Origin of the sequence: Streptomyces sp. NPDC048191, assembly GCF_040652655.1 — a bacterium.
Taxonomy (GTDB): Bacteria; Actinomycetota; Actinomycetes; order Streptomycetales; family Streptomycetaceae; genus Streptomyces.
Genome location: NZ_JBEZMO010000017.1, coordinates 6,746 through 120,191, shown reverse-complemented (window position 1 = coordinate 120,191; position 113,446 = coordinate 6,746). Strand labels below are relative to the sequence as shown.

Below are 113,446 nucleotides of genomic sequence, written 5' to 3'. Positions count from 1 at the left end.
GTACGGCATGGGCATCCCGACCGCTGTCCTGCCGTACCTGAACTCGGCCCAGGCCGCCCACCCTGCCTACCGTCGGAGTCTGGACCAGTTGCGCGAGATGGACGTACTGATCGGCTCGTACGAGCCCCACCGGCCCAAGGCCGCCGGCGGAGCCGACCGATACCGGTGGGAGGAGGCATTGGAACTCCTCGGCCCTGTGGTGTCCGTGGCGACGTGATCAGCGCTGTCGTCCCTTGGCCTCCGGAGAGAGCGGGGGCGTGGTCGGGCGCTGCGCGGTGTGGCGGGCGTTGGCTGCCTGTGCCTGTGGGCCGGGTGCGTGGCGCTGGCCGATCGACCGATGCGCAGTACCGGGACGGGCAGAGCACGAGCTACGGGGAAGGGCGCGGCGCACGCCAGTGGCCTGATCACGACTCATGTGCCCTCAAAGCGCCCTGGCCGCCCAAGAGCCCTTCCGGGTGCCAAAAAGGGCGAGGCCCGAAGACCCCGCCCGAAACCAGCGAAACCCCAGGTCACGGCCACACAAGGCAATACGGCTGATGCCCCGCCTCATGCAGCCGGTGGCTGAAGTCCTGCCACTCGTGCAGCAACTGGTACACGTTGAACGCGTCCCGCGGCCCGCCCCGATCGGGGACCGTCGACCAGATGAAGGCTGCCGCGCCGACCGCCTCCTCGCCGATGCCGCGCAGGGGGTCGACGACGGTCATGGGGAGCTTGACGACCGCGTAGTCGGGGTGCAGGACGACGAGTTCCAGGGGCGGGACCTTGTGCAGGGGGACGCCCTCGATGCCGGTCAGCACCATCGCGGCCATCGTCTCCGGCTTGATCTTGGTGAACATGCCGTTCATGCCCAGCTCGTCGCCGCCGAGTTCCTCGGGGCGCATCGAGATGGGAACGCGGGCCGCGGTCGCGCCGTCCGGCGCGCCGAAGTATTTGTACGTCACCCCCACTCGACCACCATTCCTGCTCCCCGCCCTCAGGCGGTCGGCCCGGTGGCCCGGCCGGTGGTCGGTCGGCCGGTCGAGCTGGCTCTCCAGCTGCCGGTCGGTCCGCCGGTCGTACCGCTCGGGCTCACCCGGTACACCCTGTGTCTGTCGTGCGTCGCTCTGCCGTGTCTCAGTCGCTTCCTCCGCGTCGCGCCGGTGCCTTCCCCGCCGGGCACGTCGAGGACCCAGGTCATCAGTCCCCTCGCCCAGTCCGCCACCGCGATGCATATCTCCACCCGACTGCTTTTCTAGGACGCGTGGCCCCCGCCGCGCAACCCGATCATCGTGTCAGTGACCTCCCCCACGGCCGCCCGCCGAAACGTGCGGACAACAGGCCACGGGTTATTTTCCGGCCCCTGATCATTACGTGCGTACGAGCTGTGTGTATCAGGTGTCAGTCTCGCAGATGGCGGATACGGACGTGGGACGGCGACGGCGGGCGGCGGTGCCGATCTTGAGGCGGGCCACGCTACCGCCGGTCCGCGGCCTACCCTGAGGAGGTCACCCAAGCACCGGAGTCCGAGAAGCCGGAGAAGTCGCACACCATGAGTGCCCTGAGCGAAACGCCCTATCCCTACGATGCGCCCGCCTCCCAGGCGCTCTTCGACCGCGCCTCCGCCGTCACGCCCGGCGGGGTGAACTCGCCGGTGCGTGCCTTCCGCGCCGTCGGCGGCACGCCCCGCTTCATGGTGTCCGGCAGCGGCCCCTACCTGACGGACGCGGACGGGCGGGAGTACGTCGACCTCGTCTGCTCCTGGGGTCCCATGATCCTCGGGCACGCGCACCCCGAGGTCCTCGCCGCCGTCCAGGATGCCGTCGCCCGCGGTACGTCCTTCGGCACGCCCGGTGAGGGCGAGGTCGCGCTCGCCGAGGAGATCGTCGCCCGGGTCGAGCCCGTGGAGCAGGTACGGCTCGTCAGCAGCGGCACCGAGGCGACCATGTCCGCCATCCGGCTCGCCCGCGGGTTCACCGGGCGGTCCAAGGTGATCAAGTTCGCCGGGTGCTACCACGGGCACGTCGACGCCCTGCTCGCCGCGGCCGGCAGCGGCGTCGCCACGTTCGCGCTGCCCGACACGCCGGGTGTCACCGGCGCCCAGGCCGGCGACACGATCGTGCTGCCGTACAACGACCTGGAGTCGGTGCAGGAGGCCTTCCACCGGCACCCGGGCGAGATCGCGTGCGTGATCACGGAGGCCTCGCCCGGCAACATGGGCGTCGTGCCCCCGGACCCCGGCTTCAACCAGGGGCTGAAGGACGCCTGCCGGAAGAACGGCGCCCTCTACATCTCCGACGAGGTCATGACCGGGTTCCGCACCAGCCGCGCCGGGTGGTACGGCGTGGACGGGGTGAAGCCGGACCTCATGACCTTCGGCAAGGTCATGGGTGGCGGGTTCCCGGCCGCCGCCTTCGGCGGGCGCGCCGATGTGATGGCGTACCTCGCGCCCGCGGGGCCCGTCTACCAGGCCGGCACCCTCTCCGGGAACCCCGTCGCCACCGCCGCCGGGCTCGCCCAGCTGCGGCTGCTCGACGACGCCGCGTACGAGACGGTGAACGCCGTGTCCGCGCAGATCCAGGCCCTCGTCACCGAGGCGCTGAGCAAGGAGGGCGTGGCGCACCGGCTGCAGACCGCCTCCAACATGTTCTCGGTGTTCTTCACCGACCGTCAGGTGCGCACCTACGAGGACGCCAAGCGGCAGGAGTCGTACCGCTTCACCGCGTTCTTCCACTCGCTGCTGTCGAACGGCGTCTACCTGCCGCCGTCGTCCTTCGAGTCCTGGTTCGTGTCCACGGCCCACGACGAGCGGGCCATCCAGAAGATCGCCGACGCCCTTCCGGCGGCGGCCCGGGCGGCTGCGGAGGCCACCGCGTGAGCATCAGCGACAGCAGCAGCGCCGGCAACAGGGACAAGGACGTCACCGTCGTCCACCTCATGCGGCACGGTGAGGTGGAGAACCCGACCGGGATCCTGTACGGGCGGCTGCCCGGCTACCACCTGTCCGAGCTGGGGCGGCGGATGGCCGACCGGGTCGCCGAGCACCTCGCCCCGCGGGACGTGACGTACGTCTGCGCCTCGCCGCTGGAGCGGGCGCAGGAGACGGCCACCCCGATCGCCAAGGCGCAGGGTCTCGACCTGGACACCGACGAGCGGCTCATCGAGGCCGACAACGTCTTCCAGGGCAAGACCTTCGGTGTGGGCGACGGCGCGCTGCAGCGGCCCGGGAACTGGAAGCACCTGGTCAACCCGTTCCGGCCGTCCTGGGGTGAGCCGTACGTCGACCAGGTCGTGCGGATGATGGGCGCGCTGAACGCGGCCAAGGACCAGGCGCGCGGGCACGAGGCGGTGCTGGTCAGCCATCAGCTGCCGATCTGGATCGTGCGGTCGTACGTGGAGCGGCGGCGGCTGTGGCACGATCCGCGCAAGCGGCAGTGCACGCTCGCCTCCCTGACGACTTTCACATATCTGGGCGACAGGATCGTGTCGGTCGGTTACAGCGAACCCGCCATCGATCTGGTCCCGGCCCACCTGCGGGCCGGTGCCAAGCCGCAGAAGGGCCAGGGCACCGCCCAGGGGAAGGCCTTCGGGGCCTGAACCACCCCTGGAATGCGCTTTCCTGACGGTCCGTTTGAAGTATTTAGCGCACTTTTGCGGTCTCCGTTACGAAAACCATACAAATTAAAGGAACCGCCCCGATCGTCGCGCCCTCTCACTGGGTGACCAGCAGCAGGCGCGACGAATCGGGGATTTCCATGCGCACCGTCTCCCGGAATCTCTCCCGCAGGGGAATGCTCGGCCTCGGCGCGGGCGCGGCGGCCGCCGCCACCCTCGCCGGGTGTGGGAGTCACACGTCATCGGACGGTGCGGGGCACGCGAACGGTTCCGAACAGGGCAAGAACGGTCAGGGCGGCGGACACACCGAGCGTCCGGCCCGGCCGATCGGCGACGGCTCCACCGCCTTCACCGGCAAGCAGCCGCACCAGCCGGCCAGGCCCGAGCCGCTGGAGCCGGGCCAGACCCCGCCGCAGTTCGTGATCTTCTCCTGGGACGGCGCCGGTGAGGTCGGCAACGGACTCTTCCCGCGCTTCCTGGACCTCGCCAAGGAGCACGGCGCGAGCATGACCTTCTTCCTCTCCGGGCTGTATCTGCTGCCCGAGTCCAAGAAGCGCATGTACGAGCCGCCGAACAACCCGCGCGGTGCCTCCGACATCGGCTACCTCAGCGACCCGCACGTCAAGGCGACGCTGACCAACGTGCGCCGGGCCTGGCTGGAGGGGCACGAGATAGGCACCCACTTCAACGGGCACTTCTGCACCGGGCACGGCACGGTGGCCAACTGGACCCCGCAGCAGTGGCGCAGCGAGATCGACCAGGCCAAGTCCTTCGTGAAGAACTGGAAGACCAACACCGGCTGGCACGACCTGCCCGCGCTGCCCTTCGACTACGACAAGGAGCTCGCCGGCGGTCGTACGCCCTGTCTGCTCGGCCAGAACAACCTGTTGCCCACCGCCCGCGAGCTGGGCTGGCGCTACGACGCCTCCTCGCCGGGCGGCCGTCAGGTGTGGCCGGTGAAGCGGCTCGGGATCTGGGACCTGCCGTTGCAGCAGGTCCCGTTCCCCGGGCGTTCCTTCGAGGTGCTCTCGATGGACTACAACATGCTCGCCAACCAGTCCGTGAACTCGACCAAGGCGCCCGCCTACAACTACCCGGGCTGGCGCAAGCAGTCCGCGCAGGCGTACATAGCGGGCTTCGAGCGGGCATACACGACAAACCGGGCGCCGTTCTTCATAGGCAACCACTTCGAGCAGTGGAACGGCGGCATCTACATGGACTCCGTCGAGGAGGCCTTCAAGCACATCGCGCGGGAGAAGGAGAAGGGCGCGGACGTGCGGCTCGTCTCCTTCCGGCAGTTCGTCGACTGGATGGACGTACAGAAGCCCGAGGTGCTCGCCAAGTTGCGCACGCTGGAGGTCGGACAGCGGCCGGCCGGCGGCTGGAAGCAGTTCCTCGCCTAAGTGTGGTGCCGGAAATGTCCCGTGTAAATACGCCCTGAAATGCGGTTTTCCGCCCGGCAGGGGGGCGCGCGAGGGGCCCGGAACCGACATGCGAAACTTTTCACATGAGTACCCGTAGCCGCGCCGTCCTGCTCAGCGCCGTGGCCGCCGCGCTGGCCCTGACCCTGTCCGCGTGCGGCAAGGGCGGCACCTCCGGCGGCGGTGGCAACACCAACTTCGTCACCGGCAACAACGGCATCGACACCGTGCCGGCGGGCAAGCGCACCGCGGCCCCGGACCTGTCGGGCAAGACCATCGACGGCAGGACTCTCAACGTCGCGGACTACAAGGGGCACGTCGTCGTCGTCAACGTCTGGGGCTCGTGGTGCGGACCGTGCCGCGAGGAGGCCCAGTACTTCTCCAAGGTGTCGAAGCAGTACGAGGGCGACGGCGTGCGGTTCGTCGGCATCAACACCCGGGACACCAGCACCACCCCCGCGGTCGCCTTCGAGAAGGAGCACGGGATCACCTACCCGAGCCTGTACGACCCCACGGGCAAGCTGATGCTCCGCTTCAAGCGGGGCACCCTCAATCCGCAGCTGATCCCCTCCACGCTCGTCATCGACAAGCAGGGAAAGGTCGCCGCGCGGGCCCTGGAGGCGCTCGACGACACCGCCCTGCTGAAGATGCTCAAGCCGGTCCTGGCGGAGAAGTGACGTGAGCGCGACCCTGATGCTGGCGGCCACGGGCCAGAACCAGACCGTGCTCAACGGCGCCCTGCTGATCGCCCTGCCGGTCGCCCTGCTCGGCGGGCTCGTCTCCTTCTTCTCCCCGTGCGTGCTGCCGCTGGTGCCCGGCTACCTCTCCTACGTCACCGGGGTCGCCGGCACCGACCTGGCCGAGGCGCGGCGGGGGCGGATGGCCACCGGTGCCGCCCTGTTCGTCCTCGGCTTCACCGTCGTGTTCGTCTCCGGTGGCGCGCTGTTCGGATACTTCGGCTACACCCTGCAGGACCACAAGGGAACGCTGTCCAGGGTGCTCGGCGTACTCATGATCCTGCTGGGCGTGTTCTTCATGGGGCTGATGCCCTGGCTGACCCAGCGTGAGTTCCGCTTCCACCGGCGCCCGGCCGCAGGACTGGTCGGCGCGCCCCTCCTCGGCGCCCTCTTCGGAGTCGGCTGGACCCCCTGCATCGGTCCGACCCTCGCCTCCGTCATCGCCCTGTCCTCCCAGCAGGCGAGCGCCGGCCGGGGCGCGATACTGACCGTCGCCTACTGCCTCGGCCTCGGTGTCCCCTTCGTGCTCACCGCGGTCGCCTTCCGCAAGGCCCTCGGCGCCTTCGGCTGGGTCAAGCGCCACTATGTGTGGGTGATGCGCATCGGCGGCACGATGATGATCGTGACCGGTGTGCTGCTGCTGACCGGGGCCTGGGACAGTCTGGTGCAGCAGATGCAGACCTGGTCCGACGGCTTCACTGTGGGGATCTGATCGATGAGTACGACCGACACCGGCAACAGCCGGGACCAGGACCGCCAGGAGGACCTCGGCGCGGCCGGCTCCCAGCTGTCCACCGCCCCGCAGGAGGAGCTCTCCGGCCTGCCCGGCCTCGGCGTCATCGGCTGGGCCCGCTGGTTCTGGCGGCAGCTGACCTCCATGCGGGTCGCGCTGCTGCTGCTCCTGCTGCTCTCGCTCGGCGCGATCCCCGGCTCGCTCATCCCGCAGACCGGCGCCGACCTGAACAAGGTCGACGAGTTCCGCAAGGCCCACAAGACCCTCGCGCCGGTCTACGACAAGCTCGGCCTGTTCCACGTCTACAGCTCGGTGTGGTTCTCCGCGATCTACATCCTGCTGTTCGTCTCCCTCATCGGCTGCATCATCCCGCGCACCTGGCAGTTCGTCGGCCAGCTGCGCGGCCGTCCGCCGGCCGCGCCCAAGCGGCTGACCCGGCTGCCCGCGTACACGACGTGGCGTACGGACGCCGATCCCGAGCAGGTCCGCGAGGCCGCGCTCGCCCTGCTGAAGAAGCGCCGCTTCCGCGCCCACATCGCCGGTGACGCCGTCGCCGCCGAGAAGGGCTATCTGCGTGAGCTGGGCAACCTGGCCTTCCATGTCGCCCTGATCGTGCTGCTGATCGCCTTCGCCTCCGGCCAGATGTTCAAGTCGGACGGCACCAAGCTGGTCGTCGAGGGCGACGGCTTCGCCAACGCGCTGTCGCAGTACGACGACTTCAAGTCCGGCAGCCTGTTCCAGAACGACGACCTCGTGCCGTTCAGCTTCGACCTGAAGGACTTCAAGGCGACCTACGAGGTCAGCGGCCCCAACCGGGGCACCCCGCGCACCTTCGAAGCGAAGATCGCCTACAGCAAGGGCGCGTACGGCAAGGAGCGGCCGGCCACCATCCAGGTCAACAAGCCCCTGCACATCGACGACGCCAAGGTCTACCTCGTCAGCCACGGCTACGCGCCCGTCATCACCGTCCGCGACGGCAAGGGCACGGTCGTCTACAGGGACGCGGTGCCGCTGCTGCCGCTCGACGGCAACGTCACCTCCAACGGCGTCGTGAAGGTCTACGACGGCTACCGCAACGCGCAGGGCAAGAAGGAACAGCTCGGCTTCCAGGCCTTCTTCGTGCCGACGTTCGACCCGAAGAGCGGCACGATGCTCTCGCAGTTCCCGGCGCTGGTGAACCCGCTGCTCGCGGTGAACGCCTACCACGGTGACCTCGGCGGGGTGAACGCCGGCCTCTCGCAGAACGTGTACCAGCTCGACAAGACGCACATGAAGGCGTTCAAGGACGGCAAGGGCCAGCTGCTGAAGAAGCTGCTGCAGCCGGGCGACACGCTCACGCTGCCGAACGGCGCCGGGTCCATCACCTTCGAGAAGGACATCAAGGAATGGGCCGGCTTCGAGATCGTCCAGGAGCCCGGCAGCGGCTGGGCGCTCGGCGGTGCCCTCGTCGCGATCTTCGGTCTGGCCGCCTCCCTGTTCATCCAGCGGCGCCGGGTGTGGGTGCGCGCGGTGCGCGGCGCCGACGGCGTGACGGTCGTCGAGATGGCCGGGCTCGGCCGCAGCGAGTCCGCCAAGGTGCCCGAGGAACTGGGCGACCTCGCCGGAACCCTCTACGACCAGGCGCCGGGGGCACCCGACCCCGACGACGACCCCTCCACCACCCCCGACCCCCAAGTCGTACCTGCCGAAGGGGCTGAGCAGCAGTGACTCTCGCCGCCGCCACCAACGAACACCTCGCGAGCATCAGCAACACGCTGATCTACTCGTCGATGGCCGTCTACACCCTGGCCTTCTTCGCGTACATCGCCGAATGGCTCCTGGGCAGCCGCAGCAAGGTGGCCCGTACGGCCGCCGCGCTGACCGCCGAGGGCGCGCACAAGGCGAGCGGTCCGGCCGTGACCGTGAAGCAGGCCGGGGGCACCGCCGTGCTGGAGCGGCCCCAGGTCGTCGTCCGCTCGGCCTCCGGCGCCCGCGACGTGCCGGACGGCCCCGGCGCACACGGCGGGGACGCGCAGGGCGACCTCTACGGGCGCATCGCCGTCTCCCTCACCGTGCTCGCCTTCCTGGTGGAGCTGGCCGGTGTCGTCGCCCGCGCGGCCTCCGTGCAGCGGGCGCCGTGGGGCAACATGTACGAGTTCAACATCACCTTCTCCACGGTGGCCGTCGGCGTCTACCTCACGCTGCTGGCCCTGAAGAAGAACGTGCGCTGGCTCGGCCTCTTCCTCATCACCACGGTCCTGCTCGACCTCGGTCTCGCGGTCACCGTCCTGTACACGGCGAGCGACCAGCTGGTCCCGGCCCTGCACTCGTACTGGCTGTACATCCACGTCTCCACCGCGATCTTCTGCGGCGCGGTGTTCTACGTCGGCGCGGTCGCCACGATCCTGTACCTGTTCAAGGACTCCTACGAGAACAAGCTGCAGACCGGCGGCAAGCCCGGCAGGTTCGCGACCTCGGTCCTGGAGCGCCTGCCCGCCTCGGCCTCGCTGGACAAGTTCGCCTACCGGGTCAACGCGGCCGTCTTCCCGCTGTGGACGTTCACGATCATCGCGGGCGCGATCTGGGCGGGTGACGCCTGGGGCCGCTACTGGAACTGGGACCCGAAGGAGACCTGGTCCTTCATCACCTGGGTCGCCTACGCCTGCTACCTGCACGCCCGCGCGACGGCCGGCTGGAAGGGCCGCAAGGCCGCCTACCTGGCGATGATCGCCTTCGGCTGCTGGCTGTTCAACTACTACGGCGTCAACATCTTCGTGACCGGCAAGCACTCCTACGCGGGCGTGTGAGCCCGGGGTCGGTGACACTGGTGCCATGAGCGGTTCCATCGCACAGGGCACCAGCCAGACCCACGGGAACACGCACATACTCCACTTCGTGGTGCGGCTTCCGGCGTGCATGGAGGACGTGTGGCCGGCGGTGGCCACCCCCGGGGGACTCTCGGGGTGGTGCACCGCCGTCGACGTCGTCGAACCCCGGCTCGCCGGCGCGGTCGTCCTGGGAGAGCTGGGTACCGGCCGGGTCACGGCCTGGGACGTGGACCGGGTCGCGGAGTACAGCGTCGAGGACGGCGGGCGGATCCGGTTCCATCTGGAGCGGGAAGGGGAGGCGGAGAGCGTGCTGCGCTTCACCCGCGAGTTCCAGGGCGAGACCGACTCGGAGTCCGCCTGGCGCACGAGATTCGAACGACTGATCGAACAGCTGGGGCGTTCCTAGGTCAGGACACCGCGGACAGGCTGCCGTGGGCCACCGAGGCGATGTGGTCGCGCAGCCGCTCGACGTACAGCCGCACGTTCTTCGCCGCCACGTCCGTGTCCGGGTACCGGCTCGCCAGCCACAGCCCCTCGTGCAGCCGGTTCACCCACACGCACACCTGGTCGCCGTACGACACCCGCAGCAGCGCGTGCGCGCGCTGCTCGGCCCAGTGCTCGGCGCCGGGGACGGACCGGGTGTCGACGTAGGAGACGATCGAGTACAGGTCCGGCGAGGTCGGCCGGAAGTCCGCGCCGAGCAGCCGCAGCACCCGGGCCAGGGGCATCCGGGCCAGCGGCCGGTTGGCCTGCAGCTCGGCGCGCACCGCGCGCAGGGTCTCCGGGAAGCCCGCCCGGGCCACCGGGACCTCGATCGGGGCGCCGCCCACGTACCAGCCCACCGAGTCGCTCCACCGCGACTTCACCCGGGTGTGGAAGGGAACCACCGTCCGGTACACCGGCTGCCCGCCCAGCTCGTGCACGATCAGCCCGGTCGCGGCCAGCAGACCGACCATGCTGCCGCCGTAGGGGCGGCAGTACGTCTCGAACGCCGCCGCCTCCTGAGCGTCCGCCAGCGGTTCGCACAGCATCCGCTGCCGCGGCAGCGGGCCGCCGGGCTCCAGCCCGAGGTCGACCGGGAAGCCCGGCAGCACGCCGTCGCAGCGCCGGATGAACTCGCGCCAGCGGCCGACCACCGCGTGCCGGGCGTCGATGCCGTCCGCGTCGGCCCGTTCCAGCTCGCAGAAGTCGACGTAACTGGCCGCCGGGGCGAGGGAGCCGGGAGCGGGACCGGCCGGCCCGGCGGTGTACAGCTCGCGCACCTCGGCGGCGATCCGGGTCAGGGAGTAGGCGTCGACGTTGCTGTGGTCGAAGGCCATGTACACGCTCGCGCCGTCGTCCCGGACGACCGCCGCGTAGATCAGGTTCGGCCAGCGGAGCGCGTCCGCGACGGTGTCGAAACGGTCCTGGAGGTGGCGGACCAGCTCGTTCACCGCCGGGAAGTGGCCGGCCTCCTCCCGGTGCAGGGACACGTCGGCGGCGTCGAGGGTGAACCGGCGCAGTTCGTCGCCCGACGGGCCCGCCCAGCGGAAGCCGCTGCGCAGCGTCTCGTGCCGTACCGTCCAGGCGCGCAGCGCCTCCTGGAGCGCGTCGAGGTCGACCGGGCCCGGCAGATCGAAGGCGGTACCCAGCCAGGTCGGGACGAACAGCCCGTCGTCACGGACGCACTTGGCGGTCCTGATGTGCGACTCCTGGATGTAGGCCGGCGGCCGGGAGTCCTCCGGGAGTGCCGTCGCCGCCGCCACGCTCGCCGGACTCAGCGTCCACTCGACGAGTCGCCCCGGCTGTACCTCGCAGCGCTGGATGTCAGTGATTCGCACGCGTCTCCCATCGCAGAAGGGGGCCCCTGATGCGGGCCCCCTTCATGGCAATGCCGTGGGACGCGGCCGGGACATGCCCGTCCGGTCCATTTCAACGGAACGGGTGGCAGGCCGAACGCGGAAGTGAATAACCGCCGTCACGCGCCGGGGTCCGGTTCACCCGACGGTGATCGAGTCCAGCTTCTCGCGCAGGTACACATGGGAGTCCACCGGCGGGTACGCCACCCGGCCGACCGGAGCCGGCACGGACTCCACCCGGGTGCCCGGGGTGCACTCGCCGAAGTACACGAGCGACATCAGCTCCTCGGCGGGCGCGTCCACCGGCGGCGGCAGCACCCGGTGCCGCCCCGAGCGCCACCGGTCACCGGTCCAACGGGCCAGCAGGTCGCCGATGTTGACGGTGAGGGCGGCCGGATCGTACGGCGCGTCCTCCCATCCGCCCGCGTCGGTGTACACCTGGAGCCCGCCCCGGCCCGCCTGCCGGTCCAGGATGGTCACGGTCCCGAAGTCGGTGTGCGGCCCGATCCGGAACTGCCCCGGCAGCGGCTCGCCGACGACGTCCGTCCCCGGATACCAGTTGATGTTGAATCCGTACGTCGGGTGGTCCATGTGCCGGGAGAAGAAGTCCTGTTCGAGCCCCAGGGCGTACCCCAGCAGCGACAGCAGCTCCTTCTCCAGGGCGGCCATGTCCGCCAGGTACCGCTTGCACAGCGTCCTGAGCCCGGGCACCTCGGCAGGCCACACATTGGGCGCGTACCACTCCGCGTTGACGACGGGGTCGTCGAAGGGCTCGTCCGTCGCGAACGTCAGCGACTCCTTCAGGTCGGGCGGCGTCTCGGTGCCCTCCGCGTAGCCGTTGGCCTCGGCGCCGGGCCCGAGCCAGCCGCGGCCGCCGACCTTCGCCGCGTAGGCCTGCTTGACCTCGGCGGGCAGCAGGAAGAACTCCCGCGCCGCCGCCCGGATCCCGGCCCGCAGTCCCGGCTCCACCCCGTGCCCGGTGACCAGCAGGAACCCGGCGCTCTGCAACGCCCGGTCGACGGTACGGGCGAGGGCGCCGCGTGCCTCCTCGTCGCCGTCGAGCCAGGGCCGCAGATCGACGGCCGGAACGCGCGACTCACTCACCGATGTCCTCATTCCACAGCTCCGGGTTGTCCTCGACGAAGGCGCGCATCATCGCGATGCACTCGGGATCCTCCAGGACCACGATCTCCACACCGTGCCCGGCGAGCCAGTCGTGGCCGCCGTGGAAGGTGGTGGCCTCGCCGATCACCACGCGGGAGATGCCGAACTGACGGACCAGGCCGCTGCAGTACCAGCACGGGGAGAGGGTGGTGACCATGGTCGTGCCACGGTACGTGCGCTGCCGTCCCGCCGCGCGGAACGCGGCCGTCTCCGCGTGCATCGAGGGGTCGCCGTCCTGGACCCGGCGGTTGCGGCCGCGGCCGAGGAGCGTGCCGTCGGCTCCGTGGAGCGCGGCGCCGATGGGGATCCCGCCCTCGGCGAGCCCGGCCCGGGCCTCGGCCACGGCGGTGGCGAGCCAGGCGCGGGCCTGTCGTTCGTCCATGCCCTCACTGTGCGGGGCGGCGGGGTCCGGGGCAACGGGGCGGGCCGGGGCCGGGGGGGTAGGGCCTGTCGTCTGGATCACGCCGCAGACGCGGGTCCTAGCCGGAGATCATCCCGATGATCACCCGTACCGCCTCGGCCACCGGTTGGCCGACCGCACCGACCGTGCCGGCGATCCCGGCGATCGCCAGCAGGGCGCGGTGCCGTTCCTGTGCGGGCACGGCGGCGTCGGCGCTGATGGCGGGCAGGGACTCCTCCAGCAACGGGACGCTGGGCGCCGGCACGTGTGCGCGCAACTCGGCGATGAGGCCGCGCAGTTCGGCGAGGGCCGCGACCAGGGCCGGGTCGGGCTGCCCGGCTCCGGTGCCCACCTGGGTCTTGACGATGCCCCGGTTGCCCTGGCCGCCGTACATGTTCACGTTGTCGCCGTAGTAGTAGTTGTTGCTCATGCGCCGATCCCCACGTTTCCGGTGCCGCCGTACATGTTGACGTTGTCGCCGAAGTAGTAGTTCTTCGGCGAGAAGGTGATGCTCTCCACCGTGACCCTGAACTCGGTGTCCGGGTGGTCGATGGCGTACGAGATCTGGCCGACGACCTGGTCCAGGTAGCGCGGGTCCCGGCTGGTGACCAGCGCGGTGGACGCGCCCGAGGTCTCGACCGCGAGGACGTGGTGGTCGGCGGCGAACAGGACCGAGCACAGGTCGATGACGAAGAAGATCTCGGCGATGAGGGCCACGAACCAGATGAACGAGACATAGCCGGCCCCGCCGGAATCCGATCCCCCCAGCGCGAGGGAGGGCAGGCCCGGCAGCATCGCGATGAACCCGGTGATCAGTGTCCCCGCGGTGTACCGGAGGAACCGCATCGTGGCCTCCCTGCGCTTGGGGCGCATGACGAAGGTGTAGACGCGGGCGATGTTGTGCAGCGGGTACACCGCCGCGCCGATCCACAGGATCCGTTTGCTGACCCGCAGGTCGACCCGGGCCGGCGCGGGATGCGGTGGCGGCGCCGGGACGTCCGGCATGGGAGGCGCCGCGGTCGGCGCGGCGGGAGGTGCGGCGGGCGGGTCCTGGGCCGGGTGCTCGGGCGGCTGGCCGTTCTGCATCTGCTTCTGTCCCCCAGAGGTCAGGCGATCCCTCGTAACTCGGTGACGACCATTAACCACACCCCCGGTGGGGGATGGCAAGTCGACAGGAGAGCCGAAGTGCGGTCGGCCGGGGAGCAGTTGACGGAGTCTCAGCCGGTCACGCGGAGCAGCAGCTTTCCCGTGCTCGACCGTCCGCCCATCAGCCGGTGTGCCTCCGCCGCCTCCGCGAGGGCGAACTCGGCCGTCACCGGCAGGGCCACCGTGCCGTCGGCCGCCGTCGCGAACGCCCGCTCGGACAGCCGGCGCAGCGCGTCCGGTGCGGTGCCGGCCAGGGTCAGGATGGAGAACCCGGACACCGAGACACCGAGCGGGTACAGCTCGGGCTGGCCCACGCTCCACGGCTCGGCCCCGCTCGCGTTGCCGAAGGAGACCAGGCGTCCGAAGGGCGCCAGCGAGGCGAGGCCGGCGCGCAGGGTGTCGCCGCCGACCGGGTCCAGCACGAGGTCGGCGCCGCGCCCGCCGGTGGCCTCGCGCAGCCCCTCCTGGAAGGCGCCGACGAACACCTCGTCGTAGCCGTGGCCCTTGGCGTGGACGGCCTTGGCCGCCGAGGACACCACGCCGTACACCGCCCCGGCGCCCGCCGCCCGCGCGAGCCGGCCGACGGCCGTGCCGACCCCGCCGGCCGCGCCCTGGACGAGGACCGACTCGCCGGGCTGGAGCCGGCCGACGGTGTGGACGAGGGCGTAGGCCGTCGGCAGGACCGTGGGCAGGGTCGCGGCGGTGCGCAGGTCCAGGCCGGCGGGGACCGGGAAGACGGACGCCGCCCCGGCCACCACCACCTCGGCGTACGCGCCGCCCTCGGTGAGCGCCATCACCTCCTGGCCGACGGCGAGGTCCGTGACCCCGGCGCCGAGCGCGCGGACCCGGCCGGAGACCTCCAGGCCGGGGACGTACGGCAGCGCGGGCACCCGGTAGCCCTCCGCGCGCGCCTTGAGGTCGGCGAAGTTCACGCCGGTGTACGCCACGTCGATGCTCACCTGCCCGGGGCCGGGTCGCGGCACCTCGGCCTCCACCAGCCGCAGCACCTCGGGACCGCCGTACTCCTGGAACTCCACCGCGCGCATGCCACACCCCTGGCTCGACTCGACTGTTCAATCAAAAGCGAACACTCGTGAGTGTATGGTTTTCATCGAACACTCGGCAAGGCGAAAGCACGGAAGCGCACGACAGGGAGGAGGCCGACGTGACCACCGGCAGTCACCGGGCCGCCCCGGAGCACACCCACCCCGAGGACGTGTCCGTCCTCACGGCGCTGGCCGCCCTCGCCGACCCCGTGCGCCTCACCCTGGTCAGGGAGCTGGCCGGCTCCGCCGAGTGGTCCCGCAGCTGCGGCAGCTTCGACGTGCCGGTCGGCAAGGCCGCCCTCAGCCACCACTTCGCGGTGCTGCGCGGGGCCGGCCTCGTGGAGCAGCGGGACGAGGGCTCCCGGCGGGTCAACCGCCTGCGCCGCGCCGAGTTCGACGCCCGCTTCCCCGGGCTGCTCGACCTCGTGTTGCGCGAGCACGGCTCCTGACGCGCCTTCACATTCCTTTCTCTCCCCGTTGGTTGGGCGTTTCATCCGGCATCGTCCGGGGAGCGCACGATCCTGTCCCCGCTGACGCAGGAGACACGGGTGGCCACACACAGAGCCGAGACCGAAAGACCCCGTCGGACCGGCGAGCCCCGCCTGCGGGTGGGGGAACCGGCGATCGCGCCCCCACCGGGCTCCACGGTGCTGCGGTGGCTGCCGCGCGCCGTCGCCGCCGTCACCGCCCTGTGCGCGATCGTCGTCCTCGCCCAGGGCCAGGCCGGCCTGCCCTTCACCCGCATCGTCACGATCGAGGCCAAGATGGCCTCGAAGGCCGACTACTTCGAGGACCCCGAGGTCCAGCGGCTGCTCGTCCGGCACGGCTTCCGCGTGCACATCACCCGCATGGGCTCGCGCGGGATCGCCGCCCAGAGCTACGACGGCTACGACGTCGTGTTCCCCTCCGGGCAGCCCGCCGCCGACCTGATCACCAGGAAACGCGCGGCCGAGGGCCACCCGGCGACGACGTACCGGCCGTTCGTCAGCCCGATCGTGCTCGGCACCTACCGCGAATACGCCGAGACGCTCCAGGACGCCGGGATCGTCACCCCGTTACCCGGGGTGCCCACCGGGGCGAAGCCCCTGTACTACTCGCTCGACATGCAGAAGTTCCTCCGGGCGACCGCCGACGGCCGCCGCTGGGACGGCCTCGGCACCGACCACGACGGCAAGCGCGTCAGCATCGACCGGCACGGCATACGCAACGGGAACAAGGTGCTCGCCCAGACCTCCGACATCTGCGAGGCCAACTCCGCCGGCACCTACCTGGGGCTCGTCTCCTACGTCTGGAACCACGACAACATCCCGCAGGACACCACCGACGCGACCCGGTTCGCCGAGCGCATCCGGCTCCTCCTCAACGACCAGGGCATGCCGTCCTCCGAGAAGAACGAGACCTACGTCTCCGCCGAGGGCAAGAGCATCGCGCCGATCGCGGTGATCTACGAGCACCAGTTCCTGGCCCACCAGATCGCCACCCGGGCCGACACCGGGCACATCGACAGCGAGCGCGTCCTGCTCTACCCCTCCACCCGGTTCGTCACCGAGCCGCAGCTGATCGCGCTGACCCCGGACGGCGACCGGCTCGGCGACCTGATCACCAAGGACCCGGCGCTGCAGAGGCGGGCGATGGAACTGGGCTTCCGGGTCCGGGACGCCGAGGGCGCCTCCGCCACCAGCGACGCGCTGACCCGGTTCCTCACCGACCACCGGATTCAGGCACCCGTCCTGTCGGACGACGACACCAAGGCGGTGCTGCCCCGGCTCGACCTGCTGGAGAAGATGATCGAGATCGTCGGCGACTGCGACCCGGTGGCCAGGTCGGCGGCCGGCGAGGAGGCGCCATGACCGCCCGCGGACTGAGGGCCGCCCTGTGCCTGGTCCTGCTCGCCGCGCTCGGCGGTCTCGTCTCCTGCTCCGGCGGGGGCGGCGGCCCCGACACCACCCTGCACGTCCTGGCCAGCGACGAACTCACCGACATGAAGCCCCTTTTGGCGAGGCTCCAGCAGGACACCGGGGTCCGCCTGGACATGGAGTACCGGGCGACCAACGACGCCAGCGACACCCTGCTGACCGGCCGCCACTCCTACGACCTGGCCTGGCTCTCCTCCGACCGCTACCTGAGGCTCAGGGCGAAGAAGGCCCCCGCCGGTGACCACCCCGCCACCGGCGTGCAGAGCACCTCGATCATGCGCTCCCCGGTCGTCGTCGGCCTCACCCGGGACCTGGCCCGCACGCTGCGCGCCAGGGCGCCCGGCGGCCGCCTGTCCTGGGCGGACCTCGCCGACGCCGCCGCCACCGGCACCGTGCGCTTCGGCATGGCCGACCCCCGGCACAGCAACAGCGGCCTCGCCGCACTGGTCGGCGTCGCCACCGCGGCGGCCGGCACCGGCAGCGCGCTGCGCCCGGCGGACGTCAGCTGCGACCGGCTGCGCGGCTTCCGCTCCGGGCAGACGCTGACCGCCGAGACCTCCCACGCCCTGCTGGACGACTTCGCCGAGCACCCCGGACGCACCAACGCCCTGATCACCTACGAGTCCGAGCTGCTCACCCTGAACGCCTCCGGCCGGCTCAGGCAGCCGCTGGAGATCGTGCATCCCGCCGACGGCATGGTGCTGTCCGACTATCCGCTGCTGCTCCTCGACCCCGCCCGCCGGGCCGCCTACGACCGCGTGGTGTCGTGGCTGACCGCATCCGAGCACCAGCGGGAGATCATGCGGCGGACGCTGCGCCGCCCGGTCAGCACCGCCGTGACCCGCGACCCCCGGCTCACCGCGCCCCTGGACAACGCCCTGTACTTCCCGGACGACCCGGCCGTCCTCGACCGGCTGCTCACCGACTACGGCGACCCCCGGCGCCGCGTCGCCGACCAGGTGATCTTCCTGCTGGACTTCTCCACCTCGATGCGCGGCGCCCGGACGACCGCGCTCAGGGCCGCGTTCGCGGGACTCAGCGGCGCGGACACCTCCGCCACGGGCAAGTTCGTGCGCTTCTACCAGGGCGAGCGGCTGACCGTGATCCGCTTCGGCGGGAGCCCGCTGGACGAGCGCACGGTCACCGTGCACGGCGGCGCCGACCTCACGACCCTGACGGACTTCGTCGCCGACGGCGGCTACGACGGCGCCACAGCCGTCTGGTCCGCCCTGGACCACGGCTACGGCGCCGCCGAGCGGGCCCTGCGCGAGGACCCGGGGCGGGCCGTGGCCATCGTGCTGATGACCGACGGCGAGAACAACGCGGGTCTGGGCCGCGCGGCCTTCGTCAGCCGCTACCGGGCCCGCCCCGCCGACACCCGCGCCGTGCACACCTACCCCGTCCACTTCGGTGACGCCGACGCGGCCGAACTGCGCCAGGTCGCCTCGGTGACCGGCGGCCGCATGGTCGACGCCCGTCACTCGTCCCTGTCCACCGCGTTCAAGGAGATCCGTGGCTGTTCTTGACGGCACCTGGTGGAGCGCCTGGTGGGGCGCGATGACATGGTGGCTGGCGGCCTTCGCCGGCCTGCTCGTGCTGGGCGCGGTCTTCGTACGGCGGGCCCTGGTGCGGATCAGGAAGGCGCCCGAGGACCCCCACTACCTGCCGCTGTACCTGGACAACGACGCGGTCATGGACGTGTTCGAGATGGGCAACCACCGGTCGGCACTGCGCAAGGAGGTCGAGGAGCGGAACGTGCGCAACACCGGCTGTCTGGCGGCGATTCCGGTGCTGTCCCTGATGTTCCGGCTCACCGGGGACAGGACCACCGAGATCGTCGCCAAGTACGTCGAGGACAGCCAGCCGATACAGGTGATCGGTCTGCTGCTGTCCGTCCTGCAGCGGGGGGACGGGCTCGCCCAGGTGCGGCTGCGGCAGGACTCCGCGACGGTCAGACCGAACCGCGCCCTGATCGGGGCCGGGGTCACCCACGACGTGGTGCTCAGCGAGGTCGGCGAGTTCGTCATGATCACCGGACGGTTCGAGGCCCAGGACGCCCAGGGCGAGACCCTGGTGATGCGGGCACCGTACGGGGACGGCGAGCAGTCCGCGCACCTGCGGGTCGTCCTGCGCCCCGCCGGACTGCGCCCCCCGGGCCGGCAGCTGCCCGAGGGCCAGTTCCAGGCCCACTGCCTGGGCAAGGTGACGACCTGGCGCCCCGACACCCGCGAGGTCGTGCTCCAGTACCCGGTGGCCGTCTTCCGGTGAACTGCGGGTATCGGCACCGCCGATACCCCCATCGGCAGCGCCCCGCACTGGCGCGTGGACCGGCACCGGTGGCCGTTCGTAGCGTCATCGGCATGACCTCAGAGACCAGGGGCACGGCCCAGCTGACCACCGCCATGATGCTCTCCGGCACGCTCGGCGTCTTCGTCGTCGAGTCGGGGGCCTCACCCTTCGACGTCGTCTTCTTCCGCGTGCTGTTCGGCGCCCTCGCCCTCGGCGGCTACGTCGCCGCCCGCGGCTGGCTGCGCGACCACGGCTTCACCCGCCGCACGCTCGGACTCGCCGTCCTCGGCGGGGTGTTCATCGTCCTCAACTGGGTGCTGCTGTTCTCGTCGTACGAGAACACGTCCATCTCGGTCGCCACGGTCGTCTACCACACGCAGCCCTTCTACGTGGTCCTCCTCGGCGCCCTGCTGTTCCGTGAACGGCTCACCGCGGCCAGGGTCGGCTGGATCGCCGTGGCCTTCGCCGGGCTGATCCTGGTCTCGGGCGTCACCCCCGGCGACTTCGCGAGCGGAGGCACGTACCTGCTCGGCATCGGCCAGGCCCTCCTCGCCGCGCTGCTCTACGGCCTTTCCACCCTGGTCACCAAGCGGATCACCGGTGTACGCCCGCACCTCGTCGCCCTCGTCCAGGTCCTCGTCGGCATCCCGCTCCTGCTGCCCTTCGCGGACTTCGGCGCGATGAGCGGCACCGGCTGGAGGTGGGGCTGGCTGGCCGGGCTCGGCCTGCTCCACACCGGGGTGATGTACGTCCTCATGTACGCCGCGTACGCCAAGCTGCCGACCGCGAAGATCGCCGTGCTGGCCTTCGTCTACCCGGCCGTGGCGATGCTGATGGACTGGCTGGTCTACGGCCACCACATCGGGCTCGTCCAGGCGCTGGGCGTCCCGCTGATCGTGACGGCGAGCCTCAGGGTCACGCTTGCTCGGCCACGAGTCTCCGCGCCTGCTCCACGAACAGCCGGGCGTGCGCCGGAAGCCGCTTCCCGGCCCGCCACGCCAGTTGCGTCCGAAGCGTGAACGGCGGCTCCCAGTCCAGTCGTACGAGAGAGCCCGCCGCGAGTTCGGCGGCGACCGTCACCTCGGGCAGCAGCGCGATCCCGAGGCCGGCCGCCGCCGCGCGCTTGGTGGCCTCGATGGTGCCGAACTCCATGAAGTCCACCTCCGCGAGGGCCTTCAGCTCCCGCTCGAACAGGTCCCGGTAGGCGCAGCCCGGCTCGGTGGCCAGCAGCGGCTGGTCCGCCAGGCCGGCCGTGGTGAGGGCCGCTCCGGCCAGGGCGTGCCCGGGCGCCGCGACCAGCGCCAGCGGCTCCACCGCGAGCACGGTGCTCTCCAGCCCCGGGTGCTCGGTCTCCTCCTCCATCAGGAACCCGACGTCGTACGTGCCCTGGCGCAGCGCCTGCCGGGTCTCGTCGCCGATGGTGGTGCGCAGCGCGAGCCGCACCCCGGGATGACGGTGGTGGAAGTACTCCAGCAGCGGCGGCAGTCGGTAGGAGGTGAGCGACTCCATGGTGCCGACGGTCAGCGTGCCGGACGGCTCCTCCGGCTCGGTGACGGCAGCCCGGGCCTCTTCGGTCAGCTCGATGATCTGCCGGGCGTACGGCAGCAGCCGCTCGCCGGCCTCGGTGAGCCGGATCCGGCTGCCGAGCCGGTCGAACAGCTCGACGCCGAGGGAGGACTCCAGGCCGCGGATCTGACCGGTCACGCTGGACTGCGCGTACGACAGCTCGGCCGCGGCCTGGGTGAAGCTCAGTACCGTGGCGACCTTCTCGAAGGTGACGAGCAGCCGGAGCTCCATCAGGTGTCCTGGTCGTCCTTGCCGAGGGACTTGAGGAACTCGGGGTTGTCGTCGGGCGCGACCCAGTGGGGCGCGGAGCTCTCGGCCGGTGCCCGCCGCGCCCGGCCGGTGATCAGCCAGGCGACCGGGCCGACCAGCACCTCGCCGAAGAGCAGGATGACGATCACCCACGCCACCTTCGGCAGATGCCGCACCTCTTCCTCAGGGGTGTTCAGACAGTCCACGAAGGCGTAGATCCACAGCGCCAGCACCAGCAGGAACGGCAGATACCTGAGCATGCTGTGCAGGGTATACGAGCGCCCCGCCGGGAACCCCCGCCTCGCTCACCGCTTCTGGCTTCGCTGGGAACCGGTGGACGAGCTGCCGGGTGCCGGCGTGGTGCCGGCTCGGGTAGGACAGCCGGTGGTCGTTCGCGAACGCCCGGCCCCGGGCGCGGTCGGCGTCGGTGTCCACGCCGAGCACCTGAACCCCTTCGGTCACCAAGTGGCGCTGGGCCCGCGGGGGTTCGGGCGCCTCGGCACGGCAGGGGCCGCACCAGGACGCCCAGACGTTGAGGACGACGACCTTGCCCCGGAAGCCGGAAGCCGGAAGCCGGAAGCCGGAAGCCGGCCGCAGTCGAGGGCGGTGCCGGAGAGGGCGGGGGCGGCGACGCGGTCGGCGGCGGCGATGCGGGTCACCGGGGAACCGGCGGAGCCGCCCGGGTCCCGCGCCGGGGTGCACGCGGCGAGTGCGAGCAGCGGAGCCAGGACCGGTGACACGCGTCGGCGTCTCATGATCGCCGAGTGTCCCGGCCGCACCGCACGCCGTCCGGGCGGGGGTGGGCGCCGGGACAAAGCGGTGCGTCGGCGATACTTGGCCCCATGGCTTACGACGATCTTCGCTCCCTGTTGCGGGCGCTGGAGCGCGAGGGCGACCTCAAGCGCATCAAGGCCGAGGTCGACCCCTACCTGGAAGTCGGGGAGATCGTCGACCGGGTGCAGAAGTCCGGCGGCCCGGCGCTGCTCTTCGAGAACGTGAAGGGCTCGGCGATGCCCCTCGCCATGAACGTCTTCGGCACCGACCGGCGGCTGCTGAAGGCGCTCGGCCTGAAGTCGTACGGCGAGATCTCCGAGAAGATCGGCGGTCTGCTGCGGCCCGAGCTGCCGCACGGCTTCGTCGGCGTGCGGGAGGCCTTCGGCAAGCTCGGCGCGATGGCGCACGTGCCGCCGAGGAAGGTCAAGGAGGCCCCCGTGCAGGAGGTCGTCCTGCACGGCGACGAGGTGGACCTCGACCGGCTCCCGGCGCTGTTCACCTGGCCCAAGGACGGCGGCTCCTTCTTCAACCTGGGGCTCACCCACACCAAGGACCCCGAGACCGGCATCCGCAACCTCGGGCTGTACCGCCTGCAGCGCCACGACCGGCGCACCATCGGCATGCACTGGCAGATCCACAAGGACAGCCGCAACCACTACCAGGTCGCCGCGCGCCGGGGCGAGCGGCTGCCGGTCGCCATCGCCTTCGGCTGCCCGCCCGCCGTGTCGTACGCCTCCACGGCGCCCCTGCCCGGAGACATCGACGAGTACCTGTTCGCCGGGTTCATCGCGGGCAGGCGGATCGAGATGGTCGACTGCAAGACGGTCCCGCTCCAGGTGCCGGCCAACGCCGAGGTCGTCCTGGAGGGCTGGCTGGAGCCGGGCGAGATGCTGCCCGAGGGACCCTTCGGCGACCACACGGGCTTCTACACCCCGCAGGAGCCCTTCCCGGCGCTGAAGATCGACTGCGTGACCATGCGCAGGCGCCCGCTGCTGCAGTCGATCGTGGTCGGCCGCCCGCCGACGGAGGACGGTCCCCTCGGCCGCGCCACGGAACGCTTCTTCCTCCCGCTCCTCAAGATCATCGTCCCGGACATCGTGGACTACCACCTGCCCGAGGCCGGCGGCTTCCACAACTGCGCGATCGTCTCGATCGACAAGAAGTACCCGAAGCACGCGCAGAAGGTGATGCACGCGATCTGGGGCGCCCACATGATGTCCCTGACCAAGCTGATCGTGGTCGTGGACTCCGACTGCGACGTCCACGACCTGCACGAGGTCGCCTGGCGGGCCCTCGGCAACACCGACTACGCCCGCGACCTCACGGTCGTGGAAGGCCCCGTCGACCACCTCGACCACGCCTCCTACCAGCAGTTCTGGGGCGGCAAGGCAGGGATCGACGCGACGAAGAAGTGGCCCGAGGAGGGCTACACCCGAGACGGCGGCTGGCCGGACATGGTCCTGTCGGACCCGGCTACGGCGGCCCTGGTGGACCGCCGCTGGAAGGAGTACGGCCTGTGAGCAGCGCTTCCGCCGCCATCCCGCAGCCCGGACGCACGAAGGCCTTTCTGCGCCTGGTGATGATCGAGCACTCGATCTTCGCGCTGCCCTTCGCGTACATCGCCTCCCTCACGGCGATGTACGAGTGGGACAGGACCATCCACTGGGGCCGGCTGCTGCTGGTCACGATCTGCATGGTGGGCCTGCGCACGTTCGCGATGGCGGTCAACCGGATCATCGACCGCGAGATCGACGCCCGTAACCCGCGCACGGCCCACCGCGAACTCGTGACGGGCGCGATGTCGGTGCGCCACGCCTGGACCGGCGCCCTGATCGCCCTGGTGGTCTTCCTGGGCGCGGCGGCGCTGCTCAACCCGCTGTGCCTGGCCCTGGCCCCGGTGGCGGTGATCCCGATGGTGGTCTACCCCTACGGCAAGCGGTTCACGAACTTCCCGCAGGCCATCCTCGGCCTCGCCCAGGCCATGGGCCCCGTCGGCGGCTGGCTCGCCGTCTCCGGCACCTGGAACTGGGACGCGGCGATCCTCGGTCTCGCCGTCGGCGTCTGGATCGGCGGCTTCGACCTGATCTACGCCTGCCAGGACGTCGAGACCGACCGCGAGATCGGTGTCATGTCGGTCCCGGCCCGCTTCGGCATCCCGGCCGCGATCTGGGGGGCGCGGGCCTGCCACACGCTGACGACGGCCCTGTTCGTCTGGTACGCCGTCGTCACGGGTGCCGGGGCGTTCTTCTGGCTGGGCCTGCTGATCGTCGCGGGCGCCTTCGTCTACGAGCACGGCATCGTCCGCCCCCACGACCTGTCCCGCCTCAACAGGGCGTTCTTCTCGGTCAACGGCTTCATCGGCATTGCCCTGTTCGTGTGTGCGCTGCTCGATCTCGTGGTGCGGGGTCTGAGGGGCTGAGGCGCCCTGGGGCCACCCGGACTGAGCACTTCCCGACCCACCGGTACGCTCAAGGTGTGAACGCAGGAGAAACGCAGCGCGTGCCTTGGATCGTGGGGGTGTCCGGTGCTTCCGGGACGCCGTATGCGGCCGCCGTGCTGCGGGCGCTGCTGGAGGCGGGGGAGGCGGTCGACCTGGTGGTCAGCCGGGCCTCGCGGCTGACGCTGCTGGACGAGACCGGCATCTCGTTCCGTGACGCCCACTGGCAGGACGACCTGCGGGACTGGCTGGCCCGGGGCGCCGACGGCAAGCCCGGGACCTTCGACGCCGACATCGGCGGCGTGCGGTACTGGAACGCGGGTGACCTCGCGGCCGGGCCGTCCTCCGGGTCGTACCCGGCGAAGGGGATGATCATCGTCCCGGCCTCCACCGCCTGCGTGGCCGGGGTCGCCCTCGGGCTGTCCAAGGACCTGTTGCAGCGGACGGCGAGCGTCACCCTGAAGGAGCGCCGGACGCTCGTGGTGGCCGTGCGGGAGACCCCCTTGAACGGCCAGACGCTGCGGCACCTCGTCGCGCTGGACGACGCCGGCGCCGCCGTCGTACCGGCCTCGCCCGGCTTCTACGCGGGCGCCACCCACATCCAGGACCTGGTGGACTTCGTCGCCGGACGGGTGCTGGACGCGGCAGGCGTCGCGCACGGCCTGTACCGGCGCTGGCAGGGCGACCTGGGCGGCGGCTCGTCGGGCAACCAGCAGTAGCTCTCATCACTTCAGGAACTTTCACCGGAAGGCTTCGATCGCATGGACGCGGTGGACAGGCAGCTCATCCAGGCCCTGAGGGAGAACGGCCGGGCCTCGTACGCGGAGCTGGGACGTCTCGTCGGCCTGTCGGGCCCCAGCGTCACCGACCGCATCAACCGGCTGGAGGCGGCCGGTGTCATCACCGGCTACCGCGCCACGGTGAACGCGGCCTCCCTCGGCCTCGGCGTCACCGCGCTGATCGGCATCTCGCTCTCCGACGCCGCCGACCACGAGGACGTCGCCCAGCGCCTCAGGGACCTGCCGGAGATCGAGGACTGCTGGTTCATCGCCGGTGACGACTCCTACATGCTCAAGGTGCGCTCGACGGACGTCGACGGCCTGGAGAGGACCATCCGGCGGCTCAGCGGCACCAAGGGCGTCTCCCGCACCCGTACCACCATCGTGCTGTCCACGAAGTGGGAGAACCGGGTCGGGGAACTGCCCGAAGAGGTCTAGGGATACGGTTGGCCGTGCTGTCGTGGAAAGGTGTTGGCATGGACGTCGGGCTCAAGCGCGAGCTGGAGGAGAAGGTCCGCTCCGGTGAGCGGCTGACCCGCGAGGACGGCATCGCGCTGTACGAGTCGGACGACCTGGCGTGGCTCGGCGGACTCGCCCACGAGGTGCGCACCCGCAAGAACGGTGACGTGGTCCACTTCAACGTCAACCGGCACCTGAACATGACCAACGTGTGCACGGCCTCCTGTGCGTACTGCTCCTTCCAGCGCAAGCCGGGCGAGAAGGACGCGTACACGATGCGCATCGAGGAGGCCGTGAAGCTCGCCAAGGCGATGGAGTCGGAGAACCTCACCGAACTGCACATCGTCAACGGCCTGCACCCGAACCTGCCCTGGCGCTACTACCCGCGCTCGCTGCGGGAGCTGAAGGCCGCCCTGCCGAACGTCTCCCTGAAGGCCTTCACGGCGACGGAGATCCACCACTTCGAGACGATCTCCGGGCTGAGCGCGAGCGAGATCCTCGACGAGCTGATCGACGCGGGCCTGGAGTCCCTCACCGGGGGCGGCGCCGAGATCTTCGACTGGGAGGTCCGGCAGCACATCGTGGACCACAGGACCCACTGGGAGGACTGGTCCCGCATCCACCGGCTGGCGCACGAGAAGGGCCTGAAGACCCCGTGCACCATGCTCTACGGCCACATCGAGGAGCCCCGCCACCGGGTCGACCACGTCCTGCGCCTGCGTGAACTGCAGGACGAGACGAACGGCTTCCAGGTCTTCATCCCGCTGCGCTACCAGCACGACTTCGTGGACATGAAGGACGGCAAGATCCGCAACCGCCTTCAGGCGCGCACCCAGATGGCGACCGGCGCCGAGGCCCTGAAGACCTTCGCCGTCTCCCGCCTCCTCTTCGACAACGTCCCGCACCTCAAGGTCTTCTGGGTGATGCACGGCGTGCAGACCGCCCAGCTGGCCCTGCAGCACGGCGCGGACGACATGGACGGCTCGGTCGTCGAGTACAAGATCACGCACGATGCCGACAACTACGGCACCCCGAACAAGCTCACCCGCGAGGACCTGCTCGACCTGATCCGCGACGCCGGCTTCCGTCCGGTGGAGCGCAACACGCGCTACGAGATCATCCGCGAGTACGAGGGCCCCGACCCGGCGCGCCGGGAGTCGCCCCAGCCCATGCGGGTGTGACACCCCGGTCAGGGGTACCCGGCGGCTGTGAGTTCCCGTGCAGCCGCCCCCGAGGATCAGTACACCGCCGCTCCCTTCGTCCCCGAGGGTGCCGGTCTCACCGCCCTACGCAAGGCCGCCGCCGACTGCCGGGGCTGCCCCCTGCACGAGAACGCCACGCAGACGGTGTTCGGCGCGGGCAACGCGCACGCGCGCGTGATGCTCGTCGGGGAACAGCCCGGTGACCAGGAGGACCGCCAGGGCAAGCCGTTCGTCGGCCCGGCCGGCAAGCTCCTCGACCGCGCCCTCGCGGAAGCCGGCATCGACCCGGGCGAGGCGTACGTCACCAACGCCGTCAAGCACTTCAAGTTCACCCGGGCCGAGCCGCGCAAGCGCCGGATCCACAAGGCGCCGAGCCTGCGGGAGATGACCGCGTGCGGACCCTGGCTCGCGGCGGAGCTCGCACTGGTGGAACCCGAGCTGATCGTGGTGCTGGGCGCGACGGCCGGGAAGGCGCTGCTGGGGTCGTCGTTCCGGGTGGGCGAGGTGCGCGGGACCGTCCTGGAGCGGGAGATCCACGGGCGGCCCGAGCGGCTGGTGCCCACCGTGCACCCGTCCTCCGTGCTGCGGGCCCAGGACGACGCGGACAGGAAGGCCGCCTACGAGGGGCTCGTCGCCGATCTGAAAGTGGCTGCAGACGCCCTCGGGTAATAGATACAGTGGCCCTATGCCACTTACTTTCACGCTGGATCCCGCCATCACACCGGCCCTGCGCGACGGCATCCTCGACCTGTGGACGGACGTCTCCAACGCGGGCGGCGCCGTGGGTTTTGTGCCGCCGGTGAGCCGGGAGGACATCCGGCCGGAACTGGTGCGGCACTTCGTGGGCATGGCCGAGGGCCGGCACCGGCTGCTCCTCGGCTGCGACGAGACGGGCGAGCCGGCCGCGACCGCCTTCTTCGCCCACAACACGCACCGGCTCCAGACCCACTGGGTGTGGCTGTACACGGTGATGGTCCACCCCCGGCACCAGGGCAAGGGGTACGGCCGCGAACTGCTGGCGGCCGCCGCCGACGCGGCCCGAGGCTTCGACGGCGTCGACGCGATACGCCTGACCTGCCGGGGCGGCCTGGGCCTGGAGCGGTTCTACGCGTCCTGCGGCTACAAGGAGGTCGGCCGGGTCCCCGGTGCCATCCGGGTCGCGCCCGGCGACGACCGGGACGACGTGTTCATGCTGCTCCCGCTCGACTGACCCCCCTGCAAGATCCCTTCCCTGTCATGCTTCACTGGACGATGACCCCTTTTGGAATCGGACGACTGGATTGAGATGCTCCGCTACACGCTGATGCGCCTCGGCATCTTCGCCGGCTGCCTCGTGGTGGTCTGGGGAGCCGTCTACTCCGGCATCTTCCCGCGCGGCTTCGGCAACTCCAACGGCCTGTGGGTCCTGCTGCTGGCCCTGGTCCTGTCGGCGCCGATCAGCTGGGTGGTGCTGCGCGGGGAGCGGGACCGCGCCTCGGCGCGGATCGTGACCAGGGTCGACCGGATGAAGGCCAACCTGGACGCCAACCGCACCCAGGAGGACGGCGCGGACGACGCCGCGCGGGCGCAGGGCGGGGCGGCCGCGTCCAACTAGTCTTGCCCTCATGGGTGGGGCGAAGACCAAGCGGATGCCGCGTGCGGTACGGGAGCAGCAGATGCTCGACGCCGCCGTACGCGTTTTCGGGCAACGCGGCTACATGGCCGCCTCCATGGACGAGATAGCCGAGCTCGCGGGCGTCTCCAAGCCGTTGGTCTATCTGTACCTGAACTCCAAGGAAGACCTCTTCACCGCCTGCATCCGGCGTGAGGCCGGCGCGCTGACGGCCGCCGTCCGCGCCGGGGTCCGCACGGACCTGCCCACCGACCGCCAACTGTGGGACGGCCTCCAGGCCTTCTTCGCGCACACCGCCGAGCACCCCGATGCCTGGTCGGTGCTGCACCTCCAGGCCCGTACGCACGGGGAGCCCTTCGCGGCCGAGGTCGCCGCGATGCGCGAGGAGATCGTCGCGTTCGTGACCCGGCTGGTGGTGGTCGCCGCCCGGGAGGCCCACCGGGATCCCGACCTGCCGGAGCACGAGGTCGCCGGCCTGGCGGAGGCCCTGGTGGGCGCGGCGGAGTCGCTGGCCGCGTGGGCCAACACCGCACCCGGTGTCACGGCCCGGCAGGCGGCGACCACCTTGATGAACTTCGCCTGGTCGGGCCTGGGGAACCTGATGCGGGGCCAGGTGTGGACGCCGTCGACCGGAGGAACTCAGCCGGAGAGCGGTCGTACCTCGCCCAGCAGGTGAAGCCGGCCCCCCGCACCCCGCAGCTCGAACCGTCCCGACCCGTCCGCCCCGTAGGCCACCGCCCCCGGCAACAGCACCGGTGACAGGAACCGCGCCCGCAGCACGGCGGAGCCGCCTGTGCCGTGCGCGGCCAGACAGCGGGCCACCGTCCACATGCCGTGCGCGATGGGCCGCGGGAAGCCGAAGAGGCGGGCGGTGAGGGGGTACAGGTGGATGGGGTTGCGGTCGCCGGACGCGGCGGCGTACCGCCGGCCGACGTCCCCGGCGAGCCGCCACTCGGCGACGACGGGCAGCGGGGGGTCCTCGCGCGCGGGCTCCGGTGCGGGGCGGCCGCCGGTGCCGTGCCGTGCGAGATAGGTGCTGCGCGACTCCCAGACGACGTCCGTGCCGGCCCGCATCCCGGTGACCACCGTGGCTTCGGTGCCGCGCCGGTGCGGGGCGAGTCCCTCGATGTGCACGGCGAGTTCGTACTCCCCGGTCGCCGGAAGACAGGCGTGCCGGGTGGTGATCTCGATCGACGTGTGGACGAGCCCCAGCAGCGGCAGCGGGAAGGCCGGGTCGGTCATCAGCCGCATGGCCAGCGGGAAGCCGAGGACGTGCGGGTACGTGACGGGCAGTGCGTCCGCGTCGGCCGCCGGGCCGGCGGCGTAGCCGCACGCCCGCTCGTAGGCGGCCAGCCGGGCCAGGTCGACCCGCACGCCGGGCAGCACCACCCGGGTGCGCGGGAAGCCGGCCTCCGGGGAGGGCCGCTTGAACGGCGAACGCAGCGCGCCGCGGGCCAGCAGGGGGGCCAGGGCGGGGGCGGCGGTCAGGGTGACGGCGTTCATCACGCCCCCAGCAGGCTCTGGCCGCAGACGCGGACGACCTGGCCGTTGACCGCGCCGGAGGCCGGATGGGCGAGCCAGGCGGTGGTCTCGGCGACGTCGACGGGCAGCCCGCCCTGTGCGAGGGAGTTCATCCGGCGCCCGGCCTCCCGGATGAACAGCGGGATCGCGGCCGTCATCCTCGTCTCGATGAAGCCGGGCGCGACCGCGTTCACAGTGACCCCATGCTCGGCGAGCGCGCGCGGGGCCAGGGAGCGGACCAGCCCCACGATCCCCGCCTTGCTCGCCGCGTAGTTGGTCTGGCCCGCGTTGCCCGCGAGGCCCGCGATGGAGGCGGTGGCCACGATCCGGCCGCCGGGCCGCAAGGTGCCCTCGGCGAGCAGGGCGTCGGTGGTGCGCAGCACGCCCGCGAGGTTGACCTCCAGAACCGGACCCCAGCGGTCGGCGGGCAGGTTGACCAGGCGGCGGTCACGCGTGATGCCCGCGTTGTGGATCAGCACGTCCAGCCCGTCGGGCAGGGCGGCGGCGATCCGCGCGCCCGCGTCCGCGGCGGTGATGTCCAGGGCGAGCGCCAGGCCGCCGAGCCGGTCGGCGACCCGGCGGGCGTCCGCCTCGGCCGCCGGCACGTCGAGTACGACGACCCGCGCGCCGTCCCTGGCCAGGGTCTCGGCGACCGCCTCGCCGATCCCGCGCGCGGCCCCGGTGACCAGCGCCGTGCGCCCGGCCAGGGGCTTCGCCCAGTCGGCGGGCGCGGTGACCTCCCCGTCCCCGGTCTCGATCACCTGGCCGCTGACGTAGGCGGACCTGGGGGAGAGCAGGAAGCGCAGGGTGGACTCGGCGGCGGCCGCGTCCGTCAGGCTGAGCAGGTTCACGGTCCTGCCCCCGCCGATCTCCTTGCCGAGGGAGCGCGCGAAACCCTCCAGCGCCTGCTGGGCCGCGCACTGGTGGTGGTCGGCGAGGTCGAGCGGGGCGCCGAGCAGGACGACCCGGCCGCTCGGGGCGACGGACCGTACGACGGGGTGGAGGGCGGCGTGCACCTCGCCGAGCGCGTCGACGTCCCGTACGCCGGTGGCGTCGAGAACGACGGCGCCGGGCGGCCGCGCACCCTCCTGGGGGAGCCCGGTGCGGGCGAGGACGGACGTGAGGGCGAGCTCCGACTTCCCGGCGGTGAGATGCAGCAACCCGCCCTGCAGCGTGGGCGCTCCGGCCGACCACCGACGCAGCGTCGCCGGCTGCGGCAGCCCGAGCCGCCGGGTGAGGAGACGGCCGGGCGCCGTGCCGGTGAAGCTGAGATAGCGGTCTGCCATGTCCTGCCCCCACTGCTTACTCTGGAGTAAGGTTACCGCCGGTAAGACTACGTCACGCGGTGAGGAGAGGTCGAGATGAGCCCCCGGAAGTCCCCTCTTGGGCCCGCCGCGTTCCCGCACCGGGTCGCGGTGCTCGGCGGCACGCGCATCCCCTTCGCCCGTTCCGACGGCCCGTACGCCACCGCCTCCAACCAGGAGATGCTCACGGCTGCCCTCGACGGCCTGACCGAACGCCACGGCCTCCAAGGGCCCGGCGTGATCGGCGAGTTCGTCGCCGGAGCCGTCCTCAAGCACAGCCGGGACTTCAACCTCGCCCGCGAGACCGTCCTCGGCTCCAAGCTGGACCCGCGCACCCCGGCGTACGACGTCCAGCAGGCCTGCGGCACCGGACTCCAGGCCGTGATCGCCGCCGCCAACAAGATCGCTCTCGGGCAGACCGCGTCGGCGATCGCGGGCGGCGCCGACACCGCGAGCGACGCGCCCCTCGGCGTCAACGACGACCTGCGCCGCATCCTCCTCCAGGCCAGGAGGGCGAAGTCGGCGGCGGCCCGGCTGAAGGCGCTCGCGAGGATCCGTCCCGCGCACCTGGTCCCGGACGTCCCCCGCAACGCCGAGCCGCGCACGGGGCTGTCCATGGGCGAGCACGCGGCCGTGACCGCGCGGGCCTGGGGCATCGGCCGGGCGGCCCAGGACGAACTGGCGGCGACGAGCCACCGGCGGCTCGCGGCGGCGTACGAGCGCGGGTTCTTCACGGACCTGGTGCCCTTCCGGGGCCTGGAACGGGACCAGAACCTGCGGCCGGACTCCACCCCCGGCGAACTGGCCGCCCTGAAGCCGGTGTTCGGCCTCGCGCACCCCGAACCCACCATGACCGCGGGCAACTCCACCCCGCTCACCGACGGTGCCGCGCTGGTGCTGCTGGCGAGCGAGGAGTGGGCGGAGGCGCGCGGCCTGGCGCCGCTGGCCTACCTGACCGCCTACGAGACGGCCGCCGTGGACTTCGTGCACGGCGACGTGTCCGACGGCGAGGACGGCCTGCTGATGGCACCCGCCCACGCGGTCCCGCGGATGCTGGAGCGCACCGGCCTGGACCTGGCCGACTTCGACCTGGTCGAGATCCACGAGGCCTTCGCCTCCCAGGTGCTCGCCACGCTCGCGGCGTGGGAGAGGCGGGGCCTCACGCCGGTGGACCGGACGCGGCTGAACGTGGCCGGCTCCTCACTGGCGACCGGTCACCCCTTCGCCGCGACCGGAGCTCGGATCGTGGCGACCCTGGCGAAACTCCTCGCGGAGCGGGAGGGCCCCGGCAGGGGCCTGATCTCGGTCTGCGCGGCGGGCGGCCAGGGTGTGACGGCGGTCCTGGAGCGCACGTGACCCACCCGACGTGAGGCCCTGTCACATGACCCGCGAGGCTGCACACCCCCGGCCCCGGACCACCTCCGAACCCGCACGATCCCCTCACAGCGGACCCGTACGATCGCCTCCCTAACCTGCGGTAACCCCCTTCCGGCCGTGTGCCGCGGGTGAACGCCTCGGTGCGCGAGGCACGTACGTCATGCAGCAAGCCGTGCACCGCAGCACGCCAGAGGAGCCGCCCCGTGTCGTCGCCCTTCCCGAACGCCCCCCTCTCCTCCGGCCCGCCCGTCTCCGCCGTCGACTACGACGGCCGCCCGGTCCTCGTGGAGCCCTGGGTCCAGCGCCTGGACGGGGCCGTACGGGAGGTCTCCGTACCGCCGTTCAAGCCCCCGGTGAAACACGGCTCGCTCGCGGACCTGCCGTTCGACAACGCCGAGACCGCCCCCGCCCACACCGTGCTCAGCCGCCGGCTGCCCGACGGCCGCTGGGCGGACGTGACGGCCGCTCACTTCGCCGAGCAGGTACTCGCGGTGGCCAAGGGACTGATCGCCGAGGGGCTGGTGCCCGGCGACCGGATCGCCGTCATGGCCCGTACGACGTACGAGTGGACGCTGCTCGACTTCGCCGCGTGGGCCGCCGGACTGGTCACCGTGCCGATCTACCCGACCTCCTCCGTCTTCCAGACCCGCTGGATCCTGCACGACTCCGGTGCGGTCACCCTGATCACCGAGACCTCCGGCCAGGCCTCCGCCATCGGCCCGGAACTCCAGCACCTGCCCGATCTGCGCCATCTGTGGGTGATGGACAAGGACCACGTGGACCGGCTCGCCGAGGCCGGCGCCCAGGTGCCGGACGGCGAAGTCGCGGTACGGCGCGGCATGCTGGGCCCCGACACCCTCGCCACGCTCATCTACACCTCCGGCACCACCGGCCGCCCCAAGGGCTGCGCCCTCTCGCACGGCAACTTCTTCGCCGAGGTCGACAACGCGATCGAACTGCTCCACCCGGTCTTCAAGGCGCAGAACGAGGAGCCGTCGGTCCTGCTGTTCCTGCCGATGTCCCATGTCTTCGGGCGGATGGTGGCCATCGCCTGCGTGCGGGCCCGGGTCCGCCTCGGACACGCGCCGAGCCTGGCCGCCGAGGACCTGCTGCCGGACCTCGCCGCCTTCCGGCCGACCTGTCTGCTGACCATCCCGTACATGCTGGAGAAGATCTACAACTCGGCCCGTGCGACGGCCGAGTCGGGCGGGCGCGTCGCGGTCTTCGACCGGGCGGCGGCCGTGGCCCGGCGCTACGGCGAGGCGCTGGAGGCCCGGCAGACCGGCACCGGCAGCGGCCCCAGCCGCTCCCTGAAAACGGCCCGCACCTTCTACGACCCGCTGGTCTACCGCAAGATCCGCACCGCCATGGGCGGTCGCGTCCGGTACGCCATCTGCGGCGGCTCCCCGCTCGGCCGGCGCCTTGCCGCGTTCTACGCCGGCGCCGGCATCGAGATCTTCGAGGGCTTCGGCCTGACCGAGACCACCGGCGCCACGACCGTCACCCCGCCGCTCAAGCCCCGTCTGGGCACCGTCGGCTGGCCGCTGCCCGGCACCCGGGTGCGGATCGCCGCCGACGGGGAGATCCTCGTCGCCGGCGAGCACGTACTGCGCGGCTACTGGGACCCGCAGGCCGGCGGTGTCGTCCCCGCGACCCGGGACGGCTGGCTGGCGACCGGCGACATCGGCGAGCTGGACGACGAGGGGTACCTCACCATCACCGGCCGCAAGAAGGAGCTGCTGATCACCTCGGGCGGCAAGTCGGTGGCCCCGGCCCCGCTGGAGAACTGGCTGCGCCAGCACCCGCTGATCTCCCAGGTGATGCTGGTCGGCGACGCCCGCCCGTACGTCGCGGCCCTCATCACCCTCGACCCCGACGGCATCACGCACTGGCGGCAGATGATCGGCAAGCACCCGGTGCCGCCGGAACTGCTCCTGAGCGACCCGGAGCTGGACGCCGTCCTGCAGCGCGCGATCGACGAGGCCAACAAGCTGGTCTCCCGGCCCGAGTCCATCCGCCGCTTCGTCGTCCTGCCCGTCGACTTCACCGAGGAGGCCGGCCATCTGACCCCCTCCATGAAGCTGCGCCGGCAGCAGATCGCGGCCGACTTCGCGAGCGAGGTGGAGGGGCTGTACGCCGGGCGGTGACCGGGCCTGGCGCAGCGGGTCGGCACCCGCTCCCCGCTTCTCCCGCGTCGTCCGGACTCAGCGGGGCGGGGAGCGGGTTGCCGCCTGGGTCGGTCGCGGCCCGTCACCGATCCTCGTACGCCTCCTGACCCCCAGTCAATCCTTGGGTTTCCTCCATGGATCCAAGTGTTAGCTTGGGTGTTGTGACCCTCGACGACCTCCGCGTCTTCGTTGCCGTGTGCCGCACCGGCAGCCTCAGTTCCGTCGCCCGCGACCTCGGCTGCACCCAGTCCGCCGTCAGCCAGCATGTGAGGCGGCTGGAGCGGGAGACGGGGATCGCCCTGCTGGAGCGGCAACCGCGGGGCGTCGTCCCCACCCAGGCCGGACGCATACTCGAAGCCGCCGCGGCCGAGGGCATCTGGGGGCTGGACCTGGCCGTACGGCAGCTGCGCGACCTCGTCGACGGCCACAGCGGGTACGTCCGCGTCGCCACCGGTGCCACGACCGTCCGGCACTTCATGTCCGACGCGGTGGTCACCTTCCGGCGCCGTCACCCGAAGGTCAACCTGGAGTTCCGCACGGTCAGTTCGGGCCGCGGCACCTTCGACGCGCTGGCCGGCGGCACGCTCGACCTGGCCTGGATAACCGTCGGCCCGCAGGTCCGCGGCATCGACCAGCGCACCGTCGCCGAACTGCCCTGGCTGCTCGCCGTCCGCGCCGACGACCCCCTCGCCCGACGGCCGGATCTCGACCCTGCCGAGCTGCGGGACGTCCGGCTCATCCGGCTCCCGCCGAACTCCACGTCCGCCGTCCATCTGGACGCGGCCTGCGCCGAGCTGGGCGTCCGCTTCACCTACGACACGAGCGTCGCCGACTGGGACACGGCGCTGCTGCTGGCCGAGCTGGGGGTGGGCAGGGCGGTCGTACCGGCCGTACCGGGTCTCCCGGCAGCGGGGGAGGGCCAGTTGCGGCTCGTCCCGCTGCGGGGCCTGCGCCCGCTGCCGGTCGGCTGGGCCGTCCGCCGGTGGGACGCCCTCAGCCCTCCGGCACGGGCGTTCGCCGACACGGTCGCGGAGTTCCGGGCCGGTGGTGCGGGGGCCGCCGGGGGTTGAGCGGGGGGTCAGCCCTTCTTCTGGGCGAACAGGAACGCTTGCGCGACCGTCTCCCCGAAGGCCTCGTCCGGCTCGCGGACGGTGCTGGAACGGAGGAGGAATCCGGCGTCGGTCAGCAGCTGGGCCATCTCGTGCGGGCGGCGCCGGTGGAAGTCCAGTGTCACCTCGTGACCCCACGGACGCTCGTGCCGGCGCGGCGCGTCGCCCGCCTGGAAGGCGAGCAGGAGGTGGCCGCCGGGCACGAGGACGCGCAGGAACTCCGCGAACAGCGTGGGGAGTTCATCCACCGGGGTGTGGATGCTGGAGTACCAGGAGACGGCACCGGCCAGCGTGCCGTCGGCAAGGGGCAGGTCCAGCATGGATCCCTGCTCGAAGCGCAGCCCGGGGTTCTCGCGGCGGGCGATGGCGAGCATGGACTCGGACAGGTCGAGCCCGAAGACGGACAGGCCGAGGGCCGCGAGGTGGGCGGTGTTCCGGCCGGGGCCACAGCCGAGGTCGGCCACGCTGGCGCCGGGTCCGACCAGTTCGGCGTAGGCGCTGAACAGCGCCCGCTCCAGCGGGGTGCGGGCGGTCACGCCCTGGAACTGCTCGGCGTAGTCCTCGGCGACGGCGTCGTAGAAGGTGCGGGTGGCGGTGAGGAAGTCAGGGGCGTCGGTCATGGGGGGTGACGCTAACGGAGGGCACCGACAGGTCAGGCGATTCCGGCCAGCCTCAGCAGCGCCGTGGTCGCGGCCGCGCCGAGGACCACCACGACGAACGGCGCCCTGCGCCAGGCCAGTACGCCGCCCGCCAGCACCCCGGCCGGCCGCGCCCACCCTGCGAAGCCACCGTCCTCGGTCAGCGCCCCCGTGGCCAGCAGGGCGACGAGCAGGACGACGGCCCCGGCCGAGGCCAGCTCCTGCACCCGGGCGGGTATCTCCACCCGCCCGTGCAGCACCGGTCCCACCAGCCGGAACGCGTACGTGCCGAGGGCCAACGCGAGGATCACGGCGACGGTGGCGTTCATACCGCGGCCTCCACGGGCTGTCGGCGATGCAGGAGGAGCCCGGCCAGGGCGAGCAGGACCGGCAGCCCGGCGGGCACGGCGGGCGTGACCGCCAGGGCCAGCGCGGCGCCGAGCAGGGCGCACCGCCGTACCCTCGGGTCCGCGCGCAGCGTGGGCAGGACCAGGGCGACCAGGACCGCGGGGAACGCGGCGTCCAGGCCGTAGCGCGCGGTGTCCCCGAGCGCGCCACCGGCGAGCGCGCCCGCCGCCACCCCGGTGTTCCACACGGCGAACAGCCCGAGCCCGGAGATCCAGAACGCCCTGCGCTGCCGTACCGGATCGGACTGGGCCAGCGCGAAGGCCACCGTCTCGTCGGTGACCAGATGGGCGCCGAGGAAGCGGGCCGCGCGGCCGGTGCCGAGGATCTCGGCGACGGCCAGGCTGAAGGCGGCCGTGCGGGTGTTCAGCAGCAGTCCCGTCGCCGCGGCGGCGACCGGACCGCCCCCGGCGAGCAGAACGCCCACCGCGCTGAACTGGGCCGAACCGGCGTACACCACCAGGGACATCAGTACCGGCACCCACATCGGCAGCCCGCCCGCCACGGAGACGGCGCCGAAGGAGACGCCGACGATGCCGCTGGCGAACCAGACGAGCGAACTGTCGCGCAGCAGGGACATGTCAGTGGTCGACGGTGGTCGTGTTCGCTGTACCGAACGCATGTTTTCTACAATGGAACCGAGGACTGCCGTCCGTCAAGCCGAACGATCATACCGATGGAGCGAACGCCATGGCCGAGCCGTCTCCCCGGACCCCCGCCCGGCTCCCGCTGGAGTGGATCGCCGCCTCGCTCAAGCGTGAGCGCGCCCGCACCGGCCTGTCCCTGTCCGAGCTGGCCAAGCGTGCCGGAATCGCCAAGTCCACGCTCTCCCAGCTGGAGGCGGCGAGCGGGAATCCGAACGTGGAGACGCTCTGGGCGCTCGCGGTCGCGCTGGAGGTGCCGTTCAGCGCGCTGGTGGAGTCGCCGGTGCAGAGCGTCCAGGTGATCCGGGCCGGCGACGGTCCCGAGGTCGCCTCGGGGCAGGCGACCTTTGCCGCCACGCTGCTGTCCGCGAGCCCCCCGGGGGCCCGGCGGGACATCTACCGCCTGCGCGCCGAGCCCGGTGCGGCCCGCGTGTCGCGACCGCACATCCCCGGCACGGTCGAGCATCTGATCGTCGGCGCGGGCCGGTTGAAGGCGGGCCCCGCCGGTGAGGAGGCGGAACTCGGCCCCGGTGATTACATGACGTATCGGGGGGACGTCCCGCACGCGTACGAGGCGCTGGAACCGGGCACGGCCTTCATCCTCGTCATGCAGCACACGTAAACGCGGGCGAGCGGGGGCGAACGCCGAGAATTCGCCGGGTATTCACCGACGGCCGGGCGGGAAAAGGCAGGAGCCCCGTCGCCGGAACGGCGTGGGGCTCCTTGGGTACTGCTCTCAGGTTCTGCGATCAGGCAGTGATCAGACGGGGGTGACGTTCTCCGCCTGCGGACCCTTCGGGCCCTGCGTCACGTCGAAGCTCACCTGCTGGTTCTCCTCGAGGGAGCGGAAGCCGGTGGCGTTGATCGCGGAGTAGTGAACGAAGACGTCGGGGCCGCCGCCCTCCTGGGCGATGAAGCCAAAGCCCTTTTCGGCGTTGAACCACTTAACGGTTCCGGTAGCCATAAGCCCTCCTTGGGCTCAAAAGGGTTGCCCTGCTCCAGAACCTGCACGTGCGAAACGGTGCTGCACAACTGCATTCGTCTGAAAACGACGAGAGCCCGCGGTCACATGCTCCGCAGGCTCTGTACTGCAAGGGAAACCAAACTGCAACTTGCGGCGAGCCTAGCACGCGGGCAGCCGAAAGCAATAGAGGTCAAGATCACGTCACCCGAATGTTTGAACATCCAGTGGGCCATTTGACGGTGCGGCGTCGGTGGGGTCGGTCCCGGCACCGTACAGCACGGGGTCTAGTCTCGCGATGTGGACAATTCTCGCACCCGGCCGCGCGTCGGTCACATCCAGTTCCTGAACTGCCTGCCCCTGTACTGGGGGCTCGCGAGAACCGGCACCCTACTCGACTTCGAGCTCACCAAGGACACCCCGGAGAAGCTCAGCGAGCGGCTGGTGCGCGGCGATCTCGACATCGGCCCCGTCACACTGGTCGAGTTCCTGCGCAACGCCGACGACCTGGTCGCCTTCCCGGACATCGCCGTCGGCTGCGACGGCCCGGTGATGTCCTGCGTGATCGTCTCGCAGGTCCCGCTCGACCGCCTGCACGGCGCCCGCGTCGCCCTCGGCTCGACCTCCCGCACGTCGGTCCGCCTCGCCCAGCTCCTCCTCGCGGAGCGCTACGACGTGGCGCCGGACTACTACACCTGCCCGCCCGACCTCAGCCTGATGATGCAGGAGGCGGAGGCGGCGGTGCTGATCGGCGACGCGGCGCTGCGGGCGAACCTGCTGGACGGCCCGCGCTACGGCCTCGAGGTGCACGACCTCGGCGCGCTGTGGAAGGAGTGGACCGGCCTGCCGTTCGTCTTCGCCGTCTGGGCGGCCCGCCGGGACTACCTGGAGCGCGAGCCGCTCATCACCCGTCAGGTCCACGAGGCCTTCCTCGAATCCCGCAACCTCTCCCTGGAGGAGGTCGCCAAGGTCGCCGAGCAGGCGGCCCGCTGGGAGGCCTTCGACGAGGCGACCCTGGCCCAGTACTTCACCACCCTCGACTTCAGCTTCGGCACGGCCCAGCTGGAGGCCGTCGCCGAGTTCGCCCGCCGTGTCGGCCCGACGACCGGCTTCCCGGCCGATGTGAAGGTGGACCTGCTGGCGCCGTAGAGCCGGCAGTCCACGCCGGCTCCCGCTCAAATCCCTTTCCCCGGTGCCCTGTTCGATTACCGTGAGGCTGTTGATCGAGTCCAGGGAGGGGATCTGATGCGTCGCTACGGCGTCGTGTTCGCGGCAGCCGCGGTCACTGCCGCGCTGACCATGACGGGTGCTTCGTCCGCTTCGGCGGCGACCGAGGTCAAGAGCTGCACCACGTCCGACGGGGGAGCCCTCGGCGCGATGATATGGAACTGGAAGAGCAGGAAGGAGATCGCCGTCCAGCAGACCGTCGTGGACAAGGCGGCGGACAGCGCCTACGTACGGGTCCGGCTCGACATCACGACGGGCAAGGGCGACCGCTACGACTACCCGTGGCACAACAACCGTGACGGCAAGGGCAAGAGCAAGTCCTTCCCGGGAACCGCCACGCACAAGGACGGCATCGTCAGCGCGCGCATCCAGGTCGAGGACGTCAGGGGATCCAGCCCACTGGCCACCTGTTGCAGCGGCAAGACGTACAACCCCTACTACTAGGGCAGCATAGGGATTCACACGCAGTCACGGGCCGGTCCTGGAAGCAGCCGGGGCCGGGCCCGGGTGTCCGGGGATGCCGGGGGGCCGGATGAGCGCAGGGGTGCCGGCGGCCGTTGCCGCGCTGTGGGGGGCACTCGTGGGCGCCCTGCTGCCCCGCGCCGCCTACCGCTTCGCCGTACCGTCCGGTGAGCACTGGCGGGACCGCTGCCCGAACGGCCATCCGATCCGCGGCTGGATCGGCCGGGTCGCGTGCGGCGCCTGCGCGGGAGAGGCCCGCCGTATGCACGTACCCGCCGCCGTCCCCGTCTCCCTCGTGACTGCCCTGACCTGCGCCGCGCTCGCCGCCGCCACCGGCACCCGGCCGGAGCTGGCGGTCTGGCTGCTGCTCGCGCCCGCCGGAGTGCTGCTGGCCGTGGTCGACCTGAGGGTGCAGCGGCTGCCCGACCCGCTGACCCTGCCCCTCGCCGCGGCCGCCCTCGCCCTGCTGGGCCTCGCCGCGCTGCTGCCCGAGCACGCCGGCCACTGGCTCACCGCGCTGTACGGAGCCCTCGCGCTCGGCGCCGGCTACTGCGCGCTCCACCTCGTCAACCCGGCCGGCATGGGCTTCGGCGACGTGAAACTGGCCGTGGGGATGGGCGCCGTCCTCGGCTGGTACGGCTGGTCCACGCTCCTGCTCGGCACCTTCGCCGGTTTCCTGCTCGGCGCGCTGTACGGCGGGGCCCTCGTCGTCGTACGGCGCGCGGGCCGCAGGACGACGATCCCGTTCGGCCCGTTCCTGCTGGCCGGCGCCCTCACCGGGCTGCTGATCGGCGCGTACGCGGCCTGAGGTCCGGCACGGAAAACGGCTGGCGTAGGCTGGTTCGGTCCGTCCACAACCTCCCCGAAAGGGACGCCCTGGTGACCGAGAAGGCCGACCTCCAGTCTGTCCTCGACCGTGCCGCCGCCGGTGGGCGGATCACCCCGGAAGAGGCACTCGACCTCTACCGCGACGCCCCGCTGCACGCGCTCGGCGCCGCCGCCGACGCCGTACGCCGCCGCGAGTACGCCGGTGTCGAGCACATCGCGACGTACATCATCGAGCGCAACATCAACTACACGAACGTGTGTGTCACGGCGTGCAAGTTCTGTGCCTTCTACGCGGCCCCCAAGGACAAGGACAAGGGCTGGACCCGCGACCTCGACGACATCCTGCGCCGCTGCGCGGAGACGGTCGAGCTGGGCGGCACCCAGATCATGTTCCAGGGCGGCCACCACCCGGACTACGGCGTCGAGTACTACGAGAAGCACTTCAAGGCCATCAAGGACGCCTTCCCGCAGCTGGTGATCCACTCCCTCGGCGCCTCCGAGGTCGAGCACATGGCCCGGATCTCCGGTGTGCCGGTCGAGGAGGCCATCACCCGGATCCACGAGGCGGGCCTGGACTCCTTCGCCGGCGCCGGCGCGGAACTCCTGCCCGAGCGCCCCCGCAAGGCCATCGCGCCCCTCAAGGAGAGCGGCGAGCGCTGGCTGGAGATCATGGAGACCGCGCACAGGCTGGGCGTGGAGTCGACGTCCACGATGCTGATGGGCACCGGCGAGACGAACGCCGAGCGCATCGAGCACCTGCGGATGATCCGGGACGTCCAGGACCGTACGGGCGGCTTCCGCGCGTTCATCCCGTACACCTACCAGCCCGAGAACAACCACCTGAAGGGCCGCACCCAGGCCACCCTCTTCGAGTACCTGCGGATGATCGCGATCGCCCGCCTCTTCCTCGACAACGTCCGGCACATCCAGGGCTCCTGGCTCACCACGGGCAAGGAGGTCGGCCAGCTGTCGCTGCACTACGGCGCGGACGACCTCGGCTCGATCATGCTGGAGGAGAACGTGGTCTCCTCGGCCGGCGCCAGGCACCGCTCCAACCGCCTGGAGATCATCGACCTGATCCGCAAGGCGGGCCGCGTGCCGGCGCAGCGCGCGACGACGTACGAGCACCTCGTCGTCCACGACGACCCGGCGAACGACCCCGTGGACGAGCGGGTGATGTCCCACATCTCGTCGACGGCCATCGAGGGTGGCACGGCCCATCCCGAACTGAAGCTGCTGGCATCCAACTGAGCCGACCGCTCCCGCCGTGCTGACGATCCACACCGACTCCAGGGGCCACGCCCTCGCCGTCGAGGGCGAGCTCATCGCGGGCGCCGGTCCGCTGGAGGAACTGGTCGCCGCGTACCCGCACGCGCGCGTCCGCACGTGGCCCGGCATTCTCACGCCCGGATTCGTCAACCCCCATGGCACCGAGCTGCTGGAGGAGACGTACCACCCGGATCCCCGGGAGGCCGACGAGCTGGGCACCGCACCCCTGACGGGCGACGCGCTCGCCGGGCTCGCGCTGGACGATGCCCGCTGGGGTGCGAGCGCACGGCGCGGAGTGCAGCGGATGCTGGCGCACGGCACGGTCGCGGCGGCCTGCGCACCGCTGCGCAACCGCGCGGTGCGGGACGCCGTGGGCCGCACCGGGCTGGTGCTCGCGGGCCGGTCGGTGCGCCCTGGAGGTGTTCCCTCCCTCGACCCCCTCGCTTCCGGTCTGCCCCCCGTGGTGCCGCCCGCCCGCGACCCGGGTTCCGCCGCCCGGTTCGCGGTGTTCGACGTCCGCGACGAGGCCGAACTCACCGAGCGCGGAGCCGTCATGTGCGTGGCGACGGTGCTGGCGGGCCGCCTGGTGTTCAGACGCCGCTGACCCCTCGGCCCGCCCTGCCTCCTCCGCCCGCCCCCGAACCCTGGTTCACGCCACTGCAGCCGGTCGCCGCGTCGCCCATGTCCCGGTGTACGACTCGCCGTCCGCGAGGCGCCCGTCCCCGTCCTGCTCCTGTCCCTCGCCCCGGTCCTGGTCCTCTTCTGCTGGATCCTCGGCTGGGTGGAGGACGTCGCGGCACGCAGGAAGCCGAGGCTCCTGCCGTGAGACCGGGCTGCAACAATGGGCGGGTGACCCGCGCTTCCCTGAACAAGCAGCCGCACGAAGTCGCTTCGATGTTCGACGACGTGGCGGAACGGTACGACCTGACCAACGACGTGCTGTCGCTCGGCCAGGACCGGCGCTGGCGCAAGGAGGTGGCGAAGGCGGTCGACGCGCGCCCCGCGCAGAAGGTCCTCGACCTCGCGGCGGGTACGGCGACCTCCTCGCTGCCCTTCGCGCGGACGGGCGCGTACGTCGTCCCCTGCGACTTCTCCCTGGGGATGCTCCAGGTCGGCAAGAAGAAGCACACCTGGCTGCCGTTCACGGCCGGCGACGCGACCAGGCTGCCGTTCAAGGACGACACCTTCGACGCCGTGACGATCTCCTTCGGGCTGCGCAACGTGCAGGACACGGACGCGGCGCTCGCGGAGATGTACCGGGTGACCCGGCCCGGCGGGCGCGTGGTGATCTGCGAGTTCTCGCACCCGACCTGGGCGCCGTTCCGCACCGTCTACACCGAGTACCTGATGCGGGCGCTGCCGCCGGTCGCGCGCGCGGTCTCCTCCAGCCCGGACGCCTACGTCTACCTCGCCGAGTCCATCCGTGCCTGGCCCGACCAGCCCGCTCTCGCCGAGCGGCTGCGCAAGGCGGGCTGGTCGAAGGTGGCCTGGCGCAACCTCACCGGTGGTGTGGTCGCGCTGCACCGGGGCTTCAAGGAGAGCTGAGCCCTCGGCCGGGGGCCGGCGGGGTCCTCAGCGGTTGATCATCTCGAAGGCGTCCCCCGGCTCACCGAGTTCGCGTTGCATTCCGCCCGTCGGCGGCCGCGGGATGCGCGGCTCGCGCACGCCCCCGCCGCCCTCTCCCTCACCGAAGTCGAACCACACGTACACCATCGATTCCCGGGGCACCTCGGCGCCGGGCTGCGGGTACTGGCGTACGACGTAGTCGACGACCGCGAGATGGAAGTCCGGGCGGTCCGGCGCATTGAGGAACAGGCCCTGCGCCCGGGCCGTTTCGCGCGCGTCCACGGCCATCAGTCCGACCAGCCGCGGCACGCGCACTTCGGGTGTTTTGGGTGTTATGCGCACAGATGTCACCCCCAGCGGTACTGGAAGGGTAACTCCCGCGCGCCCCGCCCGGAAGGCGCCGGTGTCTTTCCGTAGCAGTGGACTACTCTGCGTGATCGGAAGTCCGGTCGAGAGCGAGCCGGAAGCAGAGGGCCCGCTCGTCCAGGTTGGGATGCGGGTAGGACTCCGCGGGCTCCATGCCCAGCCGCCGGGTCACCGCGATCGACCGCTCGTTGCCCGGCCGGACCATCGCCACCACCTGAGGCACCCCGGCCGCCCGCACCCGCCGCAGCGTCTCGCGCGCGGCCGCGGTGACATACCCCTTGCCCCAGTGCGCCCGGCCCAGCCGCCAGCCGATCTCTATCTCGCCGGCCGGCCCCCAGGCGGGCTGCCAGGGCTGCGCTCCGGTGAAGCCGATGACCTCCCCGGACCCGTCCAGCATGGTCCACAGGCAGAAGCCGAGTTCGGCGTCGTGCCGTCGCTGCCGCGCGGTGAGTTCCTCGTAGACCGACACGGCGGCCGGCCTGCCGCCGTAGAACTCCATGACCTCGGGGTCGTCGAAGACCCGGTGCCAGGCGATGGCGTCCTCATGGGTGGGGACGCGCAGCCGTACCGCGGGGAGAGGTCGGTTCACAGGGCAGCCCTTCAGCCGGGTGATCAATTCTGCTGAATAGACTGCCCATGTCCAGTGCCGGTCGGCACGCAGATTTCTAACTTGGGGAGATCCCGCCGTGACCGTCGTGAAGGAGCCCCTCTCCGAGAACACCGCCGACGTGATCGTCGTCGGCGCGGGGCCGGCCGGCTCCACGACCGCGTACCACCTCGCCAAGGCCGGTCTCGACGTCCTGCTCCTGGAGAAGACCGAGTTCCCGCGCGAGAAGGTGTGCGGCGACGGCCTCACCCCGCGCGCGGTCAAGCAGCTCGTCGCCATGGGCATCGACATCTCCGAGGAGGCCGGCTGGCTGCGCAACAAGGGCCTGCGCATCATCGGCGGCGGCTCCCGCCTCCAGCTGGACTGGCCGGATCTCGCCGCATACCCGAACTACGGACTCGTCCGCAAGCGCGACGACTTCGACGAGCAGCTCGCGCGCAACGCCCAGAAGGCCGGCGCACGTCTCTACGAGCGCTGCAACGTGAGCGGCCCGGTCCTCGACGACCGCACCGGCCGGATCACCGGCGTCACCGCCAAGCTCGGCGAGGAGAAGCGCGAGGTCACCTTCCACGCGCCTTTGGTGGTGGCCGCCGACGGCAACTCCACCCGCCTGTCCCTCGCGATGGGCCTGCACCGCCGCGAGGACCGCCCGATGGGCGTCGCCGTCCGGACGTACTTCGAGAGCCCCCGCCACGACGACGACTACCTGGAGTCCTGGCTGGAGCTGTGGGACCGCCGCGGCCCCCAGGACCGGCTGCTGCCCGGCTACGGCTGGATCTTCGGCATGGGCGACGGCACCTCGAACGTCGGCCTCGGCGTGCTCAACACCTCCGCCTCCTTCAAGGAGCTGGACTGGCGCGAGATCCTCAAGGCCTGGTGCGCCTCCATGCCCGAGGACTGGGGCTACACCCCCGAGAACATGACCGGCCCCATCCGCGGCGCCGCCCTCCCCATGGCCTTCAACCGCCAGCCCCACTACACCCGCGGCCTGCTGCTCGTCGGTGACGCCGGCGGCCTGGTGAACCCCTTCAACGGCGAGGGCATCGCCTACGCCATGGAGTCCGGCCAGATCGCCGCCGACGTCATCGTGCAGGCACACGCGCGTGCCACGCCCGCACAGCGCGAGATCGCCCTGCAGCGCTACCCGCGCGTCCTCAAGGACACCTACGGCGGCTACTACACGCTCGGCCGCGCCTTCGTGAAGCTCATCGGCAACCCGAAGGTCATGCAGATCGCCGCCCAGCGCGGCCTCACGCACCCGGTGCTGATGAAGTTCACCCTCAAGCTCCTGGCGAACCTCACCGACCCCACGGGCGGCGACGCGATGGACCGCATCATCAACGGCCTGAGCAAGGTGGCTCCCAAGGCCTGAGCCCCTACCGGGCCCGGCTCAGCTCCTCGGCCCGGGCGGCCCGGCGGGCGAACACCTCGTCCCGCCGGTCCGCCATCTGCCGCAGAGCGTCCTTTTTCTCCCGGTTGGAGAGCCGGTCCAGGTAGAGGTATCCGTTGGTGTGGTCGGTCTCGTGGATGAGGCAGCGCGCGAAGTACCCCGTGCCCTCGACGACGACCGGAGCGCCGTCCTTGTCCTGACCGCGCACGACGGCCCGGTCCGGACGCGGTACGGCCATCACGGCCCCCGGTACCGACAGACAGCCCTCGTCCTCGTCCAGCAACCGTCGCTCGCGAGTGGGCGTTTCGATCACCGGATTGACGACGTGCCCGACATGTCGGACACCATCGTCATCGGGGCAGTCGTACACGAACAGCCGCAGACCGACCCCGACCTGATTCGCCGCCAGCCCCGCGCCTTCGGCGGCGTACAGGGTGAGGAACATGTCGTCGATGAGTGCGGCGAGGTCGGGCCCGAACTCCGTGACGTCCCGGCACGGCTTGTGCAGGACCTCCTCGCCGGCCTCCGTGATCCGGCGCACCGCACCGCGCCCGGCCTCGGGGGCGTGGCGGGGGTAGTGGTCGGCGGGCCTTCCCTGCACGAACACGCGTGGCATCGCGCGGTCTCCTTCGCTCATGGACGGACCGCCGGCCGGCGGCCCGCGCCGAGCATGTCAGGAACACCGCTCTGACGCGCCGGGAACGACGCAAGGACCGCTGCCCCCGAGCGGCGGCGGTCCTGTGCGTGCGAGAGGTGTGCGGTGCGTTCAGAGCACCCGCACGGCGCCGGTCGGCGGGTCGTACGACAGCGGGTGCTCCCCGACACCGCTCGACGGGTTCTGCGCGCCGACGAACATACCGTCGCCCACGTACACCGCGACGTGGTAGGCGCTGCCCGCGCTGCCCCAGTACAGGATGTCGCCCGGCTGCAGGTTGCTCAGCGACACCTGGGTGCCGGCCGTGGACTGGTCCTGGGAGACGCGCGGCAGGCTGACGCCCACCTGCTTGAAGGCCGTCTGCACCAGGCCGGAGCAGTCGTACGCCGACGGGCCGGTGGCGCCGGAGACGTACGCCTTGCCGATCTGCGCCTTGACGAAGGCGACGATGGCCGCGGCCGAACCGGTGGCCGTGGAGGTGCTCGTCGAGCTGCCGGAGTCGGTGGCCGCGAGGGTCGTGCGCGCCGCGTTGCGCGAGGCGCGCTCGGCGGCGGCCTTGCGGGCGGCCTCCTCGGCCTTCTTCTTGGCCTCGGCGGCCTTCTGCTTCGCCTCGGCGAGGTCCGCCTTGGCCTGCTTCGCGGCCTTTGCGGCGGCCGCGTCACGCTCGGCCTGCAGCTGGTAGTTCGCGGCTGCCTGCTGGGTGGCGTCCGCGGACTGCGCCGCCTGAGCGGCCAGGTCGGCCGTCAGGGTGGGCAGTTCGAGGGTCTGCGTCACCGGCTCGGCGGCGTTCGCCGAGCCCGACGCCCCGGCGACTGCCAGGGTGCTGAGGACGCCACCGGCAACTCCGGCCCGCATCGCGAGAGACGACGCGCTGCGGCGGGGCTTCCGGTGGCTGCGTATGTGAGCGGTGTGGGACATGGGAACAACCGGTATCAGGGGCTCCTTCATATCTTCAAGAAACGTGTGCTGCGCCACAGTTGCTCAATCGAGACTGAGAATCCCGGGCGTGTCGCTCTTTATTGACGCCGTAACGGACATTGCGGACGCCGGTGATCAAGGCCTTGATCACGGTCTTTGATCATTACGCCCGAATTGCCCCCCACCTACCATCGGTTGGGGTCGTTGGCCAAGCCCGGTTCTCAGAGGCCTCTCATTAATGTGGCGGAGGTCACGGAACGGTCACCGGAAGCGCTGCGTCTCGTGTGCGCCGAGCTCGTGAACGCGTGCACGCACCCGGACCCTCGTCCACATCGCATCCCACACCTCCCCCTGACGTGTGAACGCGGCCCTCTATCAGGCGGCCGCGTCCAACGCCAATTTGCATGCAGCGGAACTCTCTTGATATGGAGACGACCCCTCCGGCCTGCGAAAACAAACAAGAATGTCACTTCTGGTGATCAACTGAACGCTTCGCGTATGAAGATCACTCATCATCCGACTTCATGATCCTTCGTCAGGTGGTGGAGATCACAAAGCTTGTGTAATACCCCGTGTCGCAGATCACAGAGCGGCGGGCATAAGATGCGAGGCAGTTGGGCTTGTGACCTGCTTCACATGTTCTCGATCTTGCCCGGGACGAGCGGGACTCGGGGGACCGGTGAGGCGGGTGTGAGCCCAGTGCAACCGCCAGCAGTCAGCGCCGACTGAGAGGAGCGAGGAGCGGTGAACGCGTATGCGCCCATCCTCGTACTGGGAGCCCTCGGGGCAGGCTTTGCGATCTTCTCCGTGGTCATGGCCACGCTGATCGGTCCGAAGCGGTACAACCGCGCCAAGCTCGAGGCCTACGAGTGCGGTATCGAGCCGACCCCCACGCCGGCCGGCGGCGGGCGCTTCCCCATCAAGTACTACCTGACGGCGATGCTCTTCATCGTCTTCGACATCGAGATCGTCTTCCTCTACCCCTGGGCCGTCACCTTCGACGCCCTGGGGATTTTCGGGCTCGTGGAGATGCTGCTCTTCGTGCTCACCGTCTTCGTCGCGTACGCGTACGTATGGCGGCGCGGCGGCCTGGAATGGGACTGAGGGGCCTTTGACCATGGGACTCGAAGAAAAGCTGCCGAGCGGCTTCCTACTGACCACCGTCGAGCAGGCCGCGGGCTGGGTGCGCAAGGCGTCCGTCTTCCCCGCCACCTTCGGCCTCGCCTGCTGCGCCTTCGAGATGATGACCACCGGCGCCGGCCGTTACGACCTGGCGCGCTTCGGCATGGAGGTCTTCCGCGGCTCACCGCGCCAGGCGGACCTCATGATCGTCGCCGGCCGGGTCAGCCAGAAGATGGCGCCGGTGCTCCGGCAGGTCTACGACCAGATGCCCAACCCGAAATGGGTGATCTCCATGGGCGTCTGCGCCTCCTCGGGCGGCATGTTCAACAACTACGCGATCGTCCAGGGCGTCGACCACATCGTCCCTGTCGACATCTACCTCCCGGGCTGCCCGCCCCGCCCCGAGATGCTGATGGACGCGATCCTCAAGCTCCACCAGAAGATCCAGTCCTCCAAGCTCGGTGTGAACGCCGAGGAGGCCGCCCGCGAGGCGGAGGAGGCGGCGCTCAAGGCCCTGCCCACGATCGAGATGAAGGGGCTGCTGCGGTGAGCGACGCGAACGGCACCAGCGGCGTGAACGGGTCCGCGAACGGAGTGAACCCCGAGAAGGACCTCTCCGCCTCCAACCTCCCCGGCCAGCGCGGCCAGGGCGGCGAGGAGATCCGCGTCCAGCGCGGCATGTTCGGCGCCAACAACGGCGGCGACACCTCCGGCTACGGCGGACTGGTCCGCTCGGTCCGACTCCCGGGACCGGCGAGCAGGCCCTACGGCGGCTGGTTCGACGAGGTCGCCGACGAACTCGAAGGCGCCCTGGAGGAACAGGGCCTCGTCCCGGACAACGCCATCGAGAAGACGGTCGTCGACCGCGGGGAGATCACCTTCCACGTCGAACGCGAGTACCTGGCCCGCGTCGCCCGCACCCTGCGCGACGACCCGGCCCTGCGCTTCGAGCTGTGCACCGGCGTCAGCGGCGTCCACTACCCGAGCGACAAGGGCCGCGAGCTGCACGCCGTCTACCACCTGCGCTCGATCACCCACAACCGGCTGATCCGCCTCGAAGTCAGCGCCCCCGACAGCGACCCGCACATCCCGTCGCTGGTCTCCGTCTACCCGACCAACGACTGGCACGAGCGCGAGACCTACGACTTCTTCGGCATCGTCTTCGACGGTCACCCGGCCCTGACCCGGATCATCATGCCGGACGACTGGCAGGGCCACCCGCAGCGCAAGGACTACCCCCTCGGCGGCATCCCCGTCGAGTACAAGGGCGCCCAGATCCCGGCTCCGGACCAGCGGAGGTCGTACTCGTGAGCACTTCGCAGGCATCCCCGCGCGAGACCACCGAGGGCACCGTCTACACGGTCACCGGTGGCGACTGGGACGAGGTCGTCCAGTCCGCGGTCCGCGCCGACGACGAACGCATCGTCGTCAACATGGGTCCCCAGCACCCCTCCACCCATGGGGTGCTCCGCCTGATCCTGGAGATCGAGGGCGAGACCGTCACCGAGACCCGGTGCGGCATCGGCTACCTCCACACCGGCATCGAGAAGAACATCGAGTACCGCACGTGGACGCAGGGCAGCACCTTCGTCACGCGCATGGACTACCTGACGTCCTTCTTCAACGAGACCGCCTACTGTCTCGCCGTCGAGAAGCTCCTCGGCATCGAGGACCAGGTCACCGACCGCGCCACGATCATCCGGGTGCTCCTGATGGAGCTGAACCGGATGTCCTCCCATCTGGTCGCCATCGCCACCGGCGGTATGGAACTGGGCGCCACCACGATCATGATCTACGGCTTCCGTGATCGTGAAATGATTCTCGACCTCTACGAGCTGATCACGGGCCTGCGGATGAACCACGCGTACATCCGCCCCGGGGGCCTCGCCCAGGACCTGCCGCCCGGCGCGGTGGACCAGATCCGCGAGTTCGTCAAGAAGATGAGGAAGAACCTCCCGGAGTACGACAAGCTCGCCACCGGGAACCCCGTCTTCAAGGGGCGCATGCAGGACATCGCCTATCTCGACCTGGCCGGCTGCATGGCCCTCGGCGCGACCGGCCCCATCCTGCGCTCCGCCGGCCTGCCGCACGACCTGCGCAAGTCCCAGCCGTACTGCGGCTACGAGACCTACGACTTCGACGTCCCGACCACCGACACCTGCGACGCCTACGGCCGCTTCCTGATCCGCCTGGAGGAGATGCGCCAGTCGCTCAGGATCATCGAGCAGTGTCTGGACCGGCTCCAGCCCGGACCGGTCATGGTCGCAGACAAGAAGATCGCCTGGCCCGCCCAGCTCGCCCTGGGACCGGACGGGCTCGGCAACTCCCTCGACCACATCAAGAAGATCATGGGCACTTCCATGGAGGCCCTGATCCACCACTTCAAGCTGGTCACCGAGGGCTTCCGCGTCCCGCCGGGACAGGTCTACACGGCCATCGAGTCGCCCAAGGGCGAACTGGGCGTGCACGCCGTCTCCGACGGCGGCACCCGCCCCTACCGGGTCCACTTCCGCGACCCGTCCTTCGCCAACCTGCAGGCCATCGCGGCGATGTGTGAGGGCGGCCAGGTGGCCGACGTCATCGTCGTCATCGCGTCCATCGACCCCGTCTTGGGAGGCGTCGACCGGTGAACACCTCTTCTTCGGAGCGGGGCGTCAGCCTGGGCATGCCCGCACTGCCGGCGCCCGCCTACCCGGACGACGTCCGGGCCCGGCTGGAGACCGACGCGCGCGAGGTCATCGCGCGCTACCCGGACTCACGGTCCGCGCTGCTCCCGCTGCTCCACCTCGTGCAGTCCCAGGAGGGTCATGTCACGCGCACCGGAATGCAGTTCTGCGCGGACATGCTGGACCTGACCACGGCCGAGGTCACCGCCGTCGCCACCTTCTACAGCATGTACCGGCGCAAGCCGTCCGGTGACTACCAGGTCGGCGTGTGCACCAACACGCTGTGCGCGGTGATGGGCGGCGACGCGATCTTCGAGACCCTCCAGGAGCACCTGGGCGTCGGCAACGGCGAGACCACCGACGACGGCAAGGTCACCCTGGAGCACATCGAGTGCAACGCGGCCTGCGACTACGCGCCGGTCGTGATGGTCAACTGGGAGTTCTTCGACAACCAGACGCCCGGCAGCGCCAAGCGCCTGGTCGACGACCTGCGAGCGGGGCGGCCCGTACAGCCGACGCGCGGGGCGCGGCTGTGCACCTTCAAGGAGACCGCGCGGATCCTGGCCGGCTTCCCCGACGAGCGGCCCGGGGCCGTCGAGGAGGGCGGCAGTGCGGGACCGGCGTCGCTGGTGGGCCTTCGCCTGGCAAGGGGAGAGGCCGCACCCGCGCGCGTGGTCCATCCGCGCGGAGGTCCGCATGAGGAACCGCAGGACAGGGTGCACGAGCCCTCGCCGGCCGAGCACCTCAGTTCCCATGACGCGCCGCAGGAGACATCGGCCTCCGACCCCGCCCACCCGGCAGGGCCTACCGCCGAGGAGGGGGAGTGATGACCGTGGCAGCCGAACTCAAGGACACGAGCCCCGAGAAGCTGCTCGCACCCGTGCTGTCGGCCTTCTGGGACGAGGACCGGTCCTGGACTCTGGACGTCTACCGGAGGCACGAGGGGTACGAGGGGCTCCGCAAGGCGCTCGCCATGTCACCCGACGACGTGATCGCGTACGTCAAGGACTCCGGGCTGCGCGGCCGCGGCGGCGCGGGATTCCCGACCGGAATGAAGTGGCAGTTCATTCCGCAGGGTGATGGGAAACCGCACTATCTGGTTGTCAACGCCGACGAGTCGGAGCCCGGGACCTGCAAGGACATCCCGCTCCTCTTCGCGAACCCGCACAGCCTCATCGAGGGCATGGTCATCGCGTGCTATGCCATCAGGTCGTCGCATGCCTTCATCTATCTGCGTGGTGAAGTCGTCCCCGTTCTGCGGCGGTTGCACGCGGCCGTGCGCGAGGCCTACGCGGCGGGCTACCTCGGCGAGAACATCCTGGGCAGCGGGCTCGACCTCCAGCTCACCGTGCACGCGGGCGCCGGCGCGTACATCTGCGGTGAGGAGACCGCACTGCTCGACTCGCTCGAAGGCCGCCGTGGTCAACCGCGGCTGCGTCCCCCTTTCCCTGCTGTCGAAGGGCTCTATGCCTGCCCGACTGTTGTGAACAACGTCGAGTCGATCGCGTCGGTTCCCGCCATCCTGAAAAACGGGAAAGACTGGTTCAGGTCGATGGGCAGCGAGAAGTCCCCGGGCTTCACGCTCTACTCGCTCAGCGGCCACGTCGCGAGCCCCGGCCAGTACGAGGCGCCGCTCGGCGTCACGCTCCGGCAGCTCCTCGACATGAGCGGCGGCATGCGGCCGGGGCACCGCCTGAAGTTCTGGACGCCGGGCGGCTCCTCGACGCCGATGTTCACCGACGAGCACCTCGACGTCCCTCTTGATTACGAAGGAGTGGGCGCCGCGGGTTCCATGCTCGGCACGAAAGCCCTGCAGTGCTTCGACGAGACGACCTGCGTGGTGCGGGCGGTGACCCGCTGGACGGAGTTCTACGCGCACGAGTCCTGCGGCAAGTGCACCCCCTGCCGCGAAGGGACCTACTGGCTGGTGCAGTTGCTGCGGGACATCGAGGCCGGCAAGGGCACCATGTCCGACCTCGACAAGCTCAACGACATCGCCGACAACATCAACGGCAAGTCCTTCTGCGCCCTCGGTGACGGCGCCGCGTCCCCGATCTTCTCCTCGCTGAAGTACTTCCGCGAGGAGTACGAGCAGCACATCACGGGCCGGGGCTGTCCCTTCGACCCGGACAAGTCGACGGCCTGGGCGGACCGCCCGGAGGTGAACGCATGACCGTGACCACCAGTGCCCCCACCGGTGGGGGAGAGGCGGCGGTCCCGCCGGAAGACCTCGTCACGCTGACGATCGACGGCATCGAGATCAGCGTGCCCAAGGGCACCCTGGTCATCCGGGCCGCCGAGCAGCTCGGCATCGAGGTCCCCCGGTTCTGCGACCACCCCCTGCTCGATCCCGCCGGCGCCTGCCGGCAGTGCATCGTCGAGGTCGAGGGCCAGCGCAAGCCGATGGCGTCCTGCACCATCACCTGCACCGACGGCATGGTGGTGAAGACCCAGCTCACCTCGCCGGTCGCCGAGAAGGCCCAGCACGGTGTGATGGAGCTGCTGCTCATCAACCATCCGCTGGACTGCCCGGTCTGCGACAAGGGCGGCGAGTGCCCGCTGCAGAACCAGGCCATGTCGCACGGCAACGCCGAGTCCCGCTTCGAGGGCAAGAAGCGCACCTACGAAAAGCCCGTGCCGATCTCCACCCAGGTGCTGCTCGACCGCGAGCGGTGCGTGCTGTGCGCGCGCTGCACCCGGTTCTCCAACCAGATCGCCGGCGACCCGATGATCGAGCTGATCGAGCGTGGCGCGCTCCAGCAGGTCGGCACCGGCGAGGGCGACCCCTTCGAGTCGTACTTCTCCGGCAACACCATCCAGATCTGCCCGGTCGGCGCCCTCACCTCGGCCGCCTACCGCTTCCGCTCCCGCCCCTTCGACCTGGTCTCCTCACCGTCGGTGTGCGAGCACTGCTCCGGCGGCTGCGCCACCCGTACCGACCACCGGCGCGGCAAGGTCATGCGGCGCCTCGCCGAGAACGACCCCGAGGTCAACGAGGAGTGGATCTGCGACAAGGGGCGCTTCGCGTTCCGGTACGCGCAAGCGAAGGACCGCCTCGACACCCCGCTCGTCCGCAACGCCGACGGCGTCCTGGAGCCCGCCTCCTGGCCGGAGGCACTGGACGCGGCCGCGCGCGGACTGACCGCGGCACGCTCCCGGGCCGGCGTCCTCATCGGCGGCCGGCTGACCGTCGAGGACGCCTACGCGTACAGCAAGTTCGCGCGCGTGGCGCTCGACACGAACGACATCGACTTCCGCGCACGCGTGCACAGCGGAGAGGAGGCCGACTTCCTGGCCTCCCACGTGGCAGGCCGGGGCCGAGACCTCGACGGTACGGGCGTCACGTACACCTCCCTGGAGAAGGCGCCCGCCGTCCTGCTGGCCGGCTTCGAGTCGGAGGAGGAGGCCCCCGGCGTCTTCCTGCGGCTCCGCAAGGCCTGGCGCAAGCGCAAGCAGAAGGTGTTCGCGCTGGCCACGCACGCGACCCGGGGCCTCGAGAAGGCGGGCGGCACCCTGCTGCCGGCCGCGCCGGGCACCGAGACCGAGTGGCTGGACGCCCTCGCGAGCGGCGTCGGCCTGGAGGACGCCGGTGCACGCGCCGCCGAGGCCCTGCGCACCGAGGGCGCGGTCATCGTCGTCGGTGAGCGGCTCGCCTCGGTCGCCGGCGGCCTCACCGCCGCCGTACGCGCCGCCGCCGCGACCGGCGCCCACCTGGTGTGGATCCCGCGCCGGGCCGGCGAGCGCGGCGCCGTCGAGGTGGGCGCACTCCCGTCGCTGCTGCCGGGCGGCCGCCCGGCCACCGACCCGCGCGCGCGGGAGGACGTCGCCGCCGTCTGGGGACTCGCCGAACTCCCGCTGCGCTACGGCCGCGACACCCACCACATCGTCGAGGCGGCCGCCACCGGCGAACTGTCGGCACTCGTGGTGGCCGGCGTCGAGGTCGCCGACCTGCCCGACCCGGCACGCGCGCGGGAGGCACTCGGCAGCGTCGGCTTCCTGGTGTCGCTGGAGCTGCGGCCCAGCGAGGTCACCGGGCATGCCGACGTCGTCCTGCCGGTCGCGGCCGTCGCCGAGAAGGCGGGCACCTTCCTCAACTGGGAAGGCAGGGTGCGCTTCTTCGACGCCGCCCTCAAGCCCGACCAGATGACCCGCAGCCTGGCACCGACCGACGGGCGGGTACTCCAGATGCTCGCCGACGCCATGGACGTCCACCTGGGTCTGCCGGATCTGCGCACCACGCGCGCGGAGATCGACCGGCTCGGCTCCTGGGACGGGCCGCGCGCCACCGACCCCCGGGAGACCGCGGGTGTGCTGCCGCGCCCGGCCGTCGGCGAGGCCGTACTCGCCGGGCACCGGCTGCTGCTCGACCAGGGCGTCCTGCAGCAGGGCGACGAGGCGCTCGCCGGAACCCGGCACGCGGCACGCGCGCGCGTGTCGGCGGCGACAGCCGCCGAGGCGGGCGTCGAGGACGGCGGCCTGCTCGCCGTCACCGGACCGTCCGGCACGGTCGAACTCCCGCTCAAGATCACCGAGATGCCCGACCGGGTGGTCTGGCTCCCGCTGAACTCCGCCGGTGCCGGCGTCGCCTCCGACACCGGGGCACGGCCCGGCTCCCTCGTCCGCATCGGCCCGGCGGCACTCGCCGAAGAGGCCCCCAAGGAGGTGGAGGCATGAGCCCGTACCTCGCCGCTGAAGACCTCTCGATGTTCGGCCGCGACCCCTGGTGGCTGGTCGTCATCAAGGCGGTGTTCTGCTTCGCCTTCCTGATGGTGACCGTGCTCGTCTCCATCGTCATGGAGCGCAAGATCATCGCCTGGATGCAGCTGCGCGTCGGCCCCAACCGGCACGGTCCCTGGGGCATGCTCCAGTCGCTCGCCGACGGCGTGAAGCTGATGCTCAAGGAAGACATCATCGTCAAACGCGCGGACACCGTGGTGTACATCCTCGCGCCGATCGTCGCGGCCATCCCGGCCTTCATGGCGATCGCGGTGATCCCCTTCGGGCCGGCCGACAACGAGATCTCGGTCTTCGGGCATCGCACCACGATGCAGCTCACCGACCTGCCGATCGCGATGCTCTACGTCCTCGCGATCGCCTCCGTCGGCATCTACGGCATCGTCCTCGCGGGTTGGAGTTCCGGCTCCACCTATCCGCTCCTCGGCGGCCTGCGCTCCTGCGCGCAGATGATCTCCTACGAGATCGCCATGGGCGCCGCGTTCGCCTCCGTGTTCCTGTACTCGGGGTCGATGTCGACGTCCACGATCGTCGCGCAGCAGCACGACCGCTGGTACATCCTGCTGCTACCGGTCTCGTTCATCCTGTACATCGTCACGATGGTCGGCGAGACCAACCGCGCCCCCTTCGACATGCCGGAGTCCGAGGGCGACCTGGTCGGCGGCTTCAACACCGAGTACTCGTCCATCAAGTTCGCGATGTTCATGCTCGCCGAGTACGTGAACATGGTGACGGTCTCGGCCGTGTCCACCACGCTCTTCCTGGGCGGCTGGCGGGCGCCCTGGCCGATCAGCACCGTCTGGGCGGGCGCCAACCACGGCTGGTGGCCGCTGCTCTGGTTCGTGGCCAAGGTCGTGCTGCTGCTGTTCGGCTTCGTCTGGCTGCGTGCCACGCTCCCGCGCGTCCGCTACGACCAGCTGATGAAGCTCGGCTGGAAGGTCCTGATCCCGGTCTCCGTGACCTGGCTGATGCTGGTGGCGACCGTACGGGCCCTGCGCAACGAGCACTACGACTTCCCGAGCATCGCCCTGCCCGTCGGCGGCGCAGTCCTCGCCCTGGTAGTGATCTCCTACCTCGTCGACATGTTCCGGGAGAAGGCCAAGGCGGCCGAGCAGCCCGCCCCCGAGCAGCCCGGATTCGACCCGATGGCGGGCGGATTCCCCGTGCCGCCGCTGCCCGGACAGGAGCTGCCTCCGGTACCGAGGCGCCGCCCCCGACGGCAGCGGGAGCTGATTGTCAGTGGTGGGTCGGACACTGTCAGTGACGGATCTTCGGATGGAAAGGAGGCGTCCGATGGCTGAGGAGCCCAAGGAGACCAAGCCCGGTTTCCTGAACCCCGTAGCCGGCTTCGGCGTGACCTTCAAGGCCATGTTCAAGAAGCGGCTGACCGAGCAGTACCCGGAGCAGAAGAAGACCACGGCTCCGCGGTTCCACGGACGGCACCAGCTCAACCGCCATCCGGACGGCCTGGAGAAGTGCGTCGGCTGCGAGCTGTGCGCCTGGGCCTGCCCCGCCGACGCCATCTACGTGGAGGGCGCCGACAACACCGACGAGGAACGCTACTCGCCGGGCGAGCGGTACGGCCGCGTCTACCAGATCAACTACGCCCGCTGCATCCTGTGCGGCCTGTGCATCGAGGCGTGCCCCACGCGCGCGTTGACGATGACCAACGAGTTCGAACTGGCCGACTCCAGCCGCGCCAACCTCATCTACACCAAGGAACAGCTGCTCGCCGGCCTGGAAGAGGGCATGGTCGACACGCCGCACGCGATCTTCCCGGGGACCGACGAACAGGACTACTACCGGGGCCTGGTGACCCAGGCCGCGCCCGGCACGGTCCGCCAGGTCGCCGTCTCCAAGGGAGAGAAGCCCGAGGACGAGGAGGTGGAGGCATGAGCCCGCAGCTCGCCGCCTACACCACCTCCACCGGTGAGGCCTTCCAGTTCTGGGTCCTCGGCACCGTCGCCGTGCTCGGCGCCCTGGGCACCGTCTTCATGAAGAAGGCCGTGCACAGCGCGCTCTGTCTCGCCGGGACCATGATCGTCCTGGCGGTGTTCTACCTCGCCAACGGCGCCTACTTCCTGGGGATCGTGCAGATCGTCGTCTACACCGGCGCGATCATGATGCTCTTCCTGTTCGTGGTGATGCTCGTCGGTGTCACGGCCGCGGACTCGCTGAAGGAGACCATCAAGGGCCAGCGCTGGCTGGCCCTTCTGTGCGGGGTCGGGTTCGGCGTCCTGCTGCTCGCCGGCATCGGGAACGCCTCCCTGAAGGAGTTCACCGGCACCGGCCGGGCGAACGCGAACGGCAACGTGGAGGGCCTCGCCTCCCTCATCTTCACCAAGTACGTCTTCGCCTTCGAAATCACCGGCGCCCTGCTGATCACCGCCGCCGTCGGAGCCATGGTGCTCACCCACCGCGAACGCACTGAGCGCGCCAGGACCCAGCGCGAGCTGTCCGAACAGCGCGTCCGCGAGGGCACGCACGTGCCGCCGCTGCCCGCCCCGGGTGTCTACGCCCGGCACAACGCGGTGGACATCGCGGGCCTGCTCCCCGACGGCACCACCTCCGAGCTGACCGTCAACAAGACGCTGCGGGAACGCGGCCAGATCCGTGACGTGTCCGCGGAAGCGCTCAACGACCTGCGGGCGCTGGAGCAGCGCGCGAAGGAACGCCTGGAGCGCACGGCGATCGAACCGGCGACGTTCAAGCGGCCCGAGGAGGCGTCGAAGTGAACCCGGTCAACTACCTCTACCTCGCCGCCCTGTTGTTCACGATCGGCGCGACCGGCGTACTGATCCGGCGCAACGCCATCGTGGTCTTCATGTGCATCGAGCTGATGCTGAACGCCTGCAACCTCGCGTTCGTCACCTTCTCCCGGATGCACGGCAACCTCGACGGCCAGATCATCGCCTTCTTCACGATGGTCGTCGCCGCCGCGGAGGTCGTGGTGGGCCTCGCGATCATCGTGTCGCTGTTCCGCACCCGCCACTCGGCCTCGGTCGACGACGCCAGCCTGATGAAGCTGTAAGGGGTCGGAATCGTGGAGAACCTGATCGCGCTGCTCATCGCGGCGCCCCTGCTCGGAGCGGCCGTCCTCCTGGTCGGCGGCCGGCGGCTCGATGCCGTCGGCCACTGGACCGGCACCCTGCTCTCGTTCGTCTCCTTCGCCATCGGCCTCGTACTCTTCGCCGATCTGCTGGGCAAGGGGGCCGATCACCGGACCCTGACGCAGCACCTGTTCAGCTGGGTTCCGGTGGCCGGCTTCCAGGCGGACGTCACCTTCCGCCTGGACCAGCTGTCGATGACGTTCGTCCTGCTCATCACGGGCGTCGGCTCACTGATCCACCTGTACTCGGTCGGGTACATGGAGCACGACGAGCGACGTCGCCGCTTCTTCGGCTACCTGAACCTGTTCCTCGCGGCGATGCTGCTGCTCGTCCTCGCCGACAACTACCTGCTGCTGTACGTCGGCTGGGAGGGTGTCGGTCTCGCCTCGTACCTGCTGATCGGCTTCTGGCAGCACAAGCCCAGCGCGGCGACGGCCGCGAAGAAGGCCTTCCTGGTCAACCGCGTCGGCGACATGGGCCTGTCGATCGCGATCATGCTGATGTTCGCCACCTTCGGCACCTTCGCCTTCGGCCCGGTCCTCAGCCACACCGGCGACACCTCCGAGGGCAAGCTCACCGCGATCGGCCTGATGCTGCTCCTTGCCGCCTGCGGCAAGTCGGCCCAGGTACCGCTGCAGTCCTGGCTCGGTGACGCCATGGAGGGCCCGACCCCGGTCTCGGCCCTGATCCACGCGGCGACGATGGTGACCGCGGGCGTCTACCTGATCGTCCGCTCCGGTGCCGTCTTCAACGCCGCCCCCGACGCGCAGCTGGCCGTCACCGTGGTCGGCGCGGTCACGCTCCTCTTCGGTGCGATCGTCGGTTGCGCGAAGGACGACATCAAGAAGGCGCTGGCCGGCTCGACCATGTCGCAGATCGGCTACATGGTGCTCGCCGCGGGCCTCGGCCCGATCGGCTACGTCTTCGCGATCATGCACCTGGTGACGCACGGCTTCTTCAAGGCCGGGCTGTTCCTCGGCGCCGGTTCCGTCATGCACGGCATGAACGACGAGGTCGACATGCGCAAGTACGGCGGCCTGCGTAAGTACATGCCGGTCACCTTCATCACCTTCGGCCTCGGCTACCTCGCCATCATCGGCTTCCCGGGCCTGTCCGGCTTCTTCTCCAAGGACAAGATCATCGAGGCGGCCTTCGCCAAGGGCGGCACCGAGGGCTGGATCCTCGGCGGCGCGGCCCTGCTGGGCGCGGCCATCACCGCCTTCTACATGACGCGCGTGATGCTGATGACGTTCTTCGGAGAGGAGCGTTGGAGGAACCAACCCACCCGCTCCCCACAGGCGCCGAGCGCGGAGCCCGCGGCGGAGCACCGCGGCGAGCACGCCGAACCGCACCCGCACGAGTCCCCGAAGGTCATGACGATCCCGATGATCGTGCTGGCCGTCGGCTCGGTCTTCGGCGGTGCGTTCTTCAGCATCGGTGACCGCTTCCTGCACTGGCTGGAGCCGGTCACCGGGCACAGCGAGGGCCACTCCCCGGTCAGCGCCGGGACGGTCACCGGGGCGACCATGGTCTGCCTGGTCATCGGCGTCGGCATCGCCTGGGCCCAGTACGGCCGCAAGCCCGTCCCCGCCGTCGCCCCGCGCGGCTCGCTGCTGACCCGCGCGGCCCGCCGCGACCTGCTCCAGGACGACTTCAACCACGTCGTCCTGGTGCGCGGCGGCGAACACCTGACGCGCTCCCTGGTCTACGTCGACCACACCCTGGTCGACGGCGTCGTCAACGGCACGGCGGCCGGCTTCGGCGGCCTGTCCGGACGGCTCCGCCGGCTCCAGAACGGCTTCGCCCGCTCCTACGCGGTCTCGATGTTCGGCGGTGCGGCACTCCTGGTCGCCGCGACCCTGCTGATGAGGGCGGTCTGATACCGATGTCCTTTCCTCTGCTGACAGCGACGGCGGCGCTCCCGGCCGTGGGGGCCGTCGCCACGGCCGCCGTACCGGCCGCGCGGCGTACCGCCGCCAAGTGGCTGGCGCTGGTCGTCTCACTCGCCACACTCGCCCTGGCGATCACGATCCTGGTCCGCTTCGACCCGAACGGCACCCGCTACCAGCTCACCGAATCCCACGCCTGGATCAAGGACTTCGGGGTGCGGTACGAGCTGGGCGTGGACGGCATCGCGGTGGCACTGATCGCCCTGACCGCCGTACTGATCCCGTTCATCATCCTCGCGGGCTGGCACGACGCCGACCCGCTGGAGACCGGCAGCCGTCGCTGGCGGCCCACGCAGGGCTTCTTCGCGCTGATGCTCGCCGTCGAGGCGATGGTGATCATCTCCTTCGAGGCCACCGACGTCTTCCTCTTCTACATCTTCTTCGAAGCCATGCTCATCCCGATGTACTTCCTCATCGGCGGCTTCGGGGACCGAGCCCACGCACAGGGCGAGGAGGCGGCCTCGACGCAGCGGTCGTACGCGGCGGTCAAGTTCCTGCTGTACAACCTGGTCGGCGGCCTCATCATGCTGGCCGCGGTGATCGGCCTCTACGTGGTGGCCGGGAACTTCAGCCTCCAGGAGATCGCGCAGGCCCGCGCGAACGGCTCGCTGCACATGGCGACGAGCACCGAACGCTGGCTGTTCCTCGGCTTCTTCTTCGCGTTCGCGGTGAAGGCTCCGCTGTGGCCGCTGCACACCTGGCTGCCCAACGCGATGCAGGAGTCCACCGCCCCGGTCGCCGTCCTCATCACGGCGGTCGTCGACAAGGTGGGCACCTTCGCGATGCTCCGCTTCTGCCTCCAGCTGTTCCCGGAGGCCAGCAAGTGGGCGACGCCCGTGATCCTCGTCCTGGCGCTCATCAGCATCGTCTACGGCGCACTGCTGGCCGTCGGCCAGCGGGACATCAAGCGCCTGGTGGCCTACGCGTCGATCTCGCACTTCGGCTTCATCATCCTGGGCATCTTCGCGATGACCAGCCAGGGCCAGTCCGGCGCGACGCTGTACATGGTCAACCACGGCATCTCCACCGCCGCGCTGATGCTGGTCGCCGGCTTCCTGATCTCCCGGCGCGGCTCGCGGCTCATCGCCGACTACGGAGGCGTGCAGAAGGTGGCCCCGGTGCTCGCCGGCACCTTCCTGATCGGCGGCCTCGCCACCCTCTCCCTGCCCGGACTCGCCCCGTTCGTCAGCGAGTTCCTGGTCCTGGTCGGTACGTTCACGCGCTATCCGGCGATCGGCGTCATCGCCACCTTCGGCATCGTCCTCGCCGCGCTGTACGTCCTCGTCCTGTACCAGCGCACGATGACCGGCCCGGTGAAGCCCGAGGTGTCCGCGATGCCCGACCTGCGCGTGCGTGAGCTGGTGGTCGTCGCCCCGCTGATCGTGCTGCTGATCTTCCTGGGCGTCTATCCGAAGCCCGTCACGGACATCGTCAACCCCGCGGTCAAGCAGACCATGTCCGACGTACACAAGACCGATCCCAAGCCCTCGGTGGAGGCGGCCAAGTGAGCGCAACAGCCGTCCACGGCCTGTGGACAACCGCGGCCGACCCGATCTCGAAGATCCCGTCACCGAAGATCGAATACGGACAATTGTCGCCGACGCTGATCGTCGTCGGTGCGGCGCTGGTCGGCGTCCTCATCGAGGCGTTCATCCCGCGCAAGTCCCGCTACTACGCCCAGGTGTTCGTGTCCGTCGTCGCCCTCTGCGCCGCGTTCGCCGCGGTGGTCGCGCTGGCGGCCGGCGGCTACGGCACCACCAAGGCGCACATCGCGGCCATGGGCGCGATCGCGGTCGACGGCCCCTCCCTGTTCCTGCAGGGCACGATCCTGCTGGCCGGCCTCGTCGGCCTGTTCACCTTCGCCGAGCGGCGCCTGGACCCGGCCGCGCACGGCAACCGCGTCGACTCCTTCGCCGCACAGGCCGCATCCGTGCCGGGCAGCGACAGCGAGCAGGCCGCGGTGAAGGCGGGCTTCACCACCACCGAGGCCTTTCCGCTGCTGCTCTTCGCGATCGCCGGCATGCTGGTGTTCCCCTCGGCCAACGACCTGCTGACGCTGTTCGTGGCCCTGGAGGTCTTCTCCCTGCCGCTGTACCTGCTGTGCGCGCTGGCCCGCCGCAAGCGGCTGATGTCGCAGGAAGCCGCGGTCAAGTACTTCCTGCTCGGCGCGTTCGCCTCCGCGTTCACGCTCTTCGGCATCGCCCTGCTGTACGGCTACGCGGGCTCGGTGTCGTACGCGCGCATCGCCCAGGTCGTCGACGGCACGGTCACCAACGTCGACCCGGCACTCGCCAACACCATGGGCAACGACGCACTGCTGCTGCTCGGCAGCGCCCTGATCGTGATGGGTCTGCTGTTCAAGGTGGGCGCCATGCCGTTCCACATGTGGACGCCGGACGTCTACCAGGGCGCGCCGACGCCCGTGACCGGCTTCATGGCGGCGGCGACGAAGGTGGCCGCGTTCGGCGCGCTGCTGCGCCTGCTGTACGTCGTCCTGCCCGGGATGCGCTGGGACTGGCGGCCGGTCATGTGGGCGGTGGCGATCATCACCATGCTCGGCGGTGCGATCGTCGCGATCACGCAGACCGACATCAAGCGCCTGCTGGCGTACTCGTCCATCGCGCACGCCGGATTCATCCTCGCGGGTGTCATCGCCACGTCGAAGGACGGCGTCTCGTCGGTCCTCTTCTATCTGGCCGGCTACTCCTTCGTGACGATCGGCGCCTTCGCGGTGGTCACGCTGGTGCGCGACGCGGGCGGCGAGGCGACCCACCTGTCGAAGTGGGCGGGCCTCGGGCGCCGCTCCCCGCTGGTGGCGGCCGTCTTCGCCGTGTTCCTCCTGGCCTTCGCCGGCATCCCGCTGACCTCCGGCTTCGCTGGGAAGTTCGCCGTGTTCAAGGCGGCGGCGGACGGCGGCGCGGCCCCGCTGGTCGTGGTCGGTGTGATCTCCTCGGCGATCGCCGCGTTCTTCTACATCCGCGTGATCGTGCTGATGTTCTTCAGCGAGCCGAAACCGGAGGGCCCGACCGTGGCCGTCCCGTCCCCCCTGACCATGGCGGCGATCGCCATGGGCGTCGCGGTGACGCTGGTCCTCGGCGTGGCCCCGCAGTACTTCCTGGACCTGGCCGGCCAGGCGGGAGTGTTCGTGCGCTGACGCTCCCGGCATACACACCGCTGCCCGGCGCTCCCCACGGGGGTGCCGGGCAGCGGCATGTGAAGGGGAGCGGGCCGAGCCTGTGGATAACTCCGAGGCTGTCGGTCCGGACCCCTATCGTGGAGGCAGTGGTCGAGGAACGACACACGGGGGACCGACGGGGGCCAGGACGATGGGTGCGACGGGCGGGATCAGCGAGATGCCACAGGTGACCGAGGGGCCGGGCGCGGCCGACAGCGAGGCGCTGGCCACGCTGCACCGGGTCTTCGGGTACGAGGCCTTCCGGGGCGAGCAGGAAGCGATCATCGAGCATGTGGTGACGGGTGGTGACGCCGTCGTCCTCATGCCGACAGGCGGCGGCAAGTCGCTGTGCTACCAGATCCCGGCCCTGGTCAGACCGGGTACGGGCGTGGTGGTCTCGCCGCTGATCGCCCTCATGCAGGACCAGGTGGACGCCCTGCGGGCCCTTGGCGTGCGGGCCGGTTTCATCAACTCCACGCAGGACTTCGACGAGCGGCGCGTGGTCGAGGCCGAGTTCCTGGCCGGCGAGCTGGACCTGCTGTATCTGGCGCCCGAGCGGCTGCGTCTGGACGCCACTCTCGACCTGCTGTCCCGCGGCAAGATCTCCGTCTTCGCGATCGACGAGGCGCACTGCGTGTCCCAGTGGGGCCACGACTTCCGCCCCGACTACCTCGCCCTGTCCCTCCTCGGCGAGCGCTGGCCGGACGTCCCGCGGATCGCCCTCACGGCCACGGCCACCCGAGCCACCCACGACGAGATCACCCAGCGGCTGAACCTGCCCACGGCCCGCCACTTCGTCGCCAGCTTCGACCGGCCCAACATCCAGTACCGGATCGTGCCCAAGGCCGATCCCAGGAAGCAGCTCCTCGCCTTCCTACGGCAGGAGCACGCGGGTGACGCCGGCATCGTGTACTGCCTGTCGCGCAACTCGGTGGAGCGGACGGCGGAGTTCCTGACCGCCAACGGCATCGACGCGGTCCCGTACCACGCGGGCCTGGACGGGGGCACCCGCGCGACGCACCAGTCCCGGTTCCTGCGCGAGGACGGCCTCGTCGTGGTGGCGACCATCGCGTTCGGCATGGGTATCGACAAGCCGGACGTACGGTTCGTCGCCCACCTGGACCTGCCCAAGTCGATCGAGGGCTACTACCAGGAGACGGGCCGCGCGGGCCGAGACGGGCTGCCGTCCACGGCCTGGATGGCGTACGGCCTGAACGACGTCATACAGCAGCGCAAGCTGATCCAGTCCGGCGAGGGCGACGAGGCGTTCCGCCGCCGGGCCGCCGCCCATCTCGACGCCATGCTCGCGCTGTGCGAGACGGCCCAGTGCCGCCGCGGCCAGCTGCTCGCCTACTTCGGCCAGGACCCCGATGCGGCGGGCTGCGGCAACTGTGACACCTGCCTCACCCCGCCGGAGACATGGGACGGCACGATCGCCGCGCAGAAGGTGCTCTCGACGGTGGTGCGACTGCAGCGGGAGCGCGGGCAGAAGTTCGGTGCGGTGCAGATCGTCGACATCCTGCTCGGCAAGCGCACCGGCAAGGTCATCCAGTTCGACCACGACCAGCTGTCCGTCTTCGGCATCGGCGAGGACCTGACCGAGGCCGAGTGGCGGGGCGTCATCCGGCAGCTGCTGGCCCAGGGACTGCTCGCGGTCGAGGGGGAGTACGGCACTCTGGTGCTCACCGAGGCGAGCGGCTCCGTGCTGCGGCGGGAGCGGGAGGTGCCGTTGCGCAAGGAGCCGAAGAAGCCGGTCGTCTCCCGGACGCGGTCGGCCGGCGCCTCCGGCGGCGGCAAGGCCAAGGCCGCCGTGGCCGAGCTGCCCGACGAACTGCTGCCCGCCTTCGAGGCGCTGCGCGCCTGGCGTGCCGAACAGGCCCGGGAGCAGGGCGTGCCGGCGTACGTCATCTTCCACGACGCCACCCTGCGGGAGATCGTCAGCCGTCGGCCCGGTTCGGTGCGTGAGCTCGGCACGGTGAGCGGCGTCGGCGAGAAGAAACTGGCGACGTACGGGGAGGGCGTGCTGGCCGTGCTGTCCGCTCTGGACGGGCCGGCGCCGGCCGCCGGAGCCGCGCCGGACGCCGACCGGCCGGAGCCGGACGAGGAGCCGGAGCCCGACGACTGGATATAGACGGCGGGCCACGACGGGCCGGTCGAGGCGATGCGGGGATCGTCACCGTTCCAGAGACCGGGCCGCGTAGGCCCTGACGTCGGCGTCCGAGTCGTTCGTGGCCGTGGCGAGGGCCGCATGTGCCTCCTGCGTGGCCCGGTGCCGGGTCAGGGCCAGCACCGCCGCCTTGCGCACGTCGGCGTTCGGGTCGGCCAGTGCCTTGCCCAAGGCGGGGACGGCGGTCTCGGCCGCCGCGGCCGAAAGCGCGGTGGCGGCCCCGGAGCGGACCTGCCAGGCCGGATCGGACAGCGCGGCCACGGCGCGGGTGGCGAGCGGCGCCGGGCAGCCGGTGTCGGCGAGCGCGGCGAGCGCGGCGCCGCGCACCAGCGGATCGGTGTCCTCGGTGAGCCGGTCCAGGGCCGCGGTGAGCAGCTCGCGATCGGCTTCGGTCAGGGACGCCGAGCCGACGGCGGCCAGCGCCTTGGCCACGGTGACCCGGACCTCCCGGGAGGGATCGTCCGCGGCACCCACCAGTGGCCGGACCGCATCGACGGAGACGAGCGCCCGTACGGCCTCGGTGCGGACGGTGATGTCGGGGTCGTCCAGCGCCCCCGCGAACACCCCCGCCCCCCCGAGCCGCAGCACGCGCAGCACATCGAGGACGGCGGCACGGACCACGGGATCGGCGGTGGCCAGGGCGTCGGTGAGGGCGCTGCCGAGGGCGGGTTCGGGTGGCAGGGTCTCGACCAGTTCACGCAGAGAGGCCGCGGCCGTCGCACGGACCTCGGCGTCGGTGTCGGACAGGGCACCGGCCAGGGCCTGCCCGGTGCCGCGCGGCACCGTCTCGGTGAGCACCGAGACGGCCGTACGGCGCACGGCGGGGTCCGGGTCGGTCAAGTAGGGCGCGAGCAGGTTGAGTTCGGGCTCCGCCTCGGCGAGCCGCAGCAGTTCCAGCAGCCGGGGTGAGGCGGTGCCCGGCACACCGGCCCGGTCGGCGGAGGCCGCGGCACGCGCGGACGTCGGCCCGGCGGCCACCGGCGCCACCTCACGCGGCCCGGCCGTCGCCACATGCTCGGGAAGGACCTCGCCCAACCGGCGGGAGGAACCGCCGGCCGGTGCGAACTCCTCGACCGGAACCAGATAAGGAGCCACGGGACGGGCCGTGAACTCCATCGCACCAGAGGGGGACTTGTGCAGATCGAGGTGGTGGAACCAGGAGACGTCGTCGCGGCCGGGGTGGTCGAGACGGTCGTGGTAGAGACCCCAGCGGGACTCGGTGCGGGCGAGAGAGGCGCGGGCGGCCATCTCGGCGCAGTCCCGGATGAAGGTGACCTCGGCGCACCGCATCAGCTCGTGCGGGGTGCGGGCGCCCATGGCGGCGATGTCGGCGTGCATCCGCTCGAAGGCCTCCAGGGCGAGGGAGAGCCGCGCGCCGGACTTCGGCGGTGCCACGTAGTCGTTCACGAATCGGCGCAGTTTGTACTCGACCTGGGGCTGCGGCGGGCCGTCCGGGTTGCGCAGCGGACGGTAGATCAGCTCGTGCGCCTCGCGCACCTGGTCGGCCGGCAACTTTCCTGCGTAGGCCGTGTACTGGGCGGCGTCCGCGCCCGCGAGGTCGCCGAAGACGAAGGCGCCGATCATGTAGTTGTGCGGGACACAGGCGAGGTCCCCGGCGGCGTACAGCCGCGGAACGGTCGTACGCGCGTGGTCGTCGACGCGGACGCCGGAGGCGGAGTGCCCGCCGCACAGGCCGATCTCGGAGATGTGCATCTCGACGTCATGGGTGCGGTAGTCGTGTCCGCGCCCGGCGTGGAAGGTGCCACGCGTGGGCCGCTCGGTGGAGTGCAGGATCGACTCGAGGGCGGAGACCGACTCCTCGGGGAGATGGCTGAGCTTGAGGTAGACCGGGCCGCGGTCGCTGGCGACCTCGGTGGCGAACTCGGCCATCATCTGCCCCGACCAGTAGTCGGAGTCGACGAAGCGCTCGCCGTGCCGGTTGACCTGGTAGCCGCCGAAGGGGTTGGCGACGTAGGCGCAGGCCGGGCCGTTGTAGTCCTTGATCAGCGGGTTGATCTGGAAGCACTCGATACCGGTCAGCTCGGCGCCCGCATGGTAGGCCATGGCGTACCCGTCGCCGGCGTTCGTGGGGTTCTCGTAGGTGCCGTAGAGGTAACCGGAGGCGGGAAGGCCGAGCCGGCCGCAGGCGCCGGTGGCGAGGACGACCGCGCCCGCGCGGACGGTGACGAAGGCGCCGGTGCGGGTGTGGAAACCGGCGGCGCCCACGGCCCGCCCCTCCGCGGTGAGCACCCGCACCGGCATCACCCGGTTCTCGATCCGGATCCGCTCCCGCATCTCGCGCCGCCGCAACTGGCGGTAGAGGACCTTTTTGACGTCCTTTCCCTCTGGCATCGGCAGTACGTACGAGCCGGAGCGATGGACCTGGCGCACCGCGTACTCACCGTGCTCGTCCTTCTCGAACTTGACCCCGTACGACTCCAGCCGCTGGACCATCTCGAAACCGCGGATCGCGGTCTGGCGGACGGTGGACTGGTCGACGATGCCGTCGTTGGCGCGGGTGATCTCGGCGACGTAGTCGTCGGGCTCGGCGCGACCAGGGATGACCGCGTTGTTGACGCCGTCCATGCCCATGGCGAGCGCGCCGGAGTGGCGGACGTGGGCCTTCTCCAGCAACAGCACGTTCGCGCCGCGCTCGGCGGCCGTCAGGGCGGCCATGGTGCCGGCGGTGCCACCGCCGATGACGAGGACGTCACAGGTCAGCTCCTCGGCGTCGGTGACGGCGGGGATCTCCGGGGAAGTGGACGCAGGGGTGGTCACAGGGGTGCCTTTCAGGAGCCGAGCGAGGCGAGGATGTCGCGGCGCAGGGCCACGCGGGCCGGATCGCCGACGGCCCCGCGGTCACGGGGCCCGGGCACGTCTCGTACCGAGGCCACCCGACCGGAGCCGAGCAGGGCCACACGGTCGCCGAGGAAGAGGGCCTCGTCCACGTCGTGCGTGACGAAGACGACGGTCGCGCCCGTGCCGCGCAGCACCTCCACGAGCAGGTCCTGCATGCCCGAGCGGGTCTGGGCGTCGAGGGCGCCGAAGGGCTCGTCCATGAGGACGGCGCGCGGGCTGTCGGCCAGTGCACGGGCCAACTGGGCCCGCTGGCGCTGCCCGCCGGACACCCGGTGCGGCAACTGCCCCGCCTGCGCGCTGAGTCCGACGCGGGAGAGCCAGGACTCGGCCCGGGAACGGCGTACGGAGCGCGGTACGCCGCTGATGGCGAGCGGCAGTTCGACGTTCCCGCGCAAAGTGCGCCAGGGCAGCAGGGCGTCCTCCTGGAAGACCAGCGCACGGTCGGCCGACGGCCCCGTCAGCGGGATGCCGTCCGCCTCGGCCACGCCGTCCAGCGGAGGCAGCAGTCCGGCGAGCGTCCGCAGCAGCGTGGTCTTGCCGCAGCCGGAAGGGCCGACGACGGTGAGGATCTCACCCGGGGAGACATCCACGTCCACGTCGTACAGCACCGGTGCGTCCGGACGGCCGAGCGTGGCGGCACGGAAGGCGAGCCGGGTGCCGCGTACGGCCTCGGACGCAGGCGCGACGGGAGCGGTGACGGTCTCAGACGAGGTGCTCATCACGGGCCTCCTCGGTGTGCTCATGGCCTTGCTGCTCGGGCTGGGCCTGCTGCTCGGAATCGCCGCCGGTATGAACGGAGGCGGCGGCAGGCCGAGGCACGCGGGTGCGGCCAACGGGTACGTACGAGGTGCGGGGCAGCCAGTGGGTCAGACGTCGGCCGATGAGTTCCACGGCCGTGGAGGTGACCCAGCCGAGGACGCCGATCGTGACCATGCCGACGAAGACACCCGGGTAGTTCACCACCGTGTAGTCCTGCCAGGTGCGGTATCCGACCCCGTATTGGCCGGAGATCATCTCGGCCGAGATGACACAGATCCACGACACTCCGATGCCGACCGACAGCCCGCCGAAGATGCCCGGCAGCGCGCCCGGCAGCACCACAGAGCCGAGGATCCGCAACCTGCCGCCGCCCATGGTGCGTACGGCCTCTTCCCAGACGGGCGTCAGCGCGCGGACCGAGTGCCGGGTGGAGACGAGCACGGGGAAGAAGGCGGCGGTGCAGGTGATGAACACGATGCCCTGCTCGTTGGACGGGAAGAGGAGGATCGCGACCGGGACGAGGGCGATCGCCGGGATGGGGCGGATGACCTCCAGGACAGGGCCCAGCAGATCCTCGGCCAGACGCGACCGGGCCACGAGCACGCCCGTCGCCACACCCAGCACGGCGGCCAGGGCGAAGCCGGTGAGGATCCGAGTGAGGCTGTCGGTGAGGTCCGTCCAGTAGTCGCTGCCGGAGAGCCGGCCGGCGAAGGCACGGGCCACATCGGTGACCGTCGGGAACTGCGAGAAGCGCAGCCACAGGTCCACGTTCAAGCTGGTCAGCAACTGCCACAGGCCGAGGAAGGCGGCCAGGGAAGCCGTGCGCAGCGCATACCGGGCGAGGGGCTGGCGGGTCATGAGGCCCGCTCCAGAGCCTCGCGGTACGACACCGTACGGGCGCCGCAGTGGGCGGTGACATAGGCCTGCGCGGTCGCCAAGGTGACGAAGGGCAGTACCCGGTCGCCGTCGGTCACCCACACCGCCTTGTCGGCGAACCACAGGGTGCCGGTGACGGCATCGGGCACGTAGGCGGCGCGGATGCCGGCTCGGTGTCCGGCCACGTAGGCCAGCAGCTCCTTCGCGGACTTGAAGGAGACGGTCTTCTCGGTGCCCTTGGGCCACACCTCGCTCGCGGCGGGCGCAGGCCCGGCGGTGAGCCGCTGGGTGTACGAGGTGCCGAGGGCCTTCTTCACGTACTGGTCGTCCACGAAGGAGTCCACGTCGATGTCGCCGGTCAGCTTGGCGGCCTTCAGCACGGACACGTCCTGCTTCAGCGCGGACACGAGCGGGGGCTTGACGGCCGGGTCGAAGGTCGCGATGCCGTGGGCGCCGTTGTAGAGGTAGACGACCTCGGCGGGCAGGCCAGTGGCCGTCGCGACCTTCTCGGCGGCGGCGACCGGGTGGGCGTTGAGGTAGTCCGTCGCCTCGGCTTGGGCCTTGAGGAAGGCTTCCAGGGCTGCCGGGTGCTGCTTGGTGAAGTCCTCGCGGGCGGTGACGCCGTGGAAGGTGGGCAGGTTCAGCTGGGCGCCGTCGTACAGGGCCTTCGCCTTGCCCTGGTAGGCGAGCAGACCCGGCCATGCCACGAACTGTGACAGGGCGTCCACGCTGCCCGAAGTGAGGGCCGAGGCGCCCACGGCGGGTTGCTGGTTGAGTTTGGAGATGCCCTTGTCCGGGTCGATGCCGGCGCGTTGCAGGGCCCGTACGAGGGTGCCGTCCGCGGCGGAACCGATGCTCGTGGAGACCTTCTTGCCCTTCAGGTCCTGCAAGGAGGCGATCTTCGAGCCGGGAGCGGTGACCACGGTGTTGAGGCCACCGCGCAGGTTGTAGCCGGTCACCGAGACCAGGTGGGTGGGGCGGCCGAGCTGCTTGCCGCGTGCCGCGTTGAGCAGCAGCGGGAAGTCGCCCATCGAGCCGATGTCGATCTTGCCGGCTGTCATCTGGGCGGTGATCGGGGCGCCGGTGGCGTAGTCCTGCCAGTCGACCTTGTAAGTGTGCCCGTCGTGCAGGGCGTTGAGCTGTTTCTCGAAGTAGCCGAGGGAGCGCAGCAGCGTGCCCGCGGTGACGGTGTTGATGGTCTTGGACTGGTAGCCGACGGTCACGGTGATCGTGGAGCCGCTGCCCGCTTCGGCGCTGCCGCCGCACGCGGTCAGGGGAAGGAGCAGCGTGACGGCGGATACGGCAACTGCCGTTCGTTTCATGGTGGTTGCGCCTTTCACCGGAGCAGGTAGGGCATGTTGACCGTGACGGCCCCGGTGGGGCAGCGCGCTGCGCACGGGCCGCAGTACCAGCACTCGTCCACGTGCATGTACGCCTTGCCGTTGGTCTCGTCGATGGCGAGGGAGTCCAGCGGGCACATGTCCACGCACAGGGTGCAGCCGTCGATGCACTTCGACTCGTCGATGGTCACGGGCACGTCGGCCCGCTGGGGCGCCAAGGGCATGGCTGTCTCCAGGAAACGTGCAGGCAGGGATGTGTGTCGGCGGGGCGGCTACGACCGGTGGAGCAGGCCGCTCATGGTGATCCGGTCGCCGCGGAAGCGGATGAATTCCAGGTCGACGGGGCGGCCGTCGGCCAGGTGGGTGAGGCGTTCCAGCATGAGTACGGCCGCGCCGCGCGGGGCCTGGAGCACGGCGGCGGAGTGGGCGTCCGCGGTCACCGCCTCCAGGGTGATCTCGGCGTGGCCGAGGCGCCGGCCGGTGATGCCTTCCAGGAGGCGGAAGACGTCGGTGTTCTCCAGGTCGGCACCGAGCAGGGCGGTGCCGATGTCGAGCGGGATGTAGGTGAGGTCGAGGGAGAGGGGGAGGCCGTTGAGGCGGCGCAGGCGCTCGATGTAGAGCACGTCGGCGCCGGCGGGGACACGGAGGCGGTCGGCCACCGGGGCGGGTGCGGGAGCGGGGCCCATGGTGCGGACCTCGTTGGTGACGCGGCCGTGTTCGCGGAGGGTTTCCGCGAGGCCCATCAGGCGGTCGAGCCCGTGCGGGTACTTCCGGGCGACGACGACGGTGCCGACGCCGGGCAGCCGTTCCACCAGACCCTCGGCCCGGAGGAGCTCCAGCGCCTGGCGGACGGCGTTGCGGGAGGCGCGGTAGTCGGTGGCGAGGGTCGACTCGTGGGGGAGGGAGCCGCTGTGGAAGGCGCCGGTGAGGATCTGGCGGCGCAGCAGATCGGCGAGTTGCCGGGCCTGGTCCGCACGCAGCCGTCGACGCGTGCGGTGGGCGGCGACGGTGGTCGCGGCGCCCTGACCGGCGTGGTCTCGGGGGCGGTCGGTGGCTGGCATGGCTGGAACCATACCGATGCGGTAGGGAAAGCGGTGTTGCTGCAGTGTTGCGCCAGGTGATGGGGCGTTCGATACGTCGCTGAGCTGCGGGTTTCCGTTCTGGGCGGGAAGATCTGCCACCCGGTGGGGCGGTCAGGACAGTGCCGTGAGTCCCGGGGCGAACGTGATCAGCAGCGGGAGCAGCGGCACCAGGGCGGCCACGGTCGTCGTCAGGGCCCGGTGCCGGCGCAGCAGCCGTGGCGGCGGTTCCAGCAGCCGGTCCACGCGTTCGCCGAGGAGGCGCTTGCTGGAGGCGCAGGACAGGACGCCCCGGTGCTGGTTCAGCTCGATCAGGGCGAGGGCCGTGGTGAGGTGCCCGCAGCGCCGGGACGCCGTGTCGTCGGCGGCCAGCTCGACCAGGCGGTGCGTCTGGTCGCAGAAGTGCGCGAACAGCGGCACGCGCGGGAAGCCCGTGGCAAGCGCCGTCGACAGGTGGAGCAGCCAGTCGTGGTGGGCACGCGCGTGACCGCGTTCGTGGGTGAGGACGGCGTCCAGCTGGTGGTCGGTGAGCCGGTGCAGCGCGCCGGTGGTGACGACCAGCTGCGGCGGGTGTCCCGGCATCCACCAGGCGTCGGGGTACTCGTCCTCCAGCACGAGCATCGGGCCGCGCGCCGCCGGCAGCCCGGCGGGCAGGTCGGGGGCGCGCTCCCGCAACTGGGCGCGGGCCTGGCCGCGGCTGCGGCGGGCCTCGACGAGTTCCCGGCCCAGCATCGCCGAGGTCCACGCGGCCCCGCACGCCAGCAGCACGGTGAGGGTGGCGGCCCAGGCGGGCGTGGAGGAGAGGTCGTAGGCGGCGGTGACGGAGGGCGGTGCGGGGGCGAACACGCGCTCGCGGACGGTGTGGAAGACGGCCGCCGTGCCCAGGATCAGTGCCGCCAGGCAGCACAGCAGCACGGTGGCGACCAGGCACTGCCACACCCACAGCGCGACCACAGGCTCCCGCTCGGGCCAGGAGGCACGGGTCAGCGCGCGCGGCGCCGGCAGGGCGGCCGTCAGGGCGACGACGCTCAGCAGGAGCAGGCAGACGGTCATGCCGGGGCTCCGGTTCCTGGTCGGAGAGTTGTGCGGGTGTCGGGTGGCGCGGGTCTCGGGTGGTGCGGGGCGATGCGCCCAGGGGCGCGCCGCGTGGTGCGGTCCCCGCCCAGTATGACGGTGACGGGCGGCGAGAGGCAGGTCTCGACGGTGATCCGTCCCGTGGTTGCGGCCACTGCGGTCCTTGACGTCCGTCATGCCCGGCCTCCAGGAGCGGAGCGTCGCGTCTCCCGGTCCCGGAACACGTGCAGTACCGCCTCCCGCACACCGCCCCTCCGGAGCCCAGGGCGCCTGCCCGGTCACGAAGCCCCTGGTGCCGTCGGCGAGTTCTGCGGGCGCGCCGGGGCAGATGCCAGCCGGATGCGGGGGCCCGGGCGGTGGCGGAGCACCCGTGTTCCGTGTCGCGCCCGAACCGGATCAGGACGCCGGTTCCAGTGCGCGGTAGGCGCGGGCCGAGGTGCCCTCGTGCTCACCGCTTCCACCAAGCGGTGAGCACGAGACGGCTCACCCCGCCACGACCCGTCCGCCGACCTCGCCCAGTCCGACGCGGGTTCCGTCCGGGCCGGGCGCCCAGGCCGACAGGGTCACGACGTCCCCGTCCTCCAGGAAGGTCCGCTTGCCGTCGGGGAGTTCGAGGGGGTCGCGGCCGTTCCAGGTCAGCTCCAGCAGAGAGCCGCGCTGACGCTCCTCGGGGCCGCTGACCGTGCCCGAGCCGTACAGGTCGCCGGTGCGCAGCGAGGCGCCGTTCACCGTCATGTGGGCGAGTTGCTGGGCCGCGGTCCAGTACATGGTCGAAAAGGGCGGCTCGGAGACCACGTGGCCGTTGATCGCGACGGAGATGCGCAGGTCGTAGCCGCCGGGCTCGACGCCGGGCGCCGAGTCGTCCAGATAGGGCAGCAGGGGGTGCGTGCGCTGCGGAGGCGCCACGCGCGCGTGCTCCAGCGCGTCGAGCGGGGTGATCCACGCCGATACCGAGGTCGCGAAGGACTTGCCGAGGAACGGGCCGAGGGGGACGTACTCCCAGGCCTGGATGTCCCGCGCGGACCAGTCGTTCAGCAGGCACAGCCCGAAGACGTGGTCGCGGAAGCCGGTCAGCGGGACCGGGCTGCCCAGCGCGGACGGCGTGCCCACGACGAAGCCGACCTCGGCCTCGATGTCCAGCCGGATCGACGGGCCGAAGACGGGCGCCGGGTCGGCGGGAGCCTTGCGCTGCCCGGACGGCCGTACGACGTCCGTGCCGGAGACGACCACCGTGCCGGAGCGGCCGTGGTAACCGATCGGCAGGTGCTTCCAGTTGGGGGTGAGGGAGTCCGCGGCGTCCGGGCGGAAGATGTGGCCGACGTTGCGGGCGTGGTTCTCCGAGGCGTAGAAGTCCACGTAGTCCGCCACCTCGAAGGGCAGGTGCAGCGTCACCTCGGACAGGTGGTGGAACAGGGGCTCCAGCGTCTCCCGGTGCCCAGGGTCCGTGACCCAGGCCGTGACGGCGCGCCGTACCTCCGACCAGGCCGGGCGGCCGGCGGCCAGCAGCGTGTTGAGGGTGGACCGCGCGAGCAGCGAGTGGTGCGGCGAGCCCAGGGCGGCCGCCGCGGCACCCGCGTCGAGGACGTGGTCCCCGAGCCGGACACCGACCCTCCGCTCCGTGCTGCCGGAGGGCGAGAACACGCCATAGGGAAGGTTGTGCGGTCCGAAGGGGTCGCCCTCGGGGACGTCGAAGGGGGGCATGGGGTGCTGCCTCACTCTCATCCGGGCCATGCATGGCGATCGTTCCATGTGGTCGGGCCACACGTTACGGCGGTGACGCGGCTCTTGGGCAGAGCCCCATGCGGCACCTGGAGGGGTGTCCGAAACGTGCGCGTCGAAGAACCTTCGAAAGGTTGCTCGCACCCTGCCTAAAGAGTTCGCAATGTCCGAATAGGCCTTGTCGGAGGCGGCAATTCCGGCTTAGCGTCCTTTGGGGACACGGACGGGGTGGGTCCGTTCCATTGGGGGGACACGTGGGGGGACCCGTGGCCGGAGACACCGTCGGTGTGCCGTTCGAGGCGGACCGGGACGTACCAGGGCTGATCGTCAAGTTCGGCGATTATCCGCTGCACCACGGCGGAGTCGGCGCGATCCGCAGCCTGGGGCGGCTCGGCGTGCCCATGTACGCCATCACCGAGGACGCGTACACGCCCGCGGCCTCGTCGCGCTATCTGAAGAAGGCCTTCGTGTGGCCGACGACCGGCGCGGAGGACCCCGGCCACCTGGTCGGGGGACTGCTGCGGATCGGCCGCCGGATCGGCCGCCCCACCGTCCTCGTCCCGACGGACGAGGAGGCCGCCGTACTGATCGCCGAGCACCAGGACGAGCTGGCCGGGTCCTTCCTCTTTCCGCGCGTCGATCCCGCGCTGCCGCGCCGCCTCGCCAGCAAGCAGGGTCTGTACGAACTGTGCGTGGAGCACGGCATCGCGGCTCCCGCGTCGGCGTTCCCGGAGTCGTACGAGGACATCGTCGCCTTCGCCGACACGGCCCGCTTCCCGGTGGTGGCCAAGAACCGCGAGGCATTCGTCCGGCGCGAACGGCCCGCCGTCAACGGCACCACGAGGATCGCCACCCGCGAGGGTCTGCTCACCCTCGCCCGCGACTGGGGCGCGCGGCCGGGCGTGATCCTCCAGGAGTACCTGCCGCGCGAACAGGCCGAGGACTGGATCGTGCACGCCTGCTTCGACCAGGACGCGAGCCCGCTCGCGCTGTTCACCGGCGTCAAGGTCCGCTCGTGGCCGCCGCACGCCGGCATGACGGCTAACGCGTACGTCGTCGACAACCCGGAACTCGCCGACCTCGCCGCACGTTTCATCAAACAGATCGGCTACAGCGGCATCATCGACCTGGACCTGCGCTTCGACCGGCGCGACGGACAGTACAAGCTCCTCGACTTCAACCCCCGCATGGGCGCCCAGTTCCGGCTCTTCGAGAACGAGTCGGGCGTGGACGTCGTGCGCGCCATGCACCTGAGCCTGACCGGCCGTCCCGTTCCGGAGGGGGAACAGCGCGCCGGCCACCGCTACGTCGTGGAGAACATCGACCTCCCCGCCCTCCTCGCCTACCGCCGCAGCGGCTATACGACGCCGCACGCGCCGGCCAGGGCGAGCGGGACGGAGCTGGCCTGGCTCGCGGGTGACGACCCGCTGCCGTTCCTCACGATGCTCGCCCGCTTCGTGCGCCCGGGCGCGAAGCACCTCTATCAGCTGTGGCGGACCAACCGCCGCGGCAGTGGCACCTCCACGAAGTAGGCAAGGCCACCAGCGAGTGGCGCACCATGTCCTGGGGAGGGACTTCGTGACTCGACCGGTTGTAGTCATCGGGGCCGGGCCGTTCGGCCTGTCCACCGCCGCCCATCTGCGGGCGCGCGGCATCCCCGTCCGCGTCTTCGGCGACCCCATGGTCAGCTGGCGTGACCACATGCCCGAGGGCATGCTCCTGAAGTCGACGCCCGTCGCCTCGAACTTCGACTGCCCGCAGCCCGGCCACACCCTCGCCGACTACTGCGACGCGGCCGGGACCCGCCGCCTGGTGACCGACGAGGACATCATCCCGGTGGAGACGTTCATCGCCTACGGCGAGTGGTTCCAGCAGAAGCTGGTGCCCGGCCTGGAGCAGGTGCGGGTCGTCTCCGTCGACCGCGACAAGAGCGGCGGCTTCGAACTGAAGCTGGACTCCGGGGAGCTGTTCACCGCGTGTGCCGTCGTCGTCGCCACCGGGCTGTCCGGCCTGGCGCACCTGCCGGCGGAGCTCGCGGGGGCCGCGGCCGACGGACCGGCGCCCACGGGCCCCCTCTCGCACAGCTCCCAGCACCACGACCTGGGGCGGTTCGCCGGCAAGGAGCTGATCGTGATCGGCGCGGGCCAGTCCGCGCTGGAGACGGCGGCGCTCGCCGCCGAGGCGGGGGCACGCGTGCGTGTGGTCGCGCGCGGCCGCGGGCGCGTCGCCTTCGGCGCCCCGCCCTGGAACCAGCCGAAGCTGCGTCCCGAGTCCCCCTTCGGCAACGCCTGGTCGCTGTGGGCGCTCAGCTACTACCCGCACCCCTACCGCTATCTGCCCGAGGCCACCCGCCACTACCTGGTCCGCCGGGTCCTCGGACCGCTCGGCGCCTGGTGGCTGCGCGAGCGCTTCGAGAGCGCCGTGCAGGTGCAGGACGTCGACCGGGTCATGGCCGCCGAGGCGCCCGACGGCAGCCCCGTCCTCACCGTACGGACCCACGGCGGGCACACCGAGCGGCTCACCGCCGACCACGTCATCGCCGCCACCGGCTACCGCGTCGACATCGCGGCGATGGACTTCCTCGGCCACGAACTGCGCACCCGGCTCGCGGTGAGCCGCGGCGCGCCGAAGCTCGGCCCCGGTTATGTCTCGTCCGTCCCCGGCCTGTACTTCACCGGACTGCCGGCGGCGTCGTCGTACGGCCCGGTGATGCGCTTCGTCTGCGGTACGGAGTTCGCCTCGCCGCGACTGGCGAAACACCTGGCGGCGGCGCACGGCTGAGCGGGGCCCGTCGGCGTCCGGCGCATCCCGGCAGCGACCGGTCCGCCGACCGCTACCGGGAGCCGGCGCCGGACCCACCGCCTCACCGCCGGCATCGCCATCAGCGGCTCGACGAGGGGCACTTGGGGGCGATCAGTACGTAAGTGCGCAGGGCGACAAGGTGAGTCGGCGCGGCGTGGGATCCGTATTCTCTGATCATGGCAGCCTCCCCCGCGTACGCACTGATCGCCACCGACTTGGACGGAACGCTGCTGCGCGGCGACGACACCGTCTCCGACCGGTCGCTCGCCGCGCTCGGGCGGGTGGCGCGGGCCGGTGTCCGGCATCTGGTCGTGACGGGCCGCCCGGCCCCGCGGGTACGGCCCCTCCTGGAGCTCCTGGGCTGCACGGGGCTCGCGGTGTGCGGGCAGGGCGCACAGGTCTACGACGCCGCGGCCGGCCGGCTGCTGTGGTCGGTCCGGCTGGACCGGGAGCTGGCCGAGACCGCGCTCGGCAAGATCGAGGCGGAGGTGGGGCAGGTCTATGCCGCCGTCGACCAGGACGGTGTCGACGGGCTCACGCTCATCGAGCCCGGCTATCTGATGCCGCACCCGACCCTGCCCGCGGTCCGGGTCGGCCGGCGCGACGACCTGTGGTGCGCGCCGATCAGCAAGGTGCTGTTGCGGCACGCCACCCTGTCCGACGACGAGTTGGCGGCCGTGGCGCGCTCGGTGGTGGGCTCGCTGGCGACGGTCACCATGTCGGGGCCGGGGACCGTGGAGCTCCAGCCGTCCGGGGTGACCAAGGCGGCCGGTCTCGCGCTGGCCGCCGAGCGGCTCGGGATCACCGCGGCGCGGGCCCTGGCGTTCGGCGACATGCCCAACGACATCCCGATGTTCGAGTGGGCCGGGTACGGGGTCGCCATGGCCAACGCGCACCCTGAACTGAAGGCGGTGGCCGATGAGATCACCTTGTCGAACGAGGACGACGGCATCGCCGTCGTCCTCGAAAGACTGTTCCCGACCGACTGACCGGCACATCAGTAGGCGCCCGGGGCCCGGGCCCCGCCGTGCGGGGCCCGGTGGATGCGCGGCGGCCGTCCGGCACGCCCCCGTCCGTCAGGTGTGGGTGCGTGCGGGACGGCCGGTGTCGTGCCGGTCCGCGGGAGCGGGACGATCAGTACGCGCTGAAGACGTTGTCGATCGAGCCGTACCGCGCGGCGGCGTAGTTGCAGGCCGCGGTGATGTTGGCGACCGGGTCGTAAGGGTCGAAGGCGGTGCCGGCCACGTGGTACGTGTTGAAGGTCGGGTCGATCACCTGGAGCAGGCCCTTGGACGGGATGCCCTTGGCGGCGTTGGAGTCCCAGAGGTTGATGGCGTTCGGGTTGCCGGAGGACTCCCGGATGATGTTGCGGTAGATGCCGTTGTAGGTGCCCGGGATGCCCTTCTGGGCCATGATCGCGAGCGACTCGCGGATCCAGCCGTCGAGGTTGTTCGGGTACCCGGCGGGAGTGGTGGAGGCCTTCGCGGTGGCCGTGGTGGTGGCCGCCGTGGCGCTGGTGGCGCTGATGAGCGGCAGGGCGAGGACGGCGGCACCGGTGCCGGCGACGGCGAGGGTGCGGACGAGGCGGTTCATCCGGGTGGGGCGGGGCTGAGCGGCAGCAGGCATGGGGAAGTCCTCTCCGTCGCCTGCGAGGTGAGCTGTCGGGTTCGGGCGGGGAGGTGCCCGGCCGTGCCCTGGATGGGCTCGGCTTCACCCCTAGCCGTTCCGGTGCGACGTGTGCCGTCCGGTCCGGCGACTTACCTGGGTCCCCCGCTCCTGCCGTACGAATGAGTTCGTCGATGGGTCACGCGGGCGGCGGCAGGATTCGGCGTCCGCCCGGTTGGCCCGGAACGTATGCGAGAGCACATGTCGGGAACAAGTGCCGGATCCACACATCGCACCATTTGACCTTGGTCTGTGCCGTATGGGGTGCTTGATCCTTTGCGGTTGCCAACCCTCAACTCGCCGACGGGGCGCGGCGGGAGCGGCGGACCGGGGGTTCAGGGTGCCGGCCGGTGACCGTGACCCAACTCACGAAATAGCAAAGCAGTTCAAATCGGACATGGGGGATTTGGGTGGATCGGACGGGCGGTGGAACCTGTGACGCGGTGCCGGTCGTTGTCGTATTGGCTGCGACGGCCGTGGGTGTCGGCACGTGGTGCATGATCGTCGCGGCGCGAAGGCGAGGTGCGGGCGTTACTCCGCTCGCTCCTCGGTTCGCGACAAAGTGTGTGGGGTCCTGTTAAGTCGATAAATGTGCGTTATTACCACTTGATCAAAAACATACCGGTCATGATCCGATACCGCCCGGGCTGGACCGGTGGGCGCTATCGGTGATCGAACAGGGACCGGATACGCTGACTTGAGTGATGGCAGCGACCTATCGACAAACCGTGTAATCGCCAGCAGACACCAGCAGACAGGAGACCCCTCGTGACCGTCGTCGGGCCGTTCGGGCTGAGCGTGCGGGACCAGGCTCTGGAAGCCGATGTCCAGGCCGGATTGGCGGCTGTCGAGGAAGGCTTGCTCGAGGCCACCAAGAGCGAGGTCCCGTTCATCACGGAGGCCGCGCAGCACCTCGTACGGGCCGGCGGGAAGCGGTTCCGGCCGCTGCTCGTGATGCTCGCGGCCCAGTTCGGCGACCCCTACGCGCCGGGCATCGTGCCCTCGGCCGTCGTCGTGGAACTGACCCACCTGGCCACGCTGTACCACGACGACGTCATGGACGAGGCGGCCGTGCGGCGCGGTGTGGACAGCGCCAACACCCGCTGGGGCAACTCCGTCGCGGTCCTCACCGGCGATTTCCTCTTCGCCCGCGCTTCCCAGATCCTCGCCGACCTCGGCCCCGAGGCGGTACGGGTGCAGGCCCTCGCGTTCGAGCGGCTGGTCACGGGCCAGATCCTGGAGACCGCCGGCCCCTCGGACGGCCGCGACCCGGTCGAGCACTACCTCGACGTGCTCGGCGGCAAGACGGGCTCGCTGGTGGCCGTGTCCTGCCGGTTCGGCGCGATGATGTCCGGCGCCGACGAAACGGTCGTCGACGTCCTCACCCAGTACGGCGAGCGGCTCGGGGTCGCCTTCCAGCTCGCCGACGACGTCCTGGACATCGCTTCCGACTCCCACGAGTCCGGCAAGACCCCGGGCACCGACCTGCGCGAGGGCATCCCGACGCTCCCGGTGCTCCGGCTGCGCGAGCGGGCGGCCCGGCTCGGCCTCCCCGAGGACCGCGCGCTGTGCGAGCTGCTCGACTCCGACCTCAGCGACGACGGCCGGCACGCCGAGGCGCTGTCCGCGCTGCGCGCCCACCCCGCGCTGGAGCAGGCCCGCCGGGACACCGTCCGGTACGCGGAGGAGGCCCGGTCCGCGCTGGCGCCGCTGCGGGAGTGCGACGCCAAGGCGGCGCTGCTGGAACTGTGCGACGCGGTGGTGCACCGCGCCGGCTGACGCCGCACCGGCTGCACCGGCCGCTCCCCGGCCGGCCCGAGTCGGCTGACGCCCGGCCGGACCGAGTCGGCCGGCGGACGGTCGGGTGCCCGCGGGCCGTACCCGCCCGGACCAAGTCGACCGGGCGTCTGGGCGGAGCGGGTCTGCCGGCGGACGGTCGGTGCCCGCGGACCGTACCCACCCGGCCGGTGCCGGCGGCCGTACGGCCCTGCGCGTCCCCTTCCGGTCACGTCCGTTCCGGTGAGACCCTTACGGGTCGGGGGAGCCGCGGCCCCTACGTGTCATACCGCAGGCGTACACGGAGTTGGCTCCGAGGTCTGACGCTTCCTCATGGACGATTTGGTGAGATGGACACCACGGAAATCACCACTCCTCACCGATTCGGGTGAGAATGGCGGCTCTGGTGGACCAGCGTGAGGACAGCCGCCGCCGACGACGGAGGTAAGGCACACATGGCACCGTACGAATCCGACGACGCAGTGGACGCCGCGCGGGACGAGGACCCGCGTGGCGGACGCCGCAAGGCCGCCCGCTACGCGGTGCCGGTCGCGGTGGTGGGGGTGGCCGCGGCCACGATCGGTCTGGTCCCGGCGCTCGCCGCCTCCGGCGACCCCGACCTGCCGAGGATCACCGCACAGCAGCTCATCGACAAGATCGCCAAGTCGGATGTGCAGCAGCTGTCCGGCACCGTCCGCACCAGCACCGACCTCGGCCTGCCCAACCTCGGCGGCCTGGAGAACAGCCTGGCCTCCGGCGCCGCCAAGGGCTCCGGCGACGGCTCTTCCGCCGACCCGCAGTCCAAGCTCACCTCGCTGGTCTCCGGCACGCACACGCTGCGCGTCGCCGCCAGCGGCCCCGACAAGCAGAAGCTGTCGCTGCTGGAGAGCGGTTCCGAGTACAGCCTCATCCACAACGGCAAGGACGTGTGGGGCTACGACAGCAAGAGCAACGAGGTGTCCCACGGCATCTCTGCCGACTCCGGCAAGGACCGCAGGGCCGAGCCCCCGGCCACCCCGAAGGACTTCGCCGACCAGGCCCTGAAGTCGGTGGACGACACCACGTCCGTCACTGTCGACGGCACCGAGCGGGTCGCCGGCCGCGACGCCTACAAGCTGCTGATCAAGCCCCGGCAGTCCGGCACCACGGTCGGCGCGATCAGCATCGCCGTGGACGCGAAGACGGGTATGCCGCTGAAGTTCACGCTGACGCCGAAGAGCGGCGGCGCCGCCGTCCTCGACGCGGGCTTCACCCAGGTCTCCTTCGCCCGGCCGGCCGCCTCCACCTTCGACTTCACCCCGCCCAAGGGCGCGAAGGTGACGGAGCAGGAGAAGGGCGCCACGGCACGTCCGGAGCGGACCCCCGGCATGGGCTTCGCCGAGGGCCACGACAAGGGCACCGTCCTCGGCAAGGGCTGGACGTCCATCGCCACCTTCGACACCGGGGCCAAGGGCGGCCTGCCGACCGGCTCCCGGGGCGGTGACCTCGGCGGCTTCCTCGGCTCGCTCGGGGACACGGTCACCGGCAAGTTCGGCAAGGGCACGGTCTTCTCCACCCGCCTGGTCAACGCCCTGATCACCGACGACGGCAAGGTCTACGCCGGCGCGGTGACCAAGGACGCCCTGGTGAAGGCGGCGAACACGGGAAAGTGACCCCTTCCGGGCACTACGGACCGTGACCGTGCGTTGACCCTTCAGCAAGCGCGGATCGAAGGGGCGAGGGGGAGCCGATGGACGAACCGTCCGCGAGGGAGCGGGAGGCGGAGGACGGGGAGCGGCATGCCCGGGTGGGCGCCGCGGAGGCGAGTGTCATCGTCACCCGCGGCCTCACCAAGCGCTATCGCGGCGGAGAACTCGCCGTGGACGGTCTCGACCTGACCGTCCCGGCGGGCAGCGTCTTCGGCTTCCTCGGCCCGAACGGCTCGGGCAAGACCACCACCATCCGCATGCTGATGGGCCTGATCGAACCGACGGAGGGCACGGCCCGCGTGCTGGGCCGCCCGATGCCACGGGCGGCCCGCGCCGTCCTCCCGCAGGTCGGAGCACTCATCGAGGGCCCGGCCCTCTACGGCTTCCTCTCCGGCCGGGACAACCTGCTGCGCTACGACGCCGCCGACCCGACCGCCGACCCGCGCACCCGGCACGTCCGCGTCGCCACCGCACTGGACCGGGTGGGCCTCGCGGCGGCGGCGGGCAAGAAGGCGAAGGCGTACTCGCTCGGCATGAAGCAGCGGCTGGGCCTGGCCGCCGCGCTGCTCCAGCCGCGCCGGCTGCTCGTCCTGGACGAGCCGACCAACGGCCTCGACCCGCAGGGCATGCGCGAGATCCGCACCCTGATCCGGGAGCTGGCCGCCGACGGCACGACCGTCTTCCTCTCCTCCCACCTCCTGGACGAGATCGAACAGGTCTGCACCCATGCCGCGGTCATGGCGCGGGGCCGGCTGGTCACCCAGGGCGCGGTGGCCGACCTGGCCGCCGGCGCGCGGGGCCGGCTGGTGGTGACCACCCCGGATCCGGCCGAGGCGGCCCGGGTGCTGAAGGAACAGGGCGTCGGGGACGTCACGGCGGACGGCGACCGGGTCGCGGGTGAACCGCCCGCGCGGGACCTCGCCGAGGTGAACGCGGCCCTGGTCGCCGCCGGAGTCCGGGTCCGGGGGTTCACGGTCGAACGGGCCTCGCTGGAGGACGCGTTCGTGGCGCTGACGGGAGAGGGATTCGATGTCGCGGGCTGAGACGGTCCCCGGATCCGAGACGGTCCCCGTGACCGCCGTACGCCGGCCGAGCCCCTTGTGGACGTTCGGGCTGCTGCGCAGCGAGCTGGTCACGACCGTCCGCCGCTGGCGCACGCTCGCCCTGCTCGGCGTGCTGGCCGCGGTGCCGGTGCTGGTCGGGATCGCGGTGAAGATCCAGACGCGGGGCGGCGGGACGGCGGACCACAGCGGCCAGGGCCCGGCGTTCATCACGCAGATCACCAACAACGGCCTGTTCCTGGTGTTCACGGCGCTCGCCGCGACCCTGCCGTTCTTCCTGCCGATGGCCGTCGGAGTCGTCGCGGGCGACGCCATCGCGGGCGAGGCGGGCGCGGGCACCCTGCGCTATCTGCTGGTCGCACCGGCGGGCCGCACCCGGCTGCTGCTCACCAAGTACACGACGGTGATGGCGTTCTGCGTGCTGGCCACCCTGGTCGTGGCCGTCTCGGCGCTGATCGTCGGCGCGCTGCTCTTCCCGCTGGGGGACCTGACGACGATATCCGGCACCCGGATCAGTTTCACCGAGGGCCTCGGCCGGGCCCTGCTGATAGCCGTGGTGGTCGCCGCCTCACTGGTCGGCGTGGCGGCGCTCGGCCTGTTCGTGTCGACGCTCACGGCCAGCGGCATCGCGGCGATGGCGACCACCGTCGGCCTGCTCATCACCGTTCAGATCCTGGACCAGATACCCCAGTTGCACGCGCTGCAGCCGTACTTCTTCTCGCACTACTGGCTGTCCTTCGCCGACCTGATGCGCGACCCCGTCTACTGGGACGACCTGGTGAAGAACCTCGGCCTCCAGGCGCTGTACGCGGCCGTGTTCGGTTCGGCGGCCTGGGCGCGGTTCACGACGAAGGACATCACCGCGTAGGGCCTAGCCGGCAGCCGTCTCGTACGGGAAGCGCGCGAGGGGCGCGTCCTGCGCGAAGAAGGACTTCGCGCGCGTCAGCGCGTCGGTGTCCTTGAGGACGTCGCCGGGGGCGCTGCCGTTGCCGAGCAGCACCCCGCCGAAGTGCATCCCCATGTAGGCGGCCGAGTTGTTGAGGGTGCCGGCGTAGGGGTCGGCGACCGACGGCTCGTCGTGGGCGAGCGCGGCGATGCCCCAGAGCGTGCGGCCGGCCAGGGTCGCCCTGAAGTCGAGGCCCGGCGTGCGCAGCCAGCCCGACCAGTAGTCCAGGTAGCGCTTGGTGAGGCTGGACACCGAGTACCAGTACAGCGGCGAGGCGATCACGATGTCCGTGGCCGCCAGGGTGGCGTCCAGCAGCAGACCGGTGGCGCTGTCCGCAGGCGGCCGTACATGGTCGGTATCGTGCCGAAGGTCCGGGAAGTCGGGCAGCGGGTGCTCGGCCAGGCGGATCCAGCGCTGCTCGACGTCGCCGGGCAGCTGCTCGGCAGCCGCGCGGGCCAGCAGCTCGGTGTTGCCCTCGGCGCGGGCGCTGCCCAGGACGAAGAGGAAGCGGCGACTCATGGTTCCCCCAGGGGCGTGCTGTCGTATCACGAATAAAGGCGTCTGCATTTTATGCACACGCAAGCAATTCTGGCCAGGGTGCGGCTGGTGCGAGGCTGTGACGCTGCGGTGACGCGGAAGCCGAAGGGAAACGACACACTGGTTGGCAGGACGCGTACGACCGGATCGCGACGCCGGGGGAGTGAGGGAAAACCGATGTCTCGACTCAGCTTCGAGAAGAAGCGGGCGCAGCAGCCCGCGGCGCATCCGGCGGTGGTACCGGTCCGGGTGTTCGGCGCGGGAGGCGCGTCGGTGGGCGGGACGCAGGTGGTGGCGGCGCCGGGCGAGGAGATCCAGCAGACCGTGCTCAACCACCTCCAGCGCCTGGCCATCAGCCTCGGCGCCCCCATACGCGCCACGATCCACGACGACCGCGCGGGTTGCGTGGTTCCCCTGGAGGTCTCGGCGGACGGTTCGAGCCGGGTCACGGGGGAGCCGGTACGGGTGACTCCGCCGGAGACGTCGGCTGCGGCGGGCGCGGCGGGCGTGGGTTCGCCGGTGGGCGGGACCTCGCCGGAGGGCACGAGCGAGACGCCCTCGCCCAAGCGCGCCCCGGACCTGGCCCGCGCTGAGCAGCCTGCCCCCGTGCCGGCCGGGATGGTGCAGGCGCCGACGGGACAGTTCGGCCCCGCGCCCGTCATGTCCGTCAAGGAGGTGCCCGCGCCCGTCCTGTCGGTCAGGGAGACCCCCACGCCGGTGATGTCGGTCAAGGAGGTGCCCGCGCCCGACATGCCGGTCAAGAAGCTTCCCGCGTTCCTCGTGGACGTCTCGGAGCACGAGTCCGACCTCATGGCTTCCGCCCCGGCCGCCACCCCCACCCCGACCCCCGCCCGAGGCTTCGACGCCGTCGCCGAGGAGGTGCTCGGGGACGGGCCCGTGACCGAGACCGCGGAGGGGGCCGAGCTGCTCACCGAGCCGATGACGCGGATCAACGAGGCCGTGCGGGACGGCCGTATCGAGGCGGCGGCGGAGCTCGCCGACCGTACCGTCACCGAGGCGACCACCGTGCTGGGCCCCCGCCATGCCGAGGTCCTGCACCTGCGCGAACTGTCCGCCTACATCGCCTACTTGGCGGGCGACCCGGCCCGCGCCTTCGCGCTGTCCCTGGACCTGGCCCGGCTGCGCAGGCAGGCTCGGGACGCGGAGGCCGCCTACGGCAACGTGCGCAGCGCGGCGACCGCGTGGCGCGCGGTCCGCGATCCCGAGGAGGGCCTGCGGCTGGGCCGTGACCTGATCGAGCTGTGGACGGACCTCAGCACCGAGCCGGGTCCTGCCGCCGACGACCCGGCCCCGCTGGAGTCCGCCCGGGCCCGCATGACCCGTCTGGCCGACCGCGCGGCCCGCGCCGCACAGGCCTGACGGCCGTAACCGGAGACCGACGCCGTAGGGACCCGCCGCGGGGCGCAGCATCCGGCGGCTTCCGTGCACGCGGAGCTGCCCGCCAGCCGCGTCCCCAACCTCTCAGGGCAATACACCTAGTGCACGCAGAACTCGTTTAGTGCACGCAGAACTCGTTGCCCTCCGGGTCCGCCATCACCACCCACTCGCCCGAGGGTTCCTTCACCACGGTCAGGACCCGAGCGCCGAGCGCCTGAAGGCGTGCCACCTCGTCCGCGCGTCGGCCCTCGCCGGGGTGCAGGTCGAGGTGGAGCCGGTTCTTCACGGTCTTCGGCTCCGGTACGCGCTGGAAGAGCAGCCGCCGCCCCAGCCCGGTGCCGGTCTCGGCGTAGTACGGGTCGTCGGGGTGTCGCACGGCGACCAGGTCGCGGAAGGCGGCCCGACCGTGGTACTCGACCGTGGCCTCGCCGGGCAGTGCGCCGAGGGACAGCAGGCGTTCGATCAGGGCGCTGTTGTCCTCGGCCGTGTAGTGCAGCGCACCGGCCCAGAAGTCGGCCTGGGTGTGCGGGTCGGCCGCGTCGACGACGAGCTTCCAGTGCAGCGGGGCGGGCGTGGGAGCGGGTGTCCGGGTGGTCATGGTGACCACTTATAGCCTCGGGCACCGGTAGGACGGGCCGATTCCCCCGTCCCTCCTCGCGCCGCCGCCCTGCTGACACGACGTCATGCTGTCGCCCCGCGCCGCCACGCCCCGGCGCGGATGGCGCTCGCGGATCCGTCCGCCCGGGGATCACCGCGGTGCCCGCCGGCTACGGCCTCGCGGCCTCGGGCTCGGCCCCGGCTTCCGGGTCGGGCCCGGAGGGCGTGCTCTCCGTGCCGTGTACGGCCGTGCCGGTCGCCATGACCGTGCCGGTTGTCACGGTGGTGCCGGAGGTCGTCACGGTGGTGCCGGTAGTCACGGTGGTGCCGGTCGTCACGGTGGTGTCGGCCGCGCCGGTCTTCCGGGCGAGCGTACGGGCGGTCCGGCGCGCGGAGCGCAGCGCGTCGCCGGTGAGCAGCATCAGCGCCAGCCAGACCAGCACGAACCCGGCCCAGCGCTCGGGCGGCATGGCCTCGTGGAAGTAGAGGATGCCGAGGAGGAACTGGAAGACCGGCGCCAGGTACTGCAGCAGCCCGAGCGTGGACAGTGGCACGCGGATCGCCGCGGCGCCGAAGCAGACCAGCGGTACGGCGGTGACGAGACCGGTGGAGGCGAGCAGGGCCGCGTGCCCGGCGCCGTCGTTCACGAAGCTCGCCCGGCCGTGCGCGCCGAGCCACAGCAGATAGCCGAGCGCGGGCAGGAACTGGATCGCGGTCTCGGCGGCCAGCGACTCCAGACCGCCGAGGGCGACCTTCTTCTTGACCAGGCCGTAGGTGGCGAAGGAGAAGGCGAGGACGAGTGAGATCCACGGCGGGCGGCCGTAGCCGACGGTCAGGACGACGACGGCGGCGAGGCCGGTGGCGACCGCCGCCCACTGCACGGGCCGCAGCCGCTCCTTCAGCAGCAGCACGCCCATCGCGATGGTCACCAGCGGGTTGATGAAGTACCCGAGGGAGGCCTCGACCACATGGCCGGAGTTCACCGCCCAGATGTAGACGCCCCAGTTCACCGTGATGACGGCAGCGGCCACGGTGATCAGCCCGAGTCGGCGCGGCTGGCGCAGCAGCTGTCCCGCCCAGGCCCAGCGCCGTACGAAGAGCAGGGCGACGCCGACGACGAGCAGTGACCACACCATGCGGTGGGCGAGGATCTCCACCGCCCCGGCGGGCTTCAGCAGGGGCCAGAACAGGGGCACCAGGCCCCACATGCCATAGGCGGCGAAACCGTTCAGCAGGCCTATTCGATGCTCACCCTTGGACGTCCCGGCCACGGCCCCTCCTTCTCGCCTCACGCACGCGGGGACACGAAGGTAGCGCCGGGCACCCCCGCCTGTCATGTCCGTATCGCCATACGGTCGTGACAGGCGGGTTCCGGGGGAGGGGTCAGCCCTTGAGCGCGGCGGCGACCGCCTCGGCGAGCGACGTGGCCGGGCGGCCGGTCAGGCGGGCGAGGTCGCCGCTGGTGACGACCAGTTCGCCCTTCTCGACCGAGGCGTCCACACCGGCCAGGATCGCGGCCAGCGGCGCGGGCAGCCCGGCGCCGGTCAGGATGGAGGTGAAGGCCTCGACGGAGACCGGGCTGTAGACGATCTCCCTGCCGGTCTGCCGGCTCAGCTCGGCCGCGTACTCGGCGAAGCCGAACGGCTCGTCGCCGCCCAGCTCGTAGGTCTTGTTCTCGTGTCCCTCGCCCGTGAGCACGGCGACCGCGGCGGCGGCGTAGTCGGCGCGGGAGGCGGCGGAGATCCGGCCGTCGCCGGCGGCCTGGACGACGGCGCCGTGCTCCAGCACCGGCGCGAGGTTCTCGGTGTAGTTCTCGAAGTACCAGCCGTTGCGCAGCAGGGTGTACGGCAGGCCGGAGGCGAGCAGCACCTCCTCCGTCGCCCGGTGGTCGTCCGCGAGCGCGGCCGTGAGGCTGCCCGGGGCGCTGGTGTACGCGAGCAGGGCCACGCCCGCGGCCCTGGCGGCGTCGATGACAACCCGGTGCTGCCCCACCCGGCCCTTGTCGAACTCGTTGCCCGAGATCAGCAGGACCTTGTCGCCGGCCGTGAACAGGCCGTCGAAGGTCTCGGGCGCGTTGTAGTCGGCGACGGCGGTCCTCACCCCGCGGGCCACGAGGTCGGCGGCCTTCTGCTCGTCGCGCACGACGGCGGTGATCTGCTCCGCCGGAACCTTCTCCAGCAGCTGCTCCACGACGTGCCGGCCGAGGTGTCCGGTGGCTCCGGTGACGACGATGCTCATGGTTCAGAACTCCTTGTGCGGTGGGTATGTCACTCACCCTAGGAGTGGCACTAACTGAACGAAAGTACCCACTTTGAAGTAAGGTACTGGCATGGCGGTAAGTCAGAAGCAGCCCGTGGACGCCGAGGCCCTGTGCCCCTACCGGCTCGTCCTGGAGCACGTCACCAGCCGCTGGGGCGTCCTCGTCCTGATCGAGCTCCTGGAGCGGCCGTACCGGTTCAGCGAGCTGCGCCGGGCGATCGGCCGCTTCGTCGGGCGGGGCGTCAGCGAGAAGATGCTCACCCAGACCCTGCAGACCCTCGAGCGTGACGGCCTGGTCCACCGGGACGCCAAGCCGGTCATCCCGCCCCGCGTCGACTACTCGCTCACCGGTCTGGGCCGTGAGGCCGCGGAGCAGGTGCGCGCGCTGGCCGGGTGGACCCACGACCGCATGGGCGAGGTGGAGAAGGCCCGGCAGGCCTACGACGAGAACCGCCGGGCGTACGACGAGGCCCGGGACAACCGGTCCCGGGCCTCGTGAGAGAGCTGAAACGGCGGCCGGCTCAGCCGACGACCGTCCAGGTGTCCCCGCCGGCCAGCAGCGCGGCCAGGTCGCCCTTGCCCTTCTGCTCGATCGCGGTGTCCAACTGCTCGGCCATGGCCGTGTCGTAGACGGGCCGTTCGACGGAGCGGAAGACACCGATGGGGGTCTGGTGCAGGGTGTCGGGGTCGGCGAGGCGGGAGAGCGCGAAGGCGGTGGTCGGCGACTCGGCGTGGGCGTCGTGGACCAGGATGTCGGCCTCGTTCTCCGCGGTCACGGTGACCACCTCCAGGTCGCCGGTGGCCCGGTTGCGTACGACACCGCGTGCGTTGTCGGCGCCGAAGCGGATCGGCTGCCCGTGTTCGAGGCGGATCAGCGTGTCCTGAGCCTGCTGCTGGTCCTTCAGGGCGTCGAAGGCGCCGTCGTTGAAGATGTTGCAGTTCTGGTAGATCTCGATCAGGGCCGTGCCCGGGTGGTCGGCCGCCTCGCGCAGCACCTGGGTCAGGTGCTTGCGGTCGGAGTCGATGGTGCGGGCCACGAAGGACGCCTCCGCGCCGATCGCCAGCGACACCGGGTTGAACGGGGCGTCGAGCGAGCCCATCGGCGTCGACTTGGTGATCTTGCCGAGTTCGGACGTGGGGCTGTACTGGCCCTTGGTGAGGCCGTAGATCCGGTTGTTGAACAGCAGGATCTTCAGGTTCACATTGCGGCGCAGGGCGTGGATCAGGTGGTTGCCGCCGATGGACAGGGCGTCGCCGTCACCCGTGACGACCCACACCGACAGATCCCGCCTGCTGGTGGCCAGGCCGGTGGCGATGGCGGGGGCGCGGCCGTGGATGGAGTGCATCCCGTAGGTGTTCATGTAGTACGGGAAGCGGGAGGAGCAGCCGATGCCGGAGACGAAGACGATGTTCTCCTTCGCCAGCCCCAGCTCCGGCATGAAGCCCTGCACGGCGGCCAGGATCGCGTAGTCACCGCAGCCCGGGCACCAGCGCACCTCCTGGTCCGACTTGAAGTCCTTCATCGACTGCTTGGCCTCGGCCTTGGGTACCAGCTGCAGCAGCCCGTGGGTGGCGTCAGTCATCGATGGCCTCCTTCAGCGCCGCGGCGAGCTGTTCCGCCTTGAACGGCATGCCGTTGACCTGGTTGTAGGAGTGGGCGTCGACCAGGTACTTCGCCCGGACCAGGGTGGCGAGCTGCCCGAGGTTCATCTCGGGGACGACCACCTTGTCGTACTGCCGCAGCACGGGTCCGAGGTTGCGCGGGAAGGGGTTGAGGTGGCGCAGATGGGCCTGCGCGATCGACGCGCCGGCGTGGCGCAGCCGCCGTACCGCCGCCGTGATCGGGCCGTACGTCGAGCCCCAGCCCAGCACCAGTGTCTTCGCGCCGTGCGGGTCGTCGACCTCGATGTCCGGGACCTCGATCCCGTCGATCTTGGCCTGCCGGGTACGGACCATGAAGTCGTGGTTGGCCGGGTCATAGGAGATGTTGCCCGTGCCGTCCTGCTTCTCGATGCCGCCGATGCGGTGCTCCAGACCCGGCGTGCCCGGAATCGCCCACGGCCGGGCCAGGGTCTGCGGGTCCCGCTTGTACGGCCAGAAGACCTCGGTGCCGTCGTCCAGGGTGTGGTTCGGGCCGGAGGCGAACTGCACGCGCAGGTCGGGCAGCTCGTCCAGGTCCGGGATCCGCCACGGCTCGGAACCGTTGGCCAGGTAGCCGTCGGACAGCAGCATGACCGGAGTCCGGTACGTCAGGGCGATCCGGGCCGCCTCCAGGGCCGCGTCGAAGCAGTCCGCCGGGGTCTTCGGCGCGACGATCGGCACCGGCGCCTCGCCGTTGCGGCCGAACATCGCCTGCAGCAGGTCCGCCTGCTCCGTCTTGGTCGGCAGACCGGTCGACGGGCCGCCGCGCTGGATGTCGACGACCAGCAGCGGCAGCTCCAGCGAGACCGCGAGCCCGATCGTCTCGCTCTTGAGCGCGACACCGGGTCCCGACGTGGTGGTCACCGCGAGCGAGCCGCCGAAGGCCGCGCCCAGCGCCGCGCCGATGCCGGCGATCTCGTCCTCGGCCTGGAAGGTCCGCACGCCGAAGTTCTTGTGCTTGCTCAGCTCGTGCAGGATGTCCGAGGCCGGGGTGATGGGGTACGAGCCCAGGAACAGCGGCAGGTCCGCCTGCTGCGAGGCCGTGACCAGGCCGTAGGCCAGGGCGAGGTTGCCGGAGATGTTGCGGTAGGTGCCGACCGGGAAGGCCTTGGTGGCCGGGGCGACCTCGTAGGAGACCGCGAAGTCCTCCGTCGTCTCGCCGAAGTTCCAGCCCGCCCGGAACGCCGCGATGTTCGCGGCCATGATCTCGGGCTTCTTCGCGAACTTCGACTTCAGGAACTTCTCGGTGCCCTCGGTCGGCCGGTGGTACATCCAGCTCAGCAGGCCCAGCGCGAACATGTTCTTGCTGCGCTCGGCCTCCTTGCGGGAGAGGTCGAACTCCTTCAGCGCCTCCACCGTGAGCGTGGTCAGCGGCACCGGATGGAGGTTGTAGCCGTCCAGCGAGCCGTCGTCCAGCGGGGAGGCGCCGTAGCCGACCTTCTGCAGGGCGCGCTTGGTGAACTCGTCCGTGTTGACGATGATCTCGGCGCCGCGCGGCAGATCGCCGATGTTCGCCTTCAGCGCGGCCGGGTTCATGGCGACCAGGACGTTCGGCGCGTCGCCCGGGGTGAGGATGTCGTGGTCGGCGAAGTGCAGTTGGAAGCTGGAGACGCCGGGCAGGGTGCCGGCGGGGGCGCGGATCTCGGCGGGGAAGTTCGGGAGGGTGGAGAGGTCGTTGCCGAAGGAGGCGGTCTCCGAGGTGAACCGGTCACCCGTGAGCTGCATACCGTCACCCGAGTCCCCCGCGAACCGGATGATCACCCGGTCCAGGCGCCGCACGTCCTTCGCGCCGCCCGGTTGGCGCTGCTCTCCCACGACCGTTCCGTCGGTCTGCTCCGTTGGGCTACTGACCTGGCTGGTCACTGAACTGGACCTCCTTCGAGGCGGCTGTCCGGGGCGTGGTCGACCCACCGACCATCCCAGGATCAACCCTACGTCGGTTAGGGTCGCCTTCCCGAGGCGATCCACAGATTGGTCGACATTTCGAGTCGGCCTGTAGCGATTCTGGACCGGTCTTCGGCGCTGACGTGGAGGAACGCCCTCCTCCGGTTCCCTCGTCCCGCCTTCCGACTGAATATCCGTCATCCACGGTGAACCGGACGGTCTGACACCTTGTTGACACAGTGTCGTCCGGTCAGGAGTTCAGATAGGTCAGCACGGCCAGAACACGCCGGTGGTCCCCTTCACTCGGGGCCAGGCCGAGCTTCAGGAAGATGTTGCTGACGTGCTTCTCCACGGCGCCGTCGCTGACCACCAGCTGCCGGGCGATCGCCGAGTTCGTACGCCCCTCCGCCATCAGCCCCAGCACCTCGCGCTCGCGCGGGGTCAGCCCCGCGAGCACGTCCTGCTTGCGGCTGCGGCCGAGCAGCTGCGCGACCACCTCGGGGTCCAGCGCCGTACCGCCCCGGGCCACCCGCACCACCGCGTCCACGAACTCGCGCACCTCGGCGACCCGGTCCTTGAGCAGATAGCCCACGCCCCGGCTGGAACCGGCCAGCAGCTCGGTGGCGTAACGCTCCTCCACGTACTGCGACAGCACCAGCACCCCGAGACCCGGATGCGTCTTCCGCAGCAGTACGGCCGCCCGGACGCCCTCGTCGGTGTGCGTCGGCGGCATCCGTACGTCCGCCACCACCACGTCGGGCAGCGTGCCCTGCGCCTGAAGGTCGGCGACGGTCTTCACCAGCGCCTCCGCGTCCCCGACGCCGGCCACGACATCGTGTCCGCGGTCGGTCAGCAGCCGGGTCAGGCCCTCTCTGAGCAGCACTGAGTCCTCGGCGATGACCACCCGCACCCTGTCCTCCACGATCTTCCGGCCCCCCATGCCCGATACCGCTGTGCGACGACGTCCGTCCGTACGGAGGTCCAGCATTCCAGCATTCGGTACGCGCCGCTCGCCGCATCGGCGATCTTCTTCACACGTCCTGCCGACCGGCGCGGGGGGAGGGGCATGAGCCGACGTGCCACGGCCGCCGTGCCGCACACGGTGTGTGTGCGGCACGGCGGCGCGTACCCGGCGTCAGGCGCGCCAGGGCAGTTCCGCGATCACCCGGGTGGGGCCGCCCGCCGGGGAGTCGACCACGAGGACGCCGTCCACCGCGTCCAGACGCCCGGCCAGACCGGCGAGCCCCGAGCCGCCGGAGGCGTCCGCGCCGCCGACGCCGTCGTCGATCACCTGCAGCATCAGCCGGTCCTCGGTGTGCCAGACGTCCACCGACGCGGACCGGGCCCCGCTGTGCTTGCTGATGTTCTGCAGCAGTTCGGACACCGTGAAGTAGGCGATGCCCTCGATCGCCGGGGCCGGACGGGCCGGCAGATCGACCTCGACCCGCACCGGCACCGTGCAGCGCGAGGCGACCGACGACAGCGCCGCGTCCAGGCCCCGGTCGGTGAGCACGGCCGGATGGATGCCGCGGGCGAGGTCGCGCAGCTCCTGCAGCGCCGTCTTCACCTCGTCGTGCGCCTCCTCCACCATCGCCGCCGCCGACCCCGGGTCCTCCCGGAGCTTCTCCTTCGCCAGCCCCAGGTCCATGGCCAGGTTGACCAGCCGCGCCTGCGCCCCGTCGTGCAGATCCCGCTCGATGCGCCGCAGATCGGCGGCGGCCGTGTCGACCACGGCCCCGCGGTCCGACTCCAGCTCCACCACCCGCGCCGACAGCGGCGACGGCCCCAGCAGCCCGCGGACCAGCAGCCCGTCCACCGTCGTCAGGGCCCGCACGATCCACGGCGTGGCCAGCGTGAACAGCAGTCCGACCAACGCGGTCACGGTGATCTCGAACGGATTGTCGAGGTACACGCTGTGGTGCTCGTCGCCGTACAGCTGCAGCCCGCTCTGGCCGCCGTACATCGGGAACACCCAGAACCACAGCGGGTACGTCAGCAGGGTCCAGCCGAGGGACCACAGGGTCACCACCACCGAGAACGAGAACACCGCCCACGGGAACTGCAGCAGCGCGTAGAGCATGTTCCGCCAGGAGGTGCCGCTCTTGAGCACCGCGCCCATCCAGCCCAGCGCCCCCGGCTTGCGCGTCCACAGCGGCTCCGGTTCGGCCACGTCCAGCCGCAGCAGCCCGCGCGCCCGCGCCCGCTCCAGCGCGCCGAAGCCGCGGCAGCCGGCCAGCGCCGCCGCGAGCACCGGAATGCCGAGGAAGGTCACCAGCAGCCCCGCGCCCAGCGACACCATGGTCACCGTCCAGGTGAACAGCACGACGGAGACCGGCAGGCTCAGCAGGACATAGCCGAACTCGCGCCAGCTGCGTGCCTCGAACGGCGCCCGCAGCGCGGCGGGCAGCCGGTGGCCGGTTCCGGCGGAGTGTCCGTCCTCCCGCCGCCCGTACCCGTGTCCGTACTCCGTGGCCATCGATTCCGTCCCGTTCTCGTCGTCCGTACGGCCGGTTCAGCCGTGTCTCCAGAGTCGTGTGCCGCCGGTCGCCGGGCCATGGAGTCCGTCGGCGTCTTGGAGCGGGGGTTTTCCCCACCCCGTGCCTCCGGCGGGCAGGCCGTTGTCCAGCGCCGTCGGCCTCACGGCCCGGTCGGCCACGGGTGCTGCCGTGCGCGATCGCCGTGGGACGCGCCTTCTTGCGGAGCCGGCTCGCATGAGGGGCCGTTGGCTAGTCGGTTCGGTCCCGCCACGGGAGTTCCGCCGTGATCACCGTCGGGCCGCCCTCCGGGGAGTCGAGTACGAACATGCCGTCCACCGCGCCGAGCCGTTCCGCGAGGCCCCGCATCCCGGTGCCGCCCTCCAGGCGGGCGCCGCCCCGGCCGTCGTCCTGGACCTGGATGAGCAGCCGGTCCGTGGTGCGCCACACGTCCACCGACGCGGACCGGGCCCCGCTGTGCTTGCTGATGTTCTGCAGCAGTTCGGAGACCGTGAAGTAGGCGATGCCCTCGATGGCCGGGGCCGGGCGGTCCGGCAGGTCCACGGTGACCTTCACCGGCACCGTGCACCGGGTGGCGACCGAGGACAGGGCCGCGTCCAGGCCCCGGTCGGTGAGCACGGCCGGATGGATGCCGCGGGCGAGGTCGCGCAGCTCCTGGAGGGCCAGCTTCACCTCGCCGTGCGCCTCCTCCACCATCGCCGCCGCCGAGTCGGGGTCCTCCAGCAGCTTCTCCTTGGCCAGGCCGAGCCCCATGGCCAGGTTGACCAGCCGCGCCTGGGCCCCGTCGTGCAGATCCCGCTCGATGCGCCGCCGATCGGCGGCGGCCGTGTCGACCACGACCCCGCGGTCCGACTCCAGCTCGGCGATACGGCGCTCCAGCTCGTCCGAGGGCGACAACAGCCCGCGCACCATGAAGCGGTCCACGTTCGTGAGCCCCCGTGCCAGGTACGGCAGCACCGGCCACAGCACGAACAGCGAGGTCAGCACGGTGCAGAAGGTGAGGATGCCCCAGGGCAGCCGGATGGCGTCGTACAGCATCGTCCGCCAGCCCACCGGGTCCTTCAGCGCCATCCACAGCCGCTGCGCCGGCGTGCCGCTCCTGGCGAGCGGCAGCGGCGTCGGCTCCTCCACCCGCAGCCCGAGCAGCCGCCGGGCGCGGGCCCGCTCCAGCTTCCCCAGCTGCCGGGAGCCCAGCAGACCGAGCGCCAGCAGCGGCAGGCCGACGACCGTGATCGTCAGGGATCCGCCGACGGACAGCGCGGTGATCGCGTAGACGAAGCCGAACACCGTCACCGGCAGGTTCAGCAGGAGATACAGGATCTCCTTCCACGTGTGCGCGTCGTACGCCGGCCGGAGCGGAGGCAGCCGGTCGGTGCCGTCGGCCCGGCCCACGGCGGAACTGGTAGCGGTCATACCGGTCAGCCTGCCGTGCCCGGCACCCTCCACGCCATGCGGTATGCCGCCCTCCGCCGACGGGGGAAATCCCCACCACCGCGTGCGCCGGCCGTCTCACCCCGTGACGGGCTGCTTACCCGCTCTTTATCAGGGCCTAGACTCCCGTGCGTACAGATCGTCGAATCACGTTGCATCACAGAGTTCACCAAGGACACGAGGTCAGGGAGCGAGGGACGCACGGTGCGGGAGACGTTGGGGCACTCGACGGCCGCCGCGGCGAACGACATCGCGGCCGGCTACTTCCGGTCGTACTCGGTGGTGGGCCTGCTCGCCCTCATCGGTGTGCTGTTCGTCGCGGTCGCCTTCGGCGCGGGCCGGCTGCTGCGCCCGGTCGTACCGACCCCCGAGAAACTCCTGACCTACGAGTGCGGCGTCGACCCCGTCGGCGAAGGCTGGGCCCACACCCAGGTCCGCTACTACGTCTACGCCTTCCTGTACGTGATCTTCGCGGTCGACTCGATCTTCCTGTTCCCCTGGGCGACGGTCTTCGCCGCCCCCGGCTACGGCGCGGCGACGCTCGTGGAGATGTTCGTCTTCCTCGGCTTCCTCGCCGTGGGCCTGCTGTACGCATACAAGAAGGGCGTCCTCGCATGGACGTGACCCCGGATCCCGTCTACCTGCCGGAGCCCAAGCGCCTCGGCGCCCTGGCCCGCCTGGCCCCCGAGCCGATGAAGGTGGTCCTGAACTGGGGCCGCCGCTACTCGCTGTGGGTCTTCAACTTCGGCCTCGCCTGCTGCGCGATCGAGTTCATCGCCGCGTCGATGGCCCGCCACGACTTCATCCGCCTCGGTGTCATCCCGTTCGCCCCGGGGCCCCGCCAGGCCGACCTGATGGTGGTCTCGGGGACGGTCACGGACAAGATGGCACCGGCCGTCAAGCGCCTGTACGAGCAGATGCCCGAGCCCAAGTACGTCATCTCCTTCGGCGCCTGCTCCAACTGCGGCGGCCCGTACTGGGACTCCTACTCCGTCACCAAGGGCGTCGACCAGATCATCCCGGTGGACGTGTACGTCCCCGGCTGCCCGCCGCGCCCCGAGGCGCTGCTCCAGGGCATCCTCAAGCTCCAGGAGAAGATCGCCCGCGAGTCGCTGGAGGAGCGGTACGGGCACTCCCGGCCGTCCGCGGCCGCCCTGACCAGCGACCTGGTGAAGCCTCCTGCCCCGGCCGCCGAGGGTGATGCTCGATGAGCACCGCCGGCTGGCTGCCCACCCCGGTCGAGGACCTCTTCGGCACGGACGCCACGGCCGAGGAGTCGTACGACCTCCTGACCGTGGACGTACCGCCGTCCTCCTGGCTTACGGCCCTGGAGACGGCTCGTACGACCCTGGGCTGCACCTACTTCGACTGGCTGAGCGCGGTCGACGAACCGGGGACCGGCTTCCGGGTGTCCGCGCACGTCGTCGCCCTCTCGCCGGTCCGCCGACTGCTGCTGCGCACGACCGTCCCGCACGACGCGCCGGCGCTGCCGTCCGCCGTCGGCGTCTACGCGGGTGCCGCCTGGCACGAGCGGGAGACCCACGAGATGTTCGGCGTCCGTTTCGAGGGCCACCCGCACCTCGAACACCTGCTGCTCCCGGAGACCTTCGAGGGCCACCCCCTGCGCAAGGACTTCGTCCTCGCCGCGCGTGTGGCCAAGGCCTGGCCCGGCGCGAAGGAGCCGGGGGAGTCGGAGCACGGCGGGCCGAAGCGCCGCCAGATGCTGCCGCCGGGCGTACCGGACCCCAACGAGTGGGGCCCCTTGAAGGGCCGCGTCCCCGCTGCCCCGGCCCGCCCCGCGCGAGGCGCGGCAGCACGCGGGCCGGCCGAACGCCCGCCCCGCCCGACCGGAGACCGCCCAGCACGACGCACCCGCACCACCTCGGAGGGCTCAGCAAGCCAGACCGGGCAGGAGAGTCCGGCGGGGCAGGCCGTGGAGCGTGCGGCTGGTGCGGCTGAGGCTGCTGGTGGTGCCGGTGCCAGTGGTGCATCTGGTACGCGGCGGATGCGGAGTGCCAGCGAGGGCTCAGTGAGTCAGGCCGATCAGCCGGGGGAGGCTGCTGGTGGCGCTGGTGCCCGGCCGCGGCGGATGCGGAGCGCGAGCGACGGCTCGGTGAGCCAGACGCCGGCGACGGCTCCCGAGGACGCGGCCGAGCTCAAGCAGGCCACGACCGAGGGCGATGCGGCTCGGGCCGCGGCGGCGGAAGGTCCGGCCGCCGAGGCCTCCGTCGCGCATGAGCCCGGCCCGGCCCCGGCCCGTCCGCGCCGCGCGCGCAGCGCCTCCGAGGGCTCGGCCTCACAACGCGCCGAGGGCCCGGAGCCGACGAAGCCCGCCTCGGACGAGCCGACGGCACCGGACAGCGCGACCCGCCCCGCCCGCCGGAGCACGGCCCCACGCGGTTCGGACGCCCCGTGGCACCACGCCCGCCCGGCCTTCGAGGAGCCGACGACGCCCGAGCGGACGCCTACGGAGCCGGAGAAGACCCTGGCGGAACCTGAGCAGGCCCCACCGGAGCCGGAGGAGGCGTCGGCGGAACCTGAGCATGCGCCGGCGGAGCCGGACGAGGCGCCGACGCAGCCCGGGCAGGGCCCGGGCCGGCCTGAGCGGAGCTCGGCGGAGCCGGAGGAGGCTTCCGCGGGGTCCGAGCAGGCGCCGGAGCCCCCCTCCACCCCCGACAGCCCGAACGACGACGACCCCACGGGAGGCCCGCAGTGAACGGCGCGCTGGACGTCGCCCTGCGACTCCTGGTCGTGTTCGTCGTCTTCCTGACGTTCCCGCTGATCGTCGGGCAGACCGAGCACAAGGTGATGGCCCACATGCAGGGCCGCCTCGGCCCGATGTACGCGGGCGGTTTCCACGGCTGGGCCCAGCTCATCGCCGACGGCGTCAAGTTCGCGCAGAAGGAGGACGTGGTCCCGGCCGGCGCCGACCGCCGTGTCTTCCAACTCGCCCCCGCCGTCGCCCTGTTGCCGTACCTCCTCGTCCTGCTCGCCATTCCGATCGGCCCGAGCGAGGGCGCCGTCGGCCAGGTCCTCGACGCGGGCGTGTTCTTCGTGCTCGCGGTGATGGGCGTCGGCGTGCTCGGCTCGCTCATGGCCGGCTGGGCCAGCGCCAACAAGTTCTCCCTGCTCGGCGGCCTGCGCACGGCCGCCCAGCTGCTCGCCTACGAGCTTCCGATGTTGCTCGCCGCGGCCTCGGTCGCCATGGCCGCGGGAACCGTCTCCCTCCCGGGCATCCTGCACGCCTTCCACTGGTGGTGGGTGCCCTGGCAGATCGTCGGCGCGGTGGTCTTCTTCGTCGCCGGCCTCGCCGAGCTGCAGCGCCCGCCGTTCGACATGCCCGTCGCCGACTCGGAGATCATCTTCGGCGCCTACACCGAGTACACGGGTCTGCGTTTCGCCCTGTTCCTGCTCGCCGAGTACGCCGGCATCGTCGTCCTGTGCGGCCTGACCACCGTCCTCTTCCTGGGCGGCTGGCACGGCCCCTGGGGCGCCGACGGCCTCGGCTGGGTCTGGACCCTGCTCAAGGCCGCGATCCTCGCCTTCCTCGTCATCTGGCTCCGTGTCACCTACCCACGGCTGCGCGAGGACCAGCTCCAGAAGCTCTCCTGGACCCTCCTCGTCCCCCTCTCCCTCGCCCAGATCGCCCTCACCGGCGTCGTCAAGGTGGTGATCAGCTAACCATGGCCCCCTTCCCCGGCTCCGGCCTCGCCAAGGGCCTGGCCGTCACCCTGCGCACGATGACCAGGAAGACGGTCACGGAGCAGTACCCGGACGTGCAGCCCGAACTGCCGCCCCGCACCCGCGGCGTGATCGGCCTGTTCGAGGAGAACTGCACGGTCTGCATGCTCTGCGCGCGTGAGTGCCCCGACTGGTGCATCTACATCGACTCCCACAAGGAGACGGTCCCCCCGGCCGCCCCCGGTGGCCGCGAGCGCAGCCGCAACGTCCTCGACCGGTTCGCCATCGACTTCTCCCTGTGCATGTACTGCGGTATCTGCATCGAGGTCTGTCCTTTCGACGCGCTGTTCTGGTCCCCGGAGTTCGAGTACGCCGAGACCGACATCCGCGACCTCACCCATGAGCGGGACAAACTCCGCGAGTGGATGTGGACCGTCCCGGCCCCGCCGGCCCTGGACCCCGCCGCCGAGGAGCCGAAGGAGATCGCCGCCGCCCGCAAGACCGCCGAGAAGCAGGCGGCCGCTCGGACCGAGCAGGGGGAGGGAGAGTCGTGACCCTCGCCCAAGCCCCGCAGGGCTTCCTGTCGCCGACCGGCGTCGAGATCGCCTTCCTGCTCGTCGGCCTGGTCACCTTCGGCGCCGCGCTGGTCACCGTCACGACCCGCCAGCTGGTGCACGCCGCCCTGTGGCTGGTCGTCGCGCTCGGCGGCCTCGCCGTGGAGTACCTGCTGCTCACCGCCGAGTTCATCGCCTGGGTGCAGGTCCTGATCTACGTCGGTTCCGTCGTCGTCCTCCTCCTGTTCGGCCTGATGCTCACCAAGGCGCCGATCGGCCGCTCCCCGGACGCCGACTCCGGCAACCGCTGGGCCGCCCTCGCCGTCGCGGTCGCCGCCGCCGTCGCCCTGGTGTGGGTCGTCGTCGACGCCTTCCGCACCACCTGGATCGACCTGAACGGCCCCGCCGCCGGCAGCACGCGCGTGACCGGCACGAGCCTGTTCCGGAACTGGGTGCTGCCCTTCGAGGCCCTGTCCGTGCTGCTCCTGGCGGCCCTGGTCGGCGCGATCGTCCTGTCCCGCAAGGCCAAGGCGGACCTGGGCGCCTCCGGGCCGACGGCCACCGCGGCCACGCCCGCCGACCCTGGGGCCGGCGTGGACACCCCAGGCGAGAAGGAAGGCGCCCGCTGATGCACCTCGCCTACCCGGCCGTACTCTCCGCCCTCCTCTTCTGCACCGGCCTGTACGGCGTCCTGGCCCGCCGCAACGCGATCCTGGTCCTGATGTCGGTCGAGCTGATGCTCAACGCCGTCAACCTCAACCTGGTCGCCTTCGACGTCTGGCTCAGCCGGGCCGCGCAGGAGACCCTGCACTCCGGCCAGGCGCTGACCCTGTTCACCATCGCCATCGCCGCCGCCGAGATCGGCATCGGCCTGGCGATCGTGCTCGCCGTCTACCGCAACCGCGGCACCTCCGACATCGACAAGCTCCGCGACACCGCCGAGGGCCCCGAGACCGGTGGCCCCGACTCCTCCGCGGCCGAGAAGGCTGAGGCCACCGCGTGACCACGACCACCCTCGCCGTACTCGTCCCCCTCCTGCCTTTCCTGGGTGCCGTCGCCGGACTGCTGTTCGGCCGTACGGCTCCCGGGTTCGTCCGCCCGCTCGCCGTGCTGCCGCCGCTGGCCTCGCTCGTCCTGGCCGCGCTGGTCGCCGCACGCCAGGGCGGCGGTCAGGCCATCGACGCCCACACGGAGCTGACGCCCACCGGCTCAGTCCCCATCGAGCTGGCGCTGCACATCGACGGATTCGCCGCGCTCGTCGCGATCCTGGTCGCGTTCGTCGCCGCCTGCGTGCAGATCTACTCGACGGGCTATCTGCGCGACGACCCGCGCTACTCCTCGTACGCCGCTCTCGTCTCCCTGTTCACCTCCGCGATGCTCCTGGTCGTCTACTCCGGTGACCTGATCGTGCTGCTGGTCGGCTGGGAAGTGATGGGTATCTGCTCCTACTTCCTGGTCGGCCACTACTGGGAGACCCCCGAGGCCCGCGCCGCCTCCCTGAAGGCCTTCCTGGTCACCAAGCTCGGCGACGTGCCGTTCCTCATCGGCCTGTTCGCCCTCGCCACGGACGCCGGCTCGTTCCGGATCACCCGCGTCCTCGGCGCCGTCGCGAGCGGCGATCTGCACCACCCGACGGTCGTCGCCCTGCTGCTCCTCGCGGGCGTCGCGGGCAAGTCGGCGCAGTTCCCGCTGCACACCTGGCTGCCGGACGCGATGGCGGGCCCGACGCCCGTCTCGGCGCTGATCCACGCGGCCACGATGGTCGCCGCCGGTGTCTACTTCATCGCCCGGCTCCTTCCCGTCTTCGAGGCCTCCTCGGCCGCGATGCTGGTCCTCGCCGTCATGGCCGCCGTCACGATGACCGGCTCGGCGCTCGCGGCGCTCGCCCAGGACGACATCAAGCGCGTCCTCGCCTACTCGACCATCGGCCAGCTCGGCTACATGACCGGCGCCCTCGCCGTCGGCGACCGCGGTGCCGCCGTCTTCCACCTCCTGTCCCACGGCGCCTTCAAGGCGCTGCTGTTCCTCGCGGCCGGTGTGATCATCCACGCCGCCGGCACCAACTCGCTGGCCGCCATGTCCCGCATGCACGGCCTGCGCGACCGCATCCCGGACGCCTACTGGACGATGACCGTGGCGCTCCTCGCGCTCGCCGCGATCCCGCCCTTCAGCGGCTTCTTCTCCAAGGAGTCCGTCCTCGGCGCCGCCGAGCACGCGGCCGACGGGCACACGCCGCACGTGCCCGGCGCGGCCGGCTGGACCGTCCTCGTCGCCGGTCTGGTCACGGCCCTGCTGACCGCGGCCTACGCGGCCCGGCTGTGGCTGCTGGCCTTCCGCGGCCGGGGCGCCGAGGCCCCCGACCACGGCCGTCAGCCGCTGACGATGACCGTGGTGCTGTGGGTTCTCGCCGTGCCGTCCCTCGCCTTCGGCGGGCTCGCCTACCGCTCGCTGCCCGACTGGTTCGACGGCCGGGACCTGACCCCGAGCCTGCTCACCTCCGTCCTCGGCACGGGCCTCGCCCTGGTCGGCGGGCTGCTCACCTACGGCGTCTGGCAGCGCACCAGCCAGCTCGCCGCGCGGGTCCCGCTGGGCGCGGTCGCCGCCCATCCGGAGGAGGACGCCGGGCTGGTCGAGGCCGAGGCCATCGCCACCCACGAGCCGGCCTACGGCGACATCGCCTACGCGCCCGACCCGGCGGACCCGGCGCGGCTGCTGCTCGGCCCGCTGCGCCGGTCCGCGGCCGCCGGCTTCCACCTGGACGCCGTGTACGCGGCGCTGTTCGTCCGCCCCGTCCAGGCCGGAGCGAGTCTCGTCCGGTTCCTCGACAGCGCGGTCGTCGACACCTACGTACGCGGCGCGGCCGCCCTGCCCCGGCTGCTCGGGGCCGGCGTACGGCGGGCGCAGACCGGCAATGTGCAGACCTATGTGAGCGCGCTGCTCGCCGGCACCGTCGTCCTGGCGGTCGCCGTCGTCCTCGTCGCCACGGGAGCGTGAGCAGGCGTGATCGATATCAACGAGTCCGTGATGCAGTTCCTTCTGGCGTTCGTCGTCGTCGGCCCGCTCCTCGGCGCCGTCGCCGCTCTCCTGCCGGCACCGCCCGGACTGAAGGGGAAGTCCCCCGAGCAGGCCGTGCTGCGGCACGGCGTGACCGTGACCGGCGCGATCCTCATCGCCGCGGTCGTCCTCGCGCTCGGCTTCGACCACGACCACCCGTCGAAGATGCAGGCCACGACCGACATCAGCTGGATCCCCGCGCTCGACGTGCGGATCCACCTCGGCATCGACGGCATCTCCCTCCCCCTCGTCGTCCTGACCGCGCTGCTGACCTTCCTCTGCGCGCTGTACTCCTACTTCAAGCCGCCCGCGGGCGGCTCCCCGAAGGCGTTCGTCGCGCTGCTGCTCCTGCTCGAGTCCGGCACCCTCGCGACCTTCGCCGTCCTCGATCTGCTGCTGTTCTTCCTCGCGTTCGAGATGGTGCTCATCCCGATGTACTTCCTCATCGCCCGCTGGGGCGGCGAGGGCCGGACCCGGGCCGCGTGGAAGTTCATCCTGTTCACGCTGCTCGGATCCGTCGTGATGCTGCTCGGCCTGCTCCTGATCGGAATCAAGGCGGGCACGTTCGACATGGTGGCACTCGCCACTGACAACGGCCGGTCGCTGACCGCATCCGTGCAGGTCATCGCCGTTCTGGCGATCGGGATGGGGCTCGCGGTCAAGACGCCGATGTGGCCGCTGCACAGCTGGCTGCCCGACGCCCACACCGCCGCTCCGACCGTCGGCTCGGTGCTCCTGGCCGGTGTCCTGCTGAAGATGGGTACGTACGGGTTCGTCCGGATTCTGCTGCCGATCGCGCCGCACGGATTCCACACCTTCGCGCCGTACCTCGCCGCCTTCGCCGTGGTCGGGATCATCTACGGGTCGCTGGCCTGTCTGGCCCTGGCCAAGCGGGGCGCGAAGGGCGACCTGAAGCGGCTGATCGCCTACTCCTCCGTCGGCCACATGGGCTTCGTCCTGCTGGGCATCGCCACCATGACCCAGACCGGCGTCGACGGCGCCCTGTTCGCCAACATCGCCCACGGCCTCATCACCGGTCTGCTCTTCTTCCTGGTCGGCGCGCTGAAGGACCGCACCGGCACCACCGACCTCGACTCCCTGGCCGCGGAGACGGGCGCCGCGCTGTACGGCAGGGCCCCGCGGCTCGGCGGACTGCTGGCCTTCGGCGCCGTCGCCTCGCTGGGCCTGCCGGGCCTCGCCGGATTCTGGGGCGAGATGCTGGCGCTGTTCGGCGCGTTCAAGCCCGCTGCCGACCTCAGCCGTCCGGCCTTCCTCACCTTCATGGCGATCGGCGCGTTCGGCACCCTGCTGACGGCCGCGTACATGCTGGTCGTGGTCCGCCGGGTCTGCATGGGCGGCGCGGAGCAGGAGGTCCCCGAGCTCGCCGACGTCCACGGCTACGAGTTCGCCGCCTGGACCCCGCTCGTCACCCTCACCGTCGTCGCCGGACTGTGGCCGAGGGCGCTGCTCGGCCTGACCGACCCGGCCGTGCACCAGCTCCTCGCAGGAGGCACCCGATGAGCGCCCAGCCCCTCGCCGAGTCGCTGGTCCAGTCCGTCGACTGGCTCGCCGTCGCCCCGCCGACCATCGCCGCCGTGGTGGGACTGGTCGTCCTGGTCGCCGACCTGTTCCTGCCCGAGGCCCGCAAGGCCGTCCTCGGCTGGGTCTCGGTGGCCGGACTGGCCGTGGCCGCGCTGATGCTGCTGCCCCTGCTGGACGGCGACCGCAGCACCTTCTGCGTGAGCGGCGCCCCGCGCGCGTGCAGCTACACCGCCGACCACTTCACGCTGGTCATCCAGTTCCTGGTCCTCGGCGGCGCGCTGCTGGCGGCCCTGCTGTCGGTCACGAACCTCGAGGACGACCAGCGGCGTGTGCCGGCGGGGGAGTTCTGGTTCCTGCTGCTGTCGTCCGCGGCCGGCGCCGCCCTGCTGCCCGCCTCCCGCGACCTCGCCACCCTGATCGTCGCGCTGGAGGTCGCCTCCCTACCCGCCTTCGCCCTCGTCGGCATCCGGCACGGCGACAAGCGGTCCTCCGAGGCCGCACTGAAGTTCTTCCTCTCCTCGGTGACGGCCACCGCGGTCAGCCTGATGGGCGTCAGCTTCGTCTACGCCTCGACCGGCACCCTCTACCTCACCCAGGTCGCCGGGCGCCTGACGCACGTCGACGGCCAGCTGCACACCCTGGCCCAGGTGGGCGTGGTCCTCACCCTGATCGGCTTCGCCTTCAAGACGGCCGCCGTGCCCTTCCACTTCTGGGTGCCCGACACCTACGTCGGCGCGCCGCTGCCCGTCGCCGCGTACCTGTCGGTCGTCGGCAAGGCGGTCGGCTTCTCCGGCCTCATCCTCGTCACCGTCGTCGCGTTCCCGTCGTACGCCGACGTCTGGGGGCCCGCGCTCGCCGCTCTGGCCGCCCTGACCATGACGGTCGGCAACGTGGGCGCCCTGCGCCAGCGGGCCACGCGCGCGTACAGCGCCGTACGGCTGCTCGCCTGGTCCTCCGTCGGCCAGGCCGGCTACCTGCTCGTGCCGATCGCAGCCGCCGGCTACGCCAAGGACCCGCAGAAGGCGATCGGCTCCACGGTGGCCTACGCGCTGATGTACGCCGCCGTGAACCTCGGCGCGTTCGCGGTGGCCGCCCTGGTGGGCCGTAGCCGGGCCCTGAACCGGATCAGCGACTACCGGGGCCTGTACGCCACCAACCCGCTCACCGCGCTGCTGCTCGCGTTCTTCCTGCTGTGCCTGGCCGGGCTGCCGCCGGGGATCATCGGGCTGTTCGCCAAGGTCACCGTGTTCTCGTCGGCCGTCGATGCAGGTCTGGGCTGGCTCGCCGTCGTCATGGCCGTCAACGTGGTGATCGCACTCTTCTACTACCTGCAGTGGGCCGCCCTGCTGTTCCGCGCCCCCGAGGGCGAGCCCGCCCGGCACCGCGTCCCCGGCCCCCTCACCGCCGCCCTCGCCCTCACCGGCGTACTGGGCGTGGCCCTGTCCGGAGCACCCCAGCTGGTCCTCCGCTTCGCGGCCACCGGCCTGTTCTGAGCGGCCGACCGGACCGTCCGATCGGGCGTCCGGTTGTTCCGGGGCGGGCCACCGGACCGTTTCCGAGCGGGCGGCCGGGCTGCTCCGGAACGGGCCACGAACCGCGGGGGACGGCGGATCGCTCCGTGAGCCGCCCCGCGCGTGTGGCGCAGCCGTGCCGGCACGCGCGCGCGAGAGCGAAGCAGCACGTCACCCGTACGGCCGACCGACCTCCGGGCGGGCGACAGGGAACTCGCAGCCGCCGCCTGGCGTTGTCACAAGCGGGAGGGTCCACTGGACCGAAGTGTTCCCCAGCTGCACGACTTGGAGGGCGTACGGTGCACCGCCGGCACAACGGGCTCAGGACCGCAGTACTCCTCGGGGGACTGTCCGCACTCATCATCGTCATCGGCAGCTTCTTCGGCCGCGCCGGCCTGATCGTCGCAGTCCTGGTCGCCCTCGGCACGAACGCGTACGCGTACTGGAGAAGCGACAAGCTGGCCCTGCGCGCGATGCGTGCCCGTCCGGTCAGCGAGTTCGAGGCCCCCGCGCTGTACCGCATGGTCCGCGAGCTGTCCACGCAGGCCCGCCAGCCCATGCCCCGGCTGTACATCTCGCCCACGGAGGCCCCCAACGCGTTCGCCACGGGCCGCAACCCGCGCAACGCGGCCGTGTGCTGCACCGAGGGCATCCTGCGCCTGCTGGACGAGCGCGAGCTGCGGGGCGTCATCGGCCACGAGCTCAGCCACGTCTACAACCGGGACATCCTGATCTCCTCGGTGGCCGGTGCGCTCGCCTCGGTGATCATGTTCCTGGTGCACTTCGCCTGGCTCATCCCGGTCGGCCGCTCGGACGACGACGACGGCCCGGGCCTCGTCGGCATGCTCCTGATCATGATCCTCGGCCCGCTCGCCGCCACTCTCATCCAGCTGGCCATCAGCCGTTCCCGGGAGTACGAGGCGGACGCCTCCGGCGCCCAGCTCACCGGCGACCCGCTCGCCCTCGCCAGTGCCCTGCGCAAGCTGGAGGCCGGCACCCAGCAGCTCCCCCTGCCGCCGGAGCCCAGGATCGAGACCGCCAGCCACATGATGATCGCGAACCCCTTCCGCCCGGGCGAGGGACTGACCAAGATGTTCTCCACGCACCCGCCGATGGCCGACCGGATCGCCCGGCTCGAGAAGATGGCGGGCGGCTACCGGTGAAGATCATCCGATTCGCGTGAATTCCACACCAAATTCAGCTGAGGTGACCGGGCGCGGGAAAGCTATTCGGGCCCGGGATGGTGGAGTTTGCGGGCGGCTTCGTGGCGGGTGTGGACGCCGAGTTTGCTCAGCACCGCGCCCACGTGGTGCCCGGCGGTCTTGGGGCTGATGTAGAGGCGGGCGGAGATCTCGGCGTCCGACAGTCCCTCGTGCAACAGCTTCAGCACGTCCATCTCCCGGTTGGTCAGGCCGAACGGATTGGCCCGGGTGGCCGCTCGCGGGCCGCGCCTGATCAGGCGGATACCGCGGGTACGCATCAGAGCGCGGGTGTGAGCCACGGCCGGCCAGGCGCCGAGGGCCTCGAACGCGGCCAGGGCCTGACGCAGGGCGGTCGCGTCGCCCGACAGACAGGCCAGCGCGGCGTCGTACGGGCAGCCGAGCCTGTCCCACCGTGCCGCCGCGCCAGCCCAGTCGCCGGCCAACTCCAGCGCGTAGGGTTCGGCGGCCGGCACCTTCGGGGGCTCTCCTCCGGCGCGACGGATCCAGCAGGCCAGGGGCCCGGACAGCCAGGGATGAGTACGGTTTTCCAACTTGTCCAGCCCGTGGCGGGCCTCGGCCAGCACCTGCTCGCGGTCACCGGCCAGCCAGGCCGCCTCGACCCGGGCCTCCCAACCCAGGCCCGTGTCCAACAGGCACTGCGAGTCGACCAGGCCCGCCGCTTCTTCCAGCAACGGCCGCACCTGTGACTTGCCCTGGCGGGCCCGCGCCAGACCCAGGGCGGTCAAGGCCAGGGCCCGGGCGACCGGTGGTGAGCCGGGCCGGGTCAGGACCTTCTGCGCGGCCTCGGTCGCATGGGACCACGAACCCCGGTGCAGCAGCCCCCAACTGTCCAGCGCCCTCGTGCACAGCAGATAGGACAGAAGGTCGCGATCGAGGCAGTAGGCCTCCGCCCGGTTCACGGCCGCAGTCATCCGGTCGGCATCGCGCTGCAGCGCGGCCAGCCAGCACATGATGAGCGCCATGAGACCCGCGTCCAGTGGCACGTCCTGCGCCATGGCGCAGGACACCGCCCGTTCGCAGTCCTCCCAGCCACGTCCTTCGCTCAGCGTCCGCGCCGCCGAGGCATGGAAGCGCGCCTGGACGAGTACGCCCGGATCCCCGAAGTGCTCACCCAGAGCGATCGCCTTTTCCGCGTAGTCGGCGGCCACCGCCATTCCCTCGTGCTCGTAGCAGGCCAGCTGACAGAGGTTCAGGTACGCCCTGCCCAGCTCCCGGCTCGGCGTCAGCTTTTCGAGCAACCGCATCGCGTCCAGGCCCGTCTGTCTGGCCTCGATGGTCCGCCCGGCCGGCCACAGCCAGGATGACAGCCAACGCAGGTCGTCTCCTTCGCGCAGCTGGTCGCCCAGCGCATGACGCAGCCTCACCGCCGTACGGAGAGAGGCGATCCCCTCGTCCAGCTGGCTGGACAGAAGACAGGCCTGCGAACGGCCCTCCAGCAGGGAGATCTGCTGATCGGGCGGCAGACGGTCGGCGTAGCGCAGGGCGCGGGCGTACTGGACGGCGGCCTCCCGGTGGGCGCCCATCGCGGTTGCATGGACGGCCGCCGCGGGCGCGTACGCCAGCACGGCGGCCGGATCCCCGGCGCCCTCGGCATGATCAGCCAGCAGCGCCAGCTCGTCCGCGGCAACCGGGCCGGACCGCTTCGCCGCAAGCACCTGCCGGTGTACCCGCAGACGGTAGGCGGCGGGCACCGCCTCCAGCACCGCCAGTCGGGTCAGCTCCTGGCGGAACTCGGTCACCTGTCCGTCTCCGCGTACGATCCCGCAGGCCACGGCCTCATCGAGCGCCTCCTCCGGCGCCGGCAGGATGTTGGCCAGCAGCGACGGCGAGACCCGGCGTCCCAGGACGGCCAGTACGTCGACCACCATGCGCGCCGTGGCCGACAGGCCGGCCAAGCGGCCGGCCACGGCCTCGCGCACCGTGGCCGGTATGGGTTCGGAAGGCGCGGCCAGGACCTCGGTGACGATGAACGGGTTGCCCGCGGAGACGCGGTACAACTGCTCGGCATCGACGGCGTGCCCGGTGGCCAGCCGGGCCACGGCCCGGCGGCTCAAGGGGGCCAGGTCGTGGCGGTACACCCACGGGTAACCCGCCAGGGTGCCGAGGAGAGCGGTCAGGTCGTGGGTCCGGCCGATCTCGTCGTCGCGGTACGTCGCCAACACCAGTGCCGGAACACTCGGCAGGCGCCGGGCCAGGAAGCACAGCAGGTCCAGCGTCGCCTCGTCGGCCCAGTGGACGTCCTCCACGACCAGCAGGCTGGGATAGGTGCTCAGATCGGCGAGCAGGCAGTCGAAGACCTCGTCGGAACGGCAGTTTCCGGCCAGCGTGCCCGTCAGGGCAGTGCGCGCCGCCGGGCCCAAGCGGGGAACCAGGTCCATCAGCGGGCCCAGGGGACGGGGCGTGGCCAGCGGGTCGCAGGCGCCGATCAAGACCCGGATGTGGGGATCGGCCAATTGGGCGAGACGGCGGACGACGGCGGTCTTGCCGACGCCGGCCTCGCCACGTACAAGGGCCAGTTGTCCAGGGCCGCTCACGGCATCCTGCAGATGACCGGCGAGGTCCTGGAGCACGGCCTCTCGCTCTAGCAGGTCCATCACCAGTCAGTTTCTCTCCATGGCCGGAGCTACGCAAAAGATCCAAGACTGATCAAGGGCGGTCGGTCGGTGGGTGGTGTCGTGGAATTCCGGGGGTGATATGGGGTGTGCCCGGGTGGGACGTGGGGTGCGCGGCAGTGCAATTTGGGGTGTGCACCCGATGTGTCCCCGGCTACGGCGGAGCACTCTGGCCAAAGAGTCCCGGATCCCGGGCCTCCGAGTTAGCGGCTCCATGGTCCGCGCTGAGCATGACGCCTACCCGTGCTTCCGGAACGACTCTGGCCGTGAATTGCCAGAGCCTCGGTGCTCCAGAGGTAAAACTGCCGGATTTACAGGTGTCTGATCAACTCACCAGATCGAACGGACGGTCACTCGAAAATACCCGAGGGGCCTCGCCCTGGCGGTGAAATTTTCGAGGAATGCCTTCCGTAATCAACATGGACCGCAAATCGACAGAGTCCAGAAACCGTCGGAGAGAAGTCATCATGTCGAAGAAGTACGCGAAGCGCGCGGCACTGATAGCCGCATCGGCTGCTCTGGCCGCGGGCGGAGCCATGGCACCCTCGGTTGCCGTTGCTGCCTCGGCACCCACGGGAACTCACGCGACGGCGCCGAATGACAACGGAGGAAACAACAACAACAACAATAACAACAACAACGGCGGAGGCGCGAACAACAACAACAATAACAACAACAACGGCGGAGGCGCGAACAACAACAACAATAACAACAACAACGGCGGAGGCGCGAACAACAACAACAATAACAACAACAACAACGGCGGAGGCGCGAACAACAACAACAATAACAACAACAACGGCGGAGGCGCGAACAACAACAACAATAACAACAACAACGGCGGAGGCGCGAACAACAACAACAATAACAACAACAACG

The 113,446-nt window shown here is 71.1% G+C and carries 109 protein-coding genes and 1 riboswitch (1 of these 110 only partly in view); of the genes, 70 read left to right on the top strand and 39 right to left on the bottom strand.

Going from position 1 to position 113,446, the window contains the following annotated elements; translation table 11 throughout:
- On the top strand, window positions 1–217 hold the 3' portion of the coding sequence (locus AB0D93_RS26240) for a flavoprotein (RefSeq protein ID WP_362123711.1). 338 nt of this gene lie to the left of the window's left edge; 217 of the gene's 555 nt are visible here — the last part of the coding sequence; the start codon falls outside the window, past its left edge; its stop codon occupies window positions 215–217.
- A gap of 292 nt (window positions 218–509) precedes the next feature.
- On the opposite strand, the gene AB0D93_RS26235 is transcribed toward AB0D93_RS26240, so the two are convergent.
- A complete protein-coding gene (locus tag AB0D93_RS26235) occupies window positions 510–947 on the bottom strand; it encodes a hypothetical protein (RefSeq protein WP_003974483.1) in 438 nt (145 codons plus the stop codon).
- Window positions 948–1,537: 590 nt separating this feature from the next.
- Here AB0D93_RS26235 and hemL point away from each other — a divergent pair.
- From hemL to AB0D93_RS26195, 8 genes are all read left to right on the top strand, one after another.
- Window positions 1,538–2,854, top strand: a complete 1,317-nt coding sequence (gene hemL, locus AB0D93_RS26230; protein WP_362123926.1) for a glutamate-1-semialdehyde 2,1-aminomutase — start codon at window positions 1,538–1,540, stop codon at window positions 2,852–2,854.
- A 59-nt stretch (window positions 2,855–2,913) separates the two neighbouring features.
- Window positions 2,914–3,573, top strand: coding sequence for a histidine phosphatase family protein (locus tag AB0D93_RS26225; RefSeq protein ID WP_362123923.1), 660 nt, complete (start codon window positions 2,914–2,916; stop codon window positions 3,571–3,573).
- 158 nt (window positions 3,574–3,731) lie between these two features.
- On the top strand, window positions 3,732–4,994 hold the full coding sequence (locus AB0D93_RS26220; protein WP_362123708.1) for a hypothetical protein: 1,263 nt from the start codon (window positions 3,732–3,734) through the stop codon (window positions 4,992–4,994).
- A 104-nt stretch (window positions 4,995–5,098) separates the two neighbouring features.
- Entirely contained in the window at window positions 5,099–5,689 is a 591-nt protein-coding gene (locus AB0D93_RS26215) for a TlpA disulfide reductase family protein (protein WP_362123705.1), read from the top strand.
- Between the two features lies 1 nt (window position 5,690).
- A complete protein-coding gene (locus AB0D93_RS26210; protein WP_362123703.1) occupies window positions 5,691–6,461 on the top strand; it encodes a cytochrome c biogenesis protein CcdA in 771 nt (256 codons plus the stop codon).
- Between the two features lie 3 nt (window positions 6,462–6,464).
- Window positions 6,465–8,189, top strand: coding sequence for a cytochrome c biogenesis protein ResB (locus AB0D93_RS26205; RefSeq protein WP_362123700.1), 1,725 nt, complete (start codon window positions 6,465–6,467; stop codon window positions 8,187–8,189).
- Window positions 8,186–9,268, top strand: coding sequence for a c-type cytochrome biogenesis protein CcsB (ccsB, locus tag AB0D93_RS26200; RefSeq protein WP_362123697.1), 1,083 nt, complete (start codon window positions 8,186–8,188; stop codon window positions 9,266–9,268). The genes AB0D93_RS26205 and ccsB overlap by 4 nt, the downstream gene beginning before the upstream one ends.
- A gap of 25 nt (window positions 9,269–9,293) precedes the next feature.
- Window positions 9,294–9,695, top strand: coding sequence for a hypothetical protein (locus tag AB0D93_RS26195; protein WP_362123695.1), 402 nt, complete (start codon window positions 9,294–9,296; stop codon window positions 9,693–9,695).
- 1 nt (window position 9,696) lies between these two features.
- On the opposite strand, the gene AB0D93_RS26190 is transcribed toward AB0D93_RS26195, so the two are convergent.
- From AB0D93_RS26190 to AB0D93_RS26165, 6 genes are all read right to left on the bottom strand, one after another.
- Entirely contained in the window at window positions 9,697–11,109 is a 1,413-nt protein-coding gene (locus AB0D93_RS26190; protein WP_362123692.1) for a condensation domain-containing protein, read from the bottom strand.
- A 156-nt stretch (window positions 11,110–11,265) separates the two neighbouring features.
- Window positions 11,266–12,231, bottom strand: a complete 966-nt coding sequence (locus AB0D93_RS26185) for a 2-oxoglutarate and iron-dependent oxygenase domain-containing protein (RefSeq protein WP_362123688.1) — start codon at window positions 12,229–12,231, stop codon at window positions 11,266–11,268.
- Window positions 12,224–12,673, bottom strand: coding sequence for a nucleoside deaminase (locus tag AB0D93_RS26180; RefSeq protein ID WP_362123685.1), 450 nt, complete (start codon window positions 12,671–12,673; stop codon window positions 12,224–12,226). Before AB0D93_RS26180 ends, AB0D93_RS26185 begins: the two co-directional genes overlap by 8 nt.
- 97 nt (window positions 12,674–12,770) lie before the next feature.
- A complete protein-coding gene (locus tag AB0D93_RS26175) occupies window positions 12,771–13,121 on the bottom strand; it encodes a hypothetical protein (protein WP_362123682.1) in 351 nt (116 codons plus the stop codon).
- A complete protein-coding gene (locus tag AB0D93_RS26170; protein ID WP_362123679.1) occupies window positions 13,118–13,777 on the bottom strand; it encodes a DUF6232 family protein in 660 nt (219 codons plus the stop codon). Before AB0D93_RS26170 ends, AB0D93_RS26175 begins: the two co-directional genes overlap by 4 nt.
- Window positions 13,778–13,908: 131 nt before the next feature.
- Window positions 13,909–14,883: a zinc-binding dehydrogenase gene (locus AB0D93_RS26165; RefSeq protein ID WP_362123677.1), complete on the bottom strand. Its 975-nt coding sequence runs from the start codon at window positions 14,881–14,883 to the stop codon at window positions 13,909–13,911.
- A gap of 119 nt (window positions 14,884–15,002) precedes the next feature.
- Here AB0D93_RS26165 and AB0D93_RS26160 point away from each other — a divergent pair, with 119 nt between their 5' ends.
- The 5 genes from AB0D93_RS26160 to AB0D93_RS26140 all read left to right on the top strand — a co-directional run bounded on the left by AB0D93_RS26160 (window position 15,003) and on the right by AB0D93_RS26140 (window position 20,107).
- Entirely contained in the window at window positions 15,003–15,332 is a 330-nt protein-coding gene (locus tag AB0D93_RS26160) for a transcriptional regulator (RefSeq protein WP_362123674.1), read from the top strand.
- Window positions 15,333–15,431: 99 nt separating this feature from the next.
- The gene (locus AB0D93_RS26155; RefSeq protein WP_362123672.1) at window positions 15,432–16,733 is read left to right on the top strand and encodes a hypothetical protein; all 1,302 of its coding nucleotides are present in this window, start codon (window positions 15,432–15,434) and stop codon (window positions 16,731–16,733) included.
- Window positions 16,730–18,325, top strand: a complete 1,596-nt coding sequence (locus tag AB0D93_RS26150; protein WP_362123669.1) for a VWA domain-containing protein — start codon at window positions 16,730–16,732, stop codon at window positions 18,323–18,325. The genes AB0D93_RS26155 and AB0D93_RS26150 overlap by 4 nt, the downstream gene beginning before the upstream one ends.
- Entirely contained in the window at window positions 18,312–19,067 is a 756-nt protein-coding gene (locus AB0D93_RS26145) for a hypothetical protein (protein WP_362123666.1), read from the top strand. The genes AB0D93_RS26150 and AB0D93_RS26145 overlap by 14 nt, the downstream gene beginning before the upstream one ends.
- A 92-nt stretch (window positions 19,068–19,159) precedes the next feature.
- Window positions 19,160–20,107 (top strand): DMT family transporter, encoded by a 948-nt coding sequence (locus AB0D93_RS26140; RefSeq protein ID WP_362123663.1) that lies wholly within the window; start codon window positions 19,160–19,162, stop codon window positions 20,105–20,107.
- Here the strand turns inward: AB0D93_RS26140 and AB0D93_RS26135 are convergent.
- The 3 genes from AB0D93_RS26135 to AB0D93_RS26125 are packed head-to-tail and all read right to left on the bottom strand — an operon-like array spanning window position 20,004 to window position 21,605.
- Window positions 20,004–20,885, bottom strand: coding sequence for a LysR family transcriptional regulator (locus AB0D93_RS26135; RefSeq protein WP_362123660.1), 882 nt, complete (start codon window positions 20,883–20,885; stop codon window positions 20,004–20,006). The two genes, AB0D93_RS26140 and AB0D93_RS26135, sit on opposite strands and share 104 nt — an antisense overlap.
- Entirely contained in the window at window positions 20,885–21,163 is a 279-nt protein-coding gene (locus AB0D93_RS26130; protein ID WP_362123657.1) for a PLD nuclease N-terminal domain-containing protein, read from the bottom strand. The genes AB0D93_RS26135 and AB0D93_RS26130 overlap by 1 nt, the downstream gene beginning before the upstream one ends.
- Complete coding sequence (locus AB0D93_RS26125; RefSeq protein WP_362123654.1) at window positions 21,087–21,605, bottom strand: TlpA disulfide reductase family protein; 519 nt, start codon at window positions 21,603–21,605, stop codon at window positions 21,087–21,089. Before AB0D93_RS26125 ends, AB0D93_RS26130 begins: the two co-directional genes overlap by 77 nt.
- Window positions 21,606–21,745: 140 nt before the next feature.
- On the opposite strand from AB0D93_RS26125, the gene AB0D93_RS26120 reads away from it, so the two are divergent.
- The 9 genes from AB0D93_RS26120 to AB0D93_RS26080 all read left to right on the top strand — a co-directional run bounded on the left by AB0D93_RS26120 (window position 21,746) and on the right by AB0D93_RS26080 (window position 28,842).
- Entirely contained in the window at window positions 21,746–23,197 is a 1,452-nt protein-coding gene (locus AB0D93_RS26120) for a menaquinone biosynthesis decarboxylase (RefSeq protein ID WP_362123651.1), read from the top strand.
- Window positions 23,194–24,096 carry a menaquinone biosynthesis prenyltransferase MqnP gene (gene mqnP / locus AB0D93_RS26115; RefSeq protein ID WP_362123648.1) on the top strand — a complete coding sequence of 301 codons (903 nt, stop codon included), beginning with the start codon at window positions 23,194–23,196 and terminating at the stop codon, window positions 24,094–24,096. Before AB0D93_RS26120 ends, mqnP begins: the two co-directional genes overlap by 4 nt.
- An 80-nt stretch (window positions 24,097–24,176) precedes the next feature.
- The gene (locus AB0D93_RS26110; protein WP_362123920.1) at window positions 24,177–24,833 is read left to right on the top strand and encodes a UbiX family flavin prenyltransferase; all 657 of its coding nucleotides are present in this window, start codon (window positions 24,177–24,179) and stop codon (window positions 24,831–24,833) included.
- Between the two features lie 42 nt (window positions 24,834–24,875).
- Window positions 24,876–25,331, top strand: a complete 456-nt coding sequence (locus AB0D93_RS26105) for an Lrp/AsnC family transcriptional regulator (RefSeq protein ID WP_061928809.1) — start codon at window positions 24,876–24,878, stop codon at window positions 25,329–25,331.
- 38 nt (window positions 25,332–25,369) lie between these two features.
- Window positions 25,370–26,533: an aminofutalosine synthase MqnE gene (mqnE, locus tag AB0D93_RS26100; protein ID WP_362123643.1), complete on the top strand. Its 1,164-nt coding sequence runs from the start codon at window positions 25,370–25,372 to the stop codon at window positions 26,531–26,533.
- A 27-nt stretch (window positions 26,534–26,560) separates the two neighbouring features.
- Window positions 26,561–27,223: a UdgX family uracil-DNA binding protein gene (locus tag AB0D93_RS26095; RefSeq protein ID WP_362123639.1), complete on the top strand. Its 663-nt coding sequence runs from the start codon at window positions 26,561–26,563 to the stop codon at window positions 27,221–27,223.
- Window positions 27,224–27,239: 16 nt separating this feature from the next.
- Window positions 27,240–27,764: a GNAT family N-acetyltransferase gene (locus tag AB0D93_RS26090; protein ID WP_362123636.1), complete on the top strand. Its 525-nt coding sequence runs from the start codon at window positions 27,240–27,242 to the stop codon at window positions 27,762–27,764.
- Between the two features lie 75 nt (window positions 27,765–27,839).
- Window positions 27,840–28,148: a DUF4229 domain-containing protein gene (locus AB0D93_RS26085; RefSeq protein ID WP_362123633.1), complete on the top strand. Its 309-nt coding sequence runs from the start codon at window positions 27,840–27,842 to the stop codon at window positions 28,146–28,148.
- Between the two features lie 10 nt (window positions 28,149–28,158).
- A complete protein-coding gene (locus tag AB0D93_RS26080) occupies window positions 28,159–28,842 on the top strand; it encodes a TetR/AcrR family transcriptional regulator (RefSeq protein ID WP_362123630.1) in 684 nt (227 codons plus the stop codon).
- On the opposite strand, the gene AB0D93_RS26075 is transcribed toward AB0D93_RS26080, so the two are convergent.
- Window positions 28,806–29,669 (bottom strand): MaoC/PaaZ C-terminal domain-containing protein, encoded by an 864-nt coding sequence (locus AB0D93_RS26075; RefSeq protein WP_362123627.1) that lies wholly within the window; start codon window positions 29,667–29,669, stop codon window positions 28,806–28,808. The two genes, AB0D93_RS26080 and AB0D93_RS26075, sit on opposite strands and share 37 nt — an antisense overlap.
- Window positions 29,669–30,973 carry a 3-oxoacyl-ACP reductase gene (locus AB0D93_RS26070; protein WP_362123623.1) on the bottom strand — a complete coding sequence of 435 codons (1,305 nt, stop codon included), beginning with the start codon at window positions 30,971–30,973 and terminating at the stop codon, window positions 29,669–29,671. Before AB0D93_RS26070 ends, AB0D93_RS26075 begins: the two co-directional genes overlap by 1 nt.
- A 75-nt stretch (window positions 30,974–31,048) precedes the next feature.
- Between AB0D93_RS26070 and AB0D93_RS26065 the strand changes: the two genes are divergently transcribed.
- From AB0D93_RS26065 to AB0D93_RS26055, 3 genes are all read left to right on the top strand, one after another.
- Entirely contained in the window at window positions 31,049–32,347 is a 1,299-nt protein-coding gene (locus AB0D93_RS26065; protein ID WP_362123620.1) for an acetyl-CoA C-acetyltransferase, read from the top strand.
- Between the two features lie 224 nt (window positions 32,348–32,571).
- Window positions 32,572–34,515, top strand: coding sequence for a long-chain fatty acid--CoA ligase (locus AB0D93_RS26060; protein WP_362123617.1), 1,944 nt, complete (start codon window positions 32,572–32,574; stop codon window positions 34,513–34,515).
- Between the two features lie 182 nt (window positions 34,516–34,697).
- A complete protein-coding gene (locus tag AB0D93_RS26055; RefSeq protein WP_362123615.1) occupies window positions 34,698–35,606 on the top strand; it encodes a LysR family transcriptional regulator in 909 nt (302 codons plus the stop codon).
- Window positions 35,607–35,614: 8 nt separating this feature from the next.
- Here AB0D93_RS26055 and AB0D93_RS26050 read toward each other — a convergent pair whose 3' ends face one another.
- The 3 genes from AB0D93_RS26050 to AB0D93_RS26040 are packed head-to-tail and all read right to left on the bottom strand — an operon-like array spanning window position 35,615 to window position 37,310.
- Window positions 35,615–36,265, bottom strand: coding sequence for a methyltransferase domain-containing protein (locus tag AB0D93_RS26050; protein ID WP_362123612.1), 651 nt, complete (start codon window positions 36,263–36,265; stop codon window positions 35,615–35,617).
- 32 nt (window positions 36,266–36,297) lie between these two features.
- Window positions 36,298–36,612 carry an AzlD domain-containing protein gene (locus AB0D93_RS26045; protein WP_362123609.1) on the bottom strand — a complete coding sequence of 105 codons (315 nt, stop codon included), beginning with the start codon at window positions 36,610–36,612 and terminating at the stop codon, window positions 36,298–36,300.
- The gene (locus AB0D93_RS26040; RefSeq protein ID WP_362123606.1) at window positions 36,609–37,310 is read right to left on the bottom strand and encodes an AzlC family ABC transporter permease; all 702 of its coding nucleotides are present in this window, start codon (window positions 37,308–37,310) and stop codon (window positions 36,609–36,611) included. The genes AB0D93_RS26045 and AB0D93_RS26040 overlap by 4 nt, the downstream gene beginning before the upstream one ends.
- A 68-nt stretch (window positions 37,311–37,378) precedes the next feature.
- Between AB0D93_RS26040 and AB0D93_RS26035 the strand changes: the two genes are divergently transcribed.
- The gene (locus AB0D93_RS26035) at window positions 37,379–37,954 is read left to right on the top strand and encodes an XRE family transcriptional regulator (RefSeq protein ID WP_362123603.1); all 576 of its coding nucleotides are present in this window, start codon (window positions 37,379–37,381) and stop codon (window positions 37,952–37,954) included.
- A 138-nt stretch (window positions 37,955–38,092) separates the two neighbouring features.
- Here the strand turns inward: AB0D93_RS26035 and AB0D93_RS26030 are convergent, their stop codons facing one another.
- The gene (locus AB0D93_RS26030) at window positions 38,093–38,296 is read right to left on the bottom strand and encodes a cold-shock protein (protein ID WP_004984723.1); all 204 of its coding nucleotides are present in this window, start codon (window positions 38,294–38,296) and stop codon (window positions 38,093–38,095) included.
- Window positions 38,297–38,593: 297 nt separating this feature from the next.
- Here AB0D93_RS26030 and AB0D93_RS26025 point away from each other — a divergent pair, with 297 nt between their 5' ends.
- From AB0D93_RS26025 to AB0D93_RS26000, 6 genes are all read left to right on the top strand, one after another.
- Entirely contained in the window at window positions 38,594–39,442 is an 849-nt protein-coding gene (locus AB0D93_RS26025) for a menaquinone biosynthesis protein (RefSeq protein ID WP_362123599.1), read from the top strand.
- 96 nt (window positions 39,443–39,538) lie between these two features.
- Complete coding sequence (locus AB0D93_RS26020; protein ID WP_362123596.1) at window positions 39,539–39,964, top strand: hypothetical protein; 426 nt, start codon at window positions 39,539–39,541, stop codon at window positions 39,962–39,964.
- Window positions 39,965–40,052: 88 nt separating this feature from the next.
- Window positions 40,053–40,790, top strand: coding sequence for an A24 family peptidase (locus tag AB0D93_RS26015; protein WP_362123593.1), 738 nt, complete (start codon window positions 40,053–40,055; stop codon window positions 40,788–40,790).
- Window positions 40,791–40,861: 71 nt separating this feature from the next.
- A complete protein-coding gene (gene mqnC, locus AB0D93_RS26010; protein ID WP_362123590.1) occupies window positions 40,862–42,061 on the top strand; it encodes a cyclic dehypoxanthinyl futalosine synthase in 1,200 nt (399 codons plus the stop codon).
- Between the two features lie 16 nt (window positions 42,062–42,077).
- Window positions 42,078–42,683 carry a hypothetical protein gene (locus tag AB0D93_RS26005; protein WP_362123587.1) on the top strand — a complete coding sequence of 202 codons (606 nt, stop codon included), beginning with the start codon at window positions 42,078–42,080 and terminating at the stop codon, window positions 42,681–42,683.
- Between the two features lie 245 nt (window positions 42,684–42,928).
- Window positions 42,929–43,624, top strand: a complete 696-nt coding sequence (locus tag AB0D93_RS26000; protein ID WP_362123584.1) for a demethylmenaquinone methyltransferase — start codon at window positions 42,929–42,931, stop codon at window positions 43,622–43,624.
- 27 nt (window positions 43,625–43,651) lie between these two features.
- Here AB0D93_RS26000 and AB0D93_RS25995 read toward each other — a convergent pair whose 3' ends face one another.
- Entirely contained in the window at window positions 43,652–43,960 is a 309-nt protein-coding gene (locus tag AB0D93_RS25995) for a PASTA domain-containing protein (protein WP_362123581.1), read from the bottom strand.
- A 109-nt stretch (window positions 43,961–44,069) separates the two neighbouring features.
- Window positions 44,070–44,600: a GNAT family N-acetyltransferase gene (locus AB0D93_RS25990; protein ID WP_362123578.1), complete on the bottom strand. Its 531-nt coding sequence runs from the start codon at window positions 44,598–44,600 to the stop codon at window positions 44,070–44,072.
- 97 nt (window positions 44,601–44,697) lie between these two features.
- Between AB0D93_RS25990 and AB0D93_RS25985 the strand changes: the two genes are divergently transcribed.
- Window positions 44,698–45,990, top strand: coding sequence for a geranylgeranyl reductase family protein (locus AB0D93_RS25985; RefSeq protein ID WP_362123575.1), 1,293 nt, complete (start codon window positions 44,698–44,700; stop codon window positions 45,988–45,990).
- A gap of 4 nt (window positions 45,991–45,994) precedes the next feature.
- Here AB0D93_RS25985 and def read toward each other — a convergent pair whose 3' ends face one another.
- Window positions 45,995–46,624 (bottom strand): peptide deformylase, encoded by a 630-nt coding sequence (gene def / locus AB0D93_RS25980; RefSeq protein WP_362123572.1) that lies wholly within the window; start codon window positions 46,622–46,624, stop codon window positions 45,995–45,997.
- A 150-nt stretch (window positions 46,625–46,774) separates the two neighbouring features.
- Window positions 46,775–47,581 carry a C40 family peptidase gene (locus AB0D93_RS25975; RefSeq protein ID WP_362123569.1) on the bottom strand — a complete coding sequence of 269 codons (807 nt, stop codon included), beginning with the start codon at window positions 47,579–47,581 and terminating at the stop codon, window positions 46,775–46,777.
- Between the two features lie 744 nt (window positions 47,582–48,325).
- Here AB0D93_RS25975 and AB0D93_RS25970 point away from each other — a divergent pair.
- The 15 genes from AB0D93_RS25970 (at window position 48,326) to recQ (ending at window position 66,468) form a co-directional block, all read left to right on the top strand.
- Entirely contained in the window at window positions 48,326–48,685 is a 360-nt protein-coding gene (locus AB0D93_RS25970; protein ID WP_003992243.1) for an NADH-quinone oxidoreductase subunit A, read from the top strand.
- A gap of 13 nt (window positions 48,686–48,698) precedes the next feature.
- Complete coding sequence (locus AB0D93_RS25965; protein WP_069779306.1) at window positions 48,699–49,253, top strand: NADH-quinone oxidoreductase subunit B; 555 nt, start codon at window positions 48,699–48,701, stop codon at window positions 49,251–49,253.
- Complete coding sequence (locus tag AB0D93_RS25960; RefSeq protein ID WP_362123565.1) at window positions 49,250–50,014, top strand: NADH-quinone oxidoreductase subunit C; 765 nt, start codon at window positions 49,250–49,252, stop codon at window positions 50,012–50,014. Before AB0D93_RS25965 ends, AB0D93_RS25960 begins: the two co-directional genes overlap by 4 nt.
- Window positions 50,011–51,333, top strand: a complete 1,323-nt coding sequence (locus AB0D93_RS25955) for an NADH-quinone oxidoreductase subunit D (RefSeq protein WP_362123562.1) — start codon at window positions 50,011–50,013, stop codon at window positions 51,331–51,333. Before AB0D93_RS25960 ends, AB0D93_RS25955 begins: the two co-directional genes overlap by 4 nt.
- Complete coding sequence (nuoE, locus tag AB0D93_RS25950; protein ID WP_362123560.1) at window positions 51,330–52,196, top strand: NADH-quinone oxidoreductase subunit NuoE; 867 nt, start codon at window positions 51,330–51,332, stop codon at window positions 52,194–52,196. Before AB0D93_RS25955 ends, nuoE begins: the two co-directional genes overlap by 4 nt.
- Window positions 52,193–53,542, top strand: coding sequence for an NADH-quinone oxidoreductase subunit NuoF (gene nuoF / locus AB0D93_RS25945; RefSeq protein ID WP_362123557.1), 1,350 nt, complete (start codon window positions 52,193–52,195; stop codon window positions 53,540–53,542). The genes nuoE and nuoF overlap by 4 nt, the downstream gene beginning before the upstream one ends.
- Window positions 53,539–56,043, top strand: a complete 2,505-nt coding sequence (locus AB0D93_RS25940; RefSeq protein WP_362123555.1) for an NADH-quinone oxidoreductase subunit G — start codon at window positions 53,539–53,541, stop codon at window positions 56,041–56,043. Before nuoF ends, AB0D93_RS25940 begins: the two co-directional genes overlap by 4 nt.
- Window positions 56,040–57,404, top strand: a complete 1,365-nt coding sequence (gene nuoH / locus AB0D93_RS25935; RefSeq protein WP_362123552.1) for an NADH-quinone oxidoreductase subunit NuoH — start codon at window positions 56,040–56,042, stop codon at window positions 57,402–57,404. The genes AB0D93_RS25940 and nuoH overlap by 4 nt, the downstream gene beginning before the upstream one ends.
- Window positions 57,397–57,999, top strand: coding sequence for an NADH-quinone oxidoreductase subunit NuoI (nuoI, locus tag AB0D93_RS25930; protein WP_362123549.1), 603 nt, complete (start codon window positions 57,397–57,399; stop codon window positions 57,997–57,999). Before nuoH ends, nuoI begins: the two co-directional genes overlap by 8 nt.
- Window positions 57,996–58,838 carry an NADH-quinone oxidoreductase subunit J gene (locus tag AB0D93_RS25925; protein ID WP_362123546.1) on the top strand — a complete coding sequence of 281 codons (843 nt, stop codon included), beginning with the start codon at window positions 57,996–57,998 and terminating at the stop codon, window positions 58,836–58,838. The genes nuoI and AB0D93_RS25925 overlap by 4 nt, the downstream gene beginning before the upstream one ends.
- Complete coding sequence (nuoK, locus tag AB0D93_RS25920; RefSeq protein WP_023547474.1) at window positions 58,835–59,134, top strand: NADH-quinone oxidoreductase subunit NuoK; 300 nt, start codon at window positions 58,835–58,837, stop codon at window positions 59,132–59,134. The genes AB0D93_RS25925 and nuoK (AB0D93_RS25920) overlap by 4 nt, the downstream gene beginning before the upstream one ends.
- Before the next feature lie 12 nt (window positions 59,135–59,146).
- A complete protein-coding gene (gene nuoL, locus AB0D93_RS25915; RefSeq protein WP_362123543.1) occupies window positions 59,147–61,093 on the top strand; it encodes an NADH-quinone oxidoreductase subunit L in 1,947 nt (648 codons plus the stop codon).
- A gap of 5 nt (window positions 61,094–61,098) precedes the next feature.
- Window positions 61,099–62,670, top strand: a complete 1,572-nt coding sequence (locus AB0D93_RS25910) for an NADH-quinone oxidoreductase subunit M (protein WP_362123540.1) — start codon at window positions 61,099–61,101, stop codon at window positions 62,668–62,670.
- On the top strand, window positions 62,667–64,316 hold the full coding sequence (gene nuoN, locus AB0D93_RS25905) for an NADH-quinone oxidoreductase subunit NuoN (protein WP_362123537.1): 1,650 nt from the start codon (window positions 62,667–62,669) through the stop codon (window positions 64,314–64,316). The genes AB0D93_RS25910 and nuoN overlap by 4 nt, the downstream gene beginning before the upstream one ends.
- 172 nt (window positions 64,317–64,488) lie before the next feature.
- Window positions 64,489–66,468, top strand: a complete 1,980-nt coding sequence (gene recQ, locus AB0D93_RS25900; protein WP_362123534.1) for a DNA helicase RecQ — start codon at window positions 64,489–64,491, stop codon at window positions 66,466–66,468.
- A gap of 42 nt (window positions 66,469–66,510) precedes the next feature.
- Here the strand turns inward: recQ and AB0D93_RS25895 are convergent, their stop codons facing one another.
- From AB0D93_RS25895 to fahA, 8 genes are all read right to left on the bottom strand, one after another.
- On the bottom strand, window positions 66,511–69,282 hold the full coding sequence (locus AB0D93_RS25895) for a fumarate reductase/succinate dehydrogenase flavoprotein subunit (RefSeq protein ID WP_362123531.1): 2,772 nt from the start codon (window positions 69,280–69,282) through the stop codon (window positions 66,511–66,513).
- 11 nt (window positions 69,283–69,293) lie between these two features.
- Complete coding sequence (locus AB0D93_RS25890) at window positions 69,294–70,082, bottom strand: ABC transporter ATP-binding protein (protein ID WP_362123528.1); 789 nt, start codon at window positions 70,080–70,082, stop codon at window positions 69,294–69,296.
- On the bottom strand, window positions 70,066–70,980 hold the full coding sequence (locus AB0D93_RS25885; protein WP_362123526.1) for an ABC transporter permease: 915 nt from the start codon (window positions 70,978–70,980) through the stop codon (window positions 70,066–70,068). The genes AB0D93_RS25890 and AB0D93_RS25885 overlap by 17 nt, the downstream gene beginning before the upstream one ends.
- Window positions 70,977–72,320, bottom strand: coding sequence for an ABC transporter substrate-binding protein (locus AB0D93_RS25880; RefSeq protein ID WP_362123523.1), 1,344 nt, complete (start codon window positions 72,318–72,320; stop codon window positions 70,977–70,979). Before AB0D93_RS25880 ends, AB0D93_RS25885 begins: the two co-directional genes overlap by 4 nt.
- 14 nt (window positions 72,321–72,334) lie before the next feature.
- Complete coding sequence (locus AB0D93_RS25875; protein ID WP_031166915.1) at window positions 72,335–72,562, bottom strand: ferredoxin family protein; 228 nt, start codon at window positions 72,560–72,562, stop codon at window positions 72,335–72,337.
- 48 nt (window positions 72,563–72,610) lie between these two features.
- Complete coding sequence (locus AB0D93_RS25870; RefSeq protein ID WP_362123519.1) at window positions 72,611–73,399, bottom strand: GntR family transcriptional regulator; 789 nt, start codon at window positions 73,397–73,399, stop codon at window positions 72,611–72,613.
- Window positions 73,400–73,531: 132 nt separating this feature from the next.
- Complete coding sequence (locus AB0D93_RS25865; RefSeq protein WP_362123516.1) at window positions 73,532–74,470, bottom strand: M56 family metallopeptidase; 939 nt, start codon at window positions 74,468–74,470, stop codon at window positions 73,532–73,534.
- Between the two features lie 504 nt (window positions 74,471–74,974).
- Window positions 74,975–76,192: a fumarylacetoacetase gene (gene fahA / locus AB0D93_RS25860; protein WP_362123513.1), complete on the bottom strand. Its 1,218-nt coding sequence runs from the start codon at window positions 76,190–76,192 to the stop codon at window positions 74,975–74,977.
- A 305-nt stretch (window positions 76,193–76,497) separates the two neighbouring features.
- Here fahA and AB0D93_RS25855 point away from each other — a divergent pair, with 305 nt between their 5' ends.
- The 3 genes from AB0D93_RS25855 to AB0D93_RS25845 all read left to right on the top strand — a co-directional run bounded on the left by AB0D93_RS25855 (window position 76,498) and on the right by AB0D93_RS25845 (window position 80,001).
- Complete coding sequence (locus tag AB0D93_RS25855; RefSeq protein ID WP_362123917.1) at window positions 76,498–77,742, top strand: ATP-grasp domain-containing protein; 1,245 nt, start codon at window positions 76,498–76,500, stop codon at window positions 77,740–77,742.
- A gap of 46 nt (window positions 77,743–77,788) precedes the next feature.
- A complete protein-coding gene (locus AB0D93_RS25850; RefSeq protein WP_362123510.1) occupies window positions 77,789–78,991 on the top strand; it encodes an FAD-dependent oxidoreductase in 1,203 nt (400 codons plus the stop codon).
- A 197-nt stretch (window positions 78,992–79,188) separates the two neighbouring features.
- Window positions 79,189–80,001, top strand: coding sequence for an HAD family hydrolase (locus AB0D93_RS25845; protein ID WP_362123507.1), 813 nt, complete (start codon window positions 79,189–79,191; stop codon window positions 79,999–80,001).
- 145 nt (window positions 80,002–80,146) lie between these two features.
- On the opposite strand, the gene AB0D93_RS25840 is transcribed toward AB0D93_RS25845, so the two are convergent.
- A complete protein-coding gene (locus AB0D93_RS25840) occupies window positions 80,147–80,638 on the bottom strand; it encodes a transglycosylase SLT domain-containing protein (RefSeq protein WP_362123503.1) in 492 nt (163 codons plus the stop codon).
- Between the two features lie 4 nt (window positions 80,639–80,642).
- A riboswitch (cyclic di-AMP (ydaO/yuaA leader) is annotated at window positions 80,643–80,821 on the bottom strand.
- 624 nt (window positions 80,822–81,445) lie between these two features.
- Here AB0D93_RS25840 and AB0D93_RS25835 point away from each other — a divergent pair.
- The 4 genes from AB0D93_RS25835 (at window position 81,446) to AB0D93_RS25820 (ending at window position 86,070) form a co-directional block, all read left to right on the top strand.
- A complete protein-coding gene (locus AB0D93_RS25835; RefSeq protein ID WP_362123500.1) occupies window positions 81,446–82,456 on the top strand; it encodes a polyprenyl synthetase family protein in 1,011 nt (336 codons plus the stop codon).
- Window positions 82,457–82,908: 452 nt separating this feature from the next.
- Window positions 82,909–84,105, top strand: coding sequence for a sigma-E factor regulatory protein RseB domain-containing protein (locus tag AB0D93_RS25830; protein ID WP_362123497.1), 1,197 nt, complete (start codon window positions 82,909–82,911; stop codon window positions 84,103–84,105).
- Window positions 84,106–84,182: 77 nt separating this feature from the next.
- Complete coding sequence (locus AB0D93_RS25825; protein ID WP_362123494.1) at window positions 84,183–85,184, top strand: ABC transporter ATP-binding protein; 1,002 nt, start codon at window positions 84,183–84,185, stop codon at window positions 85,182–85,184.
- Window positions 85,171–86,070 (top strand): ABC transporter permease, encoded by a 900-nt coding sequence (locus AB0D93_RS25820; RefSeq protein ID WP_362123491.1) that lies wholly within the window; start codon window positions 85,171–85,173, stop codon window positions 86,068–86,070. The genes AB0D93_RS25825 and AB0D93_RS25820 overlap by 14 nt, the downstream gene beginning before the upstream one ends.
- Before the next feature lie 3 nt (window positions 86,071–86,073).
- Here the strand turns inward: AB0D93_RS25820 and AB0D93_RS25815 are convergent, their stop codons facing one another.
- Window positions 86,074–86,667: an NAD(P)H-dependent oxidoreductase gene (locus tag AB0D93_RS25815; RefSeq protein ID WP_362123488.1), complete on the bottom strand. Its 594-nt coding sequence runs from the start codon at window positions 86,665–86,667 to the stop codon at window positions 86,074–86,076.
- A gap of 195 nt (window positions 86,668–86,862) precedes the next feature.
- Between AB0D93_RS25815 and AB0D93_RS25810 the strand changes: the two genes are divergently transcribed.
- Window positions 86,863–88,065, top strand: coding sequence for a hypothetical protein (locus AB0D93_RS25810; protein WP_362123485.1), 1,203 nt, complete (start codon window positions 86,863–86,865; stop codon window positions 88,063–88,065).
- A 136-nt stretch (window positions 88,066–88,201) separates the two neighbouring features.
- Here AB0D93_RS25810 and AB0D93_RS25805 read toward each other — a convergent pair whose 3' ends face one another.
- The 3 genes from AB0D93_RS25805 to AB0D93_RS25795 form a co-directional block, all read right to left on the bottom strand.
- The gene (locus tag AB0D93_RS25805; RefSeq protein WP_362123482.1) at window positions 88,202–88,681 is read right to left on the bottom strand and encodes a VOC family protein; all 480 of its coding nucleotides are present in this window, start codon (window positions 88,679–88,681) and stop codon (window positions 88,202–88,204) included.
- Between the two features lie 169 nt (window positions 88,682–88,850).
- Entirely contained in the window at window positions 88,851–89,951 is a 1,101-nt protein-coding gene (gene rarD, locus AB0D93_RS25800) for an EamA family transporter RarD (RefSeq protein ID WP_362123479.1), read from the bottom strand.
- 112 nt (window positions 89,952–90,063) lie between these two features.
- Window positions 90,064–90,918, bottom strand: a complete 855-nt coding sequence (locus AB0D93_RS25795) for an SDR family oxidoreductase (RefSeq protein ID WP_362123476.1) — start codon at window positions 90,916–90,918, stop codon at window positions 90,064–90,066.
- Between the two features lie 91 nt (window positions 90,919–91,009).
- Here AB0D93_RS25795 and AB0D93_RS25790 point away from each other — a divergent pair, with 91 nt between their 5' ends.
- A complete protein-coding gene (locus AB0D93_RS25790) occupies window positions 91,010–91,438 on the top strand; it encodes a helix-turn-helix domain-containing protein (RefSeq protein WP_362123472.1) in 429 nt (142 codons plus the stop codon).
- Between the two features lie 22 nt (window positions 91,439–91,460).
- On the opposite strand, the gene AB0D93_RS25785 is transcribed toward AB0D93_RS25790, so the two are convergent.
- From AB0D93_RS25785 to AB0D93_RS25765, 5 genes are all read right to left on the bottom strand, one after another.
- Window positions 91,461–92,522 carry a 2-oxoacid:ferredoxin oxidoreductase subunit beta gene (locus tag AB0D93_RS25785; RefSeq protein WP_362123469.1) on the bottom strand — a complete coding sequence of 354 codons (1,062 nt, stop codon included), beginning with the start codon at window positions 92,520–92,522 and terminating at the stop codon, window positions 91,461–91,463.
- Window positions 92,515–94,443 carry a 2-oxoacid:acceptor oxidoreductase subunit alpha gene (locus AB0D93_RS25780; RefSeq protein ID WP_362123466.1) on the bottom strand — a complete coding sequence of 643 codons (1,929 nt, stop codon included), beginning with the start codon at window positions 94,441–94,443 and terminating at the stop codon, window positions 92,515–92,517. The genes AB0D93_RS25785 and AB0D93_RS25780 overlap by 8 nt, the downstream gene beginning before the upstream one ends.
- Window positions 94,444–94,714: 271 nt before the next feature.
- Entirely contained in the window at window positions 94,715–95,404 is a 690-nt protein-coding gene (locus tag AB0D93_RS25775; protein WP_362123463.1) for a response regulator transcription factor, read from the bottom strand.
- 195 nt (window positions 95,405–95,599) lie between these two features.
- Window positions 95,600–96,940: a sensor domain-containing protein gene (locus AB0D93_RS25770; RefSeq protein WP_362123460.1), complete on the bottom strand. Its 1,341-nt coding sequence runs from the start codon at window positions 96,938–96,940 to the stop codon at window positions 95,600–95,602.
- A gap of 250 nt (window positions 96,941–97,190) precedes the next feature.
- A complete protein-coding gene (locus AB0D93_RS25765) occupies window positions 97,191–98,372 on the bottom strand; it encodes a sensor domain-containing protein (protein ID WP_362123457.1) in 1,182 nt (393 codons plus the stop codon).
- 222 nt (window positions 98,373–98,594) lie between these two features.
- On the opposite strand from AB0D93_RS25765, the gene AB0D93_RS25760 reads away from it, so the two are divergent.
- The 11 genes from AB0D93_RS25760 to htpX all read left to right on the top strand — a co-directional run bounded on the left by AB0D93_RS25760 (window position 98,595) and on the right by htpX (window position 109,895).
- A complete protein-coding gene (locus tag AB0D93_RS25760; protein ID WP_362123454.1) occupies window positions 98,595–99,014 on the top strand; it encodes an NADH-quinone oxidoreductase subunit A in 420 nt (139 codons plus the stop codon).
- On the top strand, window positions 99,005–99,601 hold the full coding sequence (locus AB0D93_RS25755; protein WP_362123451.1) for an NADH-quinone oxidoreductase subunit B family protein: 597 nt from the start codon (window positions 99,005–99,007) through the stop codon (window positions 99,599–99,601). The genes AB0D93_RS25760 and AB0D93_RS25755 overlap by 10 nt, the downstream gene beginning before the upstream one ends.
- The gene (locus AB0D93_RS25750; protein ID WP_362123448.1) at window positions 99,598–101,106 is read left to right on the top strand and encodes an NADH-quinone oxidoreductase subunit C; all 1,509 of its coding nucleotides are present in this window, start codon (window positions 99,598–99,600) and stop codon (window positions 101,104–101,106) included. Before AB0D93_RS25755 ends, AB0D93_RS25750 begins: the two co-directional genes overlap by 4 nt.
- Window positions 101,103–102,071 carry a complex I subunit 1 family protein gene (locus tag AB0D93_RS25745; RefSeq protein WP_362123445.1) on the top strand — a complete coding sequence of 323 codons (969 nt, stop codon included), beginning with the start codon at window positions 101,103–101,105 and terminating at the stop codon, window positions 102,069–102,071. The genes AB0D93_RS25750 and AB0D93_RS25745 overlap by 4 nt, the downstream gene beginning before the upstream one ends.
- Before the next feature lie 2 nt (window positions 102,072–102,073).
- Window positions 102,074–102,625 (top strand): NADH-quinone oxidoreductase subunit I, encoded by a 552-nt coding sequence (locus tag AB0D93_RS25740; RefSeq protein WP_362123442.1) that lies wholly within the window; start codon window positions 102,074–102,076, stop codon window positions 102,623–102,625.
- Complete coding sequence (locus tag AB0D93_RS25735; protein ID WP_362123439.1) at window positions 102,622–103,254, top strand: NADH-quinone oxidoreductase subunit J; 633 nt, start codon at window positions 102,622–102,624, stop codon at window positions 103,252–103,254. The genes AB0D93_RS25740 and AB0D93_RS25735 overlap by 4 nt, the downstream gene beginning before the upstream one ends.
- A complete protein-coding gene (gene nuoK / locus AB0D93_RS25730) occupies window positions 103,254–103,628 on the top strand; it encodes an NADH-quinone oxidoreductase subunit NuoK (RefSeq protein ID WP_362123436.1) in 375 nt (124 codons plus the stop codon). Before AB0D93_RS25735 ends, nuoK (AB0D93_RS25730) begins: the two co-directional genes overlap by 1 nt.
- Window positions 103,625–105,619 (top strand): NADH-quinone oxidoreductase subunit L, encoded by a 1,995-nt coding sequence (locus AB0D93_RS25725; RefSeq protein WP_362123433.1) that lies wholly within the window; start codon window positions 103,625–103,627, stop codon window positions 105,617–105,619. Before nuoK (AB0D93_RS25730) ends, AB0D93_RS25725 begins: the two co-directional genes overlap by 4 nt.
- Before the next feature lie 6 nt (window positions 105,620–105,625).
- A complete protein-coding gene (locus AB0D93_RS25720; RefSeq protein WP_362123430.1) occupies window positions 105,626–107,200 on the top strand; it encodes an NADH-quinone oxidoreductase subunit M in 1,575 nt (524 codons plus the stop codon).
- Window positions 107,197–108,714, top strand: coding sequence for an NADH-quinone oxidoreductase subunit N (locus tag AB0D93_RS25715; RefSeq protein WP_362123427.1), 1,518 nt, complete (start codon window positions 107,197–107,199; stop codon window positions 108,712–108,714). Before AB0D93_RS25720 ends, AB0D93_RS25715 begins: the two co-directional genes overlap by 4 nt.
- 317 nt (window positions 108,715–109,031) lie before the next feature.
- Window positions 109,032–109,895 (top strand): zinc metalloprotease HtpX, encoded by an 864-nt coding sequence (gene htpX, locus AB0D93_RS25710; protein ID WP_362123424.1) that lies wholly within the window; start codon window positions 109,032–109,034, stop codon window positions 109,893–109,895.
- 62 nt (window positions 109,896–109,957) lie between these two features.
- Here htpX and AB0D93_RS25705 read toward each other — a convergent pair whose 3' ends face one another.
- The gene (locus AB0D93_RS25705; RefSeq protein WP_362123421.1) at window positions 109,958–112,549 is read right to left on the bottom strand and encodes an AAA family ATPase; all 2,592 of its coding nucleotides are present in this window, start codon (window positions 112,547–112,549) and stop codon (window positions 109,958–109,960) included.
- A gap of 485 nt (window positions 112,550–113,034) precedes the next feature.
- On the opposite strand from AB0D93_RS25705, the gene AB0D93_RS25700 reads away from it, so the two are divergent.
- A partial coding sequence (locus AB0D93_RS25700) for a hypothetical protein (RefSeq protein ID WP_362123418.1) occupies window positions 113,035–113,446 on the top strand: 412 nt, incomplete at its 3' end.

Bases quoted from the DNA above. Each gene is read 5' to 3' on its own strand.
- AB0D93_RS25715 (WP_362123427.1), top strand. From the start codon at position 107,197: ATGAGCGCCCAGCCCCTCGCCGAGTCGCTGGTCCAGTCCGTCGACTGG.
- AB0D93_RS25775 (WP_362123463.1), bottom strand. From the start codon at position 95,404: ATGGGGGGCCGGAAGATCGTGGAGGACAGGGTGCGGGTGGTCATCGCC.
- AB0D93_RS25890 (WP_362123528.1), bottom strand. From the start codon at position 70,082: ATGAGCACCTCGTCTGAGACCGTCACCGCTCCCGTCGCGCCTGCGTCC.
- AB0D93_RS26065 (WP_362123620.1), top strand. From the start codon at position 31,049: ATGAGCCCCCGGAAGTCCCCTCTTGGGCCCGCCGCGTTCCCGCACCGG.
- AB0D93_RS25830 (WP_362123497.1), top strand. From the start codon at position 82,909: ATGGCACCGTACGAATCCGACGACGCAGTGGACGCCGCGCGGGACGAG.
- AB0D93_RS25965 (WP_069779306.1), top strand. From the start codon at position 48,699: ATGGGACTCGAAGAAAAGCTGCCGAGCGGCTTCCTACTGACCACCGTC.
- fahA (WP_362123513.1), bottom strand. From the start codon at position 76,192: ATGCCCCCCTTCGACGTCCCCGAGGGCGACCCCTTCGGACCGCACAAC.
- AB0D93_RS26165 (WP_362123677.1), bottom strand. From the start codon at position 14,883: ATGCGCGCGGTGGAGTTCCAGGAGTACGGCGGTCCCGAGGTGCTGCGG.
- AB0D93_RS26050 (WP_362123612.1), bottom strand. From the start codon at position 36,265: ATGACCGACGCCCCTGACTTCCTCACCGCCACCCGCACCTTCTACGAC.
- AB0D93_RS25825 (WP_362123494.1), top strand. From the start codon at position 84,183: ATGGACGAACCGTCCGCGAGGGAGCGGGAGGCGGAGGACGGGGAGCGG.
- AB0D93_RS26075 (WP_362123627.1), bottom strand. From the start codon at position 29,669: ATGAACGCCGTCACCCTGACCGCCGCCCCCGCCCTGGCCCCCCTGCTG.
- AB0D93_RS26140 (WP_362123663.1), top strand. From the start codon at position 19,160: ATGACCTCAGAGACCAGGGGCACGGCCCAGCTGACCACCGCCATGATG.
- AB0D93_RS25865 (WP_362123516.1), bottom strand. From the start codon at position 74,470: ATGACCGTCTGCCTGCTCCTGCTGAGCGTCGTCGCCCTGACGGCCGCC.
- AB0D93_RS25885 (WP_362123526.1), bottom strand. From the start codon at position 70,980: ATGACCCGCCAGCCCCTCGCCCGGTATGCGCTGCGCACGGCTTCCCTG.
- AB0D93_RS26175 (WP_362123682.1), bottom strand. From the start codon at position 13,121: ATGAGCAACAACTACTACTACGGCGACAACGTGAACATGTACGGCGGC.
- AB0D93_RS25925 (WP_362123546.1), top strand. From the start codon at position 57,996: ATGAGCCCGCAGCTCGCCGCCTACACCACCTCCACCGGTGAGGCCTTC.
- AB0D93_RS26020 (WP_362123596.1), top strand. From the start codon at position 39,539: ATGCGTCGCTACGGCGTCGTGTTCGCGGCAGCCGCGGTCACTGCCGCG.
- AB0D93_RS25910 (WP_362123540.1), top strand. From the start codon at position 61,099: ATGTCCTTTCCTCTGCTGACAGCGACGGCGGCGCTCCCGGCCGTGGGG.
- def (WP_362123572.1), bottom strand. From the start codon at position 46,624: ATGCCACGCGTGTTCGTGCAGGGAAGGCCCGCCGACCACTACCCCCGC.
- AB0D93_RS25790 (WP_362123472.1), top strand. From the start codon at position 91,010: ATGGCGGTAAGTCAGAAGCAGCCCGTGGACGCCGAGGCCCTGTGCCCC.
- AB0D93_RS25840 (WP_362123503.1), bottom strand. From the start codon at position 80,638: ATGCCTGCTGCCGCTCAGCCCCGCCCCACCCGGATGAACCGCCTCGTC.
- AB0D93_RS26220 (WP_362123708.1), top strand. From the start codon at position 3,732: ATGCGCACCGTCTCCCGGAATCTCTCCCGCAGGGGAATGCTCGGCCTC.
- AB0D93_RS25880 (WP_362123523.1), bottom strand. From the start codon at position 72,320: ATGAAACGAACGGCAGTTGCCGTATCCGCCGTCACGCTGCTCCTTCCC.
- AB0D93_RS26090 (WP_362123636.1), top strand. From the start codon at position 27,240: ATGCCACTTACTTTCACGCTGGATCCCGCCATCACACCGGCCCTGCGC.
- AB0D93_RS25785 (WP_362123469.1), bottom strand. From the start codon at position 92,522: ATGACTGACGCCACCCACGGGCTGCTGCAGCTGGTACCCAAGGCCGAG.
- AB0D93_RS25820 (WP_362123491.1), top strand. From the start codon at position 85,171: ATGTCGCGGGCTGAGACGGTCCCCGGATCCGAGACGGTCCCCGTGACC.
- AB0D93_RS26180 (WP_362123685.1), bottom strand. From the start codon at position 12,673: ATGGACGAACGACAGGCCCGCGCCTGGCTCGCCACCGCCGTGGCCGAG.
- AB0D93_RS25795 (WP_362123476.1), bottom strand. From the start codon at position 90,918: ATGAGCATCGTCGTCACCGGAGCCACCGGACACCTCGGCCGGCACGTC.
- AB0D93_RS25705 (WP_362123421.1), bottom strand. From the start codon at position 112,549: ATGGACCTGCTAGAGCGAGAGGCCGTGCTCCAGGACCTCGCCGGTCAT.
- AB0D93_RS25805 (WP_362123482.1), bottom strand. From the start codon at position 88,681: ATGACCACCCGGACACCCGCTCCCACGCCCGCCCCGCTGCACTGGAAG.
- AB0D93_RS25770 (WP_362123460.1), bottom strand. From the start codon at position 96,940: ATGGCCACGGAGTACGGACACGGGTACGGGCGGCGGGAGGACGGACAC.
- AB0D93_RS26080 (WP_362123630.1), top strand. From the start codon at position 28,159: ATGGGTGGGGCGAAGACCAAGCGGATGCCGCGTGCGGTACGGGAGCAG.
- AB0D93_RS26035 (WP_362123603.1), top strand. From the start codon at position 37,379: ATGGCCGAGCCGTCTCCCCGGACCCCCGCCCGGCTCCCGCTGGAGTGG.
- AB0D93_RS25875 (WP_031166915.1), bottom strand. From the start codon at position 72,562: ATGCCCTTGGCGCCCCAGCGGGCCGACGTGCCCGTGACCATCGACGAG.
- AB0D93_RS26070 (WP_362123623.1), bottom strand. From the start codon at position 30,973: ATGGCAGACCGCTATCTCAGCTTCACCGGCACGGCGCCCGGCCGTCTC.
- AB0D93_RS26030 (WP_004984723.1), bottom strand. From the start codon at position 38,296: ATGGCTACCGGAACCGTTAAGTGGTTCAACGCCGAAAAGGGCTTTGGC.
- AB0D93_RS25940 (WP_362123555.1), top strand. From the start codon at position 53,539: ATGACCGTGACCACCAGTGCCCCCACCGGTGGGGGAGAGGCGGCGGTC.
- mqnE (WP_362123643.1), top strand. From the start codon at position 25,370: ATGGACGTCGGGCTCAAGCGCGAGCTGGAGGAGAAGGTCCGCTCCGGT.
- AB0D93_RS25975 (WP_362123569.1), bottom strand. From the start codon at position 47,581: ATGTCCCACACCGCTCACATACGCAGCCACCGGAAGCCCCGCCGCAGC.
- nuoK (WP_362123436.1), top strand. From the start codon at position 103,254: ATGCACCTCGCCTACCCGGCCGTACTCTCCGCCCTCCTCTTCTGCACC.
- AB0D93_RS25765 (WP_362123457.1), bottom strand. From the start codon at position 98,372: ATGACCGCTACCAGTTCCGCCGTGGGCCGGGCCGACGGCACCGACCGG.
- AB0D93_RS26195 (WP_362123695.1), top strand. From the start codon at position 9,294: ATGAGCGGTTCCATCGCACAGGGCACCAGCCAGACCCACGGGAACACG.
- AB0D93_RS26135 (WP_362123660.1), bottom strand. From the start codon at position 20,885: ATGGAGCTCCGGCTGCTCGTCACCTTCGAGAAGGTCGCCACGGTACTG.
- AB0D93_RS26040 (WP_362123606.1), bottom strand. From the start codon at position 37,310: ATGCGTTCGGTACAGCGAACACGACCACCGTCGACCACTGACATGTCC.
- nuoI (WP_362123549.1), top strand. From the start codon at position 57,397: ATGGCTGAGGAGCCCAAGGAGACCAAGCCCGGTTTCCTGAACCCCGTA.
- AB0D93_RS26225 (WP_362123923.1), top strand. From the start codon at position 2,914: ATGCGGCACGGTGAGGTGGAGAACCCGACCGGGATCCTGTACGGGCGG.
- AB0D93_RS26205 (WP_362123700.1), top strand. From the start codon at position 6,465: ATGAGTACGACCGACACCGGCAACAGCCGGGACCAGGACCGCCAGGAG.
- AB0D93_RS25870 (WP_362123519.1), bottom strand. From the start codon at position 73,399: ATGCCAGCCACCGACCGCCCCCGAGACCACGCCGGTCAGGGCGCCGCG.
- AB0D93_RS26045 (WP_362123609.1), bottom strand. From the start codon at position 36,612: ATGAACGCCACCGTCGCCGTGATCCTCGCGTTGGCCCTCGGCACGTAC.
- AB0D93_RS25740 (WP_362123442.1), top strand. From the start codon at position 102,074: ATGGCCCCCTTCCCCGGCTCCGGCCTCGCCAAGGGCCTGGCCGTCACC.
- nuoH (WP_362123552.1), top strand. From the start codon at position 56,040: ATGAGCCCGTACCTCGCCGCTGAAGACCTCTCGATGTTCGGCCGCGAC.
- AB0D93_RS26130 (WP_362123657.1), bottom strand. From the start codon at position 21,163: ATGCTCAGGTATCTGCCGTTCCTGCTGGTGCTGGCGCTGTGGATCTAC.
- AB0D93_RS25815 (WP_362123488.1), bottom strand. From the start codon at position 86,667: ATGAGTCGCCGCTTCCTCTTCGTCCTGGGCAGCGCCCGCGCCGAGGGC.
- recQ (WP_362123534.1), top strand. From the start codon at position 64,489: ATGGGTGCGACGGGCGGGATCAGCGAGATGCCACAGGTGACCGAGGGG.
- AB0D93_RS25755 (WP_362123451.1), top strand. From the start codon at position 99,005: ATGGACGTGACCCCGGATCCCGTCTACCTGCCGGAGCCCAAGCGCCTC.
- AB0D93_RS25845 (WP_362123507.1), top strand. From the start codon at position 79,189: ATGGCAGCCTCCCCCGCGTACGCACTGATCGCCACCGACTTGGACGGA.
- AB0D93_RS25750 (WP_362123448.1), top strand. From the start codon at position 99,598: ATGAGCACCGCCGGCTGGCTGCCCACCCCGGTCGAGGACCTCTTCGGC.
- AB0D93_RS26215 (WP_362123705.1), top strand. From the start codon at position 5,099: ATGAGTACCCGTAGCCGCGCCGTCCTGCTCAGCGCCGTGGCCGCCGCG.
- AB0D93_RS26015 (WP_362123593.1), top strand. From the start codon at position 40,053: ATGAGCGCAGGGGTGCCGGCGGCCGTTGCCGCGCTGTGGGGGGCACTC.
- AB0D93_RS26085 (WP_362123633.1), top strand. From the start codon at position 27,840: ATGCTCCGCTACACGCTGATGCGCCTCGGCATCTTCGCCGGCTGCCTC.
- AB0D93_RS26120 (WP_362123651.1), top strand. From the start codon at position 21,746: ATGGCTTACGACGATCTTCGCTCCCTGTTGCGGGCGCTGGAGCGCGAG.
- AB0D93_RS26150 (WP_362123669.1), top strand. From the start codon at position 16,730: ATGACCGCCCGCGGACTGAGGGCCGCCCTGTGCCTGGTCCTGCTCGCC.
- AB0D93_RS26105 (WP_061928809.1), top strand. From the start codon at position 24,876: ATGGACGCGGTGGACAGGCAGCTCATCCAGGCCCTGAGGGAGAACGGC.
- AB0D93_RS25810 (WP_362123485.1), top strand. From the start codon at position 86,863: ATGTCTCGACTCAGCTTCGAGAAGAAGCGGGCGCAGCAGCCCGCGGCG.
- AB0D93_RS26170 (WP_362123679.1), bottom strand. From the start codon at position 13,777: ATGCAGAACGGCCAGCCGCCCGAGCACCCGGCCCAGGACCCGCCCGCC.